The organism is Domibacillus sp. A3M-37 (assembly GCF_024213455.1).
In the GTDB taxonomy this organism is placed as follows: Bacteria; Bacillota; Bacilli; order Bacillales; family Domibacillaceae; genus Domibacillus; species Domibacillus tundrae.
In genome coordinates this window covers 614,735-728,582 of the sequence record NZ_JANAVL010000001.1, presented here as the reverse complement: position 1 = coordinate 728,582, position 113,848 = coordinate 614,735, and the positions used below count along the sequence as shown (strand labels likewise).

Genomic DNA, 113,848 nt, shown 5'->3' with positions numbered 1-113,848 from the left:
GACCTCGAGAGCCTGGCCTCTGGAACTGGATGAAGCAAAAGTGGAAGAGGCCGGTCTAAGGACCAGCACACTGTAATGATCGAATGCTAAGAACGCCGCGTCCTGCGGCAACGCCTTCGTGACCCACGTCGTGTGGTCCCGCGGCAGCGCATTCGTGATCCATATCTTGTGAGCTCGTGGCTTGTTTATGCCCGATAAGCACAAAAGGACGTCTCAAGTTTCCAATGAGCGTCCTTTTTCATGGTTAAAAACGAATATTCACCGTCCATTCTTCCCTGAATATATGGTAAGATAAGTAGTTGGAACATAAAACCTAACATTATATGAAAAATAGATGAAGAAAATTCAGGGGGAATTGAATATGCTATCTAGAGATATCGGGATTGACCTTGGCACGGCCAACGTTTTGATTCATGTAAAAGGACAGGGAATCGTTTTAAATGAACCTTCAGTTGTGGCGCTGGACCGCAGCACGAATAAAGTATTAGCAGTTGGAGAAGAAGCGTATCAAATGGTTGGCCGGACACCGGGAAATATTGTCGCAATCCGGCCGCTTCGTGACGGTGTTATTGCTGATTTTGATGTAACGGAATCGATGCTGAAGCATTTTATTAATAAATTGAATGTAAAAGGATTTTTGTCTAAGCCGCGTATTTTAATTTGCTGCCCGACGCAAATTACAGCGGTAGAACAAAAAGCGATCCGTGAAGCAGCGGAAAAAAGCGGTGGGAAAACCGTTTATCTTGAAGAAGAGCCGAAAGTGGCAGCGGTTGGCGCCGGCATGGACATTTTTGAGCCAAGCGGCAACATGGTGATAGACATTGGCGGTGGAACAACGGATGTAGCCGTTTTGTCACTGGGCGCGATTGTTACGGCTGAATCGATTAAAGTGGCCGGAAATACATTTGATGCGGATATCATGAACTACGTGAAAAAGCAGTACAAATTGTTAATTGGCGAACGGACAGCGGAAGCAATCAAAATGAATGCCGGCACAGTGTATCCGAGTGCGCGGAATGAAGAAATGGAAATTCGCGGGCGTGACATCATGACCGGCTTGCCGCGTATCTTAACGATCACTTCAACAGAAATCGAAGGAGCGCTGCGCGAATCTGTTGCGCAAATTGTACAGGCATCCAAAAAGGTGCTGGAACAAACGCCGCCAGAATTGTCAGCGGATATTATTGACCGCGGTGTTATGCTGACAGGAGGCGGGGCGTTATTACACGGCATTGATCAGTTGCTGGCGGACGAACTGAAAGTGCCGGTTTTCGTCGCGGAGAACCCGATGGATTGTGTGGCGATTGGTACAGGTATTATGCTCGATAGCATGGACCGAATTTCTTCCAGAAAAAGAAAGATATAATACAACAGAGCTGCTTAGCAAAAGCAGCTCTATTTATATTGTCTCATTCTGTGTAATTTTCTTATTATTTTCTGTTAATACATATAGTGCCTATTGTATAATGAAGACGGCGTCTACTGCTTGAAAATGAGGTGAATAAGTTGTTTAAAGGTTTTTACACAGCTGCTTCGGGCATGATTGCGCAGCAGCGGCGCACTGAAATTTTAACAAATAATATGTCAAATGCGAATACACCGGGCTATAAAGCAGACCAAACGAGCGTAAGAGCTTTTCCGGAAATGCTGCTGCAGCGAATCGATGAAACGTCTATACCGGTCGAAAATAAATTAAATTTGCCTTTTGAACCGCAAATTGGTTCTTTAAATACTGGCGTATATTTACAGGAAACAGTTCCTAATTTCCGGCAAGGTGATCTAAGAGAAACAGGTTTGACGACGGATTTAGCACTTCAGGGAGAATCTGTTTTTTTCGCGGTTCAAAATGCGGCTGGTGAACCGCGCTATACGCGGAACGGCAACTTTACACTAGATCTTGAAGGGTATTTGACGACGGCTTCTGGTTTTTATATTCAGGATACAGACGGAGAACGCATTCAATTAACGTCCGATCAATTTGAAGTGGATGGATCGGGCCGAATTACAGAAAACGGTCAGGCTATCGCTCAAATCGGCGTAGCATATGCCCAAAATCCGAATGATTTAATCAAAGAAGGTGACGGACTGTACCGGATCGATGGGGCGGCGCTTCCAAGCGCGTTCGACGCAGATGAAGCCGTCTTTTCAATCCAGCAGTCATTTTTAGAAGGATCAACAACTGATATGGCGCGGACGATGACTGATATGCTTTCGGCGTACCGTTCGTTTGAAGCGAACCAAAAAGTGCTGACAGCATACGATCGAAGCATGGAAAAAGCAGCAAATGAAATCGGACGCGTCACATAAAGGAGAGCGCAGCATGAATAGAACAATGATTAATGCGGTCAATACGCTGTCACAGCTTCAGAAAAAGATGGACGTCACCAGCAACAACGTCGCGAATATAAACACAACTGGATATAAACGAAGTCACGCGACTTTTGCGGATCTCATTCATCAGCAAACTGTCAACATGTACCGTGAAAACGAAGATATGGGAAGGCTGACACCGTATGGTATTCGGCTTGGTACTGGTGCAATGATGGCGCAGGCGCAAACGGTCGGCACACAAGGAAATCTTGAGCAGACAGGCCGGTCACTCGATTTTGGTTTAACGAAGCCGAATCAGTTTTTTAAAGTGCTCGTGCAGGACGAACAAGGCAATAATCGTGTGCATTATACGCGTGATGGCTCTTTTTCCGTTACATCAGCAGGCGGGGGAAATGTTATGCTTGTTACATCAGAAGGTCATACAGTGCTTGATGAAAACAACAATCCGATCGTTATGGCAGAGGATGATATGGAAAAGCAGGCAGCAGGTCTTCTCGGTCTTGTCGAAGTCGACAAACCGCAGTTTTTAGAACGTGCTTCTGCAAGTATGTTTGTACTGCCGGAAAATCCGGCGACAGCCCAAAATCAAATTTTGCGAAATTTAAATGCGGCAGAGCGGCAGGAAGCTGGCATTCAAGCCGGAACGCTTGAAATGTCCAATGTCGATTTTTCAAAAGAAATGAGTGATCTGATGGTCACGCAGCGTTCTTACCAATTTCAATCTAAAGCGATTTCCATCGCAGATCAAATGCTGGGCTTAATTAATGGGGTTAGATAGAGGGGAAGGATACTAGTGGCACATGAACTGAAGCGGAGGAAAGAAACCCGCCTCACCCCCCTCGGCAGATTTATGATCTCATTATTTTTCATTGTCCTGACAGCCATTATTGGCGCGCTGATTGGATACAGCATTATCGGTCAAGGAGACCCGATAGAAGTATTTAAAGCGGACACATGGATTCAATTGTATGATGTAGTCGTAAACAGTCTTTTTTAAAGGTGGGTGTCAACATGGATATTCGTGAAATTAAAGAAACAATCCCACATCGCTATCCGTTTTTGCTTGTGGACCGGATCCTCGAAGCAGAAGATGGCAAGCGTGCGGTCGGAATCAAAAATGTGACTGCTAATGAAGAATTTTTTAACGGTCACTTTCCAGAGTACCCGGTAATGCCGGGGGTTTTAATCGTTGAAGCACTGGCGCAGGTCGGCGCAGTCGCAATGCTTAAAAAAGAAGAAAACAAAGGCCGTCTCGCTTTTTTTGCGGGGATTGACAACTGCCGCTTTAAACGTCAGGTCGTCCCGGGTGATCAGCTTCGCCTTGAAGTCGAAATGACCCGTTTGCGCGGTTCAATTGGGAAAGCGAAAGCAACGGCAACAGTAGATGGCGAACTTGTATGTGAAGCGGATTTAATGTTTGCGCTCGAATAGTACTAATTAATAAGCGATGCTTAAAATAACCATATTTTAAGCATCGCTTATTTTTGCTCAAAACAGGTTATTTATGATGTTTAACATTTCTCTGTCTTTTAAAATAAGGACTTCCAGCCTCTTTTAAAAAAAAACGGTTATTTTGACCAAATACGGGAAACACTAGTGCATGTAAGCAAATAAATTGGAATTAGTGAAAGGAGATTTTTACGAATGAATGCAAAACTTTTAAAACTAATTGGTGGATCAGCACTTGCAGCGATGCTTCTAGCAGGCTGTGGCGGCGGAAATGATGAGCCAGATGAGCCAGCTAACGACCCGGCTGTAGAAGAGGGCAATGATGTAGAGGATAACGTTGATGAGGGTGTCAATGATGCACAGGATGAAGTCAATGAAGGAGTTAATGATGCGCAAGAAGGTGTCAACGATGCACTAGATGAAGGCAACGAGGATACCAATATGGATGGAAATGGTGAAACAGGAGATACGAATACAGATGATGACATGGATCCGGCCACTGATGAAAATACACCGGAAGAAGATGTTGTGGAAGATCAAAAGGATATGGAAGACGCTGATAATAAGGACAGCTAACAAAAAAAGCAACGCGCCGGAAGTTTTAATTCATAACCGGCCGCTGCTTTTTTTGTATATAAAAATTTTGTCACCGGTTCAAAAGTATGATAGAGTATAAGAGTTATTATTTTAGAGAAGTCAATGAGGCTATTTCTAGGAGGTACCTATTGGCAATGTCAATATTAAATGGTTTATCACACGGTATTAAAATTAGTATTACCCGTTCAATTACGATGGCGTTTGAACAATATATGGCGAACATTATGTGGGATGAGGATACGTACAGCCCGTCCGACTTCATGAAAGAATGGCAACGCTACATTCAGCAAAATGCCTCATGGTACAGTGACGTGCCAAGTGATGTAAAAAACGATCCGCGGTTTCATGAAGAGATGGCGGTGAAAATCAATAAAGTGGTTGCGAAAATCTTCTCGGAAGAACCGACAGAAGTGCAAATTGAGACAATTAATGCGCTGCAGGAAAAGCTCGGAACGGACTATGACTTTTCATGTAAGGCGGAAGCGCGTTTTTATATCGATTTTTTGAATGAGTACGAAAAAAAAAAGCCGAAGGGCTAAGTCCTGCAGATGAGCAGGACTTAGCACTGGCTTCACTCATGTACGTTCAAGTGTATGACGCGGAAATGCCGATACAGTCCTACACAAAACAAGATATACACTATATTATTCAATTGCTTCAGCAAACCATTCAAACGGGGCAGGACGGTCTGCGGTCGAGGATTGTCCATTAATCAAACGTTTTCCTTTAACGGAAAACGTTTTTTTCTTTGTCTGGCGTGTTTGGGCGCTTTCGAATTGCTTCGGAAAACACTTCAATCAGCTTTTCACCTTCTAGTCCCTGCTCGATAAGAGAATGAAGCACTTGCTTCGCATACTCGTTTCGTATTTGGCGCAGTTGTGCGTCAAACAGGACGCTCGTGCCCAGTTCAAGCGGCTGAAAAGAACGAATCGCTGCATTGAACATCGCCGGGTCATTTCCACGGTGGGAAATCGCGATGCGTACCGTTAACTGCTTATCTTGTTCAAATGCGCGGACCGCCTGCACGTCTTCTTCATTTAAAAATAATTCAATCAGCCAGGAGCGCTGTTCATCTTCACGATTAATGACCAGTCCATCTTGGAGTGTGATTGGAATCAGCTCTCCGTTTTTCTCGATAAAAAATGCTGCCACTTTAAAGGTTTTCAAGAAACACACGCTCCTCTCATGAAAGCGATTTATAAAAAAGTATATCAATAATTAAGCGAAAAATCATTTTTTGTCCAAAAGAAACTGGATGCAACAGTAGATGGTCTGTTTGTCGATTCCCATTCTTTCGAAAAAAATGGGTAAAAATAAAATAAAGTGAGAATTGTCCGAAAATACCTTTTTCATTTATGCTAAAGTCATTCAAATGGAAGGAGGAGAGCAAGCTGATTAATCAAGTGACGCTTGTTGGCAGGCTGACGAAACATCCGGAAGTAAGGCATACGGCCGATGGAACGCCGCTTTTGCAAACGACGATTGCGGTCAGCAGACCGTACCGGAATGCAAAAGGTGAAACGGACACAGACTTTATTTACTGTACAGTCTGGGGCCGTCTGGCGGAAACAGCAGCGAAGTACAGCGAAAAGGGATCACTTGTTGCAGTGCTGGGCATGATTCAAACGAGAAATTACAAAGATTCGAATGGCAAAACCGTTTATGTAACCGAAGTGCTTGTTCAGACGATTCGTTTTCTGAGCAAAAAACAACAGGAAATGGAAACAAAAGAACTGCCTGGAGTCATTCAGACGGTACCGTTAATTTAGGAGTGAGCTGTATGACGGATCAAGTCGAACGTGTCATTGAAGATGTGATTTTTCAGCTTGGTAAAGCGAAATCAATGATTTATCAACTTGAAGAACGAATTGAGAAATTGGAAAAAGAAAGCCGAAAGTAAAAAAGCAGCCGGCAGGAAAGCGGGCTGCTGGATGATCCTCTTCTATCTTCGTAATGGCGCCAGCCACTGCTCCGCCAAATGCTCCTCTAGCGTGAGGCGGGGCTTTTGTCCAATTTGAACAAATTTAACAGGTCCTGATCATTCATATTAGCAATAAATGCGCCACTTTGAATGATTTCACTGCTCGCCGCTTGCTTCGATTCAATCATCGCGTCAATTTTTTCTTCAATCGTGCCTGTCGTAATAAATTTATGTACATGAACAAACCGACTTTGACCAATTCGATAGGCCCGGTCTGTCGCCTGGTTTTCGACTGCAGGGTTCCACCAGCGGTCATAATGAATAACGTGATTGGCCGCAGTTAAATTCAAGCCGGTACCGCCCGCTTTCAGTGAAAGCAAAAAGAAGGGAAACTCGCCGTTTTGAAACTGCATCACGAGTTTGTCGCGTTCCAGCTTTGGCGTAGAGCCATTTAAAAAGGGAACACGGATGCCGAATTCTTCCGCCAGTTCGCGCTGAATCATTTCGCCCATGCCAATATATTGGGTAAAGATAAGACATGCTTCATTTTGTTCAAAAATATTACCGGCTAGTTCCATCAGTTTATCCATTTTTGATGCACGACTCCGCACATCAACCGGTTTTTTTTCTTTTAAATAGAGAGCCGGATGGCTGCATAGCTGCTTTAACTCATTTAAAAGCCGGAGAATGAGGCCGCGCCGTTCAAAAGCGGATAATTGTCCAATCTGCTCCATTGTTTCGCGGACGGTTTGCTCATATAAAACGGCCTGTTCTTTAGAAAGAGGGCAATATTCTTTTTGTTCAACTTTATCTGGCAGTCCAAGTGCCGCTTCCGGATCGGTTTTCGTCCGGCGTAATAAAAATGGCCGGATCTTTGCCTGCAAAGCGGTAACACGTTCGGCATCATGATCTTTTTCAATCGGCGCCATATACGTTTTTTGAAATTGAGTAAGCGAGCCGAGCCAGCCGCGGTTCGTGAAGTCAAATATCGTCCATAGCTCGGACAGGCGGTTTTCCATCGGTGTGCCGGTGAGTGCGACCGCATGGCGGCTGTTTAGTTTTCGGACAGCACGTGATTGCTTCGTGCCTGCATTTTTTATGTTTTGCGCTTCATCCAAAGCGGCTGTACTCCATTCCACTTTTTGGAGCGTTTCAAAATCAGAGTGAACGAGTCCATAGGTCGTCAGCACGACATCCGCATGCGAAATTTCTTCTAAAAAAGCTTCATCCCGCGGACGGTCTTTTCCATAATAAAGCATAACGGACAAGTCTGGCGCAAAGAAGGCGAGTTCACGCTGCCAGTTGCCAAGCACAGACGTTGGACAGATAATGAGCGCCGGTGTTTCCGGACGTTCATTTTTTTTGACATGCAGCAAGTACGAAATAAGCTGCACTGTTTTCCCGAGCCCCATATCATCGGCAAGACATGCTCCGAAGCCGCATTCCCGTAAAAACAGCAGCCAGCTCATGCCAGCGAGCTGATACGGGCGCAGTTCGCCGTGAAGTTTATCCGGCGGAGCAAGAAGCGGAATATCCGCGCCGCTTTTCAGCCGGTCGATCATTGCTTGAAGAGAGCGGTTCAGCCGGATGTGCACGCGAGCGGCATCGTCCGGATCCGCAAATTCCTGATTGAGCACATCTACAACAGTTAGGCCTTCCTGCTTTGCTTTTTCCATGAGCGCTTTAATTTTTCCGATCACTTCTGGATCAAGGTGCACCCAGCGGCCGTTTGCTTTTACAAGACGAGAACCAGCTCCAGCAAGCGATAAAAATTCTTCTTCTGTCATTTCCGCTCCGCCAAGCGCTACTTTAAAATCAAAGTCCAAAATAGCATTCATGCCGACAAACGACTGTTTGTTCCCATCCCGGACATCTGCTGCGATCGATACAGCCGCTGAACGGACTGATTCCCACCAGGGAGGAAGCAGCACGGGAATGCCAAGTGCTGTTAATTTTTCTCCGCGATCCGTTAAAAAGGCAATCGCTTCTTCTTCAGACAAGAAACGCTTTAATTCCCCATGATCATCAAGCTCAGGGAACAGACGGAGCCAGCGGTTGATTTCTTCCTGCGCACCAGTCACGAACGGCTCTGCCGATTTTGGCAGTTTTTTCTTTAATTCATACACTTTTTCAGCCGGCTTGCTGCGCAGCAAAATCGGTTCAAGTGTCCAGCTTTCATCTTCCGCCTGAGGTTCTGACAAACGCAGACCTGCTTCATAGGCATCGGGTTCGCCAGCAGAAAGATAAGCTTGAAGCCGTTCTGGGTCAAAATACCGATTTAATTCATCCGCTGTTAATCTGGCGCCGATCGAGTCCATGACTGCGGTCATATTCGGGTGCGCTTCTGCTGCAATCAATGGAAAAATCCGTTCCACAAACAACAGGCGGCTTTCGCCAAAAATCAATTCCTGCCAAAATGCATCTGCGAATTCATCATGTACACCTTCTGGTACTGTCCATTGAATGCCCTCTTCTATAAAGGCAGGCATTGCCTCAAAGACGGCTTCATACAGCACCGGTGCGCAAGCAAGACTAAAGTGGCCGGCTTCATCCCACTCAAAGCGGGCAAAACGGTTAAAGTGTTCCGCTTTAAAGAGCGATGCCCATTCAAATGGTGTCAGCCGGACAGCGGGCTTGCTGTCCAGTTCGCTGATTGTTAATTTCGTTCCATAAAAGCTTTCCGCGTGGCCGCCGAATAAAAGGCGCGTCCACGAATCAAAAGACAATGGCGCACCATCTGCATCCATTGCCCGTAAATAGAAAAATCCATGTTCAAATTGTGTGACAAGATGAATCATTCCGAGATTAATCATCCAGCAGTCCGCCTTTTCTGCATTCTTCCTGAAACGCACGAAGCCGCTTTGTCTCGCCGAGTTTCCAGTCGAGCCAGCGGTCAAATTCGTCCGTTCGTTTTATTTTTTTATAAATGGTTCGCATTCGCTTGATAAACCGGACCGCTTTTTTATAAGATGTCCGGTTTCTTTCCGCAATGAGTGACGCAGTGCCATGGTGAAGAAGCGGCAGCGCGAGCTCGGGCGCATCCTTTATAGCACTTTTTAAGCCGGCACGGTCAAGGTCGGTTAAATCTGCATCGACAAGCATCTGCAAATCGACCCATTCCGCGTAGTCGCCTCGGCCGATCAGAAAATAGCTGAGAGACACATAACTGAACGGCAAAAGCGATGTATACAGCTCCTTCACGAGCAAAGGAGCGCGTTCAGACACGTCATCTTCGTCGACGAGCCGAATCAGCTGCCGAACGAACATGCGCCGGCTATATTCATTTTCAATTGTTAAAATACCATCGCGGGCAATTGACGCAGCAGAACGAAGCACATGCACAAAGCGCCCAGATCGTTTTGAATCCTGCAGCCAGTGAAGAAAGTATGGAAATAAGTCCACCGGTGCGGCAGAGGCTTTTGCTGCAAACTGATCCATTTCACCCAGTAAATAAAGCTGGTGTAAAAAAGCCGCATGCTGCACAGTGCTGCTGCCGGCTGCGAGTGTAATTCGTTCCAGTTCCGCCAAGCGCCATTCCGTTCTTGTAAAAAGTGAATCCCATAATAGACGGTATACATCAAGGCGAGCTGCCGGGAATCGCTCAAATGGAAACCCGAGCAATCGTCCTGCATCCGTCCGTAACTGTTCAATATATGATTCAAACGCAAACGGCGTCGCGCTGCCTGTCATTTTCGCGGCATCATACGCTTCATCCGAAAAGTAAAATAGTACATCATAAGCCGCACGCTCTGCTGTTTCCGGGGCTAAAGCCGCTTCATCCAGCTGTTCTGCCAGAGCAGAAAATGAATAAAAAGCCGTAAACAAGCGGAAGAGAAGGGACCATTCCCGATCAGAGGGTGCCTTTTTGAGAATCGCCTGGTACAACTCCTTCGCCACATATTCCGTCTGGTACGGCTCGTCTTGAATTTTTTCGGCTGAAAGGCGGCTTCGAAAAGCAGACAGCACGAATTCTTTCCAGTCGTTAGCGGACTTCCCGGCAGAGAGAGCCGGCTTCAAGTCAGACGCCCGCATAACGCCCGGAATGGAAAACAAATCCGCCCGCCCTAAAGAAGATGAATCAGTAAACAGCGTTTTCGCCTTCGTCAAAATAGATGGCACCCTTTCGATTCTATAAGATTTCTCCATTATAGCATGAAACAGCCCCTTTTATGCAACAAAAAAGAACATTTGTTCTATTGTTTCTTCGTAGTGACAACTGTTACAGAAAAATTACATTTTTAGGGGGAATCTAATAAAATAGCAGTTTTTTTGTTAAATATTAAAAAAGAAAGGTTTTTAGATTACATTTTATATGCTAGACTTAGGTGGTAAATTTTAAGAAAGGAGGCAGAAAAGTGAAAAGAGGTTTTTTCTTTGTCGTATTGGCGTTTATTTTGACGGTTCCTCTATTTGGTTTTGGACAGAATGCCAGCGCAGCAGGCTTCGTGGATGTTCCGTACCGGGCATCGAAAGAAGTGAACTATCTGGCGGAAGGAGGGATTGCCAACGGGTCTTCAGCGACGATTTTTGGTTCGGATAAAACTGTGACACGAGCAGAAGCAGCCGCTTTTATCGGTCGTGCGCTTCAGCTTGACGGAACGAAACGGACAACAAAATTTGTCGATGTAGGTTCAGGCAATTTCGCTTCAGGCTACATACAGTCTGCTGTAGAAAAAGGCGTTCTTTCCGGATATGATGGCGGACGGTTTTTACCATATAAAGAAGTATCCCGCGGGGAAATGGCTGTCATGCTGTCAAAAGCCTTTGGCTATTCATTCGGCGGCACATTATCCGGCGCAGCAAAAGCGTTAACATCACGCGGCATTGCAAACGGTGTAGCAGACGGTTCATTCGGTTCGGATCAAATGATCAAACGGGCGGACTTTGCAGTTTTCCTTGCCCGGGCAATTGCACCGACATTCCGTACGATTCAAACAGATGAATTTAAAACGACGATGTGGAGTAATACAGGCGACCTTAATGTTCGTTCGGGCCCATCCACAGCATATGCATCAAAAGGCAAAATTGCCAAAGATGCACGCGTAGCAGCCGCTCATTCAGTTGGCAGCTGGACGTATATCCGCTCTGGCACAACAATTGGTTTTGTTAACTCATCCTACTTGCGCAGCACAGAAACAGTCAGTGCAACAAAGCCGCCGGTCTCCACAGCAGATCCGCGTCTGACAAACCAGACAATTATTCTTGACCCTGGTCATGGGGGCAGCGATCCAGGTGCGAGCGGCTTTGGCTTGCAAGAAAAGAGCGTTGTGCTTAAAACAGGATTGAAAGTAAACAACTTGTTAAAGCAGACGCCTTTTAATGTGAAAATGACACGTTCAACAGACACATTTATTACATTGGCGGATCGTGCCGCTTTTGCAAAGCGCAATAATGGAAATGTTTTTGTCAGCATTCATGCCAATGCAGCTTCCGCAAGTGCATCGGGGACTGAAACATTTTATTCGGCTGCAGCAAACAGCCAAAATGCGGCAGACAGCAAGCTGCTTGCAGCGAAGATTCAAGATCGTATGATTGCAGCATGGGATTTGAAGGATCGTGGCGTTAAACAAGCTGGCTATTATGTGCTGAAAAACAACACAGTACCATCTGCATTGCTTGAACTCGGCTTTATTACCAATAAAGGCGATAATGATAAATTGAAATCAGATTACTGGCTGAATTCAATGTCAAAAGCAATCTATTACGGTATTTTGGACTATTATAAAGCAAAAGGCTATGATGTAAACTCGCTTTATAACGTTGCAAAATAGGTCAATATATAAATAGAATATTCAATACATGCCGTGTACAATAAAGAGGGGACCCCAAACAGGGCCTCTCTTATTTTTTTAGTCAGAAGAAAGAGGTGACCGACATATGAATGCTGCCAAACTTTTCACATTATTTTTCATAGCTATTTTTCTTTTCTTCTATACTCCGTCGTCGTCAGAAGCAAATACAGCGGACGGCAGACAGGCGGTAATTATGTTTGAAAAGAGAGTCGACAGCGAACTGCTGGAACAATATTCGGAATCGATCGACTACATATTTCAAGAAATTCCGGCTGCGTCCATCACAATAACAGATACGCAGAAAAAAGCGCTTCAAATGGCACCGGATGTTGAATCCATTGCGTATGATACGCCAGTCCAGTCATCTGCACAGACGATTCCTTACGGCTATGAAAAAGTCGGGATGAAAAATTTGTTGCCGGCTTCATTAAGCGGTGCAGGTGTGAAAATTGGTGTTTTAGATTCGGGTATCGATTCACGGCATCCAGACTTACAAAAACGTGTCGTAGGTGGAATTTGTTTAATGACAATTGTTGATCCTGCCGGCTGCCCGAATTCATACAACGACGATTCGGGACACGGCACACATGTTGCTGGTATTATTGCAGCAAACAATAATACATTCGGTACCGTTGGAGTGGCGCCATCCTCAAGCCTGTATGCCATTAAAGTGCTGAATGAATTAGGCTATGGAACAACCAGTACGATGATTGCAGGTGTGGAATGGGCAATGCGGCAAAAAGTCGATATCTTAAATGTCAGCATTACAACGCCTATTTACGAAACAGCGCTTGAAACGATTATGAAAAAAGCATATGATTCCGGCATTTTAATTGTAGGCGCTGCAGGAAACACAGGTCCTCCAGTTTCAGGAAGTGACTCTTCCGTTGAGTATCCGGCAAAGTTTGACAGCGTCATTGCGGTTTCATCTATTGACCAAAATGACAAAATTGATCCGCTTTCTTCTCTTGGGAAAGAAGTAGAATTAACAGCACCGGGTGTAAAAGTATACAGCACATATCCGGATTCCGATTATACGACATCAAGCGGCACGTCAATGGCTGCGCCTTACGTTTCGGGAATCGCGGCATTGTATAAGGAAAAATACCCGGAAATGACGAACGTTCAAATTCGTGCTCTTTTGCAAAAAAACGCAAAAGATTTAGGTGCAGCAGGACGGGACAGTTACTTCGGATACGGGCTCGTTCAAGTAGATAAAAATCCAATTAATCATGGAATCGAACTTCCTTATACAACCGATAATAAAGGAAAACTGACGGTGGACACAAGCGATCTTACAGACAGGTTCGGTGCGTATAACGTATATCGCGGTGACACATTAATTGGCAAAAGTGAAACAGCTGACGAATGGACAGACTATGCATCAGCCGGAACGGTCGCCTATTATTTTCACCCGGTTGTAAATGGCGTAGAAGATGAAGTGTTGTTCACAACATTAAAAGCGACAACCACTGCACCAAAAATAAGTGACTTGCGTTCAACGAAATGGTACGACCGTTACATAACGTACCTGTATCATGAGGCGGTTATGACTGGATTTGAGGATGGAACGATTCGTCCGGAAACGAATATTACACGCGGAGAAGCAGCGATTTTAATTGGGCAATCACTCGGGTTGAATGGCACACAGCGTGCAACAACCTTTAAAGATGTAACCGTAAACGTAAGCTCTTCCGGCTATATTCAAAGTTTAGCAGATGCCGGCATTACGAATGGATTCGGAGATGGAACGTTCCGGCCGGCCCAACTTGTGACACGCGCAGAGATGGCGATTTTAATTTCAAAAGCCTATCAGATTGAAACAGCCGCAAAAAGCGAACTGAAAGATATTACAGCAAACATTGCTGGCTATGAATATATAAACGGAGTTACAGCAGCGGGTATTGCCGGCGGATATGAAGATGGAACATTCCGTCCGCATACGCATATGAACAGAGCACAATTTGCCACATTCCTGGCACGAGTATTGAACAAAGAATTAAGATAAATAGAAAAAGGCGTCAGCGGATCATTTTCGCTGACGCCTCAGACTGTCGACAAAGTCGTCAGTCTTTTTTTGAAGGGGCCGATAGGTGAAGCAAAAAGGACTCCGCTTTCCGCGGGCAGTGCATGAGCCTCCTCGTCGCTCCCGCTCCTGCGGGGTCTCACGTTCACCGCTGTTCCCGCAGGAGTCTGCGCCCTTTTTGCTTCACCCCGTTTTTTGGAAGAGCAGCGAACTTTCGTGCCGTTTTTTGGCTGGCTTTTATTCGCGAAAAACGAGTGGGCATCGTAACGGTCCCGCTTCGGCGCTGCCGACAGCGGAGTATGTTCGCATGAACCGGCTCTTTCATGCGCTGCTCTTATAGAAACAGCGGCGGCGGGCTCGCGATGAAGACTCCTGCGGGACCCTGCGGGACTAGCTGGCCAGGTGAGATCGGTAGAGGAGCGTAGCGACGGAAACGAGCTCAGCGCCTGCCCGCGGAACGCGAAGTCGCGAGCCCGCCGCATGTCGGCTCCAATCAGAACGCCATAAACCGCCATAACCAAAGAACAAGGGTGTATAAGAAAAAACAGATGTGCGGACAAAAAGTTTTATTTGTCTACACTCTGAGGCGTCAGCGAGGTCATTCCAGCTGACATCTTTTTCATTAACTAGAATTTTCAGTTTTATTTCATAAAGATGTCAATATTACATGAATGTAGAAATTGAAAGAAAAAAACGTTTCCTATAAGCGATAAATAACAATTTTTGGATTAAAATCAAATATAATCCCTACTCTATCAATGTTGTGGATGGATATTAGAATGTAATAGAAACGTAACCTAATTTTGGGTTTAAATTTGATACACTTACATAAGTGAGAAAAAGAGAGGCTTGCAGGATGCAGGTCACGAAGGCGTTTCCGCAGGACGCGGTGCAAGTTAGCCTTTGGTCTTTAGAGACAAAGAGAAACTGGGAGGTTTATGGTGAACAGTTGTAAAAAAGCAATAACAGCTTTAATTGCTGCAGTCATGCTTTTGACTCTGTCCCCGCTAACATCGTTAAAAACGGAAGCGGCGTCTGTCGGAGAATCGATCGTGACTTATGGCAAAAAGTTTATGGGTGTCCCTTACGTCTTTGGTGGAACAACACCACACGGATTTGATTGTTCCGGATTCACACAATATATTTATAAAAATGCAGCGAACGTTTCACTGCCAAGAACAGCAGAACAGCAGTATAAAGTCGGCACAGCCGTTTCAAAAAGCAGCTTGCAGCCAGGGGATCTTGTTTTCTTCGCCAATACATATAAAGCAGGCATTTCGCATGTAGGTGTATATGCTGGTGGAAATATGGTGTTAAACGCAACTTCGAGTGAGGGTATTGCGCTTGTCTCCCTTAACAACTCTTACTGGGGACCGAAATACGCAGGCTCGAAACGCGTTGTAAAAGAGCCCGTTGTACCTGATTGGTTCACAGACGTAGCAAAATCAGAAACAACATACGCAGCAATTAAAACACTAACAGATAAAGAAGTTATTAATGGTTTTGATGATTATACATTCCGTCCGGAAGCAAAAGTGACACGCGGACAGGCAGCAGCGATTTTAAATCGTGTACTCGGATTGAAACCGGAAGTCATGAGTCACTTTAAAGATGTACCAAAGTCTTATCGTTTTGCTTATGATATTGCAGCGATTCGTGAAGCAGGCATCATCAACGGATTTGACGATAAAACGTTCCGTCCAGAAGAAGAAATGACGCGTAACGAAATGGCATCCATCATGCAGCGTGCATTTGAATTGAAAATGTCACAAACCGCTGCTGCAAGTGTTGGATACTCTGATATTCGTGCAGATCACTGGGCGTATGAAGGTATTGTGACAATGGCATCGATTGATAAAACAGGCCTTTTCAAAGGCGGAAAGTTCTATGGAACACACAACGCAACACGCGAAGCATTTACAGTGGCAATCTACAACGCTATGAATGCTCAATAAGAAGAAAAGAATCAGTCCCGGACCCTTACCCCGGGGCTGTTTTTTCTATATACTAGAAATAGTTCCAAATGCAGGCCACCAACAATTGAAGGGAGTTTCAATCTAGGATGAAAAAAGCAGTTTCAATCGTGATGGCGCTTGTTTTATTATTCCCACTTCTGCCATCGCTAAACAACACCGTACATGCCATGGACGATGTAACAGGCATCACACTCGAAAAAGAGCTTCGCGCGATCATTGCCGCTGGTGTGATGAGCGGATATGAAGACGGTACATACAAGCCTGGAAATAGTGTAACACGTGAAGAGTTCGCGACATTTTTGGCGCGTGCGCTTGAATTGCCGGAGGGACCGGCCGTGTTTAAGGATGTCTCGTCATCTAGCAAACTCGCTCCATATGTTAATGCTGCCGCGGCAGCAGGCATCGTGAACGGCGGTTCGAATGGCAACTTCTCACCGAAACAGACAATTATCCGAAAAGATATGGCGCTTATGATTAATAATGCCCTTCATTATTTAGGAAAAGAAGCGGCTTATATCGCCCCTGTTTTTACTGATATTGAAGGGGTTAGTTCGGCGCACCGTATTGCCATTGGCAAAAGCGTCAATCTCGGTATTATTTCCGGGTACACAGATGGGCGATTTGGTCCGGATGACAACGCTCGTCGTGACCAGGCAGCCGCTTTTATTTACCGCCTGCTGGAAGGGGATCTGCCGGAACCACCGGTCAAACCGTATCAAGCAGCCAATGTGGATAGTGAAGGCAGTGTGACGCTTTCACCGGTGCAATATGAATCATTTGAGCTAGCAAAACAGGCCATGACGAAAAGCGGTGCAGAGCTTTTGACAAAAGACGGAAAAATTGTTTATATGAAGGATTACGCAGGTATTGTCTTTGCAAAGCCTTTAAGCAATAATGCAACTGTTGATCTTTATATGGACGAAGCACTGAAAAATGCAAAAACGTACGTAACTGCTTCTGCAACTGGGAGCAGCGGTATTCCAACTGAACTACAGTACATTACGTCAACAGATTCTTATGTGAAAGTCTATCTCGGTGGAGATTATTATTATATGAAACAAGCAGACGCACTTCTTGTTCCGTTTGAAGGGGCAGAAGGACGAAGCTATTACTCTGTTTCAAACGAGCTGCTTGTTCACCATATTTATAATGTTGATACCAATCAGATGGCCTCATACACAGCAGGACCTGCCCCGTCATTTATGCGTGCAGGTTCCAAGTATTACAGCTGGGATGGCTATTCGTTTTATAATGCCAATGGGCAGCAAGTTGGCCGAGAATATCAATACTTTCAATTTTTATCCGGCCGTGTGAAAACGGGCTACACAGCAGCAGAGCTTGATAACTACATTAAAAATGTACTGGCTGAGCGCCAGGCTGCGTATCCGTCAAAGTATTCAAATGCTACGACAAAAAGTAAATTACTAGGCTTGGGTACGATCGCGAAAAAAGTAGAAAGCCAGTTTAATGTAAGTGCGCTGTTGATTGTTAGTATGGCTATTCATGAAAGTGACTATGGCGTGAGTCCCAAAGCACAGTATTTAAACAACTTATTTGGGATTGGTGTGTTTGATAGTAAGACAAATACGGGGACGACATTTGCTTCTGTAGAGGAAGGTGTCACGACTTTAGCCAAGCAGTATATAAGTGAAGGGTATTTTCTGCCAAACCATTGGCGCTCTAACGGTTCGGTCCCGGGAAATAAATCAAATGGCATGAATGTAAAATATGCTTCTGATCCAAACTGGGGAGCGAAACTCGCGGGACATATGTACACGGTCGATCAAGGGCTTGGCGGCAAGGACTTTGCTAAGCAATACACACTGGGCTTCACAAGCACAACTGATTTAAACGTTCGCACGAGTCCAAACGGCAGCCCTTTATACACGTATTCATTAAGCAGAATGCCTGTTACAATCTTGAAAGACGGAGAATGGGCACAAGTGGTATCAGACGTTCAGACACAGGCGGAAGGCTATATTTATAGTCAATATATTAATAAACTGCTAATTGCGAAGTAAAAACAAAGGCTCGATATAGTTGAAAGACCGGATTTTTTGATAAATGACCGAAATAGGCCTAGGAATGGACGGATTTTTTTAAATGGACCGGATTGTAGAGCGCTACGGCCGGAAAAAAGAAAATCCGGTCATTGCGCGCCCTATTCCGGTCTATTTCCCGTTTTTTCGGCCGATTCCAGCATTTATCTTTATAACAAAAAAGAGGCCATCCTACAAATGTCAGTTATTCCTGACTTATAGGACAGCCTCTTTCATTTATTCAAATTATTTAGATGAGGGCATCCAGTAAGACTCAATACCTGTAAATGAATCCGTCAAATTGTATGCAACCTCTTTATCAGCATCGCCATTGGCTAAGAATCCGTAAAAGAAATTGAAAATATTCATTTAAAAAACTCCTTTCAAAATGAAGATGTATTTTTAATGTATCTTTAATATAAAACATAAAAGAAAAAGAATGTGTGATTTTGTCAGCTTATCTTACAGTGTTTCTTTTGGACTCTTTCTGACGGATTCTCGCATGAAGGAGGCAAATAAGGTAAGATAAACAGGGGAATTTAAATAAAAACTGGGGTGTACGACAACTATGTCTTTGAAAAAAACAGCGCTGTGGCTCGCCATATTTGCACTTATCGTTAAATTATCTGGCTTTGTCCGGGAAAGCATTATGGCGTATAAGTTCGGCGTCAGCAGCGAGACCGATGGCTATTTACTTGCTTTTTCATTTATTACATTGGCTATTGCAATGATAGCCGGAGGCTTTAATAACGTCTTTTTGCCGCTTTATGTGAAGAACAGGCAGAACGATCCGGAGCGGACCGACCGGACAGCCAGTGCCATTATGAATGTCACGTTTCTTCTATTTATATTAATCTCTCTTTCGGGTTATTTATTTGCGCCTTGGTTCGTCCCGATTATTTACGGAAATATGACAGATGCAACGGCGGAGACCGCTATTTCTATTACGCGATTTTTCTTCGTATTTATGTCGTTCATCGCATTAACGAGTATTTTAGATTCATATTTGCAAGGGCGGCGCATTTTTGTCCCATCCCAAGTCGCCAAACTTTTGCAAACCCTTTTTGGTGTATCATTTGCGCTTCTTTTTTCTGAGCAGTGGGGCATTGCGAGTCTCGCTTACGGGTTTATTGTCGGAACGATTTTCGGTATTTTTGTGCAGTTTTTTTACTTGTTTAAAACGGATTACCGGTGGAAGCCGGTCTTGTCTGGTGATAAAGAATTTCAGCATTCGTTTCTTATTTTGCTTGCTCCGGCGATTCTCAGCTCGGTTGTCGGGCAAATTAATGTGTTCGTTAATAAAGGATTTGCATCCGGTATTGGGGAAGGACCAGTTACGTATTTAAATAATGCGCAGCTGCTGTCATCCATTCCACATACAATTTATGCGACAACGATTGCGGTTATTATTTTTACACTGCTTGCAGAACAAATCACCGACCGGCCGCGTTTTCAAAATACATTTTTCAGCGGCATGCAAATTTCTTTGCTCACACTCGCTCCTATTGCAGCTGGACTTTGGATTGTCGGTGAAGAAGTGCTGTCATTTATTTTTGAACGCGGGAAATTCACCGCCGAAGATACGCATAATACGTATGTCGCACTCGTTTTTTATTTGCCAACAATCGTGACGCAGGGGATGCAGTATATTGTCGCAAAAGCACTGTATGCACAAGGGAAAACAAAAACTGTTTTTCGGATCAGCGTGTTTACCATTGCGATCAACGTACTGCTTAACTGGCTGTTTATCGGACCATTCAGCTATCCGGGCTTAGCGCTCACAACGTCCATTGTCTCCCTTTATTATTTAACAGCGTGTACGATTTTTGTTTACAAAGATTTTGACAAATCAGAACCTGCTCGATTGGTCGGGCTGCTGCTCCGGACCGCCATTGTAACGGCGTTTATGGCAGTGCCGCTTTATTTTATGCGTCCGTTTGTTGAAGAGCTGTATTCGCTTTGGCAGCTGGCGGTTCTTGTCCCGACTGGTGTCGTGCTTTATGTAATCGGCTTGTTTCTTTTTTACAAGGAAGGGTTTCGCAAGCTGCAAAGCATCGTGAAACGCAACAAAGGAGCATTATCGTGAAAAAAGCCTTCCTCCTTCTGTTTTTGACGATGGTGATGGCAGGCTGTACAGCGGGCAGTGAGGCGGAGCCGGCAGCGAACGCGACGGAAATCTCGCTAGGCAGCCGGATCCTTCTTTTAGAAGCAGAAGGTCTTGGTTTGAAGCGTGAATTTCAACCTGACGGGCTTGATTCTCTGTATAAAGACACGGTATACGAACTTGACGCTGGTTCAGCGAATGTGACCGTTAATGTGCGGAAGCTGAACAACGGCGACCGGTTTGTGATGATGCGCCTTGAGGGAAAAGGAACACTCAAAGGTACCGTTGCAATGGAGGATGCAGATGATTATTATGTGATTGACTGGGCGAAAGACATGCCGGAGCGAGATCACAATAAAGTAACAGGTATTGATCCAACAAAACCGCCTGTCGGATTATTCCGCTACACAAAAAATCATCAATTTATGAATGAAATCGTCATGAGCCATTCGTTTACATCAAAAACACTCACTGAATTGTATGGAAGCGGGCGGGAAAGTACGATTCGAGAATTGCTCGCTGAAAATGATACAGTTACCCATACACAAAAAGGTGTTGAGTTTGAGTTAACGTCTGAACGTGATCAAATGACAGAGCAATGGTTTTTACTGGCTGAAAAGCCGCTTTTCAATGAGACGAATCACTTGAATGAGTGGATTACCTTTCAAAAAGAAAACTATAAAGAAGTAAACAACTGGTTTACAGTCGATGGTCCGATGAAAAAGCTTCCGTGGTCAGTCGAGCCGTTTACAAAAGACGGCTACGGCCGCTATCTCGGCACAATGATTGAAAAAGAAGCGGTTGATCGTTTCTTCAAGTATCAAGACCGTTATTTTTATAATTTAACTGTACAATCTGCTGCTAATTTATGGGTATATCGCGAGTCCCGCGAAGACGTTATTTGGAAAACGGAATTTACAAGTACGTGGCTGAAGCAAAAATATGACATTACCGCGCCGTACGTTGATACGCGCCATAACGAGCTCATTGCGCTTTATTTGCACCGGATTGGAAAAGAACTCGGAGTACCGGAGCTGGAGGCGGCACTCATTGAGTACAGCGATTATCTGCTGAATTTAATCAGTATTGACAATATCGTCCCGGCCGAAAACGGTTATTACCCGGCTGATTATTATTCGCCGCAGCAAGGCAAGCAGTTTATTCACGCGTCGCTGAACCACGCGCTTGGCGAAGCGAATATGTTTATCAAAGCATATAACGAAACGAAAAATAAAAAGTATTTGTTTGCCGCACGCGACATTCGCCAGGCCGTTGAATCAACTGGCGATAAATGGATCCGGCCAAATGGCGACCTTTGGTACCAGATTAACCGTGATGGTTCATTTGATGGCGGTGACTACGAATTATTGACGCTTTACGACCTGCGCCGCCACGAAAAAAGCTGGAAAGAACTAGGTGGGAACCCGAGTCCTATTTTGCAGAAATTGATTGAAAGTAAAGAACAGTATTTAAATTCAAAATAACTTTCGCTATAATGCTTAATTAAGGGGAAAAAAAGAAAGGGTGGAATCATTTATGACACAACAACAAATTGGCGTCGTCGGTTTGGCCGTTATGGGCAAAAACCTCGCGCTTAACATCGAAAGCAGAGGATACTCTGTGGCGGTATTTAACCGGTCCGCGGATAAAACAACTGCTTTTTTACAAGAAGAAGCAAAAGGGAAAAACTTCAAGGGCGCGTACAGCGTTGAAGAATTTGTAAACTCACTTGAAAAACCGCGCAAAATTTTGCTGATGGTTAAAGCAGGTGCGGCAACAGATGCAACAATTGATTCATTGAAACCGCATCTTGATAAAGGCGACATCATTATCGATGGCGGAAACACGTTCTTCCAGGACACGGTTCGCCGTAATAAGGAACTTGCTGGTCTTGGCTTGAATTTTGTTGGAACGGGCGTATCCGGCGGGGAAGAAGGCGCGCTTAAAGGACCTTCTATCATGCCGGGCGGCCAGCGCGAAGCCTTTGAACTCGTGCGTCCGATTTTTGAAGCGATCGCTGCGAAAGTAGACGGCGAAGCATGCACAACGTATATCGGTCCAGATGGTGCGGGACACTACGTGAAAATGGTGCACAACGGCATCGAGTACGGCGATATGCAGCTGATTGCTGAAGCTTATTTTATCCTGAAAAACGTGATCGGTTTGTCAACAGATGAGCTGGCAGAAACATTTGCTGAGTGGAACAAAGGCGAGCTTGACAGCTACCTGATCGAAATCACAGCGGATATTTTCACGAAAAAAGACGACGAAACAGGCAAGCCGCTTGTTGACCTCATTTTAGACGCAGCCGGCCAAAAAGGAACAGGCAAATGGACGAGCCAAAACGCGCTTGACCTTGGCGTGCCGCTTCCAATCATTACGGAATCTGTATTCGCGCGTTTTATTTCCGCGTTGAAAGACGAGCGTATCGAAGCAAGCAAGCAGCTAAGCGGTCCTTCTGCTGCCGAGGTAAGCGAAGATCAAAAGAAAGACTTGATCGAAGCTGTCCGCCAAGCATTATACATGAGCAAAATCTGCTCATACGCACAAGGCTTTGCACAAATGAAAGCTGCATCTGAAGAGTACGGCTGGGACCTTCGCTACGGCGACATCGCGATGATTTTCCGCGGCGGCTGCATCATCCGTGCGCAATTTTTACAAAAAATTAAAGAAGCGTTTGATCAAAATCCAGCGCTTCCAAACTTATTGCTCGATGGCTATTTTAAAGACATCGTTCAAAATTACCAAACATCGCTTCGTAAAGTCGTTTCCCTTGCGATCGAAACGGGCATCCCGGTTCCATCATTCGCAAGCGCAATTGCGTACTACGACAGCTACCGCACTGAAACACTGCCTGCAAACCTGATCCAGGCGCAGCGTGACTACTTCGGCGCGCACACGTACAAGCGTATTGACAAAGAAGGCACATTCCACACAGAGTGGATGAAATAAGTTGTGATGATCCCGCTGAGGAAGTCCTCGGCGGGATTTTTTTATTGCTTGGGGCGGAAAAACTGAATTTGGGGCGGTATTATGGACGTTTGGGGCGGAAAAAACATATACCGGCCCAAGCACCACGGAAACCGCCCATAAATGAAAAATAACGCCCCAAGCGAGTGATTTTTTGTGAAGAAAGTGTAAATTTTAACCAAGTAATAAGATTTTTAAAGGGAAACATTGTATGCTGGGAGTGAAAGGGGAGAGGTCCGTGAAAAAGTCAATCCTGCATACGAAATTAACGTCACTTAATAAACGTCGCATTATACCGAGGAAAGAAGTAAAAGAAGAACTGGCACGATGCGAAGCCGGCTTTGAATGGGAACGCAAGCTGCTATATTACTTATCAGAAATTGAAGGTGCGATCAGGGTTCTTCATGATATACGCCTCCCGTTTTCCACCGGCTATACTCATTTTCAAATGGATACGGTCGTGATTACCCAGCATATGATTATCATCATTGACGCTAAACATTTTAGCGGCCACCTTATTTTTGACCGTGTGACAAGACAGCTTAGAAGAGGCAATGTCACATTTGATGATCCGATAACTCAAGTGCTCCGCCATAAGCGTGGGCTTGAACATTGGCTGGACCGCCCGATCCCAATTATGGCTGCCATCGCACTTACTCACCCGAATGTCCGCATGGAAATGACTCCGCCAGATACCTTCGACCAATCACTCATTATGTACGCTCAAGAGATTCCAGCTAAAGTAGATGAGTTTCATCAGGAGAAAAAAATTATTTTAACAAAACAAGAAGTCTATCAGCTGGCTAATAAGCTTGAACGGTGCCATCAACCTCATGACCCGGATATTATGAAAAAATTTAACGTCCAGCCGGAGCACCTGCAAACCGGTATCCACTGTGAATCCTGCCATTGCTGGCTGGTCAAGCGAGTGAAGCGAAGATGGATTTGCCTCGGATGCGGCATCTTTTTAAATCTACTGCAAAAAAATTGTTAGGAAAGTGGGCAGTAAAAAAAGAAGGAGAGGCAAAAGGAAGAGTCTATCAGCTCCCGGAAGAGTGGAAATGGGAGTAGTTTGGGGCGGAAAAACTGAATTTGGGGCGGTATTATGGACGCCTGGGGCGGAAAAAACATATACCAGCCCAAGCACTCCAGATACCGCCCCAAAACGAAAAATACCGGCCCAGAACAGCCTCTTTCCCATAGAAAAAGCTGCCCCGCGAATGAATCCGGAACAGCTTTTCTTCACTATGCTGATAGACATGTTCCGCAAATGAACATAAATTGGCATTGTTCTCAAGCGTAACGCTAATGCCTGCTGTCCGTTCAAGATCTTCTTTAAGAGAAACGTCAGGCCAGCCAAAACGCGACCAGATAGATGAGAATCGCGCCGTTCTCCATAAAAAGTGCGTCATTTCCAAAAATATTATTTCTATCACATTATGTGGATCTTAACAAAAAAAGCTTCCCCTCAAAGGGAAGCTTTATAAATAGATTCATATTTTTCCGCCGCAGCAGTATGAGAGTATTCGTTTTCGATTTTTTTCCGGGCAGCCTCGGCGTATTGCACGCCTTTTTCCGGGTGATCGAGCAATTCAATCATCGCGTCAGACAATTCCTCTACACTTTTTTCTTCCACGAGCAATCCATCGACACCGTGATTGACGATTTCTTTTAATCCGCCGACAGCACAAGCGATCAAAGGAGAACCGGAGCCCATGGCTTCCAAAGCGGAAATCGAGGTCGCTTCTTCCACACCTGCAGAAAAGACACTTGGGACCAAAACAACGTCTGCCAGTGCATAATATTCCTTAATGACACTATGCTCAACAGCACCTAATAGATGCACATTATTCCCAATGCCGCGTTCTGCGATCAATTTTTTCATTTCATCCATCGCTTCGCCCGTTCCGGCAAAAATAAGCTGCGCGTTCGGGTATTTCTCAAGTACAGCCGGAAACGATAGAATCGGGTAAATGACGCCGTTTTTCTTCGTTAAGCGGCGCGGGACAAAGAAAACAGGTGCTTCGGCATCGACACCGTGCTTCTTGCGGTATGCCGCTTTGTTTTCTGAATCCGGCTTAAAGTCATCGACATTAATAAAGTTGCGGATCGCGGTGCCGTCAATGCCGGCTTCTTTTTTCACATAATTTTTAATACGTGTATCCACAGTAATGACCGCACGTGTTTTCCGGTAGCCGTCGCGTTCCACCGCCATTAATTTTTCCGCGTGTTTCGACCCTTCTGCCACAGAACCTTTGGAAATCCCTTCATACGTCAAATAACCATGAACCGTTGTCACTGTTGGGAGTCCAGCTTTGATCGAAGCGAGCGTCGCAAACACATCCTGCGCGTTGACGATGTCATACTTTGGACAGTCCGGGCTTTTCAGCATTTCTTCCAAAAAAGCCTGGCGGCGCTGCAAAGTCCACACGTAACCGGCGCCGAGTGATGCTTTATTTAATACAAATGATGGGCCGCGTGCGATGAAATCACGCTTCCATTTCGGCACGTCGCTGAATGACAATGTATCCACCTCGTGGCCGCGTGCTTCAAGACCGATTTTCAGCGTCGCCATATGCGTCGATAAGCCGCCAAGATGCGGGTAATCATACGAAGTAGCAAGTAATATTTTCACGTTGTTTATCTCCTTTTATGATCCGAACTTTTCTTTTAATAAATCCAAATTCCGCAATGCCTCGCGGCGCAGTTCCGCCACATTTGGCGCCATGACGCCTTGCGCTTCTTCTTTATGGTCAAGCAGATAAAGGGCGTTCTCCAGCATCTTTTCCTGGTCAATTTCACCAAGGCGGAATGAATAATCCCACATGCCGGACCGCTTCAGGAAGCTTTCCACTTTTTTATCATAGCTGAGGCCGAGGTGCGGCACGTTCGATAGCGCAGCGAAAATAAGCGCGTGCAAACGCAGGCCGAACGTTAAATCCGAGCGGCGGATAAAGTTTAAAAATTCTTCCGGCGAAAAGTCCGAGCCGAGCATCATCGTTTTATCCGCATGCTTCATTTTCGCCAGTACATCATTTGAAGCCGGCACATCATATTTTCCTTCCATCGGCACAAAAACCGGTGTCACGCCGCGGCGCTCAATCAGTTCATCAAGCACATACGCCATTTTTTCAATGTAATCCGGATGATCAAACCAAGGACGTACTGTCACTGCCACAATTTTCTCGTCGCCTTTTAATGGAAGAGAGTTGTATGCGATGTCTTCTTCCTTCGACTGAAATGCAAATACGATGTCCGCTGTTACAACCGATTCCGGGCGATTGACGCCTAAGGAATGAAGGTAATCTTTTGAATACTGGTCGCGCACCGTGACGAAATCAGCCATGTTCGCGAATACCTTCATCAAAGTTTTGCCCCACGTCGATGTGACCGGGCCAATTCCTTGTGAGAAAAACATGACTTTTGCCCCGCAAAGCTTTGCCAAAAACACAATGAGTAAATAATAAGGAAGCGGGCCGAATAAAAACTTCGTCGGATACGAATCCTGAAGCAAACCGCCGCCGCCGGAAATAAGCAGATCCGCTTTGCGAAGAGCTTTTACTTTTTCTTTATTGTCATGACGCCAGCCGCGGTAAAACGACTTCACGTTATGTTCGTTTGCTGTTTTGTCCGGTGATAACGAAAACACCGTAATATCAGGATTGTCGAGCTCCGTGCGCAAATTATCGACAATCGACTTCAAAATCGCTTCATCGCCCGTATTGCCAAGGCCATAGAAGCCGGAAATCACAATTTTCAAAGGTTCTTCCTCCTCAAGAGTATATCTTGTAAAATTCTATCACTTGTGGCGGATAGAGTAAAATGTTAATTGAAGCGCAGAGCGGCATCGACCGGATTAATTTGAGATCGACCGAAAAGTTCCCCTCAGCTGCCGGAAAAATTCAGAATGGACCGGGTTACTCTTCTTAATGACCGGATTCTCGTTAATTCGGTCGTTCATCGAGTGAATCCGGTCCATGTGCAAAAAATCTGGTCCATTTAAGCGGAATTTTTTGTTTTAGCAGGATTTTTTTGTGAAGAGTCGTATGTTCATAGTGAAAGGAGTCGATCATGTGAGAAAATCCATCCTCCATGCAAAACTGGAAACGCTGAACCGCCGGCTGATTCATCCGTCAAAAGAAGTGAAAGAAGAATTAACTAAATGTGCCGCAGGGTTGGAGGGGGAGCGGCGTATATTTTATTATTTATCTGAAATAACCGGTCCTGTCAGAACTCTCCACGATATCCGCCTTCCATTTCCAAGCGGCTACACGCACTTTCAAATGGACACAATCGTTATTACCCGCTCACTCATCATCATTCTCGAAGCGAAACACATTCACGGCAAGCTTCTATTCAATCGGCATTCAAGGCAGCTTATCCGTGGATCAGATAATTTTGACGATCCCATTACTCAAGTTCATCGGCATAAAGCAGGACTGGAACAATGGCTTGATCATCCGGTTCCCATTATGCCTGCTGTCGTGCTCACTCATCCAAATGTCCACGTTACACTTCTGCCGGAAGATTCCCCTGATCGAAACTACTTGCTTTTTGCTCCGGAAATCCCTTCTAAAGTTGACGAATTTCTTCGCGGAAAATCTCCTGTTTTAACGGGAAAAGAAGTCCATCAGCTGGCTGATAGGCTGCAGCAAAACCACCGGCCCTATGATCCCAATATTATGGAACGGTTCAATGTTCAACTGCATCATCTTCAAAAGGGCATTCAATGTATGATGTGCGGAAACTGGTCAGTTAAAAAACAAAAGAAAACATGGATATGCCATTCATGCACAGCGACATTAAATAACCCCCACCTGCCTGCATTGAAAGACTACGTAAAATTGTTTGGCGTCAAAGCAAGCAATAAGCAAATTCGTTCTTTCACCGGTATCGAATCTGAAACAACAGCAAAAAAGCTGCTCCAAAAATGGTCTGTCGGACATAATGGAGGAACAAAAGGAAGAATATACACTCTGCCGGAAAATTGGAAGTGGGAATAAGAGGAATGGGTGAACCGAAAAAGTAAATAATCGACCGGATAACAATGCGTATCTGCCGAAAAAACACGAAATGGACCGGATTGCCCCACCAAACGACCGGATTTCAATTAATTCGATCGTTTTCCTCTGTAATCCGGTCCATCCAATCATAATCCGTTCATTGACCTAGATTATCCGGTCCATCCACAAAAAAACCGGTCCATTCAACAGTATGCACCCTTTCCAAAAATCTGCTATACTAAGAAAATTGAAAGAAAACGAATTAGAGGCTGGTGTGCATGAAGGAAACGTATCTTGGCGTTGATGTTTCGCCTTTAACATATGAACAAATTATCGCTTCGCTGCGTGAACGGATGGCGCAGCAGGAGCAATCCACGATCATTGCGGTCAATCCGGAAAAAGTGATCGCCGCTAACAAAAACGAGCAGGTAAAGCAGCTGATCAATTCGTCCACGTTTCAAATTGCGGACGGGGTTGGCATCCTCCTTGCGTCCAAATTACAAAAAGGCCGCATTACATCACGGGTAACGGGCGTCGATATGATGGCCCGGCTGCTGAAATTCGCCGCGGAAAATAAGCATCCGGTTTATTTTTACGGGGCGAAGGAAGAAGTCGTGACAAAAGCGATCGACAATATAAAAGCGACAAACCCGGGACTCGTCGTCGCGGGCTACACGAACGGCTATGAACAAGACGAGCAGGCACTCGTCCGCCGCATCCACGAAAGCGGGGCGCACCTGCTGTTTGTTGCGCTCGGCAGTCCGAAGCAGGAGCTGTGGATTCAGCGTAATATGCCGAATTTGCCGAATGTCCTTGTGTTTCAAGGCGTCGGCGGCAGCTTTGACGTGTTTTCAGGAACGGTCAAACGGGCGCCGGCTGCATTTCGAAAAGCAGGACTTGAATGGCTGTACCGGCTCGGGTCTGACCCGAAACGGATTAAACGCCAAATGAATTTACCGCGCTTTTTAGTACGCGTGTTATTAAATAAAGGGAGATAATTTGTCATGAAAAAATCAATCTGTGTTGTCGGTCTGGGCTACATCGGTCTTCCGACAGCGGTTATGTTTGCAAACCACGGCCATTCTGTACACGGTGTAGACGTGAATGAAAAAGCCGTCAATTTAATTAGCGAAAAACAATTGCACATCGAAGAAAACGGGCTGCAGGAGCGCCTTGATAAAGCGATTGATTCCGGTGCGTTCACGGTTTCCACCAAACCGCAAAAAGCAGATGTGTTTATTATTGCGGTTCCGTCCCCGATTATGCCGGACAAAACGGCAAACCTGGAATACGTTCGCCAGGCGACGGCATCAGTTGTACCGTATCTTGAAAAAGGCAACCTCGTTATTCTTGAATCAACAGTGCCGCCGCGTACCGTGCAGGACGTGATGCTGCCGGAGCTTGTGAAATCAAACCTTGAAATCGGCACCGAATTATTTGTGTCCCATTCACCGGAACGCGTTATTCCGGGCCGCGTATTTGAAGAGCTTGTCTCTAACGACCGGATCATCGGCGGACATACGCCGGAATCCGCACGCCTGACAACGGAACTATATCAGTCGTTCGTGGAAGGGCAGATGCATGAAACCGATGCGACAACGGCAGAACTTGTCAAAGTCATGGAAAATACGTACCGCGACATTAACATCGCGTTTGCGAACGAGCTCGCAAAACTTGCCGGCAGCCTCGGCGTTAACATTTGGGAAGCGATCAAGCTTGCAAACTACCACCCGCGTGTCAACGTGCATGAGCCAGGCCCTGGTGTCGGCGGCCACTGCATCGCAGTTGATCCGTGGTTCTTAGTGGAACTGGCTCCTGAAACAGCGAAAATGATTCACCTTGCACGCCAGACAAACGACGGCATGCCGGCTTATACAGCACAAATGACGGCAAGTATTTTGGATGCAAAAGGCATTAAAGATCCGAAAGTAGCAGTATTTGGCCTTGCGTTTAAAGGAAACATCGACGACATGCGTGAAAGCCCGTCGATGGACGTCATTGAAGCGCTTCGCAGCCGTAATGTACGGTTAAGTGCCTTTGACCCGCACATTAAGGAAAACAACATAGACGAGCAGACGCAGTCACAGGAAGAAGCATTAAAAGACACATCCGCGGTTTTAATTTTAACGAGCCACAATAAATTTAAAGAGCTTGACCCGGCAACGATTTCGAATATGAAAGACAAAGTCGTCATCGACACGAAAAACTGCATCGACCGCGCTAAATGGGAAGCGGCGGGCTTTGACGTGTACGTGCTCGGCGATTCGAAAAACTAAGGGGGAGGGTGTGTCATGAAAAAAGTACGGAAAGCCATCATTCCGGCAGCGGGTCTCGGCACCCGCTTCCTGCCGGCAACAAAAGCGATGCCGAAAGAAATGCTGCCGATCGTTGACAAGCCGACGATTCAATACATCGTCGACGAAGCGATCGCGTCCGGCATTGAAGACATCATTATCGTCACCGGCAAGGACAAGCGTGCCATCGAAGACCATTTCGATTCCGCGCCTCTTTTGGAGCATACGCTTGAAGAAAAGCAAAAATTCGAGCTGCTGCAGGAAGTGAAAAACTCCGGCGACGTCGACATTCATTACATCCGCCAAAAAGCGCCGCTTGGTCTTGGACATGCCGTCTGGACCGCGCGTAAATTTATTGGCGATGAGCCGTTTGCGGTTCTTCTAGGTGATGATATCGTGCAGGCGGAAAAACCGTGCTTAAAGCAAATGATCGAGCAGTACGAAGCGACCGAATCATCCGTGATCGGCGTCATGGAAGTGCCGCCGTCTGAAACGCACCGGTACGGCATCATCGATCCGTCTGAACAAGCTGGGCGCCGCTATAAAGTAAACAAATTCGTTGAAAAACCGAAGCAGGGCACAGCACCGTCGAACATGGCAATCATTGGCCGCTATATCTTCACACCGGAAATTTTCAGCTGCTTGAGCGATCTTGAAGTGGGCGCGGGCGGCGAAATTCAGCTGACCGACGCGATTGAAAAGCTGAACACGATCCAGTCCGTTTACGGCTATGAAATTGATGGAAAACGCTACGACGTCGGTGAAAAGCAGGGCTTTGTCGAAACAACGATCGAATTTGCGCTGCAGCGACCAGACCTTCGCGAAGGTCTGCTTACTTATATGGAAGAAAAGCTGCGGGAGTACCGGAAATGAAGCGTATTTTGCTTGCCGCCAACATGTACCCGAACACCCAATTTCCAAGCTACGGCGTCTTTGTCCAAAACACCGAGCGCATTTTAACGAACGGCGGCTTTCAGGTAGACCGTGTCGTGCTCGAAAAAAAGACATCCAAAGCAGCGAAAGCAATCGGCTATGCCGCGTACTATTCAAATTTGCTGCGTAAAGGGCTATCCGGCCATTACGACGCCATTTACGTTCATTATGCATCGCACAATGCACTGCCGCTCTTAATGCTAAAAAGAATGAAGCCGTCAGTCCGCATCGTGACAAATGTACACGGAAGTGACGTCGTGCCTGAAGTGCCATCCCAGGAAAAATATCAGCCGTACGTAAAGCAATTGCTTGAGCAGTCGTCGCTCATTATTACGCCGTCCCACTATTACGAATCACTCGTAAAAGAAAAATACGGCGTTCATACACCGATCGCTGTTTTCCCGTCCGGCGGTGTCAACAAAGCCGTCTTTCATCCGAAAGAAAAAGCGCAGGCAATCAAGGAGCTTGAACTTGATCCGTCCTGCCGCTACATTGGATACGTCGGACGCCTGGACGTCGGCAAAGGCTGGGATCACTACGTCCGTGCCATTAAGCTGTACAATGACGCAAATCCCGGTCACAAAACGAAATTTATCGCAGTGGGCGCCGGTAAAGACGAAGCAGCGTTTAAACAGCTTGTCACAGAACTCGGACTAGAAGACGTACTCATTCACTACGGCCTCATGCAGCAATCAGGTCTCGCCAATGTGTACAATGCGATTGACGCATTTGTTTTCCCGACAACCCGCAAAGGCGAAAGCCTCGGCCTCGTCGGACTAGAAGCAATGGCGTGCCGCACGCCGATTATTGCCAGTGCGATCGGCGGCATCTTAGATTACGTGCAGCCCGGCGAAAACAGCTGGCTGTTCGAACCAGGCAACGCCGAAGCGCTCAAAGACCAGCTCATCGCTTTTGATCAGCTGTCCCAGGCAGAGCGTGATGCAGTCGCCGAAGCTGCTTATCAAACCGCGATGGAATACGAAGAATCCGCCATTCAGCCAAAGCTGATTTCTATATTTAATGAATTATAATAGCTGTACCCCGTCCGAGCGAACCGGATGGGGTATTTTTTTGAATAAATCCAGTTCATCCTGTCAGACAAACAGCTAGTTTAAAGAGAAAAACTGCCGATGATGCTTTTATAAAGGTCATTTACCAGTATCAATTCCTTTCGCTCAATCTCCTGCTATTAGCACATATCTTTCGAAGCGAAACTCGTAATATCCAAATCTTAACTCTACTAGATAAAAATAAAAACTAACAATAAGTGAAACCGAGCCGATATAAAGAGAGACTCAACCAAAACTAGTATGTTTTATGACAGCTGAAACATAACTGTAATCATACTTTTCGGTGATTCATTGTCTTTTTTTTGCCATAATGCGCCAAACGTTACAAAATTTATTACGGAAAAAAGTTTAACTTTGTCTAAGATATGGTATATAATGAAGAAGCTATGAAGCAAAAGGCGACAATATAACAAATCATTTTCATTATCTTTACATATGTATTACAAACATTACGTTTTTAATAATTTATGGAAAATGATAAAAAATGGTTGAAAAAAAGCCCTAGTTTGATAGAATATTACATGAGTTACGAAACTGTTAAATTCTCCTTGCAATACACATCGTTTCATCAAATGAGAAAAACAGCTAGAAACTCACATCACATTGTACGAAACAATCAGCTACGCGCTGTTTGATTTCATAGAAAAAACCACAATCTACACAAAACAGGAGGAAATTATTACATGGCTTACCAACCAAAGTCTTATCGTAAATTCGTTGCTACAGCAGCAACAGCTACTTTAGTAGCAACTGCAGTTACACCTGCATTCGCAGCAGAAACTGGTGCAGCAGCATCTTTCACTGATGTTTCAGATCGTTACAAAGAAGCCGTTGATTACCTGGTAAACAACAAAATCACGCTTGGTCTTACTGAAACTTCATTTGGTACTGAGCAATCAATCAAACGTGTGGATGCGGCTGTAATGATCGCAAAAGCACTTGAAATTGAAATTTCTGACCGTGCTGATTCTGGCTTCTCAGATGTTCCTGCTCGTGCAAAATTATACGTTGATGCCCTTAAAGCAGAAGGCATCATTAACGGTAAAACAGCAACAACTTTCGGTTCAGAACAAAACATCACTCGTGGTGAAATCGCTTTGATCCTTGCAAAAGCATACGGCCTTACTGGTGATGCTGATGTTAACTTCACAGATGTTGGCAGCCGTTACACAGATGCTGTTGAAGCATTAGTAGCAAATAAAATCACGCAAGGTAAAACAACTACATCTTTCGGTACTACAGATGCAATCAAACGCGGCGAGTTCGCAATCTTCCTTTACAAAGCAGAAAAAATTGTTGAAGTAACAGTTCCAACAGTTGTAAACGCAAGTGCGGTTAACAACGGAACTTCTGTAACAATCTCTGGTAAAGTTGAAAACGCGTCAGCGGCTTCTATCGTTATCCTTGATTCAGAAGACAAAGAAGTATACGACCAAAACGTATCACTAACTGCAGACGGCACATTCTCACAAACAATCGCTCTTCCTGAAGGCAACTACACATACGAAGTACGCGCTGTTGAAGGCACAGAAGAATCTGCAGCTAAAGCTGGCAGCTTCCGTGTAACTCTAGCAGACGTTGAAGCAGCAGCTGTTACAGAAGCTACTTACGATGACGATATTGCTGATCAATTCGTAGCGATCACAGTTGACGGCAAAAAAGTTAATGCTCAAGACCTAATCAATGCTGGCTACACTGTACAATTCCAAGCATTCGATTCTAAAGCAGCTACAACTTCAGATGATGTAACAGCTAACTTGTTTGCCGGCGATGCCTCAACTGGTGAACTAAACACTGATCTAGCATCAGCTTTCGGTGCGCCAATTCCAACATCAGGTCTAGATCTTTATGCAAAAGTAACATTGACAAAAGGCTCTGAAGTTATTACTTCTGGATTGTCAAAAATCACTATCAAAAACCTTGACCTAGCGGCAGATTCAATCACTAGCGCTAGATTGGTGAACGGTGGAGCAGATGCAGATGTAGCAGTAACGACTGATAACTTCCGCCAAAGCAGCTCAACGCTTGTTACTGGTGAAACAGCAGTATTTGATCAGCTTAAAGTAAAATCAGGTTCTGACGAAGAAGAAGTAATTTCTGGATTCACAGTTAAATCTTCTAACCCTGCTGTCGTATCTGTAGCGACAGATGATGTAACTGGTGTTAGTACATTAACTGCTCAAGGTCCTGGTACTGCAACAGTAACTGTGACTTACGGTGGAGCTACTTTAACTAAAACAATCACAGTTACAAACGCAGAACGTGAAGCAACAAAAGTTTCTGTAGATAAATCAACAGTAACTGTAGCTGCTGAAAATGGTTCTACTACAGTTAAAGTGAAGCTATTAGACCAATATGGTGACCCAGTAGCTGTCATTGCAGAAAATGCGCTTCCTGCAGATAATAACGTGAATTTAGTACAATCTAATCCTACTAAGGTATTAGCAGTACTTGAAGATTCAGAAGATGAAACTGGGGAAGCTACTTTAACGCTTACTGGTCAAGATGACGGTACTGGTTCATCTACAATCACATTCCGTGATGCTGCAGGCGTTAAAATTGGCACAACTTCAGTAACAGCTAATGTAACAGCAAATAATGACTTGGCTCAATACTCACTTGCAGTTGACACTGATATTTCTGCAACTGATATAACTGATGTAGGTGCTACTACTAAAGATCAAGTTTCTACTGATGCAACGCTTGACAATCAATCAGATAAATTCTTGAAACTTAACATTAAAGGCTTGAACTCTGCTGGAGTAGAAGTAAGCGATCAAGAAGTTGATGGAACTAGTGACGAGTACCTTGTTACAGTTAATCCTTCAGCACCTAATGTAATTGCTGGCGTTACTAGCGAGGATGGCTACCTTGCTGTAGAAGCAGGTACGAAAACTGGTACAGCAACAATCACTGTAACAAATGCTAATAACAGCAAAATCGTAAAAACATTCAAAGTTACTGTAACAAGCGTTGGTTATAACGTAACGGGCGCTGCATTGAAAAATGTAGAGGCACCAACTTACGCTCAAACATTAAACTATGAAGACTTCTTAACATTTACAAAAGCTGACAAAGACCCAGTAATCTCTGGTCTTTCATTAACTAAAACTGTAGCTCAACCAGTCCGTTTGGATCTTGATGGTGGCGAATCTAACACTGCAACTGATACTTCAGTTCAAGGTTCACTATACATCGATAAAAACGCTGATGGCGAATTTAACTTAGATGATAGCCTTGTAGGTCGCGTAACAATCACTACTACTGGATCTATCGATGCTGCTGTAGGAGCAACTCTAAATCCTGTAGACGGTGTTGATGTTGCTTCAGGCGATGATGGTACTGTATTGTTCAAAGTACTAGACTCTGAAGAAAACGTAGTTGCAACTAAAGCAGTTAGCGTTGACTTTTAATTAACTCTTAGTCATCTGACAAAGATTAATTAATAGAAAAGCTCTGTAGGGAGAAATCCTTACAAAGCTTTTTCTTTTCTCTGTTCATCTTATTATCTGTATCAAACTACTTTTCAAGCATTTAATATATTAATAGATAAGAAAGAATAATCTTTTTATCTGAATCCCTAATTCCCCTGTGGAATTAGGGATTTTTCTATTTAAGGAGGAATGCAGAATGAGAGCATATGAAAAGAGCAAGGAAGAACAACTGGAATTTTTGAATGTTCGGGAAGCTACCGAGACGGGAGTATCTGCCAAGCGAGTGAGCATTGTGTCACTGAAACTGGTGAGAGAATCAAGCATTCTCTACAAGAATCGATGTGTAAGAAGCCCACAAGACGGATACCTTTTGTTCAAGCAGTTTCTCGGCGATCTGGACAGAGAGTACTTTGTGGTGATGTGCCTGGATACGAAGAATCAGCCGACTGCGATTAACATCTGCCATATTGGCAGCCTGAACGCCAGCATCGTTCACCCAAGAGAGGTTATGAAAACGGCTATCCTAGCAAACTCGTCATCCATTCTTGTAGCTCACAATCATCCAAGTGGACTGCCAGAACCGTCAAGAGAGGATGTGGAAGTCACGAAAAGGTTGGCAGAGGCAGGGAAAATCATCGGCATTGAAGTGGTCGATCACTTAATCATCGGTGACGGAGAATACGTTTCACTAAAAGAAAGAGGCTGCCTATGAAAAGAGAATTCGAAATGGAATCCATCAACTGGTTTATCGAAGGGTTTAGAAAAATGACTGGGCAGACTGTAGCATCAGAAGAAATCGGCTACGAGGCGGTAGAGCTGTTCCAGGACGAGATCGGCCATGAATTCATCCCGCCGAACCATTTGGCAAAACTGCCCGATCCGATGCTGATCGAGACGATGGTGTATGGCGATAAGGGGGGAAATGAATGGGTTGCTGGAATCGTGCTTTGCGGAAAGGTAGAAGACGGACTGTACACGTTCTGGACGAAAAATGGGGAAAGCATCAGTCGGCAGTTCATAAACGAAAGAGAAGGAGAGGAAGAAAGATGACAGAAAGATACCACCGCATTGTTATAGACGGAGAGGTGTATTACCGGGAGTACTGTGAAGGGCATGACAGTTACGGGGATGAGCTGCTTACAGAAGAGGAGCTGGTTGAAATTCTGCTTGGGGAAGTGGTTGATGATGAAATTACGGTGGACCCGTACAGGGTTGAAAATGCTATTCTGCGCATCATGGACAGAACCGACCAAAACCTGATCCATTTTTAAAGTGATTTAAGAACGGTTATATTGGAGCATTGTCCGAGCAGTTTTCCTTTTCGTGACAGGGATTGGATAAATACTTTCTGCTGGACCTTCTTCTAGAATCCAAAGTACTGTAATGAATCCCTGGTCAAAATGTAGAATGATTTCTAGATGAATCAGATCCCCTTTTCGCACCGAACAGGTTGTCTAAAGTCGGGAAAACAATAGTCATTCATATAAGCTTTTAGAAAGAGTACGCGCCAGAACCTCGCTTGCTACTGCAGGACAAGTATGCCATATTTTTAAATCCACACTTAATACTTTAGAGCAATCTTCCTTTTTCTGTATGAAGTTTAAATTTAAAAATATTATGTGTAAATAAAATAAGAAACCTGCAAGCTACTATAGTGTGCCTCTACTATTTACTTGATCAAAGTATGCAAATAACTATTTTTATAGATTTGAATTCCAATATTACTATTCCATATTTTGATAGAGACATTTATAATAGGAAATAAAGTTTACTAGATTTATTTATTATTCCAAATAAGGAAAAAATACGAGCGGGAGAGTGTCCGATGAAAAAGTATAAATTAGGATCCAAGAAATCGTTAGCTTTATTCACTGCTGCGGCAGTGTCTGCCTCTATTGTAACACCAGCTTCAGCTTCTTTTTCAGATGTAACAAGCCCATATAAGGAAGCGGTTAACTATTTAGTTGAAAAAGGCATCACAACCGGTTATTCAAAAACTGAATTTGGGATTACAGGTCAAATTAAGCGTGTGGATATGGCCATTATGCTGGCCAAAGCCCTTGAATTGAACACGTCTACAGCTCCTGCTTCCGGATTTACGGATGTGCCGGATCGGGGAGTTGGTGCGGTAAATGCACTTAAAGCAGCCGGTCTTGTAAATGGAAAAACCACGAAACTATTTGGTTCCAACCAGCCGATGACACGGGGAGAGATGGCGCTTATTCTAGCAAGAGCATACGAATTAAATGACACTTCGTCAGCGTTAACATTTACAGACGTGCCGGATCGGTATGAGGCGGCGGTAAAAGCGTTAGTAAAATCAAAAATAACGAATGGTCAGTCGGCGACAAGATTTGGAACCAATACACCAATACGCCGCGGCGAGTTTGCAATTTTCCTTTACCGTGCGGAAACGCTGGTGAAAACGCCTGAAACACCAGAAATACCAGAAACACCGGAGGTTCCTGTACTGGAAGTATCAAAGGTGACAGTTGTATCGAAAGCAACTGTTCAAGTCACATTCAACAAAGCAGTGGACAGTGCAACTGCAAGCAATTTTTCCATTGCGGGTGGTACGGTTACCTCTGCTTCATTGAATAATGATAAAACAACGGCAACTCTTCAAGTGTCTGGGCTTGCGGATGCGAAAAACTACACCATTGCATTTAATGGATTGAAATCAGGCGGAACTGCAGCGGTATTGGCATCTGAAACATTTACCACTCCCGCTGAAGCTGTCAAGTCATGGAATTTAAAAGCAAGTGCTGCGTCTACATCATTAATAGCAGACGGAAAAACGTCTACGAATATTACGTACCAGCTTGTGGATGCTGCAACAGGAGCGGTGGATACAAACGCTGATAATGTGGTGGTCGACGTATCCACGACAAGCGGCTTTCTTGCCAGCTCACGCATTACCTTACAAAACGGAACAGCGTCAGTAAAATTAACGTCGCCACTTAGTAATACGGACGTAACGGCGAGTGTTACAGCAAAAATCGTCACAGCTTCCGGTAACTACAGTGCGTTAATAGGGAAAACGGCCGGAACGGTTTCTGTCCAATTTAAGAAATCGACAGATCAGTTTACTGGGGAAATTCCTATCTTAAAAAGTGCTTCTTCTACTCAGGCAGATCGTCTGATGCTTGTCTTTGACCGGGATATTACGCTCGGCTCGCTTGTCCAGACAAATTCTAAAGGAGAATTGCTTTACAAGTATGATGACAACGGATCAATAATTTCTGATGTTGTAAAAAGCAAAATGCCTTCTGATATAGAAGCTGGTTATATTTATCATTTGCTTTATACGAATGGCTTAAGCGTTAAACAAAATGCAACAGCTAAAGCAATTGTTGGTCTAAAACCGGTAGCGGGTAATTCAAAAGCGCTTGAAGTTATTTTGGAAAAAGATGAAAAATTAACAAATAACCAAGCAGTCGATATTGAAGTTTCTCCTAAAAATGTAGATGGGCAGACAGTTAAATCAAGTGTAAGATTTTACTTGACAGATGCGAAAAAGCCGGAAGCTATATCCGCACAAGCCATCGGCCAAAATCAAGTAAAAGTTAATTTCTCGGAAACGATTGACGGTGCTGCTTTCAAGCTGGATGCGTTATATACCGATTCTACATTTGACGTCGAACTCGGTGAATACAATCCTGCTACTCAAGAAGACAACCGTCATACAGCGCTGTTAACATTAAATAATACGTATAACGAAGGAACCTCCGGGGCAAAAGCAGGCTATTTTACTGCGGGTACTCATAAGGTAGAAGTTTCTGCTATTAAAGACATGGTTGATAACACAGGGGTAACAAAAAATCTTGATTTTACAGTTGCAGGTAATGCAACAAAACCAACTGCTACTGTAAAAGTAGAATCACCTGAACAATTCCGTGTAACATTTAATACAACAGTAGATATAGCGGAAGTAAAGGCCGCATTAAAGCTTCAAAAGCTTAACACCAGTACAAATGCCTATGCAGACGATAATTCAGGAATGACATACAGCATTACAAAAGTGCCAGATAAAAATGAATATATGGTCGAACTGCTGCAGGATTGGACGGATGTAGGGGTAGTTTACACTGCAAACCAATATCGCTTATTTATAGAGGCTGGAAGCATTTCTAATACGACAAACGGTGTAAAAAATGCTGATATTGCACTGAATTTAAATTATTCAGGTTCTCCTTTAAAAACAGCAGATAGTAAAAAACCTTCGCTTGTATCTATTGAACGGACAGATGAAACTAATACATTTATTATCACAATGGACGAACCGGTAAAATTAAAGGGTTTTGATAATGATGATACAGGAACGTTCAATAATACTGTTGTCGAGTTTACTGGGAAAGATGCAGATGGAAATCCAAAGACTGTAGCTGGAACAATTGTAAACTATGTGGATGATGGCAGCGACAAAAAATTCAAAGTAACCGCGAACCTTCAAGATCTTGTTAATAATCAGGCATATAATACGAGCTGGAGTGTAGTAGTGAAAGACATTACGGATGATGTTGGAAACCTAACAGCGGCTACTACCGCTAAAACATTTACAGTAGCGAAACAAGCAAATAACATTGATTTTAAACTTATGGGTGCCCTAGGTGAAATAGATAATGGAAATGATAAAGTGACGCTGACATTCTCAGAAGGTGTGCAGCATAAAGGCGGAGCGAATGATGCAACAGTAGCTGGAATTTATACGCTTAATGGAGCGGCCCTTCCATCTGGCACCACAATTTCAGTGGAAGATGGGGATACCAATCCACTAAACGGATACGAAAAAGTAGTCATTCTTTTACCGAAAGATACATTAAAAGTAACGTCAAATGTCATCGTAGTGAAAAAAGGGCTTGTTTCGAATGATGGATCAGTTCTGATTGGAGAAAATGCTGGATCATTTGCAGGAGAGTAATCATCCGGTAAGAGTTTCATAGAGAAAAGATTAAAATAGCTGGTGGTAAATTATCGTCCAGACTTTCGACAACCCTGTTTCAAATCTTTGATTTGAAACAGGGTTGTCTTTTTGCTTTAAGGCAAAGATTTGTTCAGTCTATTATCCTTTTCATTTACATCCGTAAAAATGCTTTCGGTGGTTTCTTTGTGTTCCGAATAAATTTCTTTGTTTTGCGAGTTGTGACACAGATGAATCCGCTATAGCCTTCCTACACATGTAGCGGCTCCGCTTCATATGATTTTGGCTTTGTTTAAAAAATGAAGACGTTGTCTACAAGCTGGGACCGGTCACTATGGTGATCGGTCTTTTTTTAATGATGTGGGGAGAGAAATTTCTAAAGAACTTGTTTTGAAGAAACCAAATCAACTAGAAAAATAAATTTAACTTATTGTATTACAGAAGATGCTTGTAAGTCTAAAGACCTAATGGGAATCTAAGGAGATTTTGTTTAGAAAGAAGATTCATGTGTGATGAGCGAATCAAAAAAGTAATATCATTCGGGACTTTTACCGCTGCTTATAGATAGCATATTTTTCATTTTTATAAATACAGGTAAAAAACATAAATAACAATAAAAGGCTAAAACAAAAGACTATTTTATCGGATGCATAACATTTTTTTCAATTAAATTATCTATTTTACTAATCTTATAGGGACTATTGTTTAAAACTAATAAGATGTAATTTTTATAAAAACATAGGAATTTTTGTTTTTATAAGTTAATATTATGCATATAGGAAAATATTTGATTACTTTGTCGAAAATGGAGGAGAATAGAATTGGGTAGAAATGATTTTAATGAGAAAAAGGTCTTGAAAGTAAGGAATGTTTTGTCGAAGACGGTGATTTCAGGGATTATAGCACTAAATGCAACGGCTTTTTGGACACCACCTGTATCAGCTCAAACACCAGTAAGCGCAGTTGCTTTAGAGGGAAATCAAGATATCGATGCACCAGAGTACCAAAAGTGGACTATTACGAATTCAAATAAAAGAGTGACGTTGTCCTTTGATGAAAATATTGAAAACAACAAAAAAACCACGTCTGCATTAAAAAGTTCTATTAGCTTCTCAGGTGAAAAGCTATCAGATCGAGATAGGGTCTATATAAGAAATAACACAGTTATAGTCGAGTTTGCAAATGCGGTAACAGGAACAAATGTGTTGAAAATTGACGCTGGGACATTAAGTGATAAAGAAAAAAATGTAATTTCAGAATCAATTGTAGCTGACATTGTTGCACCGGATATTACAGTACCTCAATATGTACAGTCAATCGTGACAAATCAAGATAAAAAAATTACGCTGGTATTTAGTGAGGACATTGAAAGCAATAAAATTAATTCTTCCTTAAAAGAAGAGATTAAAGTTTCAGTTAATGGAAGAACTTTCAACTCTCTTGGCGAGAATGATAAAGTTTCTATTAGTAGTAATCAATTAATCATTGAACTTTCAGAAGGTCTGTCAGGGGATAAAAATGCCATAAAAATCTCGTCAAGTACTCTAAAGGATTTAGCTAATAACGTTATTAAAAGTGAAATTGCAGCTAGAAATATCGCTTCAACTTTGGCGGCAGCAGAAAAAGCAGTTGCAGCTTTTGAATCAACTGTAGATTCAGTAAAAGAAGTGAAAGAGCTCGTAACGAACAAAGAAAAAAGACAAGCAGCCAGTGCTCAGTTTACTCCTGCTTTTAACGCGGTTCAACAAGTGTCGGACCCAGCAAAAAGCGAGTTACTCAATCGCGTAAATGCAGCAAATGATAAAGTGATTGCCGCGGGCTTTGTGAATTCTTTACAGGCTGCGACTAAAGGCCTAACTGAAGATAATATTTTCCAAGCGCAAATTAAATTAACTTCTGCATCAGGCAACGTAAATGCACTTCCTAACGGGGATATTAAAACAGCATTATTGGACCTGATCAAAGTGGAGAAGAATAAAATTAATGCATTCCTAACGCCTAAAGATCCAATTATAACAGGAGTAAAAAACAATCAAGTGGCTCAATCGCCTACACCTGCTGTTGCAGCGATTGAAGAAGTAACACTAACTGCTGTATTGACTAAAGACGGTGAAACAGTTCCAGGCTACAAGCTTGGTACAAAAATTACTGAAGACGGAGCTTATGTATTAACCGTCACAGCGAAAAGATCCGGCTTAACATCTAAAACAACAACAGTTAGCTTTAAGGTAGATAATACAGCCCCAACAGTTCTGAACGCAGAAGTAACAAATTATCAAACGATCAAGGTAAACCTCTCCGAAGCGGTTACAGGTACGCCTATTGTAACAGTAGACGGTAAAGCAGCAACTGGTACACTTTCTAAAGACGGTAAATCAATTGTTGTTGGGAATAAAGCTGGCTATACAGCTGGTATACACGTAGTAGCATTGAGTGGTCTTAAAGATACAGCAGGCAATGAGCTTGCAGTGACTGAAAATGTAAGAGTAGCACCGCTTATTAAATCACTTGTTCTTACAGGCGACAAAGTAAATGAGAACGGCACAGCGAAATTTGTATTAAATTCTGCTGATCCTGCTGCGGATGCTGTACTTAACGCAGTCGGTAAAGATGCTGAACGCCAAAATGTAAACCTTGATGAGGCTGAAGTAGTTTGGACATCAAGTAATGAAAAAATTGCAACGGTTGAAAATGGTGCTGTAACAGCCGTAGAAGGAGCTGCTGGTAGAGTTACCATTACTGCTAATGTGTCCGGCGTGAAGAAATCTATCAACTTTACTGTTTCAGCTGCACCTCAAAAACTTATGCCTGGAACGCTGGTCCTAACAGAAGAGTCAGCTAACCTTGATGCTAATATAACAACAAAAGGAGTTCAACTTGAAGTTGGAGATGAAGAAGTACAAGTGTCATTTACTGGTAAAGATCAATATGGTGAAGAGTACACACCAACAGTAACGTCTACTTCTTATAACACAACAATTGCAACAGAAAAAGAAGCAAACAATACAGTTACAATTACTAGTGTAAAAGCCGGCAATACGAAAGTAAGCGTAGGATCTGGTTCTGACAGAATCATTCTTGATGTAAAAGTGATGGATACTATCGCACCTGCAGTGAGTGATATCTCAATCACAGATACTAAGAATGTAACTGTAAGCGGTGATGTAGACGCCAATGCGCAAACAATTACGCTTAATGGTGTTAAAGCTGCAGCTCAATATAAAACAGGGGACGTAACACTGAGCGAAACTGCAACGGTTACATTATTTGGGCATTCAATGGAGGTTACTCCAAGATCTAATTTTATAGCACTCTTGACAAAACTATTTGATAACGGAAATAAAACGGTAAGTGGTACTACGTTATTAGCTCTTGATGGCCAAACTATCACACTTGAAGACACTGCAGGCAATGCAACGACGTATACAATAAAAGTAGTGAAATACACTGCACCTACAGTGAGTGATATTTCAATCACAGATACTAAGAATGTAACTGTAAGCGGTGATGTAGACGCCAATGCGCAAACAATTACGTTTAATGGTGTTAAAGCTGCAGCTCAATATAAAACAGGGGACGTAACACTGAGCGAAACTGCAACGGTTACATTATTTGGGCATTCAATGGAGGTTACTCCAAGATCTAATTTCATAGCACTCTTGACAAACCTATTCGATAAGAAAACTGTAAGTGGTACTACGTTATTAGCTCTTAACGGCCAAACTATCACACTTGAAGACACTGCAGGCAATGCAACGACGTATACAATAAAAGTAGTGAAATACACTGCACCTACAGTGAGTGATATTTCAATCACAGATACTAAGAATGTAACTGTAAGCGGTGATGTAGACGCCAATGCGCAAACAATTACGTTTAATGGCGTTAAGGCTGCAGCTCAATACAAAACAGGAACAGTAACATTGAGTGAAACTGCAACGGTTACATCACTTGGGAAGTCAATGAAGGTTAATCCGAGATTTGATTTCATAGCACTCTTGACAAATCTATTCGATAAGAAAACTGTAAGTGGTACTACGTTATTAGCTCTTAACGGCCAAACCATCACACTTGAAGACACTTCAGGCAATGCCATGACGTATACATTAAACGTTAAATAATCTTCCTCAATAAAACGAAATGTTATAAGCTAGAAATCTAGCGAAAGAAGTGAAAATAACACCCCATGGTTATTCATGAGGTGTTATTTTTGTGCTTTAATATAAAAATGTGTTTGAAAATCAAATTAAAACAAAATTCTACAGGTGCGTTTCAATCGTCATGGTAACATGGCGAGAGAAGAAATTTGAAGAAGCCGAACCGAATAGAAAAACAAACTTATATTATTATTTTGTATAAGATCTAGATAAGCCCTAATTCCTTCCGAGGAGTTAGGGCTATTTTATTGGGAAAGGAATGCAGCTTGAGAACGGAGGGCAGAACAACAAGTTATTTCTCGATATATGCAAGAAAAACAGGTGATTTCAGTTTTGAAGGATGAAGTGAATGGAGAGTCATCGCGTTATTGGATAGTGGATTATTGAACTGGCCAGCTGTTTTCTTAAAAGAGAATACGGCTCATTTTCCTAGTAGTATAGTCAGCAAAAACTTTTTTTCTTCTTTACTTCTTATTTTTTATACCGATATATATTGTAACTGCTCAACCATGTGTAAAAAGTTAGAAACAGGCGGAGTGAGCAGTTCATTATACCGAAAAGGCAAATCTATAGAAATGTAGAGACGCAAAGCTATAGGGGCTAAACCGGATTCGGCAGGCCAGCCAGCTGTCGAAGGGAGAAAGAAGAATGAAAAAGTGGTTGTCATTGTTGGCAGCAGGAAGTTTAATGGTTCCATCATATACTGTATCGGCACAGCCAAACGATGAGCAAAAGGTTATTGTTGTGTTTGACGAGAAAATAGATAAGAGCGCGATAGCAGAAGCGGAAGGAGAAATTAATCATCTTTATAAAGAGATACCTGTCGCGTCTATAACTGTTCCGGCAGATGAGATACAAGAATTGAAGAATGATCCAAGCGTGGAGCGGGTGGAAAAAGATACAGTGGTTCGCACCTCTGCTCAAATATTGGACTGGGGGATTGAAGCGGTAAATACGCCGGCTGCTTGGAATTCTGGCTACACAGGAAAAGGAGTCAAAGTAGCTGTCGTGGATACCGGTATTGCTTCGCACAGTGACTTAAATGTGGCGGGCGGCACGTCGTTTGTGGATTATACAGCTTCTTACGAGGATGATAACGGGCACGGCACGATTGTGGCCGGCATTATTGGCGCAGAAGATAACGATTTTGGAACAAAAGGCGTAGCACCGGATGCGGACATTTATGCGGTAAAGTCCTTAGGGGTAAAAGGGTCAGGCTATTTATCCACCATTATTGCGGGAATCGATTGGGCCATTACAAACAAAATGGATATCGTGAATTTAAGCTTAGGCACGCAGACACATTCCGCTGCACTTGAGGATATTATGGATGAAGCATACGCAAACGGCATGCTGATTGTCGCAGCAGCTGGGAATGACGGAACAGCAGCCGGCACAGAAGATACGGTGGATTATCCAGCGCGTTACAACTCGGCTATTGCGGTAGCAGCGGTAGATTCATCTTTGAATCGGGCGAATTTTTCGTCAACAGGAAACGCGGTGGAGATTGCCGCGCCAGGTGTGGATATTTTGGCGCCTTATTTAAATGATGGATACGCAAAAGCAAATGGCACATCGATGGCAGCACCATATGTAGCCGGAGAATTAGCACTGTTAATGCAGGCGAATCCACAGCTGACTAATCAAGCGCTTCGTGCCAAATTAATTGAATCAAGCAAGGATTTAGGCTCTGTTGGAAGAGACACCTTTTACGGTTTTGGCTTGATGCAGCTGCCGACGCTTGGGATGTATGCGCCTCTAGAAATAACAGGAGTAAAAGAATTATATGACAGTGGGCATTATTTAGAAGGGACCGTAAGTAGCAAATCCGAGGTTATGGTTACAGTAGATGACACGAAGACATTTGTACAAGATACAGACGCAAATGGAGCATTTAAAATCAAAATTGGCAACTGGGCTGCCGGAACATCTATAAAACTCAAAGCGTCGGCAGGATCAAGCCAGTCTTCAGTCGTAGAGAAGACGGTTCTGCCGGATGAGACAGCTCCTACTGTAGAAACAGCAGCCGTGACAGAGGCCAGTACGACTGTAACTGGAAAGATCAATGAGGAAGCAAAAGTCCAGCTTCAAATCGGATCAACGCTTTATCCTGAAACAGCCGTTGCGACAGATGAAAATGGCTACTTTAAACTCACTGCTGCTAAAATGCAGGGGGGCTCAACAGTGAAGCTGATTGTTAAAGATAATGCCAAAACACCGAATGTCACGAATCATGATATCGTTGTTGCCGATCAAACAGCACCGTCAATCGGAAAAGTAAATCCGGTTTCCAACACATCAAATTTTGTTGAAGGAACTGTAAATGAATCGGCTGTTATCTATGTGAATGTAATAGATAAAAAAGGAAATGTATTGAAGAAACTTGGCGCAACCGAAAGCACAAATGGAGTCTTCAAGTTTCCTTTGTCCTTTAAACTGTCAAAAGGGACCATTCTTTCCTTGCAGGCTGAAGATCTTTTCGGCAACACTGGCAAAATCGTTAAATCGACTGTTATCGAAGACCGAACGCCGCCTAAATTACTGACGCCGGCTAAAATAACGGTTGATGACAGCGGACCGCAGATTGTAACAGGGCAGCTTAGTGAAGCGGGACGTGTTGAAATAAAAGAACTAGGCATTCAAGCGGATACTGATGTGAATGGTTACTTTGAGATAAACGTGCCGGCAAGCAAAGCTAATGCAAAGCTGACATTTGTTTTTTATGACAGCGGCACAGCCAAGTCGGAAACAGCTGTTACGGTAACAGATATTACAGCACCTGAAATTGAAGTTGCTTTGCAGCCTGTTTATGAAACATCGAAATATGTGGTCGGAAAAGTGAGTGAAGCCGCTGTCGTCACAGCGGAAATCGGCGGGAAAGCGGCAGGCTCGATTAAAACAGATGCAGAGGGCAATTTTAAGCTGCTGGTGAACCGGAAAGCAGCTGGTACAGTCATTGTGTTGAAAGCGAAAGACGCGGCCAAACCAAAAGCACTTGAGAGTCACCCTGTTTCTGTAACGGTGATTGAAGATACAGTAGATCCGGTGCTTGATCCGCTTACTGTAAAGCTGAATGATGCCAGCACAATGTTAGAAGGCAAAATAAGCGAGGAAGCGAAAATAAGTGTTGCGATCGGCGGAAAAGCTGTCACCAAAAAACCAGTGGCGACAGATGCAAATGGGAATTTTAAAGTGACAATAGGTAGACAAAAAGCCGGTACCGATGTGTCGGTTTTGATAGAGGATTATGCAGGGAGCCAAATAACAGAACTACTGACAGTAGCAGATCAGACAGCACCTGTATCAATTAAATTGAACCCCGTTTATCATACGTCTACAACAGTTAGTGGTTCATTTACTGAACAAGCCTCCGTCAGCGTTTTTAAAGTAGATGCGAAACTAGCAATCATTGGCGTTGCTCTTGGAACAGGGCTGACAGATGAAAAAGGCCAGTATACGGTTTCGATAGGCCCGCAGCCGGCTGGAACAAAACTGATGATTCAAGCAACAGACAATGTGAATCTTGTCAGTCAACCCGTGTACATCGTTATAAAAAAAGATAATGTGGCACCTTCATTTGCTGGAGTACCTCAGGTAAATGATACAATGACGGCAATTGAGGGCAACATCACGGAGCAAGGCACAGTACAAGCGAAAGTAAACAATATAGTTGTAGGCGAGGCTATGACAGCAAGCGATGGGAGTTTTAAAGTTATAATGAATCAGATGTACAAGGCAGGTACTAGAATAACATTGGTGCTTAAGGATTCGGCAGGAAATCAGCGAACAACTGCCGTGGCGGTTGCAAAAAGTTTTTAAGGAATAACTATATAAAAAAACGAGACCTCACAAGGTCTCGTTTTTTATCATTATTCTGCTAAAACACCATTCGCATCTTTCAATGCAGTCTGATCAGCTTTTACTTCTACTGTTGGAGAAGATGCCGGAGAAGATGCAAGGTTGAATTGAACCTGCTTGTCATTTCCGCTTACTGCTGAAATGTTTCCTGCTTCTGCTGTTGTGCTGCCAACTTTGATGTCGAACACGTCGTTTGCATCAACTGTGCCTGCAACTGCTACAGCCTCTGAGAATGTTACGACAACTGCTGTTCCGGCTGTTTTCACATCTGTTACCGTTGCTGGTGTATTGTCTTTCACTGTTACGACAAAGTTGGCTGCGATCATTACATTTCCTGCTTTATCTGCTGCGCCGGATACGTTTAGAACGGCTGGTGCACCTGTTGTTTGGTCACCGATATTGACTGCGCCTGCTGGAAGTTCAATCATTACTGCCGTTTTAGTAGAATCTGTAAAGTAGATGTCTGTTTCAGCCGGCAGCGCCTGGCCGTCTAAACGATAGTTTGATAGAGTTAGAGCAGAAGAAGTAACTTCTTCATTAAATGTTACTTTAAATGTGTTCGTACCTGTGCCAGCTGCTACTGCTGCTTCCGGCTTTTCTGTGTCTGTGCTTGTTGATTCGCCGACTGTGAATGAATCTTTAAGAGCGCTTGTTTTGTTTCCATAAGCGTCTGTAAAGTAGTTCGCTGGGAATGACACTGTATATGTGCCGACAGCCATTGCTTTATCACCATCTGTAATATCGACTGTGTATGTCTTTTTGTCTTCAGACAATGTAACATCTTTCGCTGCAAACTTTACTCCGTCTGCATTGCGGATATCGATTGCTGACATTGCACCTGCTGTCACGGCTTCATCAAACGTAAAGGACACCGCTTTGTTTCCTTCTGTTACTTTTGAAGAAGCAAGAGCTGGAGCCTGCAAATCTTTCACGAATGTTACAGTTGTCTGGAACAAGTCGTTTTTCAAGCCGGACAAATCTGTCAATGCGTCTTTTGCAATATAAAGAGTGAATGTTTCACTTGTTGAATCTTGACCGAAAATATCGCCCGCTACTGTAAGAGTATATGTTTTGCCAGTTGTGTCCGTTTCATCTTTTACAAGTGTCGCAGCTGTTTGCTCGGCGCCTTGCTGAAGTTTGACACTAACTGTATCTCCTGTCAGGGCTTCACTTAATGTAACTTTCGCTGTATTTTGAACGGTAACCTCTACACTTGTTACATGTGGTTTGTTTGTATCGGCTGTTGGAGCTACTACAGAACCGTTGTACAAGTCCATCTCATTTTTTGATGCTGAAGCATCTTTAGCGCCAGCTACATATAAAGAGGCAGAAGCGCCAGCTTGAAGTGTTTTCGCAATTTCCACTTTTGTTTTATCTGCTGTGCTTAATTTCACATCACCAAACGCAACCGGTGTACCGTCTACACGGACAACAGCTGGTGCTGCGCTTAGTTCTTCAGAGAACGTTAACGTGATCACGCCATTAGAATAAGCCGTGCTTGTGACAAATGGTGTTGTCGTATCTTCAAACGAGAATACAGATGTGTATTTCGCTGTTTTTACTTCTTTGTCCGCTTTTGTTGCGACTGGACTTACAACTAACACACCATTTTTCACTTCTGCGCCGCCATTAAACGTTAAAAGAACTGTTTTGCCATCTTCCGATACAACCGCTTTTGACGCAGCTGTGTTGTTCAGTGTGTAAAGAGATGCTGCAGCTGCAGCGTCTTTATCTACTTCTGTATTGAATGAAACGGCGATTTGTTTCGCGTTTTGAGGTGTAACAGATTTGACAGCTGGTTCAGTTACTACGTCATCCATTTCACTGATGCGGTGTAAGAAGATAGCCATTTCACCGCGTTTTACTGCATCGGCTGTTCCGAATGAAGTCGCCGTTTTTCCTGTTGTAACTTTATTGTCTACAAGGGCGGCTACCGCTTCATCATAACGGTCAGACACATCTGTAAACTTCAAATTATCGATGTCGCCTTTTAATTCATAAGCGCGTGAAAGGATAATCGCCAGTTCACCGCGTGTGATATCTTGTGCAGAACCGAATGTTGTTGCTGTTTTACCATTAATAATGCCTTCTGCTTTTAACGCATTTACGTAATCAACCGCGCGGTCCGGTAAATCCGTGAAGCCTGCATCTGGTGCATTATTTGTATCAAGCTTCAGTGCTTTTGCGATCATTACAGCTGCATCAACGCGCTTGATCGTTAAATTAGTGCCAAATTGTTTATCGTTGATCCCATTTGTAATCTTGTTATCTACTAAATAGTCAACCGCATCTGTGTAACGGTCAGAAACATCTGTAAATGGCGATGCCGCGAATGCAGGTGTCACTGCTGATGCAACCAATGTAGCTGTTGCTGCTGATGCAACAAATTTGCGGTAAGAAGTTTGTTTGTATCCCATATATAATAAATCCTCCATTAAAATCTGTAATAGAATCCTATTTTCTCATACGGTGGTTAAATTAAACATTAGTTGAAAGAAACAGGACCAAAGTCTTTTAGAAGAAGAATAACTTTTATGTATAGGTATAAAGAAACACGTTTGTTTACTAGATTTTGCATTATAATTGGTAGGAATTCTGAAATATATGCAAATATACTTAATTTTTATAGCTTATAACAAAAATAACTATTTAAATGAAATATTTTGGCTTTTCACTATATAAAATACCAATTTATCCTTTAATAACGATAAATTTAAATTGTTATATCTTTAGTAATTTAATGGATAATTATTGAGTAGGTAATATGAATGTTAAATAAGAGTTTTTTTAATTATAATATCAATTCAATATAATATGGCAAAACCAAAACCACATTCAGGCCGGAAGCGTTCGACGGTTCCGGGGAGAAAACAAACAGTGTTTATTATTAAATCATTTCTGAAAATGAAAGAAAGACTCTAGCCCGGTATTTAAAGAACACTTAAATATGCCTTGAAAAAGAATCAGCAGCCCTGTGCATTGAAACTGACTCCTTTTCAGAAAGGCTTTGTTGTTTTTAAATGACCCTATGCATAAAGCTTGCTTATTTTATATGTATAAATTGCCTTGCTAAATAAAAGCATATGAAAAGTATGCAGCTCTGATCAGTGTGCTATAATCCAAGAAGGAAAAGATAAAAAGATTGTTTCGAATACGATTTATTCGGTTTTATAAAGCGGGTGAACAAATGATCAATACAGGCACTAACACATATCGATGTCCAATAACACTGACAAATAAGGCAAAAGAGAAAATGCGGGAGCTCGGCTTGGATGAGCGCTCGTTTTTTTCGTTGGAGGAATCGTTTAAGATTTATATAGAAAAGTATCCTCAAGCAGCAGATCGGCTTCTTTCGGCTGCGCTGTTTTTTGATAATGAAGCGAATCGGCGAATGGCGGAGCAGTGCAAGGACCAGGTCATTGTGCTTCACTGTGTGGTAGAGAAGAACCGCTTAATTGCGACGAATATGACAGCGAGAGTGGCGCATACAGCGGTTCAAACGAACTGGCGCCGTCCGGTATTTTTAGCATTTGATCAAAAAGCGATGTCGGTGCCGGCTGGGCTGGTCGGCTTGATTCATGAAATGCCGGTAGCGCAGGAAAGTTCGGCGTATGTGAAGAAACGCATTGCCAGCTGGGAAGGTTATTTGACAATTCAGGAGCGGGATGCGGATATTCCAGATATGACGGCGAGTTATTCAAGGCTTACGTTTAATGGTGATTTTAGCCGGGTCACACTAACAGGGTGCCAGCTGAACGAAAAAGAATGGAAGTCGCTTAAAGACTTGAGCGTTAAAATCAAAGGAATCGACCAGGACATCGGAAAGGTGCTGAAGGCGAACCGGGGGGCCCGCACAGTAGAAGTCGAGCTGAACAGCCATATGGCGGAACGAGCCAGGCGGCAGCGATTTGATTCGGCGCAAAAAGAGGTTGTGTTCAGTAATTTCGCGACATTGAGCCAGGTGAAAAGACTGCGGCAGGGGTTTAAGCATCTAGAAAACGGCCTGGCGGCAAATCCGGATCTCGAGCGTATTTTATTTGAAAAAAAGCCCCCGATCCAGCCACCGAAAAAGCTGGCTCCACTGTCTTTTCATAACCGGCTAAATGAATTTCAGAAAAAAGCAGTTACAGGGGCTATGGCAGCAGAAGACTTGTACGTGATTCAAGGACCGCCGGGCACAGGGAAAACAACGGTCATTTCGGAAATTTGCCTGCAAAATGCAAGAGCGGGACTGCGGACATTGGTTGCGTCCCAGTCAAATTTGGCCGTAGATAATGCCCTTGGCCGGCTGCTGGCGAATAAAGATATTCGGATTCTCCGGGTTGGGCGTACGGAAAGCATAGAAGAAGAAGGCAAGAAGTTTATTGAAGAAAATGTCGGACAGTATTGGAAAGACCATACGTTAAAAGAAGTGTCTGCCCAATTTGAAGCACGCAAAAAACGGGAAGCTGAACTGGAAGCCGAATGGACTGCCAATGAACGGGCGTATGACCAGACAGGACCCTTGCTCCAGCAAGCGGAAGCGGCAGTTGAAGCGAAAAAGAACGCGGAAAAAAAGCAAAGTGAAATTCAATCGTTTATCGACGAGCAACAGAAAAGCATGCAGGGAGCCGAGCGGGAGCATCAATCGCTCCAGCAGCAGGTGCAGGAAATCGAGCAAACTCTTCGTTTAGTAGATAAAGCCATCGAAAAAGACAGCCTTTTTTTGAGGGAGGAGCCAAATAGCGAGACTCTTCAAAAAGAACAGGCAGCCATTCAATTAACGATTCAGAACCTGAAGAATTCTGTTGCCTGTGATGACCTTCAAGACCATATAAATAGGAAGAAAGAAGACAATAACCAAAAAACACTCGAATACGAGCAGCTGTCAGAAACATTGAAAAACGCAAATGGAACAGTAGAAAAAGTAACTGCCGTTAAACGAATCGACGGATTGAAATGGATTATGCTGGAACAAAATATCGAGCGTTCCTCACGCATCATGTATTTAATGAATGAAATGGATGACATTCGGGCAGAAATGGATCAGTTTTCGAAATTAAAAGCGTATAACGACCAATTAAGCCGGGCGATTTCGTACGTTGAACAAATGCTGACACCGCATCGTGCCCCGATTGAAGAGTTAAAAAAGCGGGCGGCAGGCATGCCCGCTTCTTATACGTCAGATGACATTGACCAATTTTTAAATGAACTGCGGGAAGCGATTAAGAGAACCCGGAACCATGACCTGCGTCAGATGGCATCGTATTTAGGGGGCCTGTACAGCCGGAAGTATTTTGTCTGGCAGAGAGCAAAACGGTTAAAGTCATATGATACTTATAAAAGTATAGCCCGGGAAATATTTCAGTCTCTGAAGCAGGAAATCACAGAGCAGCTCTGGCAAAAACAGCATGTAAATGAAACATCGCACCAGCAGCTGCGGCGATCGCTGGAGGAACAGCAGGCGGAGCTTCATTCACTTCAAAACAAGCATAAGCAAATGAAGGCATCAGGCGATTACATTCCGAATGCAAAAGAAACTCTTCGGCAAAGCGAGGTAAATATGCTTGAGCTGCAGAAAAAGCAGGAGCAGTATGAGCAAGTGACGCAGAGGGTTGAAACGAACCGAAATGAACAATTGAAACGGACTGCTCAGCTGAAGGAAGTTGAACAAAAACTTTCTCAAGTCGAAACGAATTTGGCAGAGCTTCAAAACACCATCCGCCAAAAAGAGATTGAACTGGCACCTTTACATGAAATCCTATCCACACAACCAGAACGAGAGCATGAAGAACTGTTAAAGCAAATGGCAAGCCTTTCGTTCACACGAGAATCGCTCAAGCAGGAAAAACAGAAACTGCCGCTTTTTCAAAAGGTTCAAGGCGAGTGGCTGTCCCTGCTTAATGAAGCGAGTGATCATGACCTTGATGAAATCCGCAAGCTGTATGTAAAGCATGCCAATGTAATTGGCACAACGTGTGTGGCGTCCGCGCGCAAGGACTTTATCGACAACTATCCGGTTTTTGATGTGGTCATTATTGATGAAGTATCGAAGGCGACGCCGCCGGAACTGCTGCTGCCGATGCTGAAAGGGAAAAAGGTTATTTTGGTCGGGGACCATCACCAGCTGCCACCGCTGCTTGGAAACGACACGCTCGAGGAAACGCTTCAGGAGATGGCAGAGGAAAATGGAGAGTTTGAAGGGAAAGCGGAACTGAAAGGGCTGTTGCAAGAATCGCTGTTTGAGCGCTTGTTTAAAAATGTGCCGGAGAGCAATAGGATGATGCTCGCCATTCAGTACCGGATGCACAAGGGCATTATGGAGACGATTACGCCATTTTATGAGCAGGAGAATGAGCGGCTCCAGTGCGGCTTGACGGATTCCGATTCCGATCGGGACCATTTGCTCGAGTCACCGCTTATAGAGAGGAACAATCATCTTCTCTGGCTGAATATGCCGAACGAACCCGCATTTTTTGAGGAACGAATGAAAGGCGGGAAAAGTCTTTTTAACACGGCTGAGCTGCAGGAAATCGGCGCTCTTTTAAAAGAGCTGGATCGAGCAGCGGCAGAAGCGAAACAGGCCGGAAGAATGAAGACGGATGAGCTAAAAAGCGTGGGTGTGATCAGTTTTTACGGCGAACAGGTGAAACGGATTGACCGGATGATCCAGCAGGAGCTTCGATTGAATCATTTAACCATTCGCACGGGGACAGTGGACCGGTTTCAAGGGATGGAAATGGATGTGATTTTACTCAGCATGGTGCGAAATCATCAAAATAAGCAGGATGACATCGGCTTTGCCAAAGACTACCGCCGGTTGAATGTTGCCCTGTCGAGAGCGAGGGAACTGCTTGTTTTAGTCGGCAGTACAGAAATGTTTACCGAGCGGACAAAACAAGCGGGCACGAGAAAGATGTATACACACGTTCTTGAAGCGGTTAAAGGGCAAAACGGCTTGCGGATGCTTGAGGGGGTAAATGCGCATGGATAAATTAGAGAAACAGCTCCGTAAGAGATTGCTTGAGAATCCTGCCGTTGAAATCAAGGACTCTGTTTCATGGCAGCTGCCGGTCATCACATACGACGTGGCATTTAAACGGGTAAAGCGGTCGAAAATGGATATCCTCATGAAAATGCTGCTTCTTGCTTTTCAAACAGCTGATATCCGGCGCGCCGCCAATTTGTCTGAAATGCTGCTGGTGGAAGAGCTGTTCATTGCGGATTTAATCGAAAAAATGCAAAGAGTGGGCTTGATCCGAATGGAAAAAGAGGGCTTTAAGCTGACGGCGAAAGGGCAGGAACAGCTGAAGGAAGGCATCGTTGAGGAAGAAATGGAAGAAGAGAAGGCGGAGCTTTTTTACAGTCCGGCACATAACTCTTTTTGGCCGGAACGTTCCGTGCCCCAAAGCGAGGAAGAATGGCCGCTTTACCGTTATGCAAGCGATCGAACTGCAGAAGCGAACCGCTTGCTGCAGGCGCTTGCCGAAAAAGAGAACGGCATCGGAGAAAACGGCTTTCAAACAGTTGTTGCAGAAGTAACCCGCTTCGATGAACAAATGACTGAACACGTCCCCTGTCTGGAATTTCGCTTATACAATAAAGACCAGGACATCTTTTATGCAAGAGTCTGGAATACCGCACTCGAACGCTGGGATGAAACACTTGAACAGCAAATAGAAGAGCAGGAACGGATAGACTGGCGTGAAAAGTACGTGGAAGCTGTGGCCGAGGATAGTGAACGTTGAACATTATTCTCCGGGGAATTTCAGCTAATAGGTGAAAGAAAGAAGCCGCTCTTTTTCGGAGCGGCTTTTTTAGCAGTCTTTAGTTTTTTTCTAATTTGATAAGCTCAGATATTGTTTTTCCTTTATAGGTCTGCTTAATAATACCAGTGTTCGGCGCGTAATAATTGATATAACCGGTGCTTGCTTTGACGGTAATAACCCCTCTGAATTTGCCCGCTTTGGTCGTTAAGATACCATCTGTCCCTGTAATTTTATACGTGAGGCTGGGATCAAACGCATCTTTCCATGTTTTATCTTTTTTGATTGGGTACACGATCTCTGCATAATACTCGGATGCAATCCAGCCAACGTAAAGACCTTTGTTGTTTTCGTACACAAGATAAGATTCTCCTGTATCAGAAGATGTCCACTCGTCCCAGCCTTCGTATTTGCCGACATACGTGCTTGTGAATGTTTCGCCATTAGCTGAATACGTGTACTGTTTCGTTTTATCCATCAAATAGCTGTACATGCGCAAGTATTGGGAAGCCACATATGCGCGTTTGCCTTCATAGCCAATTTCGCTCCAGCCGCTTTTCGATTGAGAGTAAACGGAAACAGAAGCATTGTTTTTCAGTGAGCCGATCACTTTTGCTTTTGTGCTTGGCGCACTGCGGACATTGAGTACGCCTTTGTCAATAGCGACATAGCCCACTTTTGCCGCTGCTTCTGATTGGGCTGGCTGAAAGGGAAGAATCGCTGCTAAAGCAAAAAGGAAAGAGAGCAGAAAATAAATGGCTTTTTTGCTTTTCATATCAAATCCTCCTTCAATAATATTAAGTCCATTATACTGCAAATGAAGTTGAAAAATCATGAAAAAATTTTAAAAAAAGGAAGCTCGATAGCTTCCTTAAATCAAGCCGCGATCCGCCATTTCTTCCGCTGCATCGTAAGCCTTTTCATTCGGGTGCACATCCGGAAATGCCGCCACATTTGCTGAACCGGTCCAAAGCGAGCTGGACAAAAGCAAACCCGTTAATAAGGCTAATGGTTTTTTCATCGAACTCTCTTCATTTCTTTTTTTTCTATTATACTATCACAGGCGGCCGCTCTCGCTGCACTCATTTATAAAAGACAGCCATCGTCTGGAGAATAATATGTCTATTTTCCCGTTTTTTCTATAATCCTATTATTTTAACAAAAGCCACCGATAAACCTAGTAGGGTACAGCCGTAGAAATACGGTGCCACAAAGCTACAGGGGCTAACGCAGATATGCCAGGCCAGCCAGCTGCCATTACCCGAAAGATAAGAGGAGGAAAAGGGAATGAACAAAAAATGGACACCAGCCGTTGCAGCGGTTCTTGCAGCGAGCGTCATGTTTTCAGGAGAAGGGCTTGCGGCGCCGAAAGAAGGCACACCCTACAATGTCGAAATGAACAAAAAAGAAAATCAGAGTCAGTCTCGGCAGTTTAAATCAATCGATAAGCAGTTAAGTAAGATTGAAGAAAAGCTGCTCCATTACAAAGAAAAGCTGAACAAGATTGAAGAGGATGAAAAAGAAGGCGATGTGGATCAAACAGATGGTGTAGAAGAAGTAGAAGAAACAGACGAAGAAGGTTCAGATGAAGTTTCGGAGGATGTTTCAGACGAGAAGGGGCTAACAGGCGCAGCTGCATCTGATATCGTGGAAGACGCCGAAGAAGGAACAGAAAGCAATGAAGATTCAGCTGATGAAGAAGAAACGGATGAGGAAGAGGAAGTAGAAAAGGAACTCGATGATGAACCGGGCTACCGCGGAAAATTCCAGGCACTTCAAAATCGCTTAAATGCTGTATCCAATCAATTAACTTCACTTACTTCAAAGGGTGCGGATCCAGCGGCCGTTGAAGAAAGACAGGCACGCATTGTATTGTTAAAACAAGAGATTGCGGATGTTTTAGCGACAATCGGCCAGATCGAAAAAGCGGTACAAGAAGAAATTGAATTGGATGACGAAGCAAAAGTTGAAGCGTCGAAAGAAGACGTGTCGCTAACAAAAGAATGGACCATCAAGTTCAGTAAAAAGCTGAATGCAGGTACATTGTCGACATTGGATGTTGTTGTCGTTGATTCTGCTGGAAGCCTGGTTGAGACAGATTTCGTTTATTCTAATGTGACAAAATCTATTATACTTACACCACTTCAGCCTTACGAGCCAGGCGAGGTATACACGCTTTACATCGGTAAAGGGATCGCAGGGACGGATGGCGTTAATTTGAAAAAATCGGTGAAAATGAGTTTTACAATTGCAACGGGTACAACAGCAGCGGCAGCTTCCATCGTAAAGGCAGCGGGCTTTTCAGATGTACCGGATCGTTACACGGACGCAGTACAAAAACTAGTGGACCGTGGGGTTACTTCAGGTGTTGGCGGCAATAAATTCGGCCTTGACCAGCAAATTAAGCGGGTCGATGCGGCTGTTATGATGGCGAAAATGCTGAACCTTGATTTAACAGCACCAGACGCCGGCTTTAAAGACGTACCGCAGCGGGCGAAAGCAGCTGTAAACGCGCTTGTAAAAGCAGGAATCGTTTCAGGGAAAACAGAAGTGACGTTCGGGTCAGACCAGACATTAACACGCGGCGAGCTGGCAATCATTTTAACCCGTGCTCTTCAGCTATCTGGCAATTCGGCAGCACTTTCATTTAAAGATGTGCCGGCACGATATGAATCAGCTGTAAAAGCATTGGTTGCAAGCGGAATTGCAAATGGCAAATCAGCTACAGCATTCGGAACAGCTGATCCGATCAAGCGCGGTGACTTTGCGATTTTCTTGCATAGAGCAGAGACGCAAGAGAGTGAAGAGTTAGAAGTAGTCGGTATTTATTAATGAGCAGGAGCTTGCCAAAGCGGCAAGCTCTTTTTTTTGTGCAAGTAGACGCGGCGAATGTGCAACTTTCTCTAATTTTGTGCAAGATCAATCGTGGTTGTGCAACTCTGACTCCAATTGTGCAACTTCCGCTTACTTTCTAAGACGCAGCAAATTCAAATCTAAATGGTAAACGCGTTTATCCCGTATGCTCACTTGCGAAAGCAATCGTTGTGCGGTAAAGCGTGAAGTCATTTGCAAAAAATTCATCGTCTGTTTAACCGTTAGTTGATTTCCGAATAGAAGACTATAATCGTATAATGCTTGGAAATGAGCATATTTAGTTTTCGAAAGACAACCTCGGCATCGCCAGCTAGAGTATTCGCGAGAAACCTCTAACATTCCACATTGTGGACAGCGTATGCCATGCATAATTGCAGCCGGATCCACATGGAAATGAGATAATACATTCAGATCGAGAGGCCTATTCAATTTTTTGAATGGAGTAACAAGCCGGGTGAGTTCGGTTCCAGAAAGCCGTTTAGATGAATTGCTTATTTTTGAAGAAAGTTCTGAAGGATAAAGGAGCAAGTGAGAAATCTTGTCGTCCGGTGGTTCGATCGAGAGGCGCGCTTGAGGATTGGCAAAAACAACGAAAGCTTTAGTTGGAAAATGTGAAAGTTGTTCGCTGAGAAGAAAGTTTTGTAAATGATTTTGCTGACGGCGTACTTGAAAAAATGGATTGGGCATTACGTCCGGCGGGCGGATAAGCTGCCGTGTTTGCGTATCGTAGGTCAGCGGTCCGGCATAATTTTTGATCTCCAAGATGATGGCCTCAGATTCAGTTAAAATAAGGGTATCGATTTGAAAGAACGACCCAGTAGTTGTTTTGAGACGCAGATCGTGAAGAATAAAAATACCTGGGCGGTCCAGCTCGCGCAAATGGTAATCCACTTCTTTTTCACCATGAAACCCAGCACGCACTTTGTAAAGCTCGCTTTCAATGGCTCGAACAGAAGGATGAGTAGAAGGAAGTCGCCCTAAAAGAATCTCCATTTTCTCCATGAAAATTGGTTTTTCTCGATTGTGAATGATCATATACTGCCTCCTTTTTGTGTTATGCGATAACTTTCTCGAAAACAGGAGCAAATTCCTTTGTGATGAATGTTAAATTTGTGTAAGTATACTCGAGTAAAAGTGCAACTCTACCCGTGTTTGTGCAACTTTCTTTCATTTTGTGCAATTCACCAGCCGTTCGTGCAACCTCCCCACTAGTTTACAAATAAACAGAAACAGGAGCTTGCCACCTCGGCAAGCTCCTGTTTTTATGTGCAAGAATATCAAATATTGTGTAACTTCATCTTCGTCTGTGCAACTTTTGAAGAATATGTGCAAGTAAAACGTGAATCGTGCAACTCTATGAAACTTTGTGCAAGTCTCCACGCATTTGTGCAATTTTCACCAAAACTGTGCAACTCTACGAAGTTTTACGCAACTATTTCTACAAAATACTATTAATCAAATCATCTTCCATTTTCTTTTTCGCTGCTTCATACTCTGTACGGAACGATGCTGCTTCGGATTCACTGAACCCGCCAGCTTTCAAATCGGCTACAAGTTTGCTATAAATGCCTTCGAATTGTGCATCAGTCTCCAATTCAGCTTTTTTAGCCAGCGGATAGTACTTGTTATAAACCGTCATCAAATCCGTCCCGCCATCGACTTCGGCTTTTGCCTGGGCAGCGAGCACATTTAAATCAGCTTTTGCGTCAGCTTGCAGCGCTGTGAAATCATCAGCATATTCAGCTTTAACACTCGCAGCTGTTTCACCACCAGGCACCGGTGTTGGAGTAGGAACAGGAACAGGCGTTGGTTCAGGCTTAACATCCTCACCAGGTGCTTCATAGTTAAACGCATTGTTCAAAAAGATCGCCATTTGGCCGCGTGTCACTGTACCCGATGGATCGTATTTTCCGTCGCCGATACCTGTTGTTACACCAGCCGCGGCAAGTGCGCGGATGTAAGGAGCAGCACCATGCGTTGAAGAAACGTCTGTAAATGGCATGTTCGATGATGCCGGAAGTTCAAACGCGCGAGTTAACATAATCGCCATTTCTGAACGGGAAAGCGGGCGCTCTGGGTAAAAACGGCTGCTTTCACTGAAAATGCCGCGCTTCATCAACTCCGCCACATACGGATAAGCGCGAGAGCTTGATGGAAGATCAGCATATACGGTGTTATTTGTACTAACTTTCACGCCAAGGGCACGGCCGATTAAGATCGCGCTTTCCGCACGAGTAACGGCTTTATACTGCTTAAAGGTGCCATCCGGGAAGCCGGAAATCACACCTGATTTAGACATTGCCTCCACCGCTTCATACGCACGGTGACTCGTTTTTACATCCGGAAATTGGGCAGCTGAAACAGAAGAAACGAGAATAGAAGCGGCAAAAATAGGCGTTAAAGCCACGGCAACGGCTTTCTTTTTTAATGTCATAAGTTAAAACTCCTTTATATGTAATAACAAGAATCATAACATATAATTACCATATATTCGCTAAAATTCTTCTTTTGATTAAAGTTTATGGCTCTAAATGAATAAAGAATATATATTTCTATAAATGATAGATAAGCATTTATGATTAGGCAGCAGGAAAATTGTTTCCCGCTGTGAACGGTAAAGCGCTGAAAGTGACTGATAAATGCTTTTTATCGGTCAGACAGGATGCCTTACCGGCCGAATGGGGACAGTTACCGGTCAGTTCCATTTCTATTTTTCTGAAAATGAATTGATTGTAAATATTTTCTTGAAGTGTGAAACTCAACTTTACTCTATTCCGTACAAAACTAAAAAGAGGGGGAATGAACATGTCATCTTTATGGGCAGATGGATTTGGATTTGCGCCATTTTTTATCACGTCTGTTTTTTGCATTGTCGTGGGAGTGATGCTGTTTAATATCGTGAATGGCAGTATGGACTGGGTACACAATAACAACTCAAAGGTTATGTCGATTCCCGCCAAAGTAGCAGCAAAAAGAATGCTGGTTCGAGGCGGATCAGGCAATTCAGCGGCAAGCACGAGGTATTATATTACATTCGAATATGAAGAGATGGGGGATCGAATCGAATTGCAGATGAATGGCCATACGTATGGAATGATTGCCAAGGAGGATATCGGTAACCTGACATATCAAGGATCGCGTTATAAAGACTTTGAACGCAGTAAACGTAAACGGTAACATGAAAAAAGGACCCGTCGTGAACGGATCCTTTCATTATATATAGTAGATTTAACCGCCCGTTACTTTACTCATCAATTCACTGCGCATGCCTTCTTTTGTCGCTTCGTACTCCGCTTTATACTCATCCGCTGCCGATGTGCTGAGACCGTTTGCTTTTAATTCGCTTGTCATAGATTTATAGAGAGAATTAAAAGCAGAATCGGTTTTGGCTTCGACACTGGACGCAGCGCCGTTGTATTTTTGATAAAAGTAAGCAGGATTGACCGTTTCGCCGGATGCTTTTTTCGCATCAAATTCACTTTTCGCCTGGCTGACAAGGGCGCCCAATTGACTTTGCGCCTGCCCTTGCAGACTATCAAATGAGCCTGAGTAGCGAGACTTAATATCCGCAGCTGTCACACGGCCATTTGATCCGGTTTCGCCGCCGGATGACGAGTCAGATCCAGAAGATCCTGAACCTCCATTGCTGCCGGATGAAGAATTAGAAGCCCCGTCTGATCCTGAACCAGAAGCAGTTGATCCTGTGCCGCCGGTCGTTGTGCCTGAAGCGGAATCATCCGTACCGGCTGTGCCGCCAGTGTCTCTTGCTGTTCCACCAGTGACTCCTGCCGTACCGCCAGAGCCAGACGCTATCGCCTGCCCATATTCCGGTGAGCTAAACCACTCGTCCGTCGACATCGTCGAACCGTCAGATAAAACGAAATCGCCTTTTTCATCAACAATAACGAGTCCTTCTTCATCCTTTTGAACGTCTTCAGGAAGAGGTGTTCCTTCCGGGAAGGAAATAGAGTATGGATCTTCAACAATTTCATCTACTTGCTCATCCGCCACATCGTATTTTTTCATCTTCGTAAAATAATAAAGTGCTCCTCCACCAGCAAGTGCAAGAAAAAGAACCACGATTAAGGCAATTTTCAAAAACTTTCGCAAGCAAAAACCCTCCTTTATAGTAATTTGTCTATTTGTAGTATACCACGCAAAATTTAGAAATAAATATATTGAATAATTCGATAAATTATAAGTTTAATCTTTAAAATATGACAGTTTTGTAAAGTACTATTGCTTTTAGATGCAGAATTCTGTATGATTTTACCTGTGAATACATAAATATTCTGCGCTAGCGGAATTATATAAATAATAGAATAGAAGAGGTGACGATTTTGGTGAAAAAGTATCCATTCAGCAACAAAGCTGCAAAAGCGATGATCGCTGCAACGATCGTCTTCACGCCTGTGGCAACGACAGCGGGGTTATTTAATGCGGAAAAGGTTGAAGCTGGATATTGGCATTTTAATTCTCCAAAAACATTAGCGAACTATTCCAATCTAATCCATGAAGAATCAGCTTCCCAAAATGAAATTGATACTCTCAATACGGCGATTAATAAAATTTCTGAAAGTGAGTGGAAGGAAATTGCCAAGCCGATTTTAGACGAGGGCGTTCTTGATGGCGGGACAAGAGAAGCTGAATTAGAAGTTACGATTGCAATAATAAAAACATACTTACAGATCCAGTTAGGTGCAGCAACTAAAGATAGCATTGAAGATTTTATTGATGACACAAAAAATGATTTCGGGTTTACAGATGAATATACTGATTCTCAGGTTACTGCTGCTTACTTGACGTATCTTGAAAACATAGAAAGTAAACTTTACACCTTAACTGGAACGATTTCAGCTAGTAGAAATCCTTTCGTTGCTTTGTTGCAGGCTGTTCAATCCGCGAATGGAGATCCACTGATTAAAAATAAAGTTCAATCAACAATTGTAGTAAATGAAGAAACAGCTGCAGAAGCAGCTGGGGAATTTTTTAATATATTAATTACTAAACTTCCTGGAAGTGATCTTACTGCAAAAGAAATTACCATTCAAAATGCATTAATTGGCGCCTACCTTGGCTGGCAGTTAGCCTATGAAGTTGGAAAACCATCAGGTGGAGGTGGAGTAGTAGTTCCAACGCCTGAGCCAGGACCAGTAGTAGAAGTACCTTCAACTCCTGGCGACCCGGTTGAAGTAACGCCTGTCGTAGAAGAAGGCGCAACAGAAGTCGTCGTCACAATCCCTGCAGCACTTCAAGCAGAAATCGTCACAGCAACACCTGCTGACACAACCGAAATCGTCATCAACGTACCAGAAAGCACGGACGACAGAACGGTTGTTCTAGACCTCCCTGCTTCACTCGCAGCGGCAATCCAGGCAAAAGCACCTGCAGCGGATATCGTGATTGACGCAGGCGGCATAAAATACATTCTTCCGCTTTCTCAAGTGGACTTGAGTGCATTGGCAGCGGGCCTCGGCGGCAATCTAACTGGCGTGACATTGCGTATCAACATTGATCAATTAACAAGTGCTCAAACGAATAGCCTGGAAAATCGTATTCAAGCAAAAGCTGCCGGCACACAAGCCGCTTCTTCTGAAACAAAAGCAGCAGCTATCGAAGGCGCTATTGAAGTAAAGGCACCAGCGGTTGAAGTGAAAGTGGAGCTTGTAAAAGACAATGCGGTTGTTAGTGAACTTAAATCATTCGGCGATGTATACGTAGAGCAGGAGTTCACAATTGACGGAACTGTGAATACAAACAAAGCAACAGGTGTTGTTGTAGCGGCAGACGGTTCATTCAAAGCTCTTCCAACGAAATTTAAAACAGAAGGTGGCAAGCAAATTGCCGTAGTCAGCACACTTGCCAGCACTGGTGGCGTGTCTACAGTAATTGAAGCGTCTGTAACATTCCCGGATGTAAACAAAGGCAAAAACTGGGCAGAAAAAGAAATTGAAGCTCTAGCATCTAAATTCATCATCTCTGGTACAACGGCCGGCACATACAAGCCGGATCAAGAGATGACACGTTCACAATTCGCATTCTTATTAAGCCGTGCACTTGGCCTTCCAGGCACAACTGCATACGACAAACGTTTCTCAGATGTAAAAGGCGATGAATGGTTCAATGCGAATGGCGAATTCATGGCGGCTGTGAAATACGGCGTTATTTCAGGTAAGCCAAATGGTACATTTGCACCGAACGATAAAGTAACACGTGCAGAAGCCGCAGCGATGATCGGCCGTGCGCTTGAGCTTGATTTCATCAACTTTGATGAAAAACAGCTGGACAAAAAGAAAAAATTGGCAAACTTTAAAGACGCAAAAGAAATCGGTGCCTCAACGCGTGCTGAAGTCTTGAAAGTTTACCAGGCGGGTATTATGTCAGGTGCGAGCAACGGTGAATTCAATCCGAACGATTACACAAAACGTGATCAAATGGCGCGTATCCTTGCTCAATTCCTAGTTAAAGCAAACCTGATGGACAGCATTAAATAAGAATAAATGAGAAAAAGCTTAATCCGGCGTTTAGCCGGGTTAAGCTTTTTTGTGCTTTAGCCGAGTGGGGGACTGATACCAAAAGAAGCATAAAAAAACACCCGCTCGTTTTGAGACAGGTGTTAATGGCAATGCAGTACCTAGAGGGAAACGAACCGCGTATCATTCTCTTTACCGCATTATCGTGGCGGGAGACTGATGCCAGAAAACGACACCAGAAAACAAAAAACGACACCAAAAAACCAAAAAAATAATACTGAAAACTACTTCTTTAACCCATTCAGCACAATCGCGACGATTTCTTTGGCAAGTTCGTCAGCGGTTTTCTCACCAGTCCAAAGCTTCGTGGTGGTCAACCGATCAACCATACCGACGAGGCCGTTTGCCACAATGCTCATGTCGACATCTGAATGAAAGTAGCCGGCCTCCACTTCAGACAATAAGTTGTCTTTGATTTGTGCGGCCATCGCTGCTTTCGTATTACAGGCGCTAGGCGAAATGTAAAAGCCAATCCGGCCGAGGCTCGGGTATTCCGTGAAAAATCGAAAAATACGAGTCAGCCCTTGAGCGATGCGCTCCGAAAGCGTTTGCTCATGGAGGTTCGTTTCAAGCCGGCTGGTATTCGTCAAGGAAGCAAGCCGCATGCGAAACAAGTCTTCCAGCTCTTCGAAGATCGCTTCCTTGCTTTTAAAATATAAATAAAATGTTGGCTGTGTTACATTTGCTTTTTTTACAATATTGCTAATTTTCGTTTCATAGTAGCCGTACTCTGCAAACTCATCAGCTGCAATCCTCAGTAAAAGTGCACGGCTAAGCTCTCCGTCCGATCCTTTTCTTCGCCCTCGTTGCGCCATTGTTCTCTCTCCCCTAACTGCTATGATTCATCCTTTTTAATTATATACTAAAATATCATACAATGGGAACAACTATGTTACAAATTGGAATAATATACAATTTCCTGAATAATCACATTAGAAAACTGGAATATTATATAAGAAAACCATTAGGTGGGAATATACGGCTCTAAAAAATTATCATTGCTTTACACAAATTTTACAAAAGTCGTCAAAAGCCGGGAAAATAGTTTAAAATTCTTCTTTTTTTCGTTCGACAGCGAGCAGTATAACAGACGGATAAATACTATTCAATTTTAAGTCAAAATAGCCTGTTCATCACCATAATAGAAAAAGTTATCCTTTTTAATGGGTATTTACACACATATTCCAGTCCGCTACGATAGTCATGCCCTTAAGGAGTACACGGGGCTGGCGCGCTAGCCGGATTGGATGTTTCACATGCAATTTGAACAACTCGCGCAGCAATACAACCCGATGATCCACCGCATCATGAACAAGCTGCATATTTACAAAAACAAAGACGATTTTCATCAAGTGGGGTTGATCGCCCTATGGGAAGCACACACACGATTTGATGAAACAAAAGGCGACTTTACGCCATACGCGTATTCGTACATTCAGGGACGCCTGAAAAATGCCTTGACGAAAGATGCCGCGTTTAGTGACGGAACCGTCCTGACCGGCGAAACAGCTTTGTTTGAAGGAGCAGACTCAGGACCGACACCGGAATCGGCAGCCATTGTTCATCTATGTGGAGATAAGCTCGAAGGCCGGGCTAGAAAATGGTTTGACCTGTCGATTGTAGGCGGCTTGTCGAATCCGGACATCGCCAGGAAATGCAACGTCACACCCGCTGCCGTGCGGAAATGGCAGCAAGCAGCACAAAAGCAATTACAGGAACAGTTCGGTGACAGCCGATGAGCATTCATCCATTAAGCAACTGGGTTCAACGCCAGCTGCCCGATGCTCACGTGACCGTTTTAGAAAAAGAGAACGTTATTTACATTACGCATCCATACGGCCGCAAGCTAACCGTTATCTATCTATGTAAAAAGATGACGCTGAATAACTGGTATGAGCAGCAGGATCAATACCGTCTTGCCAGTGCCGCGCCGATCTGGATTTTAGACGCACCGCTTTTCATCCGATACTCAGCGCTGCCAGAAGCGAGAAAAGCACGGCTGCGCGGGGAAATTCCGAAAGCGATCTTCAAGGAAACTGGGAGATGCTATTACTGGAACAGCCGCACGAACCGCCTGACGATCGATACGCTTTTTCAAACGAGGACCATTTATTTTCAAAAAAATGGACGAATTCGGTCACACAATTATGATTTTCACATCCCGTTCCGACAGGACGGTGACTTAATGGATGCGTTCCTGCAATCGGGACGAATTAAACTAGACCGAAAGAAACGCTAATCAAAATGGCTGGTCCCTTGTAAAGGGATCAGTCCCCATTTTATATTCGGCAATTGTTCTTATTTGGAATTATTGGTCCAAAGTTTACGAAAAAGACATTAAATTTGACAAATCACTGTGCTATAATGACGAAGACAACTTCAACCAACAGGAGGCAACGCATGGAAGAAACGATCAGCCTGAAAGAATTAGCTGAAACACTGAGAAAGAGGCTGAGATTGATTATGCTTATCACGATCGCGGCAGCACTCATCAGCGGTCTTATCAGTTATTTTGTTCTCACGCCTATCTATCAATCATCTACACAGCTGCTTGTCAATCAAGCAAAAACCGAACAGCAAATGTATAACCCGACTGAAGTTCAAACAAACCTTCAGTTGATTAGTACATATAACGTCATTATGAAATCACCAGCAATCTTAGAGAAAGTGGCGCAAAATTTGAACCTTGATGCCACAGCGGAGCAGCTTTCGTCGAAAATTACCGTCGCAAGCGAGCAGGATTCCCAAGTCGTCAACATCACCGTTCAAGATGAAAACCCGGGTGTTGCGGCGGACATCGCCAACGAAACAGCACGCGTCTTCCAGGAAGAAATCGTTAAGATTATGAACGTGGACAACGTCAGCGTTCTTGCTCTGGCAGAAACAGGCGAAAATCCGTCTCCTGTAAAGCCGCAGCCGCTTCTGAACATCGCCATCGCGATTGTTGTTGGCTTAATGGCTGGTGTTGGACTTGCCTTCCTGCTTGAATACTTGGACAACACGATCAAGTCAGAACAAGACGTCGAAAAACTGCTTGAACTGCCTGTCCTTGGCGGCGTGACCACAATTGCCGCAGCAGCCGGCCGGCCGGCGAAAAAAACACCGATTGAAAAAAAAGCAGTAAGAGGTGAAGGCATTGGCTCTTAAGCGCAATAAAGAAAAAGCTGCACCTGGATCAGCGAAACGAAAGCTTATTACACACACCGATCCGAAGTCGCCGATTTCGGAACAATACCGGACGATCCGGACAAATATTTTGTTTTCATCCGTCGATGAAACACTTCGCTCCATTCTCGTGACATCTACAAGCCCCGGCGAAGGAAAATCAACCACCATCTCGAATCTTGCGGTTGTGTTCGCCAGCCAGGGCAAAAAGGTGCTTCTCGTTGACGCGGATTTACGCAAACCGACTATGCACTACACATTCGGCCTGCAAAACACGGTCGGCTTAACGAATGTTTTAACAAAGCAGGCACCCCTGCAGGACGCGATCGCCAAAACAGAGATCGAAAACTTGTCTGCTCTCCCGTCCGGTCCCATCCCGCCAAACCCGGCGGAACTGCTTGGCTCGTTTTCGATGAAAGAGTTTCTTAACGAGGCACAAGAAGAATTTGATTACGTCCTGTTTGATACACCGCCCGTTTTGGCGGTGACAGACGCGCAAGTACTCGCGAACCAATGCGACGGCACCGTACTCGTCATTAACAGCGGCACAACCGAAATCGAAGGCGCCCAAAAAGCGAAAGAGCTGCTTCAGTCCGCAAAAGCAAAATTGCTCGGAGTCGTTCTGAATAACCAGACAATAAAAGATTCTGCTTATTACTACTATTACGGATCAGAATAAATCTGTTAAAAAAGGGTAAATAATGCAAATATTTTTCAGCAATAGCCAACTTTTTATGCTATACTACGTTTATATTAATGGTGAGAGGGGTATAAGCCCATGATTGATATTCATTGTCACATTTTGCCTAGCGTAGACGACGGCGCTAAAGATATAGTACAAAGCATTGAAATGGCAAAAGAAGCGGAAAAAGAAGGAATCACAGCGATTATCGCGACCCCTCACCATATGAACGGAACGTATGAAAATGAAAAAGCCGCAGTAGAATACGATGTTAATATCTTAAACACACAAATCAAGCAAGCTGGAATTAACATCTCGATTTATGCCGGTCAGGAAGTCCGCCTATATGGCGAACTGCTCCAAGACTATGAAAATAACAAACTACTAACGGTGAATCATTCAACACATATGCTCGTTGAATTTCCATCAAGCTCCATCCCTGCATTTGCGGAGCAGCTGCTGTTTGACATGCAGCTGAAAGGCATCACCCCCATTATCGTGCATCCGGAGCGTAACGCAGCCATTGCAGAAGATCCGGACCGGCTGTATAAGCTCATTAAAAACGGGGCCTTCTCACAAGTCACAGCGGCATCGGTCAACGGGAAATTCGGAAAAAAAATCAAAACGTTATCCGTGCAGCTAATCGAGGCGAATTTAACACACTTCATTGCCACAGACGCCCATAACACCACAAGCCGAGGCTTCGGACTGGCACAAGCGTACAGCGAAATCGATTCCGATTACGCGGCTTATTTTCAAGAAAACGCAGAAGCCATATTAGCCGGCCAATACATTCAAAAAGAACCGCCGCATCACGTCGCCCGTAAAAGAAAATTCTTTGGAATTTTTTAATACTTGCGAATAACAAGAACATACATTTGATTTGTGTTCTCTAATCAGGTCGCGTCTCCCATACCTATATCAATGGAGGCACTCGGTCACGCGGTGGTGTTCTGAGAAACAGAATGCTTAGACGCTTGTCGTCAAGCGCGGGGTGTGAGGGCGGGTTAAATGCCCGATTTTTATCTTTATGAAAAATAGGGAAAAGACAGCTAATGAAAGCGCATTCTCAGGGGTGCGTTTTTATTAGCTGTTTTGCATTCAGGCTTTACCATTATTTTAATGAAAGAGGTGGAACTTATTGGCTTATCCGCGAAGAATGTCCTTTTTGATCGGACTTGATTCAGCCATTGTTCTGTTTTCCATATACATAGGCTATTTTATTTTACATCCATATATGAACATTTACAGCCCGAGCACGCTGTTCATTAGTTCCTTAACGCTGCTTGCCAGCCACCATTTGTTTGCGGCTATTTACCGGCTTTATCATAAAGCGTGGGAGTATGCGAGCGTGCGGGAACTGATTGCCATCGTCAAAGCGGTTTCCTATTCAATTATCGCCACATCGATTGTACAAATGATCGCGTTCCAGGACATTTATTTCCGCGTTTTAATGATCACGTGGATGCTGCACGTCATTTTAATCGGCGGCTCGCGCTTTTCATGGCGCATGTACCGAGACCGCTACATAAAAAAAGCGAATGATCAGCGCAAACGGACGATGATCGTCGGCGCAGGGGCAGGCGGCTCAACCGTCGTTCGCCAATTGCTGTCAAACGAATCCGAATTCAAGCCGGTTTTGTTTGTTGATGACGACTTACATAAACTGCGCCTGCAAATTCACGGCATTACCGTACTCGGGACAACACGAAATATCCCGTACCTGGTTGATGAACATGCTATCGAGAATATTATTATCGCGATACCATCACTGAAGCGCCAGCAAATCAAGCACATTTACGAACAATGCACCAAAACGGCAGCGAAAGTGCAGATCATGCCGCTCATTGAAGACGTCATGACCGGCAAGTTGTCCGTCAGCCAGCTGCGCGACGTCGCCGTAGAAGACTTGCTTGGCCGTGAACCGATTGAACTCGACATCGAATCAATCGCCGAAACCGTTACCGGTAAAACCGTGCTCGTCACCGGCGCCGGCGGTTCGATCGGATCAGAAATCTGCCGGCAGATCAGCATCTTCCAGCCGGAAAAAATCGTCCTCGTCGGCCACGGTGAAAACAGCATTTACCAGATTGACATGGAGATGCGCAACCGCCACCAAGGCTTGATTGAAATTGTTCCGGTTATCGCCGACGTACAAGACCGTGAGCGCATGTTTGACGTGCTCGCCGAACACCGCCCGGATATTGTGTACCATGCTGCTGCGCACAAGCACGTCCCGCTCATGGAATACAATCCGAAAGAAGCGGTCAAAAACAACATCTTCGGCACAAAAAACACCGCCGAAGCATCCGCCGCAGCAGGCGTGAAACGGTTTGTGCTCGTCTCAACCGATAAAGCCGTCAACCCGACCAACATAATGGGCGCCACAAAACGTGTCGCCGAAATGGTCATCCAGCAGCTCGACCGGGAATCCGATACAACATTTACTGCTGTCCGGTTCGGCAACGTACTCGGCTCACGCGGCTCGGTGATCCCGCTATTCAAGAAGCAACTCGAAGAAGGGGGACCATTAACCGTCACACACGAAGACATGACCCGCTACTTTATGACAATTCCTGAAGCATCACGGCTCGTCATCCAGTCCAGCGCACTCGCACGCGGCGGCGAACTGTTCGTACTCGACATGGGCGAACCAGTTAAAATCGTTGACCTCGCCCGCAACCTGATCAAGCTATCCGGCTACACAGAAGATGAGATTGGCATCCAGTTCTCAGGACTGCGGCCAGGAGAGAAAATGTACGAAGAACTGCTGAATGAAAATGAAGTGCATTCGAAGCAGGTCTTTCCGAAGATCCATATCGGGAAAGCTGGAGTTGTCGAAGGTGAAATCCTATGGAAATTCATCAATTGCCTTCAGCGAAAAGAAAGCAATGATCTGCGAGATAGTTTAATTGAAATTGCCAATACGAAAGAAAACTTACGGGCTGTCATGGAAGAAGCGGTTATATAGATAAGAAAAGAGACGATAACATAAAGGCGGGAACCAAATGAAAAAAGTAAGAAAAGCGATCATCCCGGCAGCAGGACTCGGAACAAGATTCCTTCCCGCTACAAAAGCAATGCCGAAAGAAATGTTGCCAATTGTAGACAAGCCTACTATTCAGTACATCGTTGAAGAAGCGGTGGATTCTGGGATTGAGGACATTATTATAGTTACGGGTAAAGGGAAAAGAGCGATTGAAGACCATTTTGATAACTCTTTTGAGTTAGAGCAAAACTTATTTGAAAAGGGTAAATTTGATTTATTGAACGAAGTACAAAAGTCATCCAAAATGGTTGATATTCATTATATTCGCCAAAAGGAACCAAAAGGATTGGGACATGCAATTTGGTGTGCGCGGAGATTTATTGGAGATGAACCGTTTGCGGTGTTGTTAGGTGATGATATAGTACAAGCTGAAAAACCTTGCTTGAAGCAGATGATTGAACAATATGATCGTTATAAAGCATCAGTAATTGGCGTACAACGTGTATCAGATAAAGAGGTTTCAAGATACGGGATTGTAGACGGAAAGGAAATACATGATCGTTTTTATAGTGTTGAAAGTTTAGTAGAAAAACCAAAAAGAGAAGAAGCCCCATCTAATCTCGCTATCATGGGCCGCTATATTCTAAGTCCAAAAATTTTTGAAGTTTTAAATAACCAAAAGCCAGGGGCCGGCGGAGAAATTCAGCTTACAGATGCAATTGCGGAATTAAATCAGTATGAAGCGGTGTATGCGCACGATTTCGACGGTGTAAGATATGATGTCGGGGAGAAAATGGGATTTATTAAGACAACGATCCAGTTTGCGTTGCAGCGTGAGGATTTGAAAAAAGAGTTATTAGATTATCTATTAAGTGTTAAAGAAGGAGAATTGACCAAATAAGTTTTATTGATAATATAGAGTTCCTGGTCGGTTTCTTATAAGAATCTTTTCCGTTTAGAGTAGGTGGCTAGGCAGTTAAAAACCTTTTTAAAAGGACCCGGATTTTCAAGTTTATGCACATAGTGTCGTGAATAAACAATAAGTGTTATGACCATGTAAGATATCTAGTATTTATAAAGATATACGTATTCTATGGCAACAAGAGAGACATATTTATACTTTTATCTAAGTTTTTTGAGGATGCTTTTTGTATAATCGGAGTTACTTTTGCCAACCTACTAAGCATAAGCAGGGTAGGTATCAAAAAAATTATATATTTGTAGTATAGTTAAGTTAATAGGTTGGTGATTAAGGTGAAAAAGATACTATATATAACTACTGTGAGTAGAACCATAAATGCTTTTTTGGTGCCTCATATCGAGATGCTTATAAGAGAAGGTTGTACCGTTGACTGTGCTTGTTGTATAGATAATGAAGTTGATAGTAGACTTATAAACAACGGCGTCAACATTTTTAACATATCGTTTACTAGAAACCCATTAGATGTAAAAAATATGAAAGCTTTTAAGCAGCTTATAAAAATACAAGAGAAAAATAAATACGATATTATTCATGTTCATACACCAGTGGCTGCATTGTATGGCAGACTTCTTAAAGTGAAGTTCCCCAGGTTAAAGACTATCTATACCGTGCATGGATTTCATTTTCATAAAGGAGCTCCTATTTTAAATTGGTGCATATATTATCCTATTGAAAGAATTATGGCTAATTTTACGGATTCAATAGTAACCATGAATTCGGAAGATTACGAGAGAGCTCGTAAGTTTAATATAAAGGAAACTTATAATACAAATGGTGTTGGCGTTAATTTAGCTTTGTATCATCCTGATTCATTTGATAAGAATGAGATAAGAAGAAAGTTATATTTAAAGGAAAATGAATTCATTATTCTTATGATTGCTGAAATCAATAAAAATAAGAATCATATACAAATGATAGATGCTGTAGAAATTCTTAAGAAGAGAGGTATAAAAGTTAATGTCCTTTGTGCTGGTGATGGTCCACTTTTTGAGGATATACGGAAGCATATAGAAAATAGAGGGCTAGACCAAAGTATTCAAATGCTGGGTTTTAGGACTGATATTCCTGAGCTTATTGCAGCTTGTGACATCGGTATTCTTATGTCGCATAGAGAAGGACTCCCTAGAAATATTATGGAGTTAATGGCCTGTAAAAAGCCAGTCATAGGAACGAATATAAGAGGGATAAGAGATATTATTAAAAATGGTCAAAATGGTTATATAGTTGAAGTAGGTAACTTTACCGAGACCGCTAACAAAATACAAAATTTATATGAAAATAAAGAATTATTAAATAATATGAAGATTAATTCCTTTGATTCCGTTCAAAAATATGACATAGATAAGGTTGTGCTGAATTTAAAAGAATTCTATGTGAAAAGGGAGGGTTCTATATGAAGGAGGCAGAAACTCCAAAGGTATCAGTTATAATGGGAATTTATAATTGTGAGGATACTTTAAAGGAGAGCATTGAATCTATAATAAACCAGACATATAAGAACTGGGAGTTAATACTGTGTGACGACATGTCTGCTGATAGGACATATAATATAGCAAAGAGTTACGTTTGTAAATATCCAGATAAAATTAGATTAATTAAAAATGATAGAAATTCCGGCTTAGCCTGGTCTCTTAACCATTGTTTAGAGTATGTAACAGGTGAATATATAGCAAGACAAGATGGAGATGATTTATCAGTTAAAGATAGATTTGAAATACAAGTGAAATTTTTGGAGGAAAATAAAGAGTATGATTTGGTTGGTAGCAAGATGATCTCATTTGATGAAAGTGGAATTAAGGGTATAAGAGGTGTCCCGTTTGATGAACCACACATATGTGATTTAAGTAAATCAACCGCATTTTGCCATGCAACCATAATGTCTAGGTCATATGTATATAGAGAACTTAATGGATATAGGGTAAATCAGTACACGATGAGATGTGAAGATGTAGATTTATGGTTTAGATTTTTTGCAAAAGGATATAGAGGTTATAATTTACAAGAGGGTTTATATATGGTAAGAGATGATTTGGATTCATATAAACGTAGGACGGTAAAGAGTTATATATATCTTATGAAAGTTAATTATGAGGGCTACAGATTAGTGAATATGCCCAAAAAACATTATATATATTTATTAAAGCCAATATTATCCCTGATTACACCGAAATTTATAATGAAGTCATATCATAATAAAAAATACTCTAATCTATTTAAAATGAATGACCATAGATTATAAATTTAGAATCAGAAATAAGGTGGGAAGGTTGGCAGATTAGTGAAAATACTCTTATTTAACTTAACAATAGTATATGTGTCATCACTATTAGCTAGGTTAAACTTTAAAACTCATACCCTTGAGAGTAATCAAAAATACTACAATAATTTTTTTGTTTTTTTTGCATTGTTATCATTAATTCTGGTTTCAGGTTTAAGATTTGATGTAGGCACAGATTACTATACGTATATGGGGTTATATGAAAATATTTTTCCCAATATAACAAACCCATTGAGTGAGTCAGAACCTGGTTTTGTAATTTTGTGTAAAATTTTATACAAAATATCCACAAACTCTCAAATGATGTTTTTTGTCACAGCCGTTATAACGAATATATGCGTAGTTCTAACCTTAAGAAAGTACTCAAATATGTTTGAGTTAAGTATGTATTTATATATAACCACTTTTACTTTTTATAGCGCATTCAATGGATTAAGACAATATATGGCAGCGGCAATAATATTTCTAGGATTAAAATATTTAATAGAAAGAAAAGCAATAAAATACTTGGCTACTATTCTTATAGCCTCCAGTTTTCACACTTCGGCTTTAATAATGATTCCAGTATACTTTTTAGTTAATTATAAACCATTATCAAAAAGAAATCTTGTTATGCTATTAACTATGTTCGGGGCCTTCTTTGGCTATAATGGATTTTTGGATACATTATTTTCTACATTAGAAGAAACAAAATATAGTCATTATCATAGTTTCGCTGGAAAAACAGGGGAAGGAGCCAACTTTTTAAGATTTTTAGTATATTTAATCCCTGTAGTAATAAGTTTTATATATTATGATAAATTAAAAAGCAAATTTAACAATATAGATATTATTATGAATTTATGTTTTATAGGAATGCTATTTATGTTATTAGCTCTGCAACATTGGATTTTTGCTAGGGTAACAATATTGTTTGACTATTACTATCTATTATTAATTCCTAAATTAATTATAATTCCAGATAATAGATCGCTTATTAAATTACTATATTATGTAATTTTGATTTGTTACTTTTTATATAGCTTTATGTTGTTGGTTTCTGGTGAGAGTCACATATTACCTTATGATTGGCGACCACTTTTTAAAGTAATGGGTAATTAAATAAATGGTCCCTTTTTACACAAATATAATAACGGAGGGATTTAGTTGGAGAGAAATGAGCCTTTAAGGATTCTTCATGTTGTAGGTGGTATGGATAAAGCTGGAACAGAGACTATGCTAATGAACTTATACAGGAATATTGACAGAGGAAGAGTACAGTTTGACTTTGTATCTTATTATAAAGAAGATGCATATTATGATAAGGAAATTATAGAATTAGGTGGAAAGGTAATAAAGATATCACCACCTCAAGAAATCGGTATAAAAAAATCTATACAGGAACTACGTTGGGTCATTAAAAAATATGGTCCCTATAAAGCCGTACATGCTCATACTCTGTTCAACTGTGGAATAAGCGTGTTAGCAGCTAGACTAGAAGGGGTTAAAATTAGAATTTCACATGCCCATACCACTTTAGATGGTTCAAGTAATATTATAAAAAAAATATACTCTATTCTTATGCGCGCAATAATAAGAACATATTCTACAGATTTATTAGCGTGTAGTGAACGTGCAGGCAAATTTCTATTCGGCAAAAGCATTACACAGAATAGTAAATACGCTTATTTCCCAAATTGTATAGATTATAATAAATTCATTAACTTTAATGAGAATACAGATATACAAAAAGAAAAATTAAAAATAAACAAGGAACATATAGTAATTGGTCATATAGGAAGATTTGTAAAAGCTAAAAATCATGAATTTATATTAGAAGTGTTGGTAAAATTGTTTAACGATAACAAAGAATATACAGCATTGTTTGTAGGTGATGGAGAGCTTAGAGGCCAGATAGAGTACAAAGCAAAAGAGTATGGAATACATGATAAAATTCATTTTTTAGGTCTTCGTGATGATATTGATAATATGCTTAATATCACAGATATATTTATATTTCCATCTATATACGAAGGGTTGGGTCTGGTATTACTAGAAGCTCAAGCTAGTGGGGTACCGTGTATAGTGTCAAATGCAATACAACCAGAGGCAGATGTAGGGTTAGGATTAATGCACAAACTGGATTTAAAAGATAGTATTGAAAATTGGTGTGACTACATCAAATTAATAAAAAAACAAAAAAAAATAGATAAAAAAAGTATAAGCCAGGCATTTACACAAAGTGGGTACTCTATAAAATCCGGTGTTAACAAATTAATGCAAATTTATAGAATTTAGAAGCCTGGATTATTATATAATTATATGATTTTTTTATCCTTTAAAATCTAGTCTCTCAATTTTTTGTCTATACTGCTTGACAGAAAAGAAGTAAACGATAATGGAATGTTTAAACATGAAAAATTCATATTTAAGAGGGGATCATATTCACGTGTATCACCTGCATCCCAATTGGCTATAAATAGAGACAAATCCTCACGTACAAACATCACATGCAGCGTGTAATATTTCTCAGTTCCATGCGTACGCAGAGAGAAATAAGATTTAAACTGAAGACTTTTTTAGGGGGCTTAAAGTGGAACTGATAAGTGTAATAATTCCGATATATAATGGGGAAAAGTATATAGCTAGATGTATAAAAAGTATAATTAATCAAACTATAAATAATTTTGAGATTGTAGTAATAGATGATGGTAGTACCGATAATACAAGAAGTATTGTAGAAAAATTAATTAGGAATGATAGTAGAGTAAAATATAAATTTATAGAAAATTCAGGACCAGGATCTGCACGAAATGAAGGAATTAAGATAGCGAATGGAAATTTATTGTGTTTTGTAGACGCGGATGATTTTATAACTCAAGATATGTTAGAAGTATTGTCTAATGCCTATATGAATTATAAAACTAATGTCATTATATCTAAAATTAAAATAAGTGACCAAAATAATGTAATTTTCAATAAATCTCTTAATGTTGAAAAAACATTAACTGGAAAAGAAGTGGTTAAGTCCATGTTATATGAAAGTTCAACGACGGGATATACCTTTACACATGGGAAGCTATACAACAAAAAATTTATTACAGATAATAACATTAAGTTTGAAAATATAAATTACTCAGAAGATATGCTCTTTAATTTAGACGTATATCTAAATAGTAAAGAGGTTACTTTAGTGGATAATGAATTATACTGTTATTTCATTAACAATAATTCTATTACTAGAAAATATGATTCCCACAAAGAAGAAAAACTAGATTACATTTTCGAAAAAATGCTTTATAAGATAGAGAGAAGAAACTTAATTAACGAACTTGATATTTCCATAAATTCGTATATTTTTAGAGCTTTTTACTGTTTTTTATATGATGAAATATATAGTGATTGTGATTTAAAAAAGCAACTAAGAAAAGTGAACTCAAGTTTTATTGCGGATAAATACAGAACAAGAATTTTAAGCAGCAAGAATAAAGATCTTAAATCTAAACTAGTAAAGTTTTCAGTAAAATGTAATGCGCTGAGTTTAACTTTGAGAGTTTACTACCATATCAGTAAATTAATAAAGGGAATGAAGTCAATTGAACACTAAAGTAAGTATCATTGTTCCAGTATATAATACAGAAAAATACCTAGAAAAGTGTTTAACTACTATATGCGAGCAGACATTAAAAGAAATTGAAATAATAGTTGTAAATGACGGTTCTAAAGACAACAGTTATAAAATAATAGAAAAGTTTGCTGAAAAAGATCCAAGAATAAAAATTGTTGTAAAAGAGAATGGCGGGTTAAGTTCAGCGAGAAATGAAGGTTTAAAGTTTGTAAGTAGTAAATGGGTATGTTTTATAGATTCAGATGATTATATAGAAGAAGATATGATTAAAACTCTTTATGATTTAGTTGAAAATAATAAAGCTAACATGGGGGTTTGTGGATGTAAGGATATTTACCCTACTAAGGAGGTAGTAACATCTAACCGTCTTAAAGACGAAATCATAGAGTTAGACGATGGGGATATATGTGGATTTCTTGTGGGTAAAAGAAAAGACTTGACTATAGTAGTGTGGAATAAAATTTACAATATGGACATCATTAATAAATATAATATAAAGTTTGAATCTAATAAAGAGATATTTTCAGAAGACTTATTGTTTAATTTATACTACATGGTCCATTGCACAAAAATAGTATCTGCGAGTGCCCCACTATATAATTATTTGATAAGAACAGGATCGATAATGAATTCTAGAAAAAAAAATCTTCTCTTTAAATTCGAAAATCTTCTCGAAAAATATAAAGAATATTGCCTTAACATGAATAAAGGTCAAGTATTAAAGAATTTTCTACCCATTCTTACAGTCGATTTGTTGAATATTTCCTTTAGAGATACTTCACTAAAAGAACGGAACCTAAATAATATAGTTCATGATTTAATTTTTTGTAGGCAATCTAAAATCATACGTGGCAGCCTTAGTGGTCTATATAATAATAAACACGCTTCAATTAAGTATAAATTACTGTCTGTTTTATATAGTAAACTAGATTATAGACTAGCATCTTTAGTCATTTTTAAATATTTTAATGGAAAGTAGTTTATAGGGAAAATACATGAAAAGTATAATTCGAAAGTTAAAAAATAATAAATTATATAAAATATTGAGTGATATTAAAACGCATTTAAGATTTATGGTTAAGTTAGGAAAACTAAATAAAATTAGAAAAAGAAAAAAGATTATATTGATCGATACTCCTTTATATGGAAATATAGGTGATCAAGCTATAACGATCGCAGAGCAGGCTTGGATTAATGATGAATTTTTTGGATATGAAAAATTTTATTTTACAGTAAACGAAATCAAGTTAAATAACTATAGTACTTTAAAATTAATTAAAAAATTAATCACTGACAAAGATATAATATGTTTACAGGGTGGAGGACATTTTGGGGATCTTTATATAGATTCAGAAATCTTGAAAAGAAATGTCGTGGAACAATATCCAAATAACAAAATTATATTGTTTCCTTCAACTATGAATTTTTCAGATACAGAATCAGGCAGAAAAGAAAAATTAAAAAGTAAAGCTATATATGATAGCCATAAAGATATAAGTGTAATTCTAAGAGAAGAAAAAAGCTTTCTAGACGCAAAAAATACATTTAAAAATGTAAAGTTAATACTTAATCCGGACGCAGTATTTTATTTATGCAGTACACCCATACAGGATGAAATAAATAAAAACACAAGTAAAGAAAATATATTAGTGTGTTTTAGAAGAGACAAAGAAACTTTTTATAATTTAGAAGAAAAAAATAATTTGTTAAATAATCTTAAGAAAAAATACAATAATATAATTGAGCAGGATACTAATGTACCATATGGCATAAGAGAAGATGAGAGAAAAAGAGAAGTCATAAGAATGGTCAAAAACTTTGCAAATAGCAAAGTTGTAATAACTGATAGATATCATGGTATGATTTTTTCCATACTTGCTAAAACCCCATGTATAGTACTCAGATCTAAAGACCATAAGATCGTGGAAAGCTTGCGATGGATAGATAAATTTGGGACGGTAGAGTACGTCGAAAATATTGAACTTGTATATCGCGAATTAGAAAAATTAGCAAACGGAAAGGCTGATTTACTAAAGTATGAAGAATTAAACGAGGAAATCAAAAGAAAATTTTGTAAATTAAGATATTTATAATTATTCAGAAAATATATTCGGATACTTTATTGTTTATGAAGGATTGTAATATTAAGTGCAACACATGGAAAATAAAAACGCCCATGACAGATTCGTGTAAAATGTAAGTTACCACACAAACATTTACGGGGAAGATTATCATGAACTAACAACATCTCACCACATTTGAGCGCGCACCAAGACAACCAATCGACAGACTAGGCTACTCGATTCGAGCAATCACAAACAGAATCAGATATTCGTCTTCTACCGTTTCATAGGAATTTTCCTGAAATACTCCATAGAAAGCCTTTATTAGTCTGAAGCCGCGTAGGATATTATGCCGTCCCGGTGTAAGAACGGTAAGTACTTGAAAAAATGGTTCTGCATGTCGCTGAAATGATCCGGGAGAAGCTTGTTCTCACCTAGTCTCCGAAACAGATCGCGCCGCGCCAACCGGCTGTTTAAAGAAACAGTATGCTTTGAGGAGATTTATCGCTAATTTTACGATGGACGGACTGGGAACCGGACAGCAGAAGTATTTCTTCAAAAGGGAAAGCTTCAAAAATCGTAGGAAATACGCGATCGGTAGATGTCAATACAAGGAATACGTTCGGACACTGCAAAATGGATACCCATAGTGTCCGAGCGTAGCCGGAGTAAGAGTTGTGTCACCACATTATTGGAGCGTAAAAACGCGTTAGTATGTGGCGGTTAAAATACCTGATCGGAACGCCGATTCGATGAAAAAAGCGATCTGTTCCTTTATTAAATGCCTCCCCAAGAAGACTATTCACATGGATACGACCGAGCGCGGAAAAGAGTTTAGCTGCTATTTTATTTTGAAAAAAGACCTGAATATTGCGGTATTTTTTACTGATCCCTATTCTTCCTGGCAATTTGGGAGCAACGAAAATGTCAATGGTCTGCTTCGAGAATTCTTTCCGAAAGAGAAGGGTTCTCATCAGGTAACCGAGGAAGCACGTGGGGAATCAATTTAACTCATTAACAACTGGTCGAGAAAATATCTTGACTGATGGATGGCACACGAAGTGTTCATAGCAGGAATTGTTGTACTTAAGCTGACAAACTATCGTATAAAATGGAGAATAGTCATATGAAAAAAAAGGTATTTTTTATAATTGAAAGCCTAACTATTGGGGGAACTGAAAAGAGTTTGATTTCTTTACTCCAAGAAATGGACTATGATAAATATCAAGTTGATTTATTAATGGTAAAAAAAGAAGGTGACTTATTAGACAAAGTTCCTAAAGAAGTTAATATTTTGGAACCCTTACTGTCAGACGATTATAACAAATCAGTAAGTGAATTAATAAAAACTAAAAGATTAAATGTATTACTAAATAAGCTTTTAATAAAATTTTTAAACAAAATAGGTAATGATTTAGTGAAGCAAGATATTTACAGCTGGGTAGTAAAGAAGAGATTATTTAGAAAAAACGGATTATATGATGTTGCAATTTCTTATATGCATCACTCATCATGCTTATTATATTTATCTGAAAATGTTGATGCATATAGGAAAATCTGTTATGTACACCTTGATTTTGGAACAATGAATAGTAAAGCAAATTTGTATAAAAAGTACTTTGAAAGAATGAACACTATAGTGACAGTTGGTGAGGGGCAGCGTTTAAGCTTTGTAAAACGATTTCCTCAACTGGATTCAAAAACTGTAGTTATACCAAATATTGTTTCAAAAAAGGAAATTATAGATCTTGCTACTCGATTTAATCCTTTCCAAAAGAACAACCATGAGGTAGTGATTGTTACTGTAGCAAGATTACAGGTTGTTAAGGGGATTGATATAGCGTTAGATGCATGTGAAATATTAGTGAGTAAGGGGATTAATATAAAATGGTATATAGTAGGAGATGGAAAACTTAGAAAAGAACTAGAATTAAAAATTAAAGAAAAAAGACTACAAAACCACTTTATTTTGGTGGGGAATCAGAAAAATCCTTATCCCTATATAAAATATTGTGATATATACGTACAGCCATCTAGAACAGAGGCCAGACCTCTTGCTGTCGAGGAAGCGAAGATACTGTATAAGCCTATTATCGTAACATCCTATCAAGAGGCTAAATTTCAGGTGAAAGAAGAGAAAACAGGTCTAATCACTAATGCTTCATCAGAAAGCATATCAGATAACATATATATGCTAACGCAGAATGATATGCTTAGGGAACAATTAAGTAATAATTTACGAGCAGAAAGCTCCAGTACTCAGATTAATAAAAACTTATTCGATGAAATGATAAATTAAGTAAAATACTGTATTTAATTTATTGCAAGAATTATAGTATGTTTCTTAGGATTAAACAATGGAGTATTGTCTTTGAAATTATTAAGAACTTTTTAATATCATACTTATTCATTAAAAAAAGAATATAGATGGATTATGTGCAAAAATTTCAAAGAAAGATAAATATTCATTGAAACAAATACTTATTTGATTATACTGAGACCTGCAATTTTAGTTCTAGTACAAGACTTAGATTCTATTAATTTCAACTATTTTATAGAGAGACCTTTTGACTTTTTTAGAAGGCTACTAAAAATAAATTAAGTTAAATAAAACGAATAATGAATTTCTATATAGGTTAGGATAACATGATTTTAAGGAGCAATTATGAGAGTAAAGCGAAGTTTTTTGAACTTAACTTTTGGTATAGTAAGTCAGATTTTATTAATTGCTCTTGGAATTATTATACCCAGATTATTTTTAGTTAATTTCGGTTCGGAAGTTAACGGACTAATGGCATCCATTGCACAAATCCTTATTTATCTATCTCTTTTGGAAGCAGGCGTTGGTGCTGCTTCATTACAGGCACTATATAAACCAGTAGCAAAAGATGATAAACAAAGTATTAACTCTATATTGGCTGCAACATCAAGTTATTATAAAAAAACAGGAATATACTATTTTTGGACCGTTCTTTTAATCGCAATAATCTATCCATTTATTATTGACTCAAATTTAAGTAAAGCAACAGTCTTTGTAGTTATATTATTGGCCGGTATGAGCGGAGCAATTAACTATTATTTTCAAGGGAAATATAGAATACTGCTGACTGCTGAAGGGAAGACTTATGTAAATACCTCTATTATTACAATTATAAATATTTTAAATAGTATTGTAAAAATAGTATTATTGTCACTTCACTTTAACATTATTGCAGTTCAAGCATCTTATTTTATTATAACAATAATTCAGATTGTAATTTTTAAAATATATATTAAAAAAAATTATAAATGGATTGATTTAAATGAGAAACCAAATTTTGAAGCTATTGCACAAAAAAACTCAGCTTTAATTCATCAAGTATCCTTTTTAATTTTTTCTAGTACTGATGTAATTATACTAACAATTTTCACCGACTTAAAAGTTGTGAGTGTTTATGTTATGTATAATTTACTATTTAATATGATTGATAATATTATTTTTACGGTTAATGGTAGTATTACATTTGCTCTTGGACAAACCTACCATGAAAGCAAGAGTAAATTCATAAAACTTTATGATGTCTATGAAGTATATTTTATGGCTTTTATTTTCTCTTTATTTACCATTGCTTATATTTTAATATTACCTTTTATGAGACTATACACTTACGGAATTAATGACATAAATTATATTGATTTTTGGCTGCCGATCTTGTTTATTTTGCTGAAATTGTTAACGAATGCTCGGACGTCAGGTATTAATGCTATTACTATAGCAGGGCACTTTAAAGAGACGCAAAATCGTTCTATACTAGAGGCAACCATAAATATTATATTATCCCTTATATTTGTTCAATTTTTCGGGATTTATGGAGTGTTGATGGGGACAATTGGTGCTTTACTATATCGCTCAACAGATACAATAATATATGCAAATAAAAAAATATTATACAGAAGTCCTTGGATAACTATAAAAAGATGGTTAGTGAATGTCGGGATTTTTTTGATGATGTTATTTGTTGCTGATTATTTTAATATTAATCCAACGTCATATATAACAATTGTGGTTTGGTCTGTTATTTTAATTGTAATTTTACTACCCGTGTATTTCATTATCTGTTCTTTGTTTGAAAAGGAAATTTACCTTGATTTGAAGGAGTTTTTGAAAGGATACTTGGATAAAATAAAGGGGAGAAAGAAACTCAAATCTTGAACCAAACATTTCTTTATATTTAATAAAAAAGCAAGCTTAAACAAGGATAATACTAATTAAAACAATTTATACAACCAATTAAACAAATTTTGGAGGGGATAATTTTGGCGATTTTAGTAACAGGCGGTGCCGGCTATATTGGAAGTCACACCTGTGTTGAGTTATTGAATTCTGGGTATGAATTAGTGGTTGTTGATAACCTTTCAAATAGTAAAGTAGATTCTTTAGTCAGGGTTAAACAGTTAACAGGTAAAGACTTTAGGTTTTATCAAACCGATCTTATTAACCAAGAAAGATTAGAAAAGGTATTTACTGAAAATGAAATTGAAGCAGTTATTCACTTTGCTGGATTAAAAGCTGTTGGAGAATCTGTTCAAATTCCAATTCACTATTATCATAACAATATCACAAGCACACTTATACTTTGTAAGGTAATGCAAAAATATGGTGTGAAGAAGTTAGTATTTAGCTCATCTGCTACTATATACGGTATACCAGAGCAGGTGCCAATTTCCGAGGATTTCCCCCTTGGAGCAACTAACCCTTATGGTGGGACAAAATTAATGATTGAAGAAATTCTACGGGATCTTTACGTATCCGATAATAGGTGGAGTATTGCACTTCTCCGTTATTTCAATCCGATTGGTGCTCATAAAAGCGGTCGTATAGGTGAAGACCCGAACGGTATACCAAATAACCTGATGCCTTATATTACTCAAGTAGCAGTTGGGAAATTGAAAGAGCTAAAAGTCTTTGGTAACAATTATCAAACCCCGGATGGTACGGGAATTAGAGATTATATCCATGTGGTAGACCTTGCCTTAGGACACTTGAAGGCTCTTGAAAAAATCATAGCGGACAGTGGTGTCAATGCTTACAATCTTGGTACTGGAACTGGATACAGCGTATTAGATATGGTATCTGCCTTTGAAAAAGCGTTTGGAGGGAAAATCCCTTATACAATTGTAGAACCTAGGCCTGGGGATGTAGGGGTATGTTATGCGAATCCTTCAAAAGCAAGAAAAGAACTTGGCTGGGAGGCTAAGAAAGGTATTGAAGAAATGTGCACTGACTCATGGCGTTGGCAGTCAAATAATCCGAATGGTTATGATGAAGAGGCTACGGTACTAGTCAAGGAAGACATTTGAGATAATAGAGTTAGTATAAACAAAACTAGACGAAATTAGTTGATCAGTTTATGAAAATGACTTTGAAGAAGAATCAAAGGGGTATTATTTCGTTAGGAACAACTATTTTGATTCTTATATGTATAGTATCCTTTTTCTTTGCTAGGAGATTTCTTGTTATTACGGATCCAATCACAAGAGCAGATGTTATACTAGTCTTGAGTGGAGACAAATGACTTCAGGTGGTGAAGTTTATCAGAACACCACAATGGCTCAACTTATGAAAAAACATGCATTTGAACTAGGGATACCTAATAAATCCATTATTACAGAGAAAAAGCTGACAGTGCTTATAGAAATTCGTTTTTTCTAAAAAGCTTATTAAGCAAAAAAGTTTTAAGTCTGTTCTTGTTTTATCATCAAACTATCATATGATAGTTTGATGATTTTTGACAGAGTGTATAAAGATACAAATATTAAGTTTTCATATGTTGGTTCATCTGATCTAATATTTAATGAAAATTGTTGGTGGACTGTGATAAAAGTATAATGACTACTATTGCGGAAGAGATCGTAATGGTAGATGTGGAAGACGTTACACCTGCAACAGTATTAGATATATTAGAAGATTGGGATTCTATGGCTACAATTTCTTTGAATGCAGTATTAGATGAACAGTTTGATTTTACTTTAAGCGAAGAGGAAGTGAAAATTTTAAATGAGTATAGTGATACATTAAATTATATTGATCAAAAGTCTACTAAATAATATAGATATTGCTCTGGCGGAAGTGTGAATCTAAAAATTCACTATCTCTGATAGAGCGATTCTTTTGTTATTATGGACTACTGAAAGGATACTGCTATGATTTCTTTAAACGGGAAAACTATTTTAATCACTGACGCTACTTCTGGAATTGGTCGTGAAACATCTTTGTTATTGAATAAGTTAAACGCGAATTTAATTCTTTTGGAACGTAGTAATGAGCGACTTGAACAGTGGAAAGAACTTATGCCTAATTAAAATTTTATTTCCCATGATTTAAATGAGATAGAAACGATTGTCGATCTCATGAAAAGCATCTCAAAGGAGCAAGGTGAAATTCATGGACTTTTTCATGCAGCTGGAGTGCATAAAGTGCCACCATTTAGAACAGTTTCCTTTGAACAAACGAAAAGAATAATAGCGCTAATATTGAAACAATCAATCAATTATTGAAAGCCTGTAGCAATAAAAGATTATCCTTAACGGCGGTTCGATTGTTCTGCTATTTTCTGCTTTAGTTCTAGTGGAAGAACCTGGTATTATTTCGTATAGTGTATCAAAAGAGCTGTTATTTAGATAACAAAATCTGCAGCAATAGAAATGGCAAATAGACAAATTAGAGTGAATTGTCTGGCCCTAGAATTGTGGAAACGCATATGTCAGAAAGTATTAGTCAAAAATTCGGGCAAGCACAATAGGGAAAAATAAAAAATTTACATCCATTAGGCCTTGGATAGCCAATGGATGTTGCACAACTAATTGTATTTCTTTTGTCGGATTGCTTCTAAATCGATGATTGGGACGGTGATTCCAATAGAAGGGAGGTTACACAGTACATTGAAAAATTATCCAGTGGATGTTTGAATTGATATTAGTGCTTACGAAGTTCAAAAAGACGATTTGTTTATAAGTGGTTTAGGTTACCCAAAAGTAAAAAAAGTTGGAAATATTGGGAAAAAGCAGATGGAATAATTTATATTTCAGATGTATTTAAGTGAGGCGTAGACTATGAAGTGGATTTTTGATTGTGCTTGTGCATTTATGGGGTTGATATTGCTTTCACCTGTCATTTTAATTACAACTCTATTGATCCGTCTCAAGCTTGGTACACCAATCGTCTTCAAGCAGCAGCGCCCAGGCTTAAACGGTAAGCCATTTTTTGTCTATAAATTTCGTACTATGACGAACGAGCGAGATGAATATGGGGAATTGCTGCCGGACTATATTCGGCTGACGTCGTTTGGCAAATTGCTGCGGAAGCTGAGTCTGGATGAACTTCCACAGCTGTTTAATGTGCTAAAAGGGGATATCAGTCTTGTTGGTCCGCGTCCGTTGTTAATGGAATATTTAGATCTGTATACGCCGGATCAGGCGCGGCGTCATGAGGTGCGGCCGGGGATTACTGGCTGGGCGCAGGTGAATGGACGCAATGCGATTTCGTGGGAAGAGAAGTTTAAGCTGGATGTGTGGTATGTGGAGAACCGGTCGTTTTGGCTGGATTTGAAGATTTTGGTGATGACAGTGATGAAAGTATTTAAGTCGGAAGGTGTCAGCCAGCAGGGGCATGTGACGATGACAAAATTTACAGGAACGAAAAAGGATACATTTGGATCAAAGTGATTTCGCAAAAATGGCAAAGTAGCATTTTGGGTTGAAACATAATAAAATGGTAGATGGAAGATTGATAGGGAACGTTATAAAGCGAAGAGGTGGTGAAGGCGTGAGGAAGATAGTAGTAATTGGGCACGGCGGTCACAGCAAGGTGGTTCAGGATACGATTCAGTCATTAGGTGGGCATACGCTCATTGCTGTATTAGATGACCGGTATACGGATATTTCATATAAAGACGGTGTACAGTTCGGGCCGGTTTCTGAGGCAAAGAAATTGGCGAAAGACCATGACGTTGTTTTTACAATTGCCATTGGGACAAATTGGGTTCGAGAAAAGATTGCCAAAGAATTGTATGATTACGGGGCTACTTTTGAAACGCTTATTCATCCTTTTTCGTTTGTCAGTCCATCTGCGCATATTGGTCCCGGATCAGTTGTGATGGCGGGCACGGTTATTAATGCAGATGCTGTAATCGGTTCTCATGTGATCGTCAACTCTGGTTCAATTGTAGAGCATGATAATTTTATTGGTGATTATGCACATATTTCTCCGGGCAGTGTGATGACCGGGAATGTAACTGTCGGAACGGGTGCTCATGTTGGTGCAGGTGCAAAAGTAATTCCAGGTAAAACGATTGGCGACTGGGCAGTTGTTGGTGCCGGAGCAGTAGTGGTTCATGATATACCACATGAACAGACGGCCGTTGGGGTGCCTGCTGTGGTCAAATCTAAAGTGTTAATAAAGTGACGTTATCAGTTGATAGGTAGATTATAGCATCATTCTTAATAAAGAACAATAATTTTCTTTATTAAGAATGATATTTTTGAAGTTTCTGCCAAGCAGAAACTTTATTTTCTTTTTAGGAGGGTGATAAAGGTGGCAGATTCATCAAGAATTTACTTGTCATCGCCGCATATGAGCGGACGGGAGCAGCTATACATAAACGAAGCGTTTGACCAAAACTGGATCGCGCCGCTTGGTCCGAATGTGGACAATTTTGAGCGTGAGCTGGCCACGTATGCAGGTGTAGCGGATGCAGCAGCGGTCAGTTCGGGGACAGCGGCGATTCATTTAGCCCTGCGTCTATTGGATGTACAGGCAGGAGACGTGATTTATTGCTCAAGCCTTACTTTTATTGCAAGCGCAAATCCGATTTTGTATCAGGGCGCGGAACCTGTATTTATCGATTCAGAGCCGGATACGTGGAATATGTCACCGGATGCGCTGGAGCGTGCGCTACGTGAGGCAGAGGTGCTGCCAAAAGCGGTCATTGTCGTGAATTTGTACGGCCAGAGCGCGAAGATGGATGAGATTATGGCGATTTGTGATCGCTACAGTGTTCCGGTTGTAGAAGATGCGGCGGAATCGCTTGGGGCGGAGTTTAAAGGCAAGAAAAGCGGATCGTTCGGGAAGTTTGGCGTCTTTTCGTTTAATGGGAACAAAATCATTACGACGTCCGGTGGTGGGATGCTTGTCTCTAATGATGAGGAAGCGCTTCGGAAAGCTCGCTTTTTGGCGACGCAGGCACGTGATCCAGCACCGCATTATCAGCATAGCGAAGCGGGCTATAATTACCGGATGAGCAACATTTTGGCCGGAGTGGGCCGTGCGCAGCTTGAAGTGTTGGATGAACGTGTAGCGGCGCGCCGTGCAGTGTTTGATCGGTACGTGGCGGCGTTTGGTGAAGTGGATGGCTTTAACTTTATGCCGGAAATGGACGGCACGAAGCATAACCGCTGGCTGACGACGCTGACGATTGATCGGGAGAAAGTTGGGTTCACGCCAATGGAGCTGATTGACCGCTTGGCCGAAGACAACATTGAAGCGCGTCCGGTCTGGAAGCCGCTTCACATGCAGCCGCTGTTTGAAGAAGCCAAGTATTATCCGCATGCGGAAGATTACAGTGTGTCGGATGAGTTATTTGAGAACGGTTTGTGTTTGCCTTCCGGGTCCAATATGACGATGGAGCAGCAGGAGCGTGTGATCGCGGTCATTCAGGAAATGGTGAAGCGTGTGAAGGTTTCTGAGTGATTTTTTGATAGGGAAGTGAACAACCTGGCCGTTAGTGTTGCGGCTGGGTTGTTTTTGTTAGGTATATTCGCTTTAGTGCGGTGATTAACTAAAGAATAGGATGGTGTGAAGTTGAAAAGGATGAAGTATGCCTTCCTTGCGATTGTTGGTTTTGTGGTACTGTTTCCACTGGCGAGGTTGTTTCTTGTTGTTAATGAGGAGCCGAAGAACGCGGATGTGATTATTGCGCTGAGCGGGGATGTTGGCCGTCTTGAGAAAGCGGCGGATTTGTATCATGAGGGCTATGCGGATCAGGTGATGCTGTCGCTTGCCAATGAAGCCGGGATGACAGTGGAGGAAGCGGTGGCGTTTGGCGTGTCGGAGCAGGATCTCCTGCTGGAGGAAGAGGCGACGAGTACCTATACGAATGCGCTGTATACGAAAGAGATGATGGTGGAGAAGGGCTTTGATTCGGCTATTGTTGTGTCGTCTGATTATCATATGCGGCGGGTGAAGCTCGTGTTTGAGCATGTATACCGTGACAGCGGGATTGAGCTGACGTATGTATCGTCATTGCGCAATGGACAGGCGTGGTATTGGGACAAACAAAACATTCTTTTTACGGCGAAGGAATTTGTGAAGCTGCCGGGGTATGTGCTGCGGCTGTATAAGTTTGTGGATTTGGAGGGGTGATTGGCTTGAAGAAAAGTGGCTCGGTGCGATCGTGTTACTTTGTACGATTGTAATCGTTGCGGCGGTCTGGATGTCGGGGAAAGATAAACAGAAGCAGTCGGTGGACTTTGCTAAGGAAGTTGAGCAAAATCTTCAACAGCCTGAAGCAGTGGAGTCTGTGCAAGAGGATGGGCCCTTAGAAGAAGAAGTGGCGGAGGTCGAGCCTGTTGTTGAAGAATCGGAGCCGATAAAGGAAATTCCGGCTGAAGCAAATGAACTGTTAAAAGAAACAGATACAGGCAGGAAAAGAGTTTTTTGTACAGGAAGAGCCAACAGCTGAAGCAGGTGGATCTGGCGGGCTTCATTTCAGCTAAAGGGAAGAAGCGATGCAGTTTGTGTTCAGCCGCTTTTCGGCAGAAGAAATTGCTTGATACAACAAAGTATCAGCGGGCGGGTTAACGGCGGATCAGCAGCAAATGGCTCTTCAGATTGCGTACCCGCGGTTTAGCGCTGAAGTGATAGGAATGAAGCGTAAGCACCAGTCGGATGTAAATTACATGCAGCTATGTCAAAAAACATAAGAAAAATTCGACAAAACGGGACTTTATTCTCATTTATTTATTCTGATAAATTTCGTATAGTGTATTTGTACTATAAAAAATGAATCGTACGAACGGGCAAAGCCATTGAAAAGTGGTGACGCAAAACTATAGGGACTAAAGTCTTTAGACAATGTCAGCCAGTTGCCGAATACGGACCTCCGTGCGAATCAGAGGGAGAAAGACATGATTGAGAAAAATGTAAGGAATGACGTTTCTAACCTGCATCTCGGCCATTCAGCAGATAAGGTATGTGACGCTTCACCGTTATTTCATTCAACACAAATGGATAATGTTCAGGGGCTATCCAAAATGCTTGCCGATATAAAGCGCGGCTGGCATAAGTATCAGTTTCTAAAATATGAATATTTAGAAACAGGGTGCATCAATGAAAAAGTGAAAAAAGAATTAAACCAAAAGAAAAGGTATCACCAGCAAAAGTACGGCGAATAGGTTTAGGTTCATCGTCCAGTTGTATATAAAACAATAAAGCATCTTTAGGATGGAAGCGCACAATAACGGATGACTATACGCCAATATTGTGTTTTTTTTAGTTTAAAAAAACTGAATACTCAATCTTATTAAATAAGCTGTTTTAAAGTATTCAGATACCCGATTTCATTTAATACTGCACAATAGTAAATCAATAGTCATTACAGTGAGGAGTGGAACTATAATGAGTGAATCGTTAAAAATGAAATCCTTATCCATGGGCGTTACTACAGCAAAAATGATTACCGAAGTAGAAGCAACTTGGTACACGTTTTTCATAAGCAACAAAAAGGAGAGAGTATTTCTGTTAATAAACTGAATTTTGCAAGGGCTCGTTAAATAGCTTTTGAGCTGTTAAGAACAAACTTCTGACTTCTTAATTGGTTATATGATACATTATGAGCCATGCGCTGGCTGTTTCATTTGGACCGAACTGCACTCTTCCTATGGTGGGTATGAGCTAATAAAGAAAATAAATGAATCAGGCCAACATAAAACAGTTGAAAAAGGTGATTTCATGAATATTGTTAAAATCCATCACACCGCCATTATTTGTTCTGATTACGAGCGGTCAAAGCGTTTTTATACAGACATTTTAGGATTTGAGATTTTAGCAGAAACGTATCGGGCGGAGCGGGCGTCTTATAAGCTTGATTTACGTGTAGGAGCTTCTGATCAAATTGAATTATTTTCGTTTCCGGATGCACCCGGGCGCCTCAGTTACCCGGAAGCACAGGGGCTGCGTCATTTAGCGTTTGAAGTAGAAGATATCGAGGCATCGGTACGGGAACTGGAGGAACACAGTGTAGAGGTGGAGCCGATCCGCATTGATGAAGGAACCGGCAGGCGCTTTGCGTTTTTCAGCGATCCGGACGGGCTGCCGTTAGAATTGTACGAAAAGGACTGAATTTCATTTTATTTTCACTTTTCCTGGTTATACTAGTAGCACCATAACGGGGAAGGTGATAAATATGAATGATCAGCATGAAGAGGGCAGCTGTTTGAAAGGGCTCAGATGGGGGATTAGCTTGAGCATTCCTCTTTGGCTGTCCTTTTTTGGCTGGCTGCGATTGTTTCGCCTGTTTGTTTAAAAAAGAGTGAGAAAGGGCATGAATATGAATTTGATAATGGGGTATAATAAATTAAAGCGCTTTCAAAAATGAGGGAGTTGTATCCTATGAACCGACTTTATAGCGAACCTGAACTCTTTACAGGCTTAAGATGGGGCATTGGTCTCAGCATTCCGCTTTGGATCTCCTTTTTCGGATGGATGAAAATCTTACTTTAACGTAATAGTGCGGCAATAGAATATAAAGCAGAGAGCCTTGAAATGGCTTTCTGCTTTTTTAATGGTGTCTATTTTTGGGGTCAGTCCTCCGCTCGGATAAAGTGAAGGCTAGTCATGGAACTGAGCAATTGGTTCAAACTGTTGAGCGAGCGCTTCGTAATCGGAGCGCTATTTTTGTGGGAATTTGTCGAACGAATAGACTTAAAAAAATAGGTGTAGGGGTTTATAATGGGAATGTACCCAAATATTGTGCGAAAAGGCAGAGTCGTTGAAAAACGGTGACGCAAAACTAGAGGGGCTAAGGTGACAAAACTATGCCAGCCAGTTGTCGAATACGATTTCCGTACAATTTTTAATAGAGGGGAACATTTTTATGCCGCTATATTCCATGAAAGAAATTTGGACACCATTAAAGTGGGTTGGAATCAAGTTTTTTAAAACTCTAGATGACAATGCTTATTATATCAAAGTTGGAAATAAGCCAAGAAAGAGAATAAAATAATGGAACTGAAAGCAAAAAGAAGGGAATCATTAGTAGTAAAGGCCGATAAACCCGCAGCAGGGCAGAGAATCTCAAAAGAGGAAAATAAATTTGTCCAAAATATAGTTCGTGAAAGAAAGAAACGGAGAATTACCCAGAAAGATCTTGAGAAAATGACAGGTCTAGATCAAGCTGCTATTGGAAGACTAGAAACAATGAGAGTAAACCCTACTTTAAAAACAATCATAAAAGTATTAAATGCAATGGATATGAAGTTAATGATTGTAGATAAAGAATAAGGCTTGCTATTTATTTTATTATGAGAGAACTGTCGGCCGATACTTTTAGTTGCCTAACTATTTCGGTGCAGAAAAATTTCAGTGGTTTGGCAAATTTGATTTAGACGGTCAGCTGACACTCATTGCATCATGGAAAGAATTTGCTGATGAAGCTGAATAAGATTCATCATGCGGCGACTATTTGCGCAGATTATGAGTGGTCAAAGAATTATCAGCATGAAGAGGGCAGCTTTCTGAAAGGACTTAGAGGGGGGATGCTGCTGAACGTTTCACTTTGGCTGTCCTTTTTCGGATGGGTAAAAGTCTTGATTTAACAAATATTGCGGCAATAGAATAAAAAGCAGAGAACCTTGAAATGGTTCTCTGCTTTTTTGAGCTGTCTTTGTCGAATTTAAGATGAAAGCGAATACAATAGAGGATCAAACTGAAAAAGGTTTTAAAATAGTTGATTCTACAACAAGCTTTATCATGCTCTTTTTTCTTTTACGGTCATTATTTTAACAAATTAATCCATTTTAATACTAATATTTACAATAATTTTGGCGGAAAAATACAAAACTTTTGGTGATTGGACATCAAAAAAGGACAAATTATTTTCGAATACTTTGCTATAATCCAATTTAAATATTTGCAATTACAGGAGGGTATCTATGGAAGAAGCGATTAGTCTTAAAGATCTCATGGGAACGTTGCGGAAAAGATTGAAATTGATTGTGCTTGTGACGATGGCAGGGGCACTGATCAGTGGCATGATCAGTTTTTTTCTTTTAACGCCAGTCTACCAGGCATCCACGCAGCTTCTCGTCAATCAGGCTAAAACAGAACAGCAGCTTTATGATTCGGCTGAAATGCAGGTGGATCTGCAGATGATCAATACCTACAACGTTATTATAAAATCACCGGCCATCCTGGAGAAAGTAGCCCAAAACCTGGATCTGGACCTGACACCAGAACAGCTTTCTTCTAAAATCACAGTAGCCAATGAACAGGATTCACAAGTGGTCAATGTCATGGTACAGGATGGAAATCAAGAGACCGCCGCACACATTGCCAATGAAACAGCAAGTGTATTCCAAAAAGAAATTCTTACGATTATGAACGTCGATAACGTCAGCATTTTGGCTACGGCAGAAGTGCAGCCGGCAGAAGCGCCCATCAAGCCTCAGCCGCTATTAAACATTGTAATTGGTCTTGTCTTCGGCTTAATGGCTGGGATCGGGCTTGCTTTCTTGCTTGAATACCTGGATAACACGATTAAGTCTGAACAGGATATTGAAAGATTGCTTGAACTGCCGGTGTTAGGCAGTGTCGCCGTTATCCACGACAAAGCCGCTGTTAAGAAAAAAGAAACGGCTCTCAAAAAACAAGCAGTGGGGAGTGGGACAATTGGTTCTTAGACGGAAAATGCAAGGGGCGAAGCTTCATTCAGAAAGCACACTTATTACAGAAACCGATCCAAAGTCACTAATGGCGGAACAGTACCGGACAATCCGGACCAATATTCTTTTCTCGTCTGTCAGCGAATCGTATAGGACGCTTTTGGTGACGTCAACCGAACAGGCAGAAGGAAAATCGACGACGGTGGCAAATCTCGCTGTTGTTCTTGCCGATCAAGGAAAAAAAGTGCTGCTTGTCGATGCCGACACGCGCAAGCCGACGCTGCATCATGTATTCAGTCTTCCCAATCAAATAGGCTTAACAAACGTACTGGTAAAGCAAGTTTCCTATCAAGGAGCGGTCAGCAAAACAAAAATAGACAACTTATTTGTACTCACATCAGGTCCTATTCCACCGAATCCAGCTGAACTCCTTGGCTCTTCTGTGATGAATGAATTTTTAGGAAAAGCGCTGGATGAATTTGATTATATCTTATTTGATACACCGCCTATTCTTTCGGTAACCGACGCACAGGTACTCGCTAACCAATGTGACGGATCGATATTTGTCGTCAATAGCGGCAAAGCAAACATCGACAAAACCCGAAAAGCGAAAGAGGTTCTTCAGTCCGCTAAAGCGAAAGTGCTTGGGGTTGTTTTGAACAACCGGGAAATCAAAGACTTTAATTCTTACTATTACTACGGATCAGAATAAAAGAAATTTTTTTAAAAAAATACTATACATTTTACTTTTTGTTCTTTATAATGAACGTAAGCCTAAAGAAGGAGCTGCAATTCTTCTATAAGATAAGTGAGTCAAACAGCTAGAAATCAAGGCTTCCGTACTCTGTTTACTATATTTGAAAATAAAAGACCGCTTCTTAAAACAAAAGTTCTTGTGCTGCATGAATTTTTGTAAAGAAGCGGGAAAAAGCAGGAATATATGTTCTTAATAACGAACAAAATTTACAAGAAGGAACTGCAATTTAAAAATGAAAAACAAGTAGCCGGATAAACTGTATACATTCTTTAAAAAAGGCGCTCTTTCTTAAGTTATTGCAGCATCGATTAACGGGATAGTGGAAAAATCACCAGGAGATTGGGTGAACAAGTATCGAAGCAAACTTAGCCCATTTTATTGCATCCGACGCCCACATTTCATTAGCGCATGTTTTTAGTTTTGTGCTGACGCATGAACTATGGATTCCGCTTCCTAAACCATTTCCAAGCAAATGCCAAATCCAGTTTAAACGAGGCTAAATCCTGAAAGAGAGCACGATCTTGTCACCGGCAAAAGAAATCCCTTCATTTGTTTTAACGCCAAAAGTGAAAAACCAGAAACCGGCCATTACAACTTTATATCTTATTAACATCGGTCATGTCTCCTTTACCGTTATCAATGGAGGCACTCAGCTGTGCGGTGGTGTTCCGGGGAACGGAGCGCTTAGACGCTTGTCGTCAAGCGTGTGGTGTGAGGGCGGGTTAAATGCCCAGGTTTATTAAAATATACAAAAAAGCTAAATAGATAGCGAATGAAAGCACATACAATCCCTGTGTGTTTCCATTTGCTATTTAAAATAGAAAGGGAGGATCCAATCAATGAAAAAAGTAAGAAAAGCTATTATACCAGCAGCGGGGCTTGGAACTCGTTTTCTCCCTGCAACGAAAGCACTGCCAAAAGAAATGCTGCCGATAGTCGATAAACCAACGATTCAATACATAGTCGAAGAAGCCATCGCTTCGGGTATTGAAGATATTATTATTGTTACTGGTAAGGGGAAGCGTGCGATTGAAGACCACTTTGACGCTTCCGCGGAGCTTGAGCGTAATTTGAGCGAAAAAGGCAAAACGGATCTGCTTGAAAAAGTACGTCATTCATCAAACTTAGCCGATATTCATTACATTCGCCAAAAAGAGCCAAAAGGACTAGGTCACGCTGTCTGGTGTGCCCGTAACTTTATTGGTGATGAGCCATTTGCCGTATTGCTTGGAGATGACATCATTCAAAGCGACACACCATGCTTAAAACAGTTGATTGACCAATATGAAGAAACACAATCATCCATTATTGGCGTTCAGCAGGTGCCGGATCATGAAGCGTATCGTTATGGAATTGTTGATCCATCTTCGAAACAAGGCTTGCGCTACCAAGTTAATAACTTTGTAGAAAAACCAGTTCCGGGTACACAGCTATCCAATTTGGCCATTATAGGTCGTTACATTTTAAGGCCGGAAATTTTCATATTTCTGGATAAGCAACAAAAGGGTGCAGGCGGGGAAATTCAACTCACAGACGCTATTCAAGCATTAAATGAAATTCAGCACGTCTTCGCGTACGAGTTCGAAGGTGACCGGTACGATGTCGATGAAAAGCTTGGATTCGTCAAAACAACGCTTGAATTTGCATTGCAGGACAAAGAAATTAATGAAGAATTAGTGAAATTTTTACTGGAACAAGCGGAAAAGGTGAAAGGCAGGGAGAGGGTTGGATAATAGGCAGTTAGGTACTCAAAAAGCGTCTATTTATCAGTCAATCGGTTCATTTACAAGTTACGAAGAACGTTCGAAAACATTTGCCATTACTAAAAGAACGGTTGATATTATTGGGGCAATGATTGCGCTCATTTTAACACTGCCTATACTAATTGTTGTTAGTATATTTTATATGTTTGGTGATAATAAAGGACCCGTTTTCTTTAGGCAAAAACGCGTGGGGAAAGATGGAAATATCTTTTATATTTATAAGTTCCGTTCCATGGTGATGAATGCAGACCAGAAATTAAGAGAAAACAATGAGCTATACGAAAAATATATAGCCAATAGTTATAAACTGGAGCCGCATGAAGACCCACGCATTACGAAGCTAGGAAACTTTTTACGTAAGACCAGCTTGGATGAAATTCCACAGATCATCAATGTCTTAAAAGGTGAAATGAGTTTAATTGGACCAAGACCGGTTATTGAAGAAGAATTAATAGAATATGGACCAAAAGTAAATCAGTTTTTGTCTGTTAAGCCAGGTATGAGCGGGTATTGGCAAGTTTGCGGACGCAGTTCTGTACATTATCCAGAACGTATAGATGTGGAGCTTTATTATGTGGAAAATCAGTCTTTAAAACTTGAAGCCTGGATTCTATTTAAAACAGTTGAAATTGTTTTGTTGAGAAAAGGTGCCTACTAATAAAAAGTATTTTGTAATTAAATAATAAGTTAAATATGGCCAAACAGCTAATAAGGAGGAGATTAACACGGTTGGATGAAATACAGGCAGCTATTTTGCGAGTTAAATTACCTTATTTAGATAAAGAAAACGAACATTGTAGAAACATTGCTAGGTAGTCTTAAGTTTACCTATTTCTCCAGTCCTTAATATGGATCAAGTAAAGCAAATTGTCGATAGAATAAACCATTATTAACAAATAGTGTAGAAAGAAGAAAACAAGACCATGAATTTGTTGAAAACAAGTTTCCTCTCAGGTATAGCGACAATTATTAGGATGTTAACAAGCTTAATAGTTAATAAGGTGATAGCTGTTTATATTGGACCTTCTGGTATAGCAATTATCGGTAATTTCCAAAACATTTTAAACATTTTGATAAATACGGGGACGGGTGGCATAAATTCTGGAGTTACAAAGTATATCGCCGAGTTTAATGATAATAACAAAAAGAGAAATGAATATCTTAAAGCGTCTCTAATAATAACGATAACATGTTCTTTAATTACAGGGATTCTTATAGTTTTATTTAAGGAATGGCTTTCTATAAAGGCTTTTAAATCCATTGATTATAAGAGTATTTTTGTTTTACTAGGAATAACTATAATTTTTATTAGTTTAAACAGTTATTTGCTAGCTCTTTTAAATGGGTTAAAACAAATAAAGATATATATAGCTTCTAACATAGTAGCAAGTATTCTTTCTTTAATAATGACTACTATAATGACTATTACTTTAGGTCTTTATGGAGTTTTGTTATCCTTGGTGCTAACCCAGTCAGTAGTGTTAATTATAACTACGGTTTATTTATTTAAGAAAAAAACAATAAGCAATTTTAGGATAATTATAAATTCTTTGATCCCCAAAACCGTCTATACTCAATTGTTCAAATTTTCGTTAATGTCATTTACTACAATGCTATGTATACCAATAGTACAATTAGTGATTAGAAATATAATCATTAGTGAGGTTTCATTAGATAGTGCAGGGTATTGGGAAGCTTTAAATAAAATATCGAATATGTATTTGCTTGTTATTACTACTGCTTTGACTACGTACTATTTACCTCGGTTATCTGAAATAAAAAACGCAGAGGATCTCAGAACTGAAATCAAAAAGAGTTATAAATTAATTTTGCCTTTAGTAGGGATCATAATAATATTTGTATATATATTGAGAGATACCATCATACATGTTTTATTTACAGATGAATTTCTCGGGATGAGCGATTTGTTTTTATTTCAATTAATCGGTGATTTTTTCAAAATGAGTAGCTGGGTACTAGGATATTTAATGATTGCAAAAGCTATGACTAAATTATTTATAATTACTGAACTGATTTCTGGTGCGACTTATTTAATTTTAGCATATATTCTTATAGACTTTTTTGGAATAGTAGGTGTGACATTAGCTTATTGCTTAATGTATATGATTTATATGCTCATAATGATAAAAGTGTATTTTAAAATTATTAATTCCATGAAATCCACTTTATAAAAATGGGAGATTGTTATTCGAGAGGAGGATAGTAGAAATAAGTAGTCTTATATTCATGCTACTTATTTCTGCTAATTTTAATGAAAAAGATTTTGTTATTAGGGGAATACAGTGGTCTTCATACTAATTTGAAAAAGGGACTAGAAGAACTGGGTCATAAAGTAGTTTTAGCCTCTGACGGTGATGGAAAAAAAGGTATACATGGTGATATAAGCCTCAAACTAGAGAGAGACAATAAGATAAGTAAATTTTTCGAATTGAATAAAATTATCAATGAGTTTAATGGATTTGATATTGTCCAGCTTATAAATCCTTATATAACCCCTAATAAATATATAACTTTGTTTTATGATAAAATTTTTAAGAGCAATCAAAAGGTTTATTGTTTAGCTGCAGGAGATGATTATTTTTACTCTGAAGCAGTTTTAAGACAGGCCTTTCAAAAATATACGCCTTTTGACAATGATTTGTTAAAAGGAGAAGAGTTGCCATACCATACAAAGTTAGATTATATACTACAAAAAAGAGTTTTAAATAAAGTAGATGGTATTATTCCGATAATGTATGAATACGCTCATAGTTACCGTAACAGCATTTTTGCATCTAAAACAATGAAAACTATCCCGTTACCAATAGATGTTTCAAATATTGTTTATACAGAAAATATAGTTAGGGAAGGCAAAATTGTTTTTTATCACGGCATCACTCGTCCAGAATTTAAAGGTACTAGCTATATAACTGAAGCGATGAAGCTTGCTAAAGAGAAATATCCCAATGATATTGAAATTATTATATCTCCGGTATTACCTTTAAAAGAATATTTAAAAATGATTAATAGAGTAAATGTAGTTATTGATCAATGCAGAAGTTATTCATACGGAATGAATGCCGTATATAGTATGGCTATGGGTAAAGTTGTTATGAGTGGTTGTGAACATGAGTGCTTAGAAGAACTAGATTTTATTGAATCGGAAATAATAAATATTCAGCCTAATGTAAATCAAATTTTAAACCAAATTGAAAAACTGATTGAACAAAAAGATGAAATATTAGAAATAGGAAAAAATAACAGAAAATTCGCTGAATCCCATCATTCTCATAAAGAAATAGCTAAAAAATTCTTAGAGTCTTGGCAGCCCATTCAGTAATAATAATTTTATGTATTAATTATGAGGTGTAGTATGCCAAAAGTTACAGTTTTAATGCCAGTTTACAATGGTGAACTTTATTTAAAAGAAGCCATTGAAAGCATATTAAATCAAAGTTTTAAAGATTTTGAGTTTTTGATTATTAATGATGGTTCGACCGATTCCAGTGAAGAAATAATAAAATCTTATGGCGATTCGAGAATCCGCCTGGTGAATAATGAAAGAAATCTAAGGCTAATCGCCACACTTAATAAGGGTTTGGAATTGGCGCGAGGAGAATATATTGCTCGAATGGATTGTGACGACATTAGTCATCCCAAAAGATTAGAAAAACAAGTGAAAAAAATGAATTCAGATGAAAGTATAGCTATATGTGGAACCGGGTTCAAAGTAATAGGGAAACATGGACTGAAACCGCTTATTCTAACTGATTTTAAAAGTATAAGAAACTATTTGCATATAGGCAATTGTATTGTCCATCCTTCAATAATGATTAGAAAATCAATACTTCGAAAAAATAATTATTATTATGATCCTCTTTATACTCATATAGAAGACTATGAATTATTTGTTAGAATAAGTAAAAAGTATAAAATAGTAAATTTAAATAAAAATTTACTGCATTATAGATTGTCACCAAATGGGATAAGTAGACAGTTTTCAGATAAACAATATGAACGAACTTTTAATTTATCAGAACAAGCTCTACAAAATAAAGGCATTATGTTAAATCGAAAACCTTATATGAAACTCCAATTGCAAAAGATTGAAATTTTGCAAGCACAACAAGAAATAAAAAATATTTTAACTTCATCTAACTATAGTGAATACGATATCAATGAAATTTTGAGATTTTTGTGGCTAGATGTATGTACAAGGGGTACTAGCAATGGACTTTCGATACTCAGGACATTCTATTCCTTTAAAGAGTTAAAAGTTCGAAAACTTCCCAAATCATATCAAATATATTTTATTATAAAATGTTTGATTAAAAGAAAGAAACCCTATTGAAATGATAGCGAAGAAATAATTAATAAAAGGTGGATAACTTATGAAAGTTTCTTTGGTAATGGCAACTATTAACAGAATTGATGTTATAGACGATTTCATAAAATCAATATTGCTGCAAAGCCATCAAAATTTTGAATTAATTATAGTTGATCAAAATAAACATAATGAAGTTGAAAAATTATTGAAAAATTACCAAGGTAAACATTTAAAAATTAAATATATTAAATCCGAACCTGGGTTGTCTAAGGCAAGAAATGTAGGATTAAAATATGCTACGGGTGACATAGTAGGTTTTCCAGACGATGATTGCGTGTACAAATCCGACACTTTAGAAAAAGTTGTTAATTTTTTTAATCATAAGCCAAAATACCATTTGCTAACCGGGAGATGCCAGGATGAAAATGGTGAAGTTTCAGTTGGTAAATTTAATCATAAATCTTGTGATATTAATAAAATGAATGTTTGGAATTGCGGAGTATCAGTAACTTTATTTGTCAGAAAAGAAGTATTTAAAATTGTTAGTGGATTTGACGAGCATATAGGAGCAGGCTCAGGAACCTTATTTGGTTCTGGTGAAGAAACAGATTTCATACTTAACTGCTTAGAGGCAAATTTTAAGGGCCATTACGAAGAAAATATTGTTGTAGTCCATCCCAACCCACTAACTGAATATAATGAAAGATCATTTAAAAGAGCATACCTTTATGGTGCGGGTTACACGAAAGTATTGAGTAAACATAGATACCCAATATACAAATTAGGTGAATCTCTTATTAGACCTTTAGTTGCAACGTTCATTTACTTTTTTAATAAAAATAAAAGAAAATATTATTACTTTTTGTTTAAAGGTAGAATTACTGGTCTGCTTTTTAAATAATTTTATTAAGGATGATAATATAATATGCAACGAAGAGACCTAAAGTATATTTTTATTTATCTGATGGTATTATTTATTGATTTTTCTTATCTAATGTATCTTCTTTTTGCAGAATTTAGAGAAAGTATATTTATTTTTATCGTTTTTTCGTGGATTTTCTTTTTATTAATTCAAATTTTAATTTTTAAAGGAGCCGGTAAATATTTTTCTATTATAACTGTTTTTATAACACTTTATTCAGTCTCAGCTTATATAGCCTCAAATTGGGGCTTTATTTATTTTGATATACCAAAATTCATCATAGATGATGTTACTTTAAAGAGTCTAGCGGCAATAATATTTAGCCATTTCATATTGTTCATCATTTCTCCTATGTTTAAAAATAAAAGTTTAAAGGACAGTGAGCAACTTTTTATAAAAAGAATAAAAACTCTTTCAATTAATAAAATAAATTTAATGCTTTTTTTGATGTTTTTAATAGGAAGTTATTTTTGGTACAGATTGATATTTAAAGTAGGTTTACCTAATTTAATAGGCAACCCTAGGTTTTTTGCGAGCGTTCTATTAGAACAGGCAGGATTTTACCATCAAATTATTATGATACCCATTTCGATCATACTTACAGCTTATTTAATAAATAACAAGTTAAATTTTAAAAGAAAGTTTTTGTTTATAAGTATTCTTCTTTTAGCTTGGATTCCATTACTATTGGTAGGGGCAAGAAAAGAAATTTATGTATATCTTCTTGCAATTCTATTCTTTGGAGGCATAAAAAAATCCAATAAAATAATCATGGGTTTTTTTACAGCTATAGTTATGTTGATAATACCATTAGTAAGAGAAGGTTGGTCGGGCTTTGAAAATGTAATCCTTTCATTTCAAGAATTTATTCTGCCACAGTATTCTCATTTTATATTTGAATTGTTAGGAGAGCAGCAAAAATCAGCATTGTTAAATTTATCAGGCTATGAAGTTGGTGCTTGGTCTTTGTTTCCCGGCTTTTTGAGAGTGGAGGAGTTTATACCTTTAGGGCTTAGTGTATTTAATTTGGGGTTAACCAATGTAGGGATAGCCGCTCATCCGATTGGTGAAGCATTTCTTAATTTTGGAACAAACGGCTATATTATATTTGTATTTATATTTGTTTTCTTAAATATATTTACTATACGCTTAGCTAAAAACAATATAATGGCATTTGTCATTTGTTTTTTGTACTTGATTTTATTAGGTAGGACTGATCTTTGGGTTACAGTATTTTTCTGTTTATACACTTATATATTTATAGCTATATTCTTTATAAAGTTTAAATATAAAGAAACTCAATAAAATAATGAGAGGTTTTTTTATGAACAAACGCATATATATAAATGGAAGGTTTTTAACGCAAAAAACAACAGGGGTACAAAGAGTTGCTGAAGAATTTGTTAAGGAAATAGATAAACAGATGGAGAACTATACATTAAAACAAAAAAGTTTATTTACCTTGTTAGTTCCAAAAGGCGATTATAAAGAGCTGGGTTTAAAAAATATAGAAGTTAAAGAAGTTGGATTTTTTAAAGGCCATCTTTGGGAACAAGTTACTCTTTCTTTTTTAGCTAGGAGTAATCTTTTAATAAACTTTTGTAACACCGGACCTATCTTTAAAAGAAATCAGGTAGTTTTTATTCATGATGCAGCTATTTGTGCTGCACCGGATGGCTTTTCAAAAAACTTTATAAGATGGTATAAAATTTTATATAAAAATTTCGCGAGATTTTCTACGAGAATTTTCACGGTTTCCGAATTTTCAAGAGATGAATTAATTAAATATTTTCCTAAACTCCACAATAAGATTACAGTGATTAATAACGGTGTGAATCATGTATTGGATGTGCAAAGTGATGAAAAAATATTAAAGAAATATGGAATTGAAAGCAAAAGTTTTATTTTAGCTGTTAGCAGTTTAAATCCTAATAAAAATTTTAAGATAATCCACAAGGCTATATCCAAAATGGATGATTTTAACGGACAGGTTATAATAGTTGGCGGTAAGCAAGCTAACGTGTTTGCAAACGAAGATTTACAAACCCATTCAAATATAAAATGGGTTGGATATGTAACCGATGAAGAACTGGTATGTTTGTATAAGAATGCAAGGTTTTTTGTTTTTCCTTCTATCTATGAAGGATTTGGTCTTCCACCATTAGAAGCGATGACCTTTGGTTGTCCTGTGATTGCTTCAAATCATGAATGCATCAAAGAAATTTGTGAAGACCAAGTTATTTATTTTAATCCTTTGGATGAGTCGGATTTAATCGGAAAAATTATGGAATTATATCATAATGATAAACTAGTTGATCAAATGAGCAAGAAAGGAGTTAAATTTACTAGTAAATATAATTGGACAAATTCAACTGAAAAGCTGCTGAATTATATTCAAACATTAATGTAAATTTGTACTTAGGAGAATAATGCTTATGAAAATTGCTATTGTACACGACTGGCTCGTGACTTATGCAGGAGCTGAAAAGGTATTAGAACAAATCCTTGATATTTATCCAGAAGCCGATTTATTCAGTCTGGTTGATTTTATTCAGCAGGAACATCGTAAATTTATTAATAATAAACCGGTGACGACTTCCTTTATTCAAAAGCTGCCATTAGCGAAAAAGCGATACCGAAACTACTTGCCACTTATGCCGAGAGCGATTGAACAATTAGATGTATCGGCTTACGATGTGATCATTTCTAGTTCCCATGCGGTGGCAAAAGGTGTGATTACCGGACCTGGTCAAGTGCATATTTCTTATGTGCATTCACCGATTCGTTATGCATGGGACTTACAGCATCAATATTTAAAAGAAGCAGATTTAGATAAAGGTTTAAAAGGAATACTGGTACGCAATATGCTTTACAACATTCGAAATTGGGATTATCGTACAGCTAATGGAGTAGATTATTTTCTCTCAAATTCGGACTTTATCGGAAACCGAATTTGGAAGGTGTACCGCCGGGAGTCTGAAACGATTTATCCCCCTGTTGATGTATCATCCTTTACATTACACCATGAAAAAGCAGATTTTTATGTAACAGCTTCCCGCATGGTTCCATATAAAAAGATTGAATTGATTGTGGAAGCATTTAGTCAAATGCCGGATAAAAAACTTGTTGTTATTGGTGACGGACCAGACTTTGAAAAGATTAAGGCGAAAGCTGGAAGCAACGTTGAACTACTTGGCTATCAGTCGTTTGATGTTTTAAAACATCATATGCAACGTGCGAAAGCATTTGTTTTTGCGGCTGAGGAAGATTTCGGCATTACACCTGTTGAAGCACAAGCTTGCGGTACACCGGTTATTGCATTCGGTAAAGGCGGCGCGCTTGAAACGGTTGTTTCATATAAACACTCAGATCAGCCAACAGGGCTTTTTTTTTATGAGCAAAAACCAGAAGCGGTGATTCATGCGATACTTGAGTTTGAAGAAAACAAAAAGTTGTTTAAACCAGAATTTTGCCGTGAGAATGCGATTCGCTTTTCACCGGAGCGATTTAAAAAAGAATTTAAGCAATTTGTTGATGAAAAAGTAGCAGAACATTTTCAAAAGAAAAATATGGTGAATAATTGAAACTAGTTTTATGATCAGGCGGTTCTCGAACACGTGTATGACCATTGTTGAATGATGCACGTTCAAAGCAATTTTTGAAGATCTTAAAAAATAAAAAAGATCAAATGGAATCAATAGTGCAGTGCGTGTGGGGACAACTGGAGACTGTTGGGTTAAGAGAGTCGGTTGTCATCGCTACAAGTAAATTGCAGGTTGATATGGTTCGCAGCCAACTTGGTAAAGAAATGTCAGTTCAAACTGTTGATTAAATAACAAATTTAAAGCAGAAAAAATGACAGCAATTAAAAGAGTAAAGATTAGTCCATCCATAAAAAAGTGGAGGGCTTTTTTAGTTTTTGACTTTTTAAGAAATGAGAATTTTACATTGAAGTCATGTACCGTTCTTTTTATAGCGAAAATTATTGCCTCAAGCGAGCAGGATTCACAGATTGTGAATGTTGCCATGCAGGATGAAGATCAGGGCAAGGCAGCAGATATAGCAAATGAAACAGCGAACGTATTACAGGAAGAAATCGGCATTATTATGAATGTGGAAGTGAAAGAAAATGCTGCGCCGGAAAAACCACAGCCGCTTTTAAACATCGCGATTGCGATGGCCGCCGACTGAATAGCAGGAGTTGGACTTGCCTTCTTGCTTAAATACATGGATAACCCGATTAAATCCAAACAGGATATTGAAAAATCCACTTGAACTGCCCATGTTAGGCAGTGTCACAACCATTCAAGACAACGCCGCCATTGAAAGAAAAAAACAGCTCAAAAAGAAACAGCTTAGTGATTAATTTGTGTCAATAAATGATTGTTTACCAAAGGATGCTTAAGACTAGATAGCCAAGGAGATGTATGAAGAAAGGGGAATTATTAAAATGATACAAGGTGAAAATTATACAATAAGCCAATATAGTCAAAAAGACAAAGTAGAGTGGGATATTTTTATCGATAAATCAAAAAATGGTACTTTTCTACACAAAATTGATTATCTACACTATCACTTGGATAAATTTATTGATTGTTCGTTAATAATAAGAAAGAGAAATCTTATAGTAGCGTTAATGCCAGGAAACATTGAAGATGATGTATTTTTCAGTCATAAAGGTTTAACTTACGGTGGTCTTTTAATTCTTCCTGGTACAAAGATAGAGGATGTAATTTTATACTTTACCCTTATCAATCAATATTTAAAAGAAGAAAAAGGCATAAATAAAGTTGTCTATAAACCTATTCCTTATATTTATTCCGACATTCCATCTCAAGAAGATGAATATGCTTTGTTCCGTTTAAATGCAAGCTTAATTAGCAGTGGTATTGCATCTGTAATTAATTTAAATGAAAAAATACCATATAACTCTTGTAGAAAAAGAAAAATTAAAAAAGCTCAAAAATATAATTTGGAAATAAAAACTGATTACTCGTATGAGGATTTTTGGGATATCTTGACTTCCAATTTACAAAGAACACATAATGCTAGTCCTGTCCACAAGCTTTCAGAAATAAAAACGTTGAAAAAACTATTTCCTGATAATATTAAACTTTTTAGCATATATTTAGAAGACGTGTGTCTTGCGGGAGCAGTGATTTACATAACTAAGAATGTAGCACATGTTCAATATATATCTGCTAATGAAAATGGAAAGAAAATTTCTGCATTAGATTTTTTATTTGATTATTTGATTAATCAAGCATTCGAAAACATGAAATATTTTGATTTTGGAACATCTGTAGAGAAAAAAGGCTATTATTTAAATGAAGGGCTAAGTTTTCAAAAACAAGGATTTGGTGCTAGAGGTGTTTTGTACCAGCAATATGAATATGAAACAAAAAATGTTATTCAAAATGATAAGAACTATAATAGTTTATAGTCTATTACTTCAAGAAAATAATAGTAAATAGGAACTTCTTTATCATGTTCATTCATTGCGGAGCAGTACCGGACAATCCGGACTAATATTCTGTTCTCATCTGTCAATGAATCGTATCGGATGCTTTTGGTGACGTCAACAGAACAGGCAGAAGGAAAATCAACGACGGTGGCGAATCTCGCTGTTGTTCTTTCAGACCAAAGAAAAAAAGTATTGCTTGTCGATGCCGATACGCGCAAGCCGACGCTGCATCATGTATTCAGTCTTCCCAATAGAATAGGCTTAACAAACGTACTGGTAAAGCAAATTTCCTGCCAGGAAGCATTTAGCAAAACAAAAATAGACAACTTGTTTGTCCTTACGTCAGGTCCCATTCCACCGAATCCAGCCGAGCTGCTTGGCTCTTCCGTGATGAAAGAATTTTCAGAAAAAGTGCTGAGCGAATTTGATTATGTTTTGGTTGATACACCGCCTATTCTTTTGGTAACCGATGCACAGGTGCTCGCAAACCAATGTGACAGGACGATATTTGTAGTCAATAGCGGCAAAGCAAACGTCGACAAAACCCGAAAAGCGAAAGAGCTTCTTCAGTCCGCTAAAGCGAAGTTGCTTGGGGTAGTGTTGAACAACCGGGAAATCAAAGATTTTAATTCTTACTATATAAGTTGAACTTATCATTTTCCTTATGCCACACGGTGACCGATCAACTCCGCTAAAGAGTAGCCTGCCTAAAAAACAATTTCATCACCATTTTTTACAGTTACTTTTGTGTGAGAGCCGTTTTGGCTTGCTGCTTTTGACAGGAGCCGAAATGGCGGCGGGAGCACGGCTTCGCGCATCATAGGGCAGGCGCTGAGCTCGTTTCCGCCGCTCTGCGGCTTCACCAATCTCATCTGGCCCGCTAGTCCCACTGGAGTCTGCGCCGCACACCCGCCGCCTCTGCTTTTTGACGAGTAAGGATAAAGAAGAAAAGGGGGGGGTGGCAGGCTTCGATTTAAAACGAAGCGATCATCCATTTAAAGAGCAAAGCGCACCAGCTTGAACACTCACCGGTTTTCTCAAACCACTTGGTGAAGTCCGGCCGGCTTCACCTATCGGTCCCTGTTCAAAAACCTCTGCAGGACCGACTCATGCTTGCGCACATAAGGGATTGTTGAGCAGGATGGATTCCAAAACAAATCGGTGATCATCCTTGCACCTATACGAAACACACCAGCCTAAACAGTCACTGTTTTCTAAAGTAAGAATCTTCGTTCAATTTATATATTACTACAGATCAGAATAAAAGAACTTTTCGAAAATACTATACATTTTATCGTTTGTTCTTTATAATGAATATTAAGCTAAGAGAAGGAGCGGGACTTTTTCTTTAGAATAAGCGGGTCAAACAGCTAGAAAACCAGATTTTTAGGTACTTTATCACTATTTATCGAAATAAAACGCCACTTCTTTAAACAAAATTTCTTATGTAGAAGGAATTTTTGTAAAGAAGTGAGATAAAAACAGGCATACATGTTCTTTATAAAGAACAACACTCGTGAAAATCAGTTATAATGCAAAAGTGATTGTTCTTAATTGCCATATATACTTCCGGGTTTAGATGACGGTGAATAGTACTTGAAGGAAAGCATCGAGATGGCGAAGCGAGCCGGAAAAAAGTTAAGAGATTGGCCAAGGAGCTGATCGAAGCAAATTCAACCCATTTTATTGCATCCGACGCCCACAACTTATCATTATATTTTATCAACATCGGTAATGTCTCCTATACCGTTATCAATGGAGGCACTCGGCCACACGGTGGTGTTCCAGGAAACGGAGCGCTTAGACGCCAGTCGTCAAACGTGGGGTGTGAGGATTGGTTAGATGCCTAATTTTTACTTGAATATTGAATTACTCAAGAAAAGTCACCATTTATTTAATTATGACCTTTCTTGAGTAATTCAAAAAATTGTTATGTTCGAAAACAAAATTTTATAGGTTAAAAGGAGAGTCTTTTTTATGAAGGGAATTATCTTAGCTGGGGGAAGTGGAACAAGACTATATCCCCTTACACGAGCGGTATCCAAACAATTACTTCCTGTATTTGACAAACCGATGATTTATTACCCGCTTTCAGTTTTAATGTTGGCTGGAATTAAAGAAATATTGATTATTTCTACACCCTCTGATCTTCCTTTATATGAGAAGTTGCTGGGCAATGGAAGTGAACTTGGAATTTCTTTGAGTTATGAAGTTCAAGAGCACCCTAATGGACTCGCTGAAGCATTTATTATCGGTGAGAAATTTATAGGGAATGATAATGTTTCTTTAATTTTAGGGGATAATATTTTCTTTGGTTCATCCTTTACCTCTATCTTACAAAAAGCTGCTCAAAAAGAAACGGGCGCTACTGTTTTTGGCTATCGAGTCAAGGATCCTCAAAGATTTGGTGTAGTGGAATTCGACCGTGAATACAATGCAATATCAATTGAAGAAAAGCCTTTGAACCCGAAATCAGAGTTTGCCGTTACAGGTCTTTACTTCTATGATAATGAGGTAATTCAAATTGCTAAAAATATTCAATTTTCTGGACGGGGAGAATTGGAAATAACGGACATTAATAAAGAATATTTAGAGCGGAAAGAGTTAAAAGTAGAATTGCTGGGCCGCGGGTTTGCATGGCTGGATACGGGGACTCATGACTCATTATTAGAGGCATCAAATTTTATAGAAACAGTAGAGAAACGCCAAGGCTTTAAAGTTGCTTGTTTAGAGGAAATTGCTTATCGAATGAATTACATGAGTAGAGAACAATTATTAGCATTAGCTGAACCATTAAAGAAAAATGAATATGGTCAGTATTTAATAGACATTGCGCAAGAAAAACACTCATCGTGGATTGCAGAAGGCGTGCTATGACAAAAAGAACAATTTTAGTAACAGGCGGAGCAGGGTTTATTGGATCAAATTTTGTTTCATACTTTTTGAATAAGTATGATAACTATCATCTCATTATTTTAGATGCATTAACCTATGCCGGGGACTTAGAAAATCTAAAAGAATTTGAGCAACAACCAAATTACACGTTTGTTAAAGGTGATATTCGGGATAAAGAATTTATTTTTAGATTATTTGGTAAATTCGATATTCAAGATGTCATTCACTTTGCAGCAGAATCTCATGTTGATAATTCTATTAAGAATCCGGCTGTTTTTGCAGAAACGAATATTCTTGGCACATTAAATTTGCTTGAAGCAGCAAAAGATCATTGGATGGAAAAACCATTTCGGTACAAAGAAGAATTTAGAAACTCAAGATTTCATCACATTTCCACTGATGAAGTTTATGGCACATTAGGAGAAACAGGTTTTTTTACAGAGGAAACAGCATACGCCCCTAATAGTCCGTATAGTGCCAGCAAAGCAGGTTCAGACATGATTGTTCGCAGTTATTTCCATACTTATGGATTGAACATTGTAACTACTAATTGTTCAAATAACTATGGGCCTAAGCAGCATGATGAAAAACTAATTCCGACATTAATCCGAAAAGCTTTACAAGGGGAACCGCTGCCGATATACGGTGATGGAAAAAATATTCGTGACTGGCTATATGTAAAAGATCACTGCACTGCAATTGATCTTGCCTTTCATCGCGGCAAGGCGGGAGAAACATACCTTGTTGGCGGCAAAAACGAAAGGACGAATATTCAAATCGCAAAAACGATCTGTTCATATTTGGATCAAAGAGTTCCAAAAGAAAAAAGCTATCAAGAATTAATTACGTTTGTAAAAGACCGTCCTGGACACGATTTTCGCTATGCGATTGATGCAACAAAACTGGAAAAAGAAATTGGCTGGGAAGCAAAGGAAACGTTTGAAACAGGTATTGTAAAAACGATTGATTGGTATATTAATCAATATGAAAAAGCGGGAGTCGGAAAATGAA

Annotated in this window: 96 protein-coding genes, 1 pseudogene and 4 riboswitches (1 of these 101 only partly in view); of the genes and pseudogenes, 82 read left to right on the top strand and 15 right to left on the bottom strand. The window is 40.6% G+C overall.

The window, feature by feature from the left end:
- The first annotated feature begins 361 nt into the window (after positions 1 to 361).
- The 7 genes from mreB (at position 362) to NLX67_RS03485 (ending at position 4,916) form a co-directional block, all read left to right on the top strand.
- Positions 362 to 1,366, top strand: coding sequence for a rod shape-determining protein (mreB, locus tag NLX67_RS03515; RefSeq protein WP_254310417.1), 1,005 nt, complete (start codon positions 362 to 364; stop codon positions 1,364 to 1,366).
- A gap of 140 nt (positions 1,367 to 1,506) precedes the next feature.
- A complete protein-coding gene (locus tag NLX67_RS03510; RefSeq protein WP_254310416.1) occupies positions 1,507 to 2,307 on the top strand; it encodes a flagellar hook-basal body protein in 801 nt (266 codons plus the stop codon).
- Between the two features lie 13 nt (positions 2,308 to 2,320).
- Positions 2,321 to 3,109, top strand: coding sequence for a flagellar hook-basal body protein (locus NLX67_RS03505; protein ID WP_046179030.1), 789 nt, complete (start codon positions 2,321 to 2,323; stop codon positions 3,107 to 3,109).
- Between the two features lie 15 nt (positions 3,110 to 3,124).
- Entirely contained in the window at positions 3,125 to 3,328 is a 204-nt protein-coding gene (locus NLX67_RS03500) for a DNA-directed RNA polymerase subunit beta (RefSeq protein WP_046179029.1), read from the top strand.
- 14 nt (positions 3,329 to 3,342) lie between these two features.
- Positions 3,343 to 3,762, top strand: a complete 420-nt coding sequence (fabZ, locus tag NLX67_RS03495; RefSeq protein ID WP_069938535.1) for a 3-hydroxyacyl-ACP dehydratase FabZ — start codon at positions 3,343 to 3,345, stop codon at positions 3,760 to 3,762.
- 213 nt (positions 3,763 to 3,975) lie between these two features.
- The gene (locus tag NLX67_RS03490; protein WP_254310415.1) at positions 3,976 to 4,356 is read left to right on the top strand and encodes a hypothetical protein; all 381 of its coding nucleotides are present in this window, start codon (positions 3,976 to 3,978) and stop codon (positions 4,354 to 4,356) included.
- A gap of 155 nt (positions 4,357 to 4,511) precedes the next feature.
- The gene (locus tag NLX67_RS03485) at positions 4,512 to 4,916 is read left to right on the top strand and encodes a hypothetical protein (RefSeq protein WP_256519576.1); all 405 of its coding nucleotides are present in this window, start codon (positions 4,512 to 4,514) and stop codon (positions 4,914 to 4,916) included.
- Between the two features lie 187 nt (positions 4,917 to 5,103).
- Here NLX67_RS03485 and NLX67_RS03480 read toward each other — a convergent pair whose 3' ends face one another.
- Positions 5,104 to 5,544, bottom strand: a complete 441-nt coding sequence (locus NLX67_RS03480; protein ID WP_254310413.1) for a YwpF-like family protein — start codon at positions 5,542 to 5,544, stop codon at positions 5,104 to 5,106.
- 224 nt (positions 5,545 to 5,768) lie between these two features.
- Between NLX67_RS03480 and NLX67_RS03475 the strand changes: the two genes are divergently transcribed.
- Complete coding sequence (locus tag NLX67_RS03475) at positions 5,769 to 6,146, top strand: single-stranded DNA-binding protein (protein WP_046181398.1); 378 nt, start codon at positions 5,769 to 5,771, stop codon at positions 6,144 to 6,146.
- A gap of 217 nt (positions 6,147 to 6,363) precedes the next feature.
- Here the strand turns inward: NLX67_RS03475 and NLX67_RS03470 are convergent, their stop codons facing one another.
- Both NLX67_RS03470 and NLX67_RS03465 read right to left on the bottom strand, forming a co-directional pair.
- Positions 6,364 to 9,111 (bottom strand): DEAD/DEAH box helicase, encoded by a 2,748-nt coding sequence (locus NLX67_RS03470; RefSeq protein ID WP_254310412.1) that lies wholly within the window; start codon positions 9,109 to 9,111, stop codon positions 6,364 to 6,366.
- Complete coding sequence (locus NLX67_RS03465; protein ID WP_254310411.1) at positions 9,104 to 10,405, bottom strand: hypothetical protein; 1,302 nt, start codon at positions 10,403 to 10,405, stop codon at positions 9,104 to 9,106. The genes NLX67_RS03470 and NLX67_RS03465 overlap by 8 nt, the downstream gene beginning before the upstream one ends.
- A gap of 248 nt (positions 10,406 to 10,653) precedes the next feature.
- On the opposite strand from NLX67_RS03465, the gene NLX67_RS03460 reads away from it, so the two are divergent.
- Entirely contained in the window at positions 10,654 to 12,069 is a 1,416-nt protein-coding gene (locus tag NLX67_RS03460; protein ID WP_254310409.1) for an N-acetylmuramoyl-L-alanine amidase, read from the top strand.
- 106 nt (positions 12,070 to 12,175) lie between these two features.
- A complete protein-coding gene (locus NLX67_RS03455) occupies positions 12,176 to 14,098 on the top strand; it encodes a S8 family peptidase (protein ID WP_254310408.1) in 1,923 nt (640 codons plus the stop codon).
- A gap of 163 nt (positions 14,099 to 14,261) precedes the next feature.
- Here the strand turns inward: NLX67_RS03455 and NLX67_RS03450 are convergent, their stop codons facing one another.
- On the bottom strand, positions 14,262 to 14,441 hold the full coding sequence (locus tag NLX67_RS03450; protein WP_254310407.1) for a hypothetical protein: 180 nt from the start codon (positions 14,439 to 14,441) through the stop codon (positions 14,262 to 14,264).
- 613 nt (positions 14,442 to 15,054) lie between these two features.
- Between NLX67_RS03450 and NLX67_RS03445 the strand changes: the two genes are divergently transcribed.
- Both NLX67_RS03445 and NLX67_RS03440 read left to right on the top strand, forming a co-directional pair.
- A complete protein-coding gene (locus NLX67_RS03445; RefSeq protein ID WP_254310406.1) occupies positions 15,055 to 16,071 on the top strand; it encodes a C40 family peptidase in 1,017 nt (338 codons plus the stop codon).
- 107 nt (positions 16,072 to 16,178) lie between these two features.
- Positions 16,179 to 18,113, top strand: coding sequence for an S-layer homology domain-containing protein (locus tag NLX67_RS03440; RefSeq protein WP_254310405.1), 1,935 nt, complete (start codon positions 16,179 to 16,181; stop codon positions 18,111 to 18,113).
- Between the two features lie 264 nt (positions 18,114 to 18,377).
- Here the strand turns inward: NLX67_RS03440 and NLX67_RS22720 are convergent, their stop codons facing one another.
- Entirely contained in the window at positions 18,378 to 18,500 is a 123-nt protein-coding gene (locus tag NLX67_RS22720) for a hypothetical protein (protein ID WP_256519533.1), read from the bottom strand.
- A gap of 199 nt (positions 18,501 to 18,699) precedes the next feature.
- On the opposite strand from NLX67_RS22720, the gene murJ reads away from it, so the two are divergent.
- The 5 genes from murJ (at position 18,700) to NLX67_RS03415 (ending at position 24,479) form a co-directional block, all read left to right on the top strand.
- Positions 18,700 to 20,217, top strand: a complete 1,518-nt coding sequence (murJ, locus tag NLX67_RS03435) for a murein biosynthesis integral membrane protein MurJ (RefSeq protein WP_254310404.1) — start codon at positions 18,700 to 18,702, stop codon at positions 20,215 to 20,217.
- Complete coding sequence (locus NLX67_RS03430; protein WP_254310403.1) at positions 20,214 to 21,719, top strand: hypothetical protein; 1,506 nt, start codon at positions 20,214 to 20,216, stop codon at positions 21,717 to 21,719. The genes murJ and NLX67_RS03430 overlap by 4 nt, the downstream gene beginning before the upstream one ends.
- A 52-nt stretch (positions 21,720 to 21,771) precedes the next feature.
- Positions 21,772 to 23,187: an NADP-dependent phosphogluconate dehydrogenase gene (gndA, locus tag NLX67_RS03425; protein WP_254310402.1), complete on the top strand. Its 1,416-nt coding sequence runs from the start codon at positions 21,772 to 21,774 to the stop codon at positions 23,185 to 23,187.
- 256 nt (positions 23,188 to 23,443) lie between these two features.
- A complete protein-coding gene (locus NLX67_RS03420) occupies positions 23,444 to 24,199 on the top strand; it encodes a nuclease-related domain-containing protein (RefSeq protein ID WP_254310401.1) in 756 nt (251 codons plus the stop codon).
- Positions 24,200 to 24,266: 67 nt separating this feature from the next.
- On the top strand, positions 24,267 to 24,479 hold the full coding sequence (locus tag NLX67_RS03415) for a hypothetical protein (protein WP_254310400.1): 213 nt from the start codon (positions 24,267 to 24,269) through the stop codon (positions 24,477 to 24,479).
- A gap of 194 nt (positions 24,480 to 24,673) precedes the next feature.
- Here NLX67_RS03415 and NLX67_RS03410 read toward each other — a convergent pair whose 3' ends face one another.
- Complete coding sequence (locus tag NLX67_RS03410) at positions 24,674 to 25,840, bottom strand: glycosyltransferase family 4 protein (RefSeq protein WP_254310399.1); 1,167 nt, start codon at positions 25,838 to 25,840, stop codon at positions 24,674 to 24,676.
- 15 nt (positions 25,841 to 25,855) lie between these two features.
- Complete coding sequence (gene csaB, locus NLX67_RS03405; RefSeq protein WP_254310398.1) at positions 25,856 to 26,965, bottom strand: polysaccharide pyruvyl transferase CsaB; 1,110 nt, start codon at positions 26,963 to 26,965, stop codon at positions 25,856 to 25,858.
- Between the two features lie 313 nt (positions 26,966 to 27,278).
- Here csaB and NLX67_RS03400 point away from each other — a divergent pair, with 313 nt between their 5' ends.
- From NLX67_RS03400 to NLX67_RS03345, 12 genes are all read left to right on the top strand, one after another.
- On the top strand, positions 27,279 to 28,208 hold the full coding sequence (locus tag NLX67_RS03400) for a nuclease-related domain-containing protein (protein ID WP_254310397.1): 930 nt from the start codon (positions 27,279 to 27,281) through the stop codon (positions 28,206 to 28,208).
- 278 nt (positions 28,209 to 28,486) lie between these two features.
- Positions 28,487 to 29,206, top strand: a complete 720-nt coding sequence (locus tag NLX67_RS03395) for a WecB/TagA/CpsF family glycosyltransferase (protein WP_254310395.1) — start codon at positions 28,487 to 28,489, stop codon at positions 29,204 to 29,206.
- Between the two features lie 6 nt (positions 29,207 to 29,212).
- Positions 29,213 to 30,484 (top strand): nucleotide sugar dehydrogenase, encoded by a 1,272-nt coding sequence (locus NLX67_RS03390; RefSeq protein ID WP_254310394.1) that lies wholly within the window; start codon positions 29,213 to 29,215, stop codon positions 30,482 to 30,484.
- Positions 30,485 to 30,499: 15 nt separating this feature from the next.
- On the top strand, positions 30,500 to 31,375 hold the full coding sequence (gene galU / locus NLX67_RS03385; protein WP_254310393.1) for a UTP--glucose-1-phosphate uridylyltransferase GalU: 876 nt from the start codon (positions 30,500 to 30,502) through the stop codon (positions 31,373 to 31,375).
- Positions 31,372 to 32,466 (top strand): glycosyltransferase, encoded by a 1,095-nt coding sequence (locus tag NLX67_RS03380; protein WP_254310392.1) that lies wholly within the window; start codon positions 31,372 to 31,374, stop codon positions 32,464 to 32,466. Before galU (NLX67_RS03385) ends, NLX67_RS03380 begins: the two co-directional genes overlap by 4 nt.
- A gap of 722 nt (positions 32,467 to 33,188) precedes the next feature.
- Positions 33,189 to 35,918: an S-layer homology domain-containing protein gene (locus tag NLX67_RS03375; RefSeq protein WP_254310391.1), complete on the top strand. Its 2,730-nt coding sequence runs from the start codon at positions 33,189 to 33,191 to the stop codon at positions 35,916 to 35,918.
- A gap of 217 nt (positions 35,919 to 36,135) precedes the next feature.
- Positions 36,136 to 36,651 carry a JAB domain-containing protein gene (locus NLX67_RS03370; protein WP_254310390.1) on the top strand — a complete coding sequence of 172 codons (516 nt, stop codon included), beginning with the start codon at positions 36,136 to 36,138 and terminating at the stop codon, positions 36,649 to 36,651.
- Positions 36,648 to 36,989 (top strand): hypothetical protein, encoded by a 342-nt coding sequence (locus NLX67_RS03365; protein WP_254310389.1) that lies wholly within the window; start codon positions 36,648 to 36,650, stop codon positions 36,987 to 36,989. Before NLX67_RS03370 ends, NLX67_RS03365 begins: the two co-directional genes overlap by 4 nt.
- Positions 36,986 to 37,210 (top strand): hypothetical protein, encoded by a 225-nt coding sequence (locus tag NLX67_RS03360; protein ID WP_254310388.1) that lies wholly within the window; start codon positions 36,986 to 36,988, stop codon positions 37,208 to 37,210. Before NLX67_RS03365 ends, NLX67_RS03360 begins: the two co-directional genes overlap by 4 nt.
- A 554-nt stretch (positions 37,211 to 37,764) precedes the next feature.
- Positions 37,765 to 40,860: an S-layer homology domain-containing protein gene (locus NLX67_RS03355; RefSeq protein WP_254310387.1), complete on the top strand. Its 3,096-nt coding sequence runs from the start codon at positions 37,765 to 37,767 to the stop codon at positions 40,858 to 40,860.
- An 821-nt stretch (positions 40,861 to 41,681) separates the two neighbouring features.
- Positions 41,682 to 44,981 (top strand): autotransporter outer membrane beta-barrel domain-containing protein, encoded by a 3,300-nt coding sequence (locus tag NLX67_RS03350; RefSeq protein ID WP_254310386.1) that lies wholly within the window; start codon positions 41,682 to 41,684, stop codon positions 44,979 to 44,981.
- Between the two features lie 586 nt (positions 44,982 to 45,567).
- A riboswitch (cyclic di-GMP riboswitch) is annotated at positions 45,568 to 45,652 on the top strand.
- 13 nt (positions 45,653 to 45,665) lie between these two features.
- Entirely contained in the window at positions 45,666 to 48,836 is a 3,171-nt protein-coding gene (locus NLX67_RS03345; RefSeq protein ID WP_254310385.1) for a S8 family serine peptidase, read from the top strand.
- 50 nt (positions 48,837 to 48,886) lie between these two features.
- Here the strand turns inward: NLX67_RS03345 and NLX67_RS03340 are convergent, their stop codons facing one another.
- The gene (locus tag NLX67_RS03340; RefSeq protein ID WP_254310384.1) at positions 48,887 to 51,292 is read right to left on the bottom strand and encodes an S-layer homology domain-containing protein; all 2,406 of its coding nucleotides are present in this window, start codon (positions 51,290 to 51,292) and stop codon (positions 48,887 to 48,889) included.
- 770 nt (positions 51,293 to 52,062) lie between these two features.
- On the opposite strand from NLX67_RS03340, the gene NLX67_RS03335 reads away from it, so the two are divergent.
- Positions 52,063 to 55,848, top strand: a complete 3,786-nt coding sequence (locus tag NLX67_RS03335; RefSeq protein WP_254310383.1) for a DEAD/DEAH box helicase — start codon at positions 52,063 to 52,065, stop codon at positions 55,846 to 55,848.
- Complete coding sequence (locus tag NLX67_RS03330) at positions 55,841 to 56,602, top strand: hypothetical protein (protein ID WP_254310382.1); 762 nt, start codon at positions 55,841 to 55,843, stop codon at positions 56,600 to 56,602. The genes NLX67_RS03335 and NLX67_RS03330 overlap by 8 nt, the downstream gene beginning before the upstream one ends.
- Before the next feature lie 79 nt (positions 56,603 to 56,681).
- Here NLX67_RS03330 and NLX67_RS03325 read toward each other — a convergent pair whose 3' ends face one another.
- Positions 56,682 to 57,395, bottom strand: coding sequence for an SH3 domain-containing protein (locus tag NLX67_RS03325; protein WP_254310381.1), 714 nt, complete (start codon positions 57,393 to 57,395; stop codon positions 56,682 to 56,684).
- Positions 57,396 to 57,491: 96 nt separating this feature from the next.
- Positions 57,492 to 57,641, bottom strand: coding sequence for a hypothetical protein (locus NLX67_RS03320; protein WP_254310380.1), 150 nt, complete (start codon positions 57,639 to 57,641; stop codon positions 57,492 to 57,494).
- 153 nt (positions 57,642 to 57,794) lie between these two features.
- A riboswitch (cyclic di-GMP riboswitch) is annotated at positions 57,795 to 57,879 on the top strand.
- Positions 57,880 to 57,907: 28 nt separating this feature from the next.
- On the opposite strand from NLX67_RS03320, the gene NLX67_RS03315 reads away from it, so the two are divergent.
- Positions 57,908 to 59,452 (top strand): S-layer homology domain-containing protein, encoded by a 1,545-nt coding sequence (locus NLX67_RS03315; protein ID WP_254310379.1) that lies wholly within the window; start codon positions 57,908 to 57,910, stop codon positions 59,450 to 59,452.
- A gap of 132 nt (positions 59,453 to 59,584) precedes the next feature.
- On the opposite strand, the gene NLX67_RS03310 is transcribed toward NLX67_RS03315, so the two are convergent.
- Positions 59,585 to 60,529: a nuclease-related domain-containing protein gene (locus tag NLX67_RS03310; RefSeq protein ID WP_254310378.1), complete on the bottom strand. Its 945-nt coding sequence runs from the start codon at positions 60,527 to 60,529 to the stop codon at positions 59,585 to 59,587.
- A gap of 403 nt (positions 60,530 to 60,932) precedes the next feature.
- Complete coding sequence (locus NLX67_RS03305; protein WP_254310377.1) at positions 60,933 to 61,928, bottom strand: S-layer homology domain-containing protein; 996 nt, start codon at positions 61,926 to 61,928, stop codon at positions 60,933 to 60,935.
- Positions 61,929 to 62,299: 371 nt separating this feature from the next.
- On the opposite strand from NLX67_RS03305, the gene NLX67_RS03300 reads away from it, so the two are divergent.
- Positions 62,300 to 62,671 carry a DUF2500 domain-containing protein gene (locus NLX67_RS03300; protein ID WP_254310376.1) on the top strand — a complete coding sequence of 124 codons (372 nt, stop codon included), beginning with the start codon at positions 62,300 to 62,302 and terminating at the stop codon, positions 62,669 to 62,671.
- Between the two features lie 51 nt (positions 62,672 to 62,722).
- On the opposite strand, the gene NLX67_RS03295 is transcribed toward NLX67_RS03300, so the two are convergent.
- Positions 62,723 to 63,604 (bottom strand): DUF4366 domain-containing protein, encoded by an 882-nt coding sequence (locus NLX67_RS03295; protein WP_254310375.1) that lies wholly within the window; start codon positions 63,602 to 63,604, stop codon positions 62,723 to 62,725.
- 233 nt (positions 63,605 to 63,837) lie between these two features.
- Here NLX67_RS03295 and NLX67_RS03290 point away from each other — a divergent pair, with 233 nt between their 5' ends.
- The gene (locus NLX67_RS03290; RefSeq protein ID WP_254310495.1) at positions 63,838 to 65,988 is read left to right on the top strand and encodes an S-layer homology domain-containing protein; all 2,151 of its coding nucleotides are present in this window, start codon (positions 63,838 to 63,840) and stop codon (positions 65,986 to 65,988) included.
- Positions 65,989 to 66,251: 263 nt separating this feature from the next.
- Here NLX67_RS03290 and NLX67_RS03285 read toward each other — a convergent pair whose 3' ends face one another.
- A complete protein-coding gene (locus NLX67_RS03285) occupies positions 66,252 to 66,842 on the bottom strand; it encodes a TetR/AcrR family transcriptional regulator (RefSeq protein WP_254310374.1) in 591 nt (196 codons plus the stop codon).
- Positions 66,843 to 67,283: 441 nt separating this feature from the next.
- Here NLX67_RS03285 and NLX67_RS03280 point away from each other — a divergent pair, with 441 nt between their 5' ends.
- From NLX67_RS03280 to NLX67_RS03070, 45 genes and pseudogenes are all read left to right on the top strand, one after another.
- Complete coding sequence (locus tag NLX67_RS03280) at positions 67,284 to 67,766, top strand: sigma-70 family RNA polymerase sigma factor (RefSeq protein ID WP_254310373.1); 483 nt, start codon at positions 67,284 to 67,286, stop codon at positions 67,764 to 67,766.
- Positions 67,763 to 68,266, top strand: a complete 504-nt coding sequence (locus tag NLX67_RS03275) for a hypothetical protein (protein WP_254310372.1) — start codon at positions 67,763 to 67,765, stop codon at positions 68,264 to 68,266. Before NLX67_RS03280 ends, NLX67_RS03275 begins: the two co-directional genes overlap by 4 nt.
- A 161-nt stretch (positions 68,267 to 68,427) precedes the next feature.
- A complete protein-coding gene (locus NLX67_RS03270) occupies positions 68,428 to 69,174 on the top strand; it encodes a YveK family protein (RefSeq protein ID WP_254310371.1) in 747 nt (248 codons plus the stop codon).
- Positions 69,164 to 69,871, top strand: a complete 708-nt coding sequence (locus tag NLX67_RS03265; RefSeq protein ID WP_254310370.1) for a CpsD/CapB family tyrosine-protein kinase — start codon at positions 69,164 to 69,166, stop codon at positions 69,869 to 69,871. The genes NLX67_RS03270 and NLX67_RS03265 overlap by 11 nt, the downstream gene beginning before the upstream one ends.
- A 99-nt stretch (positions 69,872 to 69,970) precedes the next feature.
- A complete protein-coding gene (locus NLX67_RS03260) occupies positions 69,971 to 70,726 on the top strand; it encodes a tyrosine-protein phosphatase (RefSeq protein WP_254310369.1) in 756 nt (251 codons plus the stop codon).
- Between the two features lie 289 nt (positions 70,727 to 71,015).
- The gene (locus NLX67_RS03255) at positions 71,016 to 72,845 is read left to right on the top strand and encodes a polysaccharide biosynthesis protein (protein ID WP_305882017.1); all 1,830 of its coding nucleotides are present in this window, start codon (positions 71,016 to 71,018) and stop codon (positions 72,843 to 72,845) included.
- Between the two features lie 37 nt (positions 72,846 to 72,882).
- Positions 72,883 to 73,764, top strand: a complete 882-nt coding sequence (gene galU, locus NLX67_RS03250) for a UTP--glucose-1-phosphate uridylyltransferase GalU (protein WP_254310368.1) — start codon at positions 72,883 to 72,885, stop codon at positions 73,762 to 73,764.
- Between the two features lie 353 nt (positions 73,765 to 74,117).
- Positions 74,118 to 75,242, top strand: a complete 1,125-nt coding sequence (locus tag NLX67_RS03245; protein WP_254310367.1) for a glycosyltransferase family 4 protein — start codon at positions 74,118 to 74,120, stop codon at positions 75,240 to 75,242.
- Positions 75,239 to 76,084, top strand: a complete 846-nt coding sequence (locus tag NLX67_RS03240) for a glycosyltransferase (RefSeq protein WP_254310366.1) — start codon at positions 75,239 to 75,241, stop codon at positions 76,082 to 76,084. Before NLX67_RS03245 ends, NLX67_RS03240 begins: the two co-directional genes overlap by 4 nt.
- A 39-nt stretch (positions 76,085 to 76,123) precedes the next feature.
- Positions 76,124 to 77,224, top strand: coding sequence for an EpsG family protein (locus NLX67_RS03235; protein WP_254310365.1), 1,101 nt, complete (start codon positions 76,124 to 76,126; stop codon positions 77,222 to 77,224).
- Positions 77,225 to 77,269: 45 nt separating this feature from the next.
- Positions 77,270 to 78,400, top strand: a complete 1,131-nt coding sequence (locus NLX67_RS03230) for a glycosyltransferase family 1 protein (RefSeq protein ID WP_254310364.1) — start codon at positions 77,270 to 77,272, stop codon at positions 78,398 to 78,400.
- Between the two features lie 295 nt (positions 78,401 to 78,695).
- The gene (locus NLX67_RS03225; protein WP_254310363.1) at positions 78,696 to 79,709 is read left to right on the top strand and encodes a glycosyltransferase family 2 protein; all 1,014 of its coding nucleotides are present in this window, start codon (positions 78,696 to 78,698) and stop codon (positions 79,707 to 79,709) included.
- Positions 79,699 to 80,709: a glycosyltransferase gene (locus NLX67_RS03220; protein ID WP_254310362.1), complete on the top strand. Its 1,011-nt coding sequence runs from the start codon at positions 79,699 to 79,701 to the stop codon at positions 80,707 to 80,709. Before NLX67_RS03225 ends, NLX67_RS03220 begins: the two co-directional genes overlap by 11 nt.
- A gap of 16 nt (positions 80,710 to 80,725) precedes the next feature.
- Positions 80,726 to 81,823 (top strand): polysaccharide pyruvyl transferase family protein, encoded by a 1,098-nt coding sequence (locus NLX67_RS03215; protein WP_254310361.1) that lies wholly within the window; start codon positions 80,726 to 80,728, stop codon positions 81,821 to 81,823.
- A gap of 686 nt (positions 81,824 to 82,509) precedes the next feature.
- Positions 82,510 to 82,803 (top strand): IS30 family transposase, encoded by a 294-nt coding sequence (locus NLX67_RS03210; protein WP_309143102.1) that lies wholly within the window; start codon positions 82,510 to 82,512, stop codon positions 82,801 to 82,803.
- 116 nt (positions 82,804 to 82,919) lie between these two features.
- The gene (locus NLX67_RS03205) at positions 82,920 to 84,092 is read left to right on the top strand and encodes a glycosyltransferase (RefSeq protein ID WP_254310359.1); all 1,173 of its coding nucleotides are present in this window, start codon (positions 82,920 to 82,922) and stop codon (positions 84,090 to 84,092) included.
- Between the two features lie 366 nt (positions 84,093 to 84,458).
- Complete coding sequence (locus NLX67_RS03200) at positions 84,459 to 85,985, top strand: MATE family efflux transporter (protein WP_254310358.1); 1,527 nt, start codon at positions 84,459 to 84,461, stop codon at positions 85,983 to 85,985.
- 104 nt (positions 85,986 to 86,089) lie between these two features.
- Positions 86,090 to 87,133 carry a UDP-glucose 4-epimerase GalE gene (gene galE, locus NLX67_RS03195; RefSeq protein ID WP_254310357.1) on the top strand — a complete coding sequence of 348 codons (1,044 nt, stop codon included), beginning with the start codon at positions 86,090 to 86,092 and terminating at the stop codon, positions 87,131 to 87,133.
- A 555-nt stretch (positions 87,134 to 87,688) separates the two neighbouring features.
- On the top strand, positions 87,689 to 87,880 hold the full coding sequence (locus tag NLX67_RS03190) for a hypothetical protein (RefSeq protein ID WP_254310356.1): 192 nt from the start codon (positions 87,689 to 87,691) through the stop codon (positions 87,878 to 87,880).
- 96 nt (positions 87,881 to 87,976) lie between these two features.
- Entirely contained in the window at positions 87,977 to 88,135 is a 159-nt protein-coding gene (locus tag NLX67_RS23170) for an SDR family NAD(P)-dependent oxidoreductase (protein ID WP_375143342.1), read from the top strand.
- Between the two features lie 750 nt (positions 88,136 to 88,885).
- Positions 88,886 to 89,497, top strand: coding sequence for a sugar transferase (locus tag NLX67_RS03185; RefSeq protein ID WP_254310355.1), 612 nt, complete (start codon positions 88,886 to 88,888; stop codon positions 89,495 to 89,497).
- Between the two features lie 100 nt (positions 89,498 to 89,597).
- A complete protein-coding gene (locus NLX67_RS03180; RefSeq protein WP_254310354.1) occupies positions 89,598 to 90,236 on the top strand; it encodes an acetyltransferase in 639 nt (212 codons plus the stop codon).
- A gap of 120 nt (positions 90,237 to 90,356) precedes the next feature.
- On the top strand, positions 90,357 to 91,520 hold the full coding sequence (locus tag NLX67_RS03175; protein WP_309143101.1) for a DegT/DnrJ/EryC1/StrS family aminotransferase: 1,164 nt from the start codon (positions 90,357 to 90,359) through the stop codon (positions 91,518 to 91,520).
- A 120-nt stretch (positions 91,521 to 91,640) separates the two neighbouring features.
- Entirely contained in the window at positions 91,641 to 92,192 is a 552-nt protein-coding gene (locus tag NLX67_RS03170; protein WP_254310492.1) for a YdcF family protein, read from the top strand.
- Positions 92,173 to 92,511, top strand: a complete 339-nt coding sequence (locus NLX67_RS03165; RefSeq protein WP_254310353.1) for a hypothetical protein — start codon at positions 92,173 to 92,175, stop codon at positions 92,509 to 92,511. The genes NLX67_RS03170 and NLX67_RS03165 overlap by 20 nt, the downstream gene beginning before the upstream one ends.
- Before the next feature lie 326 nt (positions 92,512 to 92,837).
- Positions 92,838 to 92,922: riboswitch (cyclic di-GMP riboswitch) on the top strand.
- 34 nt (positions 92,923 to 92,956) lie between these two features.
- The gene (locus NLX67_RS03160) at positions 92,957 to 93,223 is read left to right on the top strand and encodes a hypothetical protein (protein WP_254310352.1); all 267 of its coding nucleotides are present in this window, start codon (positions 92,957 to 92,959) and stop codon (positions 93,221 to 93,223) included.
- A gap of 223 nt (positions 93,224 to 93,446) precedes the next feature.
- Positions 93,447 to 93,581 carry a hypothetical protein gene (locus NLX67_RS22715; RefSeq protein WP_256519528.1) on the top strand — a complete coding sequence of 45 codons (135 nt, stop codon included), beginning with the start codon at positions 93,447 to 93,449 and terminating at the stop codon, positions 93,579 to 93,581.
- 198 nt (positions 93,582 to 93,779) lie between these two features.
- Positions 93,780 to 94,169, top strand: a complete 390-nt coding sequence (gene gloA2, locus NLX67_RS03155) for an SMU1112c/YaeR family gloxylase I-like metalloprotein (protein ID WP_254310351.1) — start codon at positions 93,780 to 93,782, stop codon at positions 94,167 to 94,169.
- A gap of 629 nt (positions 94,170 to 94,798) precedes the next feature.
- Positions 94,799 to 94,883: riboswitch (cyclic di-GMP riboswitch) on the top strand.
- A 168-nt stretch (positions 94,884 to 95,051) separates the two neighbouring features.
- Positions 95,052 to 95,330 carry a helix-turn-helix domain-containing protein gene (locus tag NLX67_RS03150; protein ID WP_254310350.1) on the top strand — a complete coding sequence of 93 codons (279 nt, stop codon included), beginning with the start codon at positions 95,052 to 95,054 and terminating at the stop codon, positions 95,328 to 95,330.
- Between the two features lie 650 nt (positions 95,331 to 95,980).
- Positions 95,981 to 96,727: a YveK family protein gene (locus NLX67_RS03145; RefSeq protein ID WP_254310349.1), complete on the top strand. Its 747-nt coding sequence runs from the start codon at positions 95,981 to 95,983 to the stop codon at positions 96,725 to 96,727.
- Positions 96,717 to 97,421 carry a CpsD/CapB family tyrosine-protein kinase gene (locus NLX67_RS03140; protein WP_305882016.1) on the top strand — a complete coding sequence of 235 codons (705 nt, stop codon included), beginning with the start codon at positions 96,717 to 96,719 and terminating at the stop codon, positions 97,419 to 97,421. Before NLX67_RS03145 ends, NLX67_RS03140 begins: the two co-directional genes overlap by 11 nt.
- Before the next feature lie 566 nt (positions 97,422 to 97,987).
- Positions 97,988 to 98,209: a hypothetical protein gene (locus NLX67_RS03135; protein WP_254310348.1), complete on the top strand. Its 222-nt coding sequence runs from the start codon at positions 97,988 to 97,990 to the stop codon at positions 98,207 to 98,209.
- Between the two features lie 96 nt (positions 98,210 to 98,305).
- Positions 98,306 to 99,199: a UTP--glucose-1-phosphate uridylyltransferase GalU gene (gene galU, locus NLX67_RS03130; RefSeq protein WP_254310347.1), complete on the top strand. Its 894-nt coding sequence runs from the start codon at positions 98,306 to 98,308 to the stop codon at positions 99,197 to 99,199.
- A gap of 40 nt (positions 99,200 to 99,239) precedes the next feature.
- Positions 99,240 to 99,887 (top strand): sugar transferase, encoded by a 648-nt coding sequence (locus NLX67_RS03125; protein ID WP_309143104.1) that lies wholly within the window; start codon positions 99,240 to 99,242, stop codon positions 99,885 to 99,887.
- A gap of 265 nt (positions 99,888 to 100,152) precedes the next feature.
- On the top strand, positions 100,153 to 101,421 hold the full coding sequence (locus NLX67_RS03120; RefSeq protein WP_254310346.1) for an O-antigen translocase: 1,269 nt from the start codon (positions 100,153 to 100,155) through the stop codon (positions 101,419 to 101,421).
- 80 nt (positions 101,422 to 101,501) lie between these two features.
- The gene (locus tag NLX67_RS03115; protein WP_254310345.1) at positions 101,502 to 102,569 is read left to right on the top strand and encodes a glycosyltransferase family protein; all 1,068 of its coding nucleotides are present in this window, start codon (positions 101,502 to 101,504) and stop codon (positions 102,567 to 102,569) included.
- Positions 102,570 to 102,602: 33 nt separating this feature from the next.
- Positions 102,603 to 103,580, top strand: coding sequence for a glycosyltransferase family 2 protein (locus tag NLX67_RS03110; RefSeq protein WP_254310344.1), 978 nt, complete (start codon positions 102,603 to 102,605; stop codon positions 103,578 to 103,580).
- A 40-nt stretch (positions 103,581 to 103,620) separates the two neighbouring features.
- Positions 103,621 to 104,457 carry a glycosyltransferase family 2 protein gene (locus tag NLX67_RS03105; protein ID WP_254310343.1) on the top strand — a complete coding sequence of 279 codons (837 nt, stop codon included), beginning with the start codon at positions 103,621 to 103,623 and terminating at the stop codon, positions 104,455 to 104,457.
- Between the two features lie 24 nt (positions 104,458 to 104,481).
- Positions 104,482 to 105,783 carry a hypothetical protein gene (locus NLX67_RS03100; protein WP_254310342.1) on the top strand — a complete coding sequence of 434 codons (1,302 nt, stop codon included), beginning with the start codon at positions 104,482 to 104,484 and terminating at the stop codon, positions 105,781 to 105,783.
- Between the two features lie 19 nt (positions 105,784 to 105,802).
- Positions 105,803 to 106,888, top strand: a complete 1,086-nt coding sequence (locus NLX67_RS03095) for a glycosyltransferase family 4 protein (protein ID WP_254310341.1) — start codon at positions 105,803 to 105,805, stop codon at positions 106,886 to 106,888.
- Positions 106,889 to 106,913: 25 nt separating this feature from the next.
- Positions 106,914 to 108,062, top strand: a complete 1,149-nt coding sequence (locus tag NLX67_RS03090; RefSeq protein ID WP_254310340.1) for a glycosyltransferase family 4 protein — start codon at positions 106,914 to 106,916, stop codon at positions 108,060 to 108,062.
- A gap of 44 nt (positions 108,063 to 108,106) precedes the next feature.
- Positions 108,107 to 108,295 (top strand): annotated as a pseudogene (locus tag NLX67_RS03085) (sugar phosphate nucleotidyltransferase); the annotation flags it as partial.
- A 131-nt stretch (positions 108,296 to 108,426) separates the two neighbouring features.
- A complete protein-coding gene (locus NLX67_RS03080) occupies positions 108,427 to 108,669 on the top strand; it encodes a YveK family protein (protein ID WP_254310339.1) in 243 nt (80 codons plus the stop codon).
- 259 nt (positions 108,670 to 108,928) lie between these two features.
- On the top strand, positions 108,929 to 109,921 hold the full coding sequence (locus NLX67_RS03075; RefSeq protein WP_254310338.1) for a GNAT family N-acetyltransferase: 993 nt from the start codon (positions 108,929 to 108,931) through the stop codon (positions 109,919 to 109,921).
- Between the two features lie 27 nt (positions 109,922 to 109,948).
- The gene (locus NLX67_RS03070; RefSeq protein ID WP_254310489.1) at positions 109,949 to 110,590 is read left to right on the top strand and encodes a CpsD/CapB family tyrosine-protein kinase; all 642 of its coding nucleotides are present in this window, start codon (positions 109,949 to 109,951) and stop codon (positions 110,588 to 110,590) included.
- Between the two features lie 59 nt (positions 110,591 to 110,649).
- Here the strand turns inward: NLX67_RS03070 and NLX67_RS03065 are convergent, their stop codons facing one another.
- A complete protein-coding gene (locus tag NLX67_RS03065; protein WP_254310337.1) occupies positions 110,650 to 110,808 on the bottom strand; it encodes a hypothetical protein in 159 nt (52 codons plus the stop codon).
- Between the two features lie 1,111 nt (positions 110,809 to 111,919).
- Here NLX67_RS03065 and rfbA point away from each other — a divergent pair.
- The 3 genes in view from rfbA to NLX67_RS03050 are tightly spaced (each overlapping or abutting the next) and all read left to right on the top strand, a layout consistent with a single transcriptional unit that may run on beyond the window.
- Complete coding sequence (gene rfbA, locus NLX67_RS03060) at positions 111,920 to 112,819, top strand: glucose-1-phosphate thymidylyltransferase RfbA (protein WP_254310336.1); 900 nt, start codon at positions 111,920 to 111,922, stop codon at positions 112,817 to 112,819.
- Positions 112,816 to 113,847: a dTDP-glucose 4,6-dehydratase gene (gene rfbB, locus NLX67_RS03055; RefSeq protein ID WP_254310335.1), complete on the top strand. Its 1,032-nt coding sequence runs from the start codon at positions 112,816 to 112,818 to the stop codon at positions 113,845 to 113,847. Before rfbA ends, rfbB begins: the two co-directional genes overlap by 4 nt.
- Positions 113,844 to 113,848 carry the start of a WxcM-like domain-containing protein gene (locus NLX67_RS03050; RefSeq protein WP_254310334.1) on the top strand. The gene runs 976 nt beyond the window's last position, so the window shows 5 of its 981 coding nt (coding positions 1-5); the start codon lies at positions 113,844 to 113,846; the stop codon falls past the right edge of the window. The genes rfbB and NLX67_RS03050 overlap by 4 nt, the downstream gene beginning before the upstream one ends.

What these genes read in the sequence shown, in the direction of transcription:
- NLX67_RS03370 (WP_254310390.1), top strand. Translation starts at nt 36,136, where the DNA reads ATGAGAGCATATGAAAAGAGCAAGGAAGAACAACTGGAATTTTTGAAT.
- NLX67_RS03505 (WP_046179030.1), top strand. Translation starts at nt 2,321, where the DNA reads ATGAATAGAACAATGATTAATGCGGTCAATACGCTGTCACAGCTTCAG.
- NLX67_RS03390 (WP_254310394.1), top strand. Translation starts at nt 29,213, where the DNA reads ATGAAAAAATCAATCTGTGTTGTCGGTCTGGGCTACATCGGTCTTCCG.
- NLX67_RS03415 (WP_254310400.1), top strand. Translation starts at nt 24,267, where the DNA reads ATGGGAGTAGTTTGGGGCGGAAAAACTGAATTTGGGGCGGTATTATGG.
- NLX67_RS03440 (WP_254310405.1), top strand. Translation starts at nt 16,179, where the DNA reads ATGAAAAAAGCAGTTTCAATCGTGATGGCGCTTGTTTTATTATTCCCA.
- NLX67_RS03270 (WP_254310371.1), top strand. Translation starts at nt 68,428, where the DNA reads ATGGAAGAAACGATCAGCCTGAAAGAATTAGCTGAAACACTGAGAAAG.
- murJ (WP_254310404.1), top strand. Translation starts at nt 18,700, where the DNA reads ATGTCTTTGAAAAAAACAGCGCTGTGGCTCGCCATATTTGCACTTATC.
- NLX67_RS03205 (WP_254310359.1), top strand. Translation starts at nt 82,920, where the DNA reads ATGAAAAAAAAGGTATTTTTTATAATTGAAAGCCTAACTATTGGGGGA.
- NLX67_RS03110 (WP_254310344.1), top strand. Translation starts at nt 102,603, where the DNA reads ATGCCAAAAGTTACAGTTTTAATGCCAGTTTACAATGGTGAACTTTAT.
- NLX67_RS03470 (WP_254310412.1), bottom strand. Translation starts at nt 9,111, where the DNA reads ATGATTAATCTCGGAATGATTCATCTTGTCACACAATTTGAACATGGA.
- NLX67_RS03120 (WP_254310346.1), top strand. Translation starts at nt 100,153, where the DNA reads ATGAATTTGTTGAAAACAAGTTTCCTCTCAGGTATAGCGACAATTATT.
- NLX67_RS03485 (WP_256519576.1), top strand. Translation starts at nt 4,512, where the DNA reads ATGTCAATATTAAATGGTTTATCACACGGTATTAAAATTAGTATTACC.
- NLX67_RS03105 (WP_254310343.1), top strand. Translation starts at nt 103,621, where the DNA reads ATGAAAGTTTCTTTGGTAATGGCAACTATTAACAGAATTGATGTTATA.
- NLX67_RS03355 (WP_254310387.1), top strand. Translation starts at nt 37,765, where the DNA reads ATGAAAAAGTATAAATTAGGATCCAAGAAATCGTTAGCTTTATTCACT.
- NLX67_RS03095 (WP_254310341.1), top strand. Translation starts at nt 105,803, where the DNA reads ATGAACAAACGCATATATATAAATGGAAGGTTTTTAACGCAAAAAACA.
- NLX67_RS03445 (WP_254310406.1), top strand. Translation starts at nt 15,055, where the DNA reads ATGGTGAACAGTTGTAAAAAAGCAATAACAGCTTTAATTGCTGCAGTC.
- NLX67_RS03300 (WP_254310376.1), top strand. Translation starts at nt 62,300, where the DNA reads ATGTCATCTTTATGGGCAGATGGATTTGGATTTGCGCCATTTTTTATC.
- NLX67_RS03380 (WP_254310392.1), top strand. Translation starts at nt 31,372, where the DNA reads ATGAAGCGTATTTTGCTTGCCGCCAACATGTACCCGAACACCCAATTT.
- NLX67_RS23170 (WP_375143342.1), top strand. Translation starts at nt 87,977, where the DNA reads ATGATTTCTTTAAACGGGAAAACTATTTTAATCACTGACGCTACTTCT.
- NLX67_RS03150 (WP_254310350.1), top strand. Translation starts at nt 95,052, where the DNA reads ATGGAACTGAAAGCAAAAAGAAGGGAATCATTAGTAGTAAAGGCCGAT.
- NLX67_RS03275 (WP_254310372.1), top strand. Translation starts at nt 67,763, where the DNA reads ATGAGCATTCATCCATTAAGCAACTGGGTTCAACGCCAGCTGCCCGAT.
- NLX67_RS03145 (WP_254310349.1), top strand. Translation starts at nt 95,981, where the DNA reads ATGGAAGAAGCGATTAGTCTTAAAGATCTCATGGGAACGTTGCGGAAA.
- mreB (WP_254310417.1), top strand. Translation starts at nt 362, where the DNA reads ATGCTATCTAGAGATATCGGGATTGACCTTGGCACGGCCAACGTTTTG.
- NLX67_RS03455 (WP_254310408.1), top strand. Translation starts at nt 12,176, where the DNA reads ATGAATGCTGCCAAACTTTTCACATTATTTTTCATAGCTATTTTTCTT.
- NLX67_RS03215 (WP_254310361.1), top strand. Translation starts at nt 80,726, where the DNA reads ATGAAAAGTATAATTCGAAAGTTAAAAAATAATAAATTATATAAAATA.
- NLX67_RS03335 (WP_254310383.1), top strand. Translation starts at nt 52,063, where the DNA reads ATGATCAATACAGGCACTAACACATATCGATGTCCAATAACACTGACA.
- NLX67_RS03100 (WP_254310342.1), top strand. Translation starts at nt 104,482, where the DNA reads ATGCAACGAAGAGACCTAAAGTATATTTTTATTTATCTGATGGTATTA.
- NLX67_RS03320 (WP_254310380.1), bottom strand. Translation starts at nt 57,641, where the DNA reads ATGAAAAAACCATTAGCCTTATTAACGGGTTTGCTTTTGTCCAGCTCG.
- galU (WP_254310393.1), top strand. Translation starts at nt 30,500, where the DNA reads ATGAAAAAAGTACGGAAAGCCATCATTCCGGCAGCGGGTCTCGGCACC.
- NLX67_RS03240 (WP_254310366.1), top strand. Translation starts at nt 75,239, where the DNA reads ATGAAGGAGGCAGAAACTCCAAAGGTATCAGTTATAATGGGAATTTAT.
- NLX67_RS03185 (WP_254310355.1), top strand. Translation starts at nt 88,886, where the DNA reads ATGAAGTGGATTTTTGATTGTGCTTGTGCATTTATGGGGTTGATATTG.
- NLX67_RS03115 (WP_254310345.1), top strand. Translation starts at nt 101,502, where the DNA reads ATGAAAAAGATTTTGTTATTAGGGGAATACAGTGGTCTTCATACTAAT.
- NLX67_RS03360 (WP_254310388.1), top strand. Translation starts at nt 36,986, where the DNA reads ATGACAGAAAGATACCACCGCATTGTTATAGACGGAGAGGTGTATTAC.
- NLX67_RS03200 (WP_254310358.1), top strand. Translation starts at nt 84,459, where the DNA reads ATGAGAGTAAAGCGAAGTTTTTTGAACTTAACTTTTGGTATAGTAAGT.
- NLX67_RS03280 (WP_254310373.1), top strand. Translation starts at nt 67,284, where the DNA reads ATGCAATTTGAACAACTCGCGCAGCAATACAACCCGATGATCCACCGC.
- NLX67_RS03365 (WP_254310389.1), top strand. Translation starts at nt 36,648, where the DNA reads ATGAAAAGAGAATTCGAAATGGAATCCATCAACTGGTTTATCGAAGGG.
- NLX67_RS03450 (WP_254310407.1), bottom strand. Translation starts at nt 14,441, where the DNA reads ATGAAAGAGCCGGTTCATGCGAACATACTCCGCTGTCGGCAGCGCCGA.
- fabZ (WP_069938535.1), top strand. Translation starts at nt 3,343, where the DNA reads ATGGATATTCGTGAAATTAAAGAAACAATCCCACATCGCTATCCGTTT.
- NLX67_RS03490 (WP_254310415.1), top strand. Translation starts at nt 3,976, where the DNA reads ATGAATGCAAAACTTTTAAAACTAATTGGTGGATCAGCACTTGCAGCG.
- NLX67_RS03330 (WP_254310382.1), top strand. Translation starts at nt 55,841, where the DNA reads ATGGATAAATTAGAGAAACAGCTCCGTAAGAGATTGCTTGAGAATCCT.
- galU (WP_254310347.1), top strand. Translation starts at nt 98,306, where the DNA reads ATGAAAAAAGTAAGAAAAGCTATTATACCAGCAGCGGGGCTTGGAACT.
- NLX67_RS22715 (WP_256519528.1), top strand. Translation starts at nt 93,447, where the DNA reads ATGAGTGAATCGTTAAAAATGAAATCCTTATCCATGGGCGTTACTACA.
- NLX67_RS03285 (WP_254310374.1), bottom strand. Translation starts at nt 66,842, where the DNA reads ATGGCGCAACGAGGGCGAAGAAAAGGATCGGACGGAGAGCTTAGCCGT.
- NLX67_RS03395 (WP_254310395.1), top strand. Translation starts at nt 28,487, where the DNA reads ATGAAGGAAACGTATCTTGGCGTTGATGTTTCGCCTTTAACATATGAA.
- galU (WP_254310368.1), top strand. Translation starts at nt 72,883, where the DNA reads ATGAAAAAAGTAAGAAAAGCGATCATCCCGGCAGCAGGACTCGGAACA.
- NLX67_RS03090 (WP_254310340.1), top strand. Translation starts at nt 106,914, where the DNA reads ATGAAAATTGCTATTGTACACGACTGGCTCGTGACTTATGCAGGAGCT.
- gloA2 (WP_254310351.1), top strand. Translation starts at nt 93,780, where the DNA reads ATGAATATTGTTAAAATCCATCACACCGCCATTATTTGTTCTGATTAC.
- rfbA (WP_254310336.1), top strand. Translation starts at nt 111,920, where the DNA reads ATGAAGGGAATTATCTTAGCTGGGGGAAGTGGAACAAGACTATATCCC.
- NLX67_RS03310 (WP_254310378.1), bottom strand. Translation starts at nt 60,529, where the DNA reads ATGATCATTCACAATCGAGAAAAACCAATTTTCATGGAGAAAATGGAG.
- NLX67_RS03340 (WP_254310384.1), bottom strand. Translation starts at nt 51,292, where the DNA reads ATGGGATACAAACAAACTTCTTACCGCAAATTTGTTGCATCAGCAGCA.
- NLX67_RS03160 (WP_254310352.1), top strand. Translation starts at nt 92,957, where the DNA reads ATGATTGAGAAAAATGTAAGGAATGACGTTTCTAACCTGCATCTCGGC.
- NLX67_RS03345 (WP_254310385.1), top strand. Translation starts at nt 45,666, where the DNA reads ATGAAAAAGTGGTTGTCATTGTTGGCAGCAGGAAGTTTAATGGTTCCA.
- gndA (WP_254310402.1), top strand. Translation starts at nt 21,772, where the DNA reads ATGACACAACAACAAATTGGCGTCGTCGGTTTGGCCGTTATGGGCAAA.
- NLX67_RS03315 (WP_254310379.1), top strand. Translation starts at nt 57,908, where the DNA reads ATGAACAAAAAATGGACACCAGCCGTTGCAGCGGTTCTTGCAGCGAGC.
- NLX67_RS03190 (WP_254310356.1), top strand. Translation starts at nt 87,689, where the DNA reads ATGGTAGATGTGGAAGACGTTACACCTGCAACAGTATTAGATATATTA.
- NLX67_RS22720 (WP_256519533.1), bottom strand. Translation starts at nt 18,500, where the DNA reads ATGAATATTTTCAATTTCTTTTACGGATTCTTAGCCAATGGCGATGCT.
- rfbB (WP_254310335.1), top strand. Translation starts at nt 112,816, where the DNA reads ATGACAAAAAGAACAATTTTAGTAACAGGCGGAGCAGGGTTTATTGGA.
- NLX67_RS03170 (WP_254310492.1), top strand. Translation starts at nt 91,641, where the DNA reads ATGAAGTATGCCTTCCTTGCGATTGTTGGTTTTGTGGTACTGTTTCCA.
- NLX67_RS03075 (WP_254310338.1), top strand. Translation starts at nt 108,929, where the DNA reads ATGATACAAGGTGAAAATTATACAATAAGCCAATATAGTCAAAAAGAC.
- NLX67_RS03325 (WP_254310381.1), bottom strand. Translation starts at nt 57,395, where the DNA reads ATGAAAAGCAAAAAAGCCATTTATTTTCTGCTCTCTTTCCTTTTTGCT.
- NLX67_RS03260 (WP_254310369.1), top strand. Translation starts at nt 69,971, where the DNA reads ATGATTGATATTCATTGTCACATTTTGCCTAGCGTAGACGACGGCGCT.
- NLX67_RS03305 (WP_254310377.1), bottom strand. Translation starts at nt 61,928, where the DNA reads ATGACATTAAAAAAGAAAGCCGTTGCCGTGGCTTTAACGCCTATTTTT.
- NLX67_RS03375 (WP_254310391.1), top strand. Translation starts at nt 33,189, where the DNA reads ATGGCTTACCAACCAAAGTCTTATCGTAAATTCGTTGCTACAGCAGCA.